Origin of the sequence: Mesorhizobium sp. M1066, assembly GCF_040318635.1 — a bacterium.
Taxonomy (GTDB): Bacteria; Pseudomonadota; Alphaproteobacteria; order Rhizobiales; family Rhizobiaceae; genus Mesorhizobium.
In genome coordinates, this window is the sequence record NZ_JAMYMR010000002.1 from 56,655 (window position 1) to 165,363 (window position 108,709).

A 108,709-nucleotide genomic window follows, 5' to 3' on the forward strand; every position below is an offset into this window, starting at 1 on the left:
CGCCGCCGGTCGTCGTCGTCACATGGAATCGGTCCGGCGCCAGCCGGCCGACGACGCCGTCGTCATAGATGAAGCCGTCCTCGCGCAGCATGATGCCGTAACGGCAGCGGCCGGGTTCCAGCTTCTCCCATGGGTTGGTGTAGAGCAGTTCCATGAACTTGGCCGCATCCGGCCCGACCACTTCGATCTTGCCCAGCGTCGAGGCATCGAACAGGCCAGCCGTCTTGCGCACGGCGACGCATTCGCGGTCGACCGCGGCGTGCATGTCTTCGCCTGCCTTGGGGAAATACCAGGCGCGCTTCCACTGGCCGACATCCTCGAACACGGCACCTTGCGTCTCCGCCCAGGGATGGATCGCGGTTCTGCGTGTCGGGTCAAACAGCGGACCGCGCGCATGGCTGACGATCGCGCCGAAGGTCACCGGCGTATAGGGCGCCCGGAACGTGGTCAGGCCGACTTCCGGGATTTGCTTGCCCAGCGTCTCGGCGGCAATTGCCAGGCCGTGCATGTTGGAGGTCTTGCCCTGGTCGGTCGCCATGCCGTTGGTGGTGAAGCGCTTGACGTGCTCGATCGAGCGCATGCCTTCGTGCACCGCCTGGCGGATATCCTTGGCGGTGACGTCGTTCTGGAAATCGACAAACGCCTTCACCGTCGTGTCCGGCCCGGCGCCGGGCGCCGCGCCCAACATACCGCGCGACCAGCTCTCCGACGCATCGACCTTCGGCTTACTGCTCTTGGCGGCTTTGGCGCCGGCATCTTTCGCCGCCTTGGCGCCCGCCGCATAGGCCTCGTCCACCGTCGCCGACAGCCCATCGGTGCCGTTGCAGGCGCCCACCGAGACGCAGTCCTGCGCATAGGTGCCCGGCACGAAGCGCTTGGTCTCGTCGTTGAAGGCGACCTTTCCGCGCGACTGCGAGAACAGATGCACCGACGGTGTCCAGCCGGCCGACATCAGGACCGCATCGACCGCGATGGTGCGTTCGCCGCCGCCATTCTTCGGCTGCACGGTCATCGAGGAGACCCGCAATTTGCCGCCGGCGCGGATCACCGCACGGCCGAAATTGATTTCGATGCCGAGCGCCCTCGCCTCGTCGATCACCGGACCGGTCGGATTGTCGCGCAAATCGACGATCGCCGCCACGTTGACGCCGGCCTTCTTCAGGTCGATCGCCGCTGCATAGGCGGAATCATTGGCGGTATAGACGCCGACATTCCTGCCGACCGCGACGCCATAATGGTTGAGATAGGTGCGCGCGGCACCCGCCAGCATGATGCCCGGCCGGTCGTTGTCGGCAAACACCATGTGGCGCTCGATCGCACCGGAGGCCAGCACCACGCGCTTGGCCCGGACCTGCCAAAGCCGCTCGCGCGCCAGATCGTGGCCGGGGGTCCTCAGATGTTCGCTGACACGCTCGACCAGCCCGATAAAATTCTGCGCATAGTAGCCGAACGCCGTCGTGCGCGACAGCACGCGGACATTGTCCATCGCGGCGAGCTTCGCCACGGCAGCTTGCGCCCAGGCAAAACCGTCCTGGCCGTCGATTTTCGCGCCGCTCTCGAAACGCAGGCTGCCGCCGAACTCGGCCTGCTCGTCGGCGAGGATGACGCGCACGCCGGTCTCGGCCGCCGCAAGCGCTGCCGCGATGCCTGCCGCGCCGCCGCCGAGCACCAGCACGTCGCAATGCGCATAGCGCGATGAATAATGGTCGGGATCCGGCTGGTCCGGGGAAACGCCAAGACCGGCCGCGGCGCGGATCTTTGGCTCATAGAGCGTCTTCCACGCCGCTTTCGGCCACATGAAGGTCTTGTAGTAGAAGCCGGCCGAAAGCAGCGGCGAGGCGATATCGCTGACCGCACCGAGGTCGAAGGACAGTGACGGCCAGCGGTTCTGCGACTGCGCGTCAAGCCCGTCATAGAGCTCCTGCACGGTCGCCCGCACGTTCGGCGTCTTGCGTGCCGCGTCGCGCCTGATTTCGACCAGGGCGTTCGGCTCCTCGGCGCCCGCCGACAGGATGCCGCGCGGACGGTGGTACTTGAACGAACGGCCGACGAGATGGACGCCATTGGCGAGCAGCGCCGAGGCCAGCGTGTCGCCCTCGATGCCGGCATAGGACTGGCCATCGAAGCTGAACCGCGCGGTCTTGGCTTGGCTGAAGCGGCCGGCGCCGGAAATGCGGTACGACGCGCCGCTCATTTGCCAACTCCCGGCAGCTTGGAGGGTTTGGGCTCGCCGGCCTTGTAGGTCATGACGAATTTGTCGGTGACGGTGTCGCGTACGGCGTTGAAGAAGCGCGCACAGCCATGCATGTGCCGCCACCGCTCATAAATGATGCCCTTGGGGTTAGAGCGGATGAAGAAGAACTTTTCAAAATCGTCGTCGCTCTCGCCGGCCATATTGGCCGAGCGCGCGATGTGCGCCTCGCCAGCGTTGCGGAACTCGAGTTCCGGACGCTCTTCCTCACAATAGGGGCAGCGGATGAGAAGCATTGTCCTGGTTCCTACAATTCGCCGTGGCCGACGCGGGCGCCCGCCGGTTGATCGCAAAGCTTCTGTCCCAAGGTCGCGAACGGTGCGACGAGCCGGATGCGCTCTTCCACGCTTGCAGCGGGACGAAACAGATCGCGGGACGCCATGTTGCCGAGGGTGAGCTGTATCGGATCGGTGGTGACGATGACTTGACGCGGCTGGAATGTCTCGTCCTCGTCTAAATCGGAAGGCCTGTTTTCGAAGAAGACAACCACCCTCTGGCCGCCGCTCCAGACGCAGGCCAGCGTGCCGTCGTCGACCGAAAACGGCCAGACGGTTTCGTTGCCGGTGCGGCTGATCGGCTGCGTGCGCACTTCGTCCGCCGACGGAAAATGGAACATGCCCCGTTCCCCCGCCAGCACTTGTTCCCCCGCCAGCATCAGCGGCATCGCGACAGCCATCTGCGCCATCATCAGTGCGCCACCGCCGCCGCCGCCGCCTCGTCGATGAGGCGGCCGGTGCGGAAGCGCTCGATGGTGAAAGGCGCGTTGATCGGATGCGGATCATCCTTGGCGATGGTGTGGGCAAAGACATGGCCCGAGCCCGGCGTCGCCTTGAAGCCACCCGTTCCCCAGCCGCAATTGACATAGAGGCCGGGCACCGGCGTCTTGGCCAGGATCGGCGAGCGGTCGGGCGTGACGTCGACGATGCCGCCCCACGAGCGCAGCATCTTCATGCGCGTGAAGATCGGGAACATCTCGCAGATGGCGTCCAGCGTATGCTGCAATATGTGCAGGCCGCCGGTCTGCGAATAGGAAACATACTGGTCGGTGCCGGCGCCGATCACCAGCTCGCCCTTGTCGGACTGCGAGATATAGGCGTGCACCGTGTTCGACATCACCACGCAGGGCACCACCGGCTTGACCGGTTCCGACACCAGCGCCTGCAGCGGATAGCTTTCCAGCGGCATGCGCACGCCGGCCATGTTCATGATGACGGAGGAATGGCCGGCGGCAACGACGCCGACCTTCTTGGCGCCGAGGAAACCGCGCGTCGTGTCGACGCCCATGACCGCGCCATTGGCCGCCCGCTTGACGCCGGTGACCTCGCAATTCTGGATGATGTGAACGCCACGCGCCGAGGCACCGCGCGCATAACCCCAGGCAACGGCATCGTGGCGCGCCGTGCCGCCGCGCCTCTGCAGCGCCGCACCGACCACCGGATAGCGCGCGTCCTTGGAGGTGTTGAGCGGCGGGCAGAATTCCTTCGCCTGCTCCGGCGTCAGCCATTCATTATCGATGCCGTTCAGCCGGTTGGCGTGCACGTGGCGCTTCAGCACCTGCACGTCGTGCACATTGTGCGCGAGCATCATGACGCCGCGCGCCGAATACATGACGTTGTAGTTGAGCTCCTGGCTCAGCCCATCCCACAGCTTCAGCGCGTGGTCATAGATGCCGGCGCTCTCGTCATAGAGATAGTTGGAACGGATGATGGTGGTGTTGCGGCCGGTGTTGCCACCGCCGAGCCAGCCCTTTTCCAGCACCGCGACATTGGTGATGCCATGCACCGTGGCGAGATAATAGGCGGTGGCCAGGCCATGGCCGCCGGCGCCGACGATGATGACGTCGTATTCTTTCCTGGGCTCTGGCGAGGACCACTGTTCCTCCCAGCCCTTGTGGCCACGCATGGCTTCCCGGGCGATGGCGAATACCGAATATTTCTTCAACGTCCCAACCTCGCCCCAAAAAGGCTTCGCGAATGGCGGCCGGCGTTCATTCGGTCCCGGCGCGCGAGGTGTATCACTAGCGAAACAGCGCTTCCACCCTTGCGCTGTTTGCGACGGCGCTTGCCGTTTTGCGCCGTGGTGAAAAAGACGCATCCGGTGCGTCGGCGCTTTCCAGCATCTTGGCACGTATCGGGTGGCTCGCCTTGCCTCGATCTGCGACCAAGCACCCCAACTGCCGGTCAGGCCGGCGCGAAGAAAAGGATGCAAAAATGTTCGCACTCGCAAACAAGATCGCCATCGTCACCGGCGCCAGTTCCGGCATCGGCCGGGCCTCGGCAAAACTCTTTGCTGAGGAAGGCGCCAAGGTCATCGTCGCCGCCCGCCGTCAGGCCGAACTCGATACGCTCGTCGCCGAGATAGAAGACAATGATGGCGCGGCCATCGCGCTTGCCGGCGATGTCAGGGAGGAAGCTTATGCAAAGGCCCTTGTCGATCTGGCGGTCGAAAAGTTCGGCGGGCTCGACATCGCCTTCAACAATGCCGGCGCCGTTGGCCGGATGGGGCCGATTTCGGACCTGCCGCTGGAGGGATGGCGCGAGACGCTCGACACCAACCTCACCAGCGCGTTTCTCGGCGCGAAATATCAGGTGCCGGCAATGATCGAGCGCGGCGGCGGTTCGCTGATCTTCACCTCCACCTTCGTTGGTCACACAGCCGGGATGCCCGGCATGACCAGTTATGCCGCGAGCAAGGCCGGCCTGATCGGACTGACACAGGTGCTGGCCGCCGAATACGGCCCGAAAGGCGTGCGGGTCAACGCGCTGCTGCCCGGCGGGACCGACACACCGGCGGCAACCTTCAAGACCCCGGAATCACGGGTTTTCGTCGAAGGCCTGCATGCTTTGAAGCGTATCGCGATGCCGGAGGAGATCGCCCGCTCGGCACTCTATCTCGCCTCCGACGCCTCGAGCTTCACCACCGGAGCGGCTCTGTTTGCCGATGGCGGCGTGTCGATCAACCGGACGTGAAGATTCCAGCGGCGGGACGCATGTTCATAGCCGCCAGGCAAACGGCCGCTCTTGATTTTTCGCCGCGATTTGGCGATTCCGTTTATGTCCAAAAGCGGGGTCTGGAACCATGATGCTGATCAGAACCTATGTGACTGCGAGTGCGATCGAAGGTGTCGGCGTGTTCGCCGCGGAGCCGATCAGGAAAGGCGCTTCGATCTGGCGGCTCGATCCGGATTTCGACCGGCTGATCCCCATGGACAAATACGAGACGGCACCCCCGCATCTCAGGGAGCTGCTCGACCGCTATGCCTATCCGAGCCCGGACCGGCCGGGTTTCATGGTCTATGAAGTCGACAATGGCCGCTTCATGAACCATTCCAGCAATCCGAACACGGATTTTTCGCAATATGGCGGGGCCACCGCGACCCGCGACATCGGCGTGGGCGAGGAGATCACCTGCGACTACGGCGAGTTCTTCGAGGATTTCGAGTTGCTGCACCTCGCGACGGCCTAGTCGGCTCCTTATATCAAGGCAAACAGACGGCGGCTGGCCCCGCAAATTCATTTCCGCTGTGGACAGCGCGGCATGATTCTGCTATCAGCCGCCACAATTCGTGGTGTAAACCGCCGCGGAGGCTAGTGGCTATGGCCGCTTGCCTGTTGATATCAAACCCGAAAGACAGGATTGCCCGTGCAGGTACTCGTCCGCGACAATAACGTTGATCAGGCGCTTCGCGCTCTCAAGAAGAAGATGCAGCGCGAAGGCATTTTCCGTGAAATGAAGATGCGCGGTCACTACGAGAAGCCGTCCGAGAAGCGCGCCCGCGAAAAGGCTGAAGCCGTTCGCCGCGCCCGCAAGCTGGCCCGCAAGCGCGCCCAGCGCGAAGGCCTGCTGCCGATGACGCCGCGCCCGGTCGCTGCTGGCGCCGCCGGCGGTGCAGGTGGCGCTCCGCGTCCGCCGCGGTTCTAACGCCAATTTTTCGTCCTTTTCGAAGGATATCAGAGGTGGCGCGATGTGGAATCGCCGCCACCTTTTTGTTTTGATGTGACCGGTCCGGAGGGGGAGCCGGACCTGAACGACGCGGCTTGAAGTGAGGACAGGGCAGACATGAACGCAACAAGCGTGGAGCGCGGGACCGCATTGCGTGGTTTCGCCCTGACAGCAGCCCTGCTCTCCGGACTGGCGCTCGCCGGCTGCCAAACGGCCGGCCCGACCGGTGAATTCAACAACATCGACAAGGCGCAAGGGTCGAGCGAGAACATTTCCTCGCTGTCGGCGGTCATCCAGCGCAATCCCCAGGATCCCGAAGGCTACAATGTGCGCGGCTCGGCCTATGGCCGTGGCGGTCAGTACCAGGCGGCGCTCAAGGATTTCAATCAAGCCATCCAGCTCAACCCGAATTTCTTCCAGGCCTATTCGAACCGCGCGCTCATCCAGCGCTTCCTCGGCAACCAGGAAGCCGCGCTGGCGGACTACAACCGCTCGATCCAGATCAACGGCAACTACGACGCCGCCTACATCGGCCGCGGCAATCTTTACCGCAAGGCGGGTCGCACCCAGGACGCCTTCAACGACTTCCAGAAGGCGATCCAACTCGATACGACCGACGCGCGCGCCTACCACAATCGAGGCCTGATCTATCAGAGCCAGGGCCAGCACAAATTCGCCATCGAGGACTTCTCGACAGCCATCTCGCTGGCGCCGGACGCCGCCGAGCCCTACAACGGTCGCGGCCTCTCCTATCTGGCGACCAACGACGAGGACAACGCCTTCTCCGATTTCAACATGGCGATCAAGCTCGACGGCAGGAATGCCGAGGCCTGGTCCAACCAGGCGCTGATCTATGAGCGGCGCGGCGACAAGGCGAAGGCCGCGAAATCCTATAAGGAAGCCGTTCGCCTCGACCCTACCTACCAGCCGGCCAAGGATGGCCTCGCCCGCGTCAGCTGATCTCGGTTTCGGCTTTCCCTACAAATCCGCGTGACATCCAAGTGCCGCGGATCCTTTGCGTGTCCGAAAGGACGCACTTCGCAACCGCGCATTAACCCCGGCAGGAGGCTTTCGGCCCCTGCCTTGATCGCGCCAAGTTTTCAGCGGAACGGTCTACCCACCCAAGCCGTTGTTGAAAGTATTTTGCGAAAGGACCCTCCCATGATCAAGAAACTCGCCTGCGCCGCTGCCCTCGCCACGACGATGTTCGCGGTGGCTCCGGCCAGCGCCGGCAAGCTGCAACTCGGCACGCTCGATTGCACCATCGACGGCGGCACCGCTTATATCGTCGCTTCCAACAAGGGCGTGTCCTGTGTCTTCCGGCCTCATCATCACGGGCCGTCCGAGATTTACACAGGCGTCATCTCCAAGATCGGCCTCGATGTCGGCCAGACGCATCAGGGCCAGCTCGTCTGGGCCGTGCTGGCTGCGACCCGGGATCGTGACGGAGGCGATCTCGCCGGCAGCTACTACGGTGTCAACGCCGAGGCGAGCGTGGTGACCGGCGGCGGCGCCAATCTGCTGGTTGGCGGCCTGGACAGCGCCTTCATGCTGGAGCCGCTCAGCGTCCAGGCGCAGACCGGCGTCAACCTTGCCGTGGCCGTGACTTCGCTCCAGCTGATCCACTCATTCAAGTGATTGCATGGAGCCGTGCGCTCCATGACCCCTCACCCCGCGGCGCGGAACCAGATAGGATGGTTTCGCGCCGTTTGATTTTGGAGGGGAACCATCATGCTGAAGACAGCCATAGCTGCCGCCATGTTCACCACGCTATCCGGAGCGGTGCAGGCGCAGGACCGAGGCATGGAAGTCGGTACGCTTGACTGCGCCATAGGCGGCGGCACCGGCTTCATCTTCGGCTCGAGCAAGGATCTGAGCTGCACCTTTAACCCCGCCGACAAAAGCTTCGCGCCGGAAGCCTATTTCGGCGCCGTCAACAAATACGGCCTCGACATCGGCACGACGAAGCAGACGGTCATGCAGTGGATCGTGCTGACGCCGCTGAAGAACATCTATGCGCCGGGTGCGCTGGCCGGCGACTACATCGGCGCCTGCGCGGAGGTGACGGCCGCCGTCGGCGCCGGCGCCAATCTACTGGTCGGCGGCTTCTCTCAGGCCTTCACCTTGCAGCCGCTCAGCTTGCAGACGCAGACCGGCATGAACCTCGCGATCGGCGTCAGCCAATTCCAGCTGCGCAGCACCGAGAACTGATCGCGCAACGAACCCGCAACCGGAAAGGCTGCCGCGCGAACGATCTTCAAAAAAACCGCTTGAGCTCAACCCCGGTTGAGGTTTTACAAGCCTGCCCCGAACGCCACAACGCCTCGATCCGGCGCTGTCAATTCGCATGGTCCTGCCGGAAACCCGTACTGGCTTCTGGCGTGCTGCGCTGGCGTCGAGATATGCAAGACAGGGGTGGAAATGACCGAGATCAGCACAAACAGGGTCGACTGGCGCTTATTGTGGGCAAGCGGCGACCTGGCGCGCTTCTGCTTCATCAGCCTCGGCATCCTGCTGCACGCCACCAACGAGACGATGGTGGCAACGGTGATGCCGGCCATGGTCGGCGAACTGGCGGGCGTACAGCTCGTCGGCTGGTCGCTGGCCATCTACGAACTCGGCGCCATCGTTGCCGGCGCGGCCGCCGGACGACTGGTGAGTTATGTCCCCTTGCGCACCAACATGGTGGTCGCCGCGCTGCTTTACGCAGCAGGCGCCCTGATCTGCGCCACCTCGCCTTCCATGCAACTGTTCCTCGCCGGCCGCCTGATCGAAGGACTTGGCGGCGGTGCGCTGGTGTCGCTGGCCTTCGTCTCGGTCGAACGACTGTTCTCGCGCGCCATCTGGCCGCAGCTTTTCGGCATCATGTCGGCGATCTGGGGCGTCGCCGCCTTCAGCGGACCATTGCTCGGCGCGATCATGACCGAGCTTTTGTCATGGCGCTGGGCCTTCGGCATCTTCACCCTCGGCGGCGCCGCCATGGCGCTGGCAAGCTTCCTCGTGCTCAACACGCCGGAGGCGACGAGGCCGAGGGCAAGCACAGGCGGGGCGCCGCCCTTCCCGTTCGCGGCCCTTGGCTGCCTTGCCGTCGCCGTGGTGCTGATCGCCTCGGCCGGCGTCGACATCGCCTTGCTGCGCTCTTCGCTGCTGATGGCCGTCGGCCTCATCGGCCTGGTGCTGTTCTTCACCATCGACGCGCTGAAGCCGCGTTCGCGGCTGTTCCCGGCGCGGCTGTTCTCATGGCGCACGCCGGTCGGCGCCGGCATGACCATGGTTGCCGCCTTTTCGGTGGCGACCTGTTCCTTCGGCGTCTACGGGCCGCTGCTGCTGACCAGCCTTCACGACATTCCGCTGCTGACCACCGGCTACATCATCGCCGCCGAATCGATCGCCTGGTCGATCCTGTCGATCCTGGTCGCCAACGCGCCGCCGCAGCGCGAGCGGCTGATCATCATCGGCGGCGCGGTGATGATCGCGGCCGGCATCGCCGGCTTTGCCTACACGATACCCCTGGGCTCCATCCCGCTGATCCTGATGTGCGCCCTGTTGCAGGGCGGCGGCTTCGGCATCGCCTGGCCGTTCCTGACACGCGTCATCGTCGCCTCAACGCCGGAGAGCGAGCAGACCATCGCCTCGGCGGCGGTGCCGACCATGCAGCGCATCGGCTATGCCGTGGGCGCAGCCCTTGCCGGCATCGTCGCCAATGCCAGCGGCTTTTCGCAAGGTCTGAACCACGACGCGGCGGCGAATGTCGCGTCCTGGCTGTTTCTCGCCTTCGTGCCGCTCGGCATTGTCGGCTGCCTGGCGGCCTTGCGGGTTTCCAGACCGTTTGGTCGGCAGCTGGAAGCGACCGGCTAAAATCCAAACCGCTTACTCGACCTCACGCAGGCGGTAGCCGACGCCCGTCTCGGTGGTGATGTAGCGCGGCTGGTCGGGGCTCTTCTCGATCTTCTGCCTGAGCTGCCGCACATAAACCCTGAGATACTGCACGTCGGTCGAGTCGCCCCAGACCTGCTTCAACAGGAAATGGTGGGTCAGCACCTTGCCGGCGTGCTGCACCAGCATGCGCAGGATGTCGTATTCCTTCGGCGACAGCTTTACCTCCTTGCCCTCGACCTTGACGATGCGCTTGACCAGGTCGACGCTGAGATCGCCGGTCTGGAAAATCGGCTTCTCGCCCTGCTGCTGGAACTTGTGGCGAAGCGCCACCCGAATGCGGGCGACCAGCTCGTTCATGCCGAAGGGTTTGGTGACATAGTCGTCGGCGCCGAGTTCCAGGGCCTGGACGATACCGGCCTCGTCGGTCCGGCTGGACAGGATGACCACTGGAATGTCGAGACCATCGTCGCGCCATTTGCGCAGCAGCTCATGGCCGCTCATGCCGGGCAGGCCAAGGTCGAGCAGGACGAGGTCCGGCTTCTCCGCCTCCATCAGTTCGATCGCCACTTTGGCGTTCGGCGCCTCGCTGATCGCGTAGCCCTGGCTGCCGAGCCCGACGCGAAGCAGCTTGCGGATCGGCGGCTCGTCATCGACGACCAATATCCTGACGTTCGAGTTTGTCATGCCAGGTCACCCACATCGTGGTCGTCGGTATTCGAAGCGTCGAAATTGGGCGGATTTGCCGGCCTGGGCATTTTGATGGTGAACACCGCGCCCGAACCGTCGGTCCGGTTTGCCGCCATGATCGTGCCCCCCATCGCTTCGACGAAGCCGCGGCAGATCGACAGACCGAGCCCCGTACCGGCGCGGATCTGGTCGCGCTTGCGCACCCGGTAGAACGTGTCGAAAATCCGTTCCAGATCGCCGGGAGGAATGCCTGGCCCTTCATCCATGATTTGCAGCAGGACGGAGCCATTGTCGGTCCAACCCTGCATGCGAATCGTCGAGCCTGCCGGGGCATATTTCGCCGCATTGTCGAGAAGATTGAACAACGCTTGCTCGAACAGCACCGGGTCGACCTTCAACATCGGCAAATCCTTGGGGATGTCGGTCTCGATCTTGTGCTCGCCAATGATTTTCCTGGCCCTTTGCAAGGCGGAGCCGACGATATCGCCGACATAGTGAAAGGCGTAGTTCGGCTCCATCGCGCCGGACTCGATCTTGGTCATGTCGAGCAGATTGGCGATGAAGCGGTTCAGCCGCTCGGATTCGTCGAGCACCGTCGACAGCAGTTCGGCCCGGTCCGGTTCGGGAAGTGCTGCTGAAAAATCCCGCAGCGTGCCGGCCGCGCCCATGATGGCGGCGAGCGGCGTTTTCAGATCATGGGAAATGGAGGTGAGCAGCGCCGAGCGCAGCCTGTCCGCCTCGGCCGCGAGCTTGGCACGGTCGACGTCGGCAACCAATTGAATACGTTCGATGGCGACCGCCGCCTGGTCGACCAGTGCGTCAAGCAGCCGCTGCTGCTCGGGCGTCAGCAGCGGACCCTGCTTGTCGTTGTCCAGGCCGACGACCCCGATGGCCGTGCGCCCCGTCCGCAAGGGCAAATAGAGGCGCTTGGCGCCCGGAAGCGTGTCGGCGCCGCGACCCGCGGCACGATTGTGCTCCCAGGCCCAGCGGGCGGCGGCGATGTCGGCCTCGGCCAGCGTGTCGTCGGGCGGATAGCCGGCCTTGACGGTGATGGTCCCGTCCTCCGGCAAAAGCAGCACCACCCGCAGCTTCAGCATCGACGCGATCTGGAAGGCCGTGGCCCAAAGGACGTCGTCGAGCGTGCCGGCGCCGGCGAGCTTTTTTGAAAAGAGGTAGATGTCTTCCGTGGCCCGCGCCCGCGAGCGGGCGGCAACCGCCTGGCGCTGCACGCGCGCCGTCAGATTGCTGGCGATGACCGCAACGACGAGGAAGACGCCGAGCGCGACGATGCTCTCCGGATCCCGGATCGTCAGCGTATAACGAGGCTCCAGGAAGAAATAATTGAAAGCAAGGGCACTGGCGAAACAAGCGTATAGAGCGGGCCACAGACCGCCGGTTACCGCCGATGCCAGTACGCCGATGAGAAGAATGATCGCCAGGTTGCGAACGTCGAGAAACTGGTCGAGAACGACGGCGAAGGCGAGCGAACCGATGACAAAGGCCGTGGCCTTGAGATAGGGCCAGATCTCGAACTGCCACTGCTCGTCCGCCGCCTTGACACTCCTCGACGTCACCTCGGCGTTGCGTTCGGTTCCTGAAATGACATGGACGCTGATGTCGCCGGCATTGCGGATGAGATCGTAGGTGAGCGAGCCTTCGATCAATTCCCGCCAGCGCGACCGGGTCGGCCTGCCAACCACGATATGGGTGAAATTGTTCGCCGTCGCATGGCGAACAATGTCCTGCGCGATGTTCTGACCGGGAATGGTGGTCACCTCGGCGCCGAGCTGTTCGGCAAGCCGCAGGTTCGTAGCGAGCCGATCCTTGTCCGCTTCGGGCATGCTGGCCGCGCGAGGGCTGTCGACATGCAGCGCCGTCCACGGGGCACGGAGCCGGTCGGCCAGCCTGCGCGCGTAGCGAATACGCGCCGCCCCGCCCGGACGCGCGTCGACGCAGACGAGTACCCTTTCCCCCGCGGCCCACGGTCCGGGAATGGCGTGGGCCTGCATATGGATCAGCAACTGGTCGTCGACGCGCTGCGCGGTGCGGCGCAGCGCCAGCTCCCTGAGCGCCGTCAGATTGCCCGGCGAGAAATAGTTCTCGATCGCGCGCTGCGCGGTGTTGGGGAAATAGACCTTGCCTTCCTCGAGCCGCTTGATCAGGTCGTCGGGGGTGAGATCGATGATCTCGACATCGTCGGCCTGGTCTATGATGGAATCGGGAACCGTCTCGCGAACCCTGACCTTGGTGATCTGGGCGACGACGTCGTTCAGGCTTTCGACATGCTGGATGTTGAGCGTCGTGTAGACGTCGATACCGTGCGTCAGGATTTCCTGGACATCGAGATAGCGCTTGGGGTGCCGGCTGCCAGGCGCATTTGTGTGGGCGAGTTCGTCGACGAGAACCAGCGCCGGGCGCCGGGCGAGGATGGCGTCGATATCCATCTCGTCGAGGGTGCGCCCCTTGTAGTCGACCTTGCGGCGGGGAATGACCTCATAACCCTCGACCAGGGCCAGTGTCTCCTTGCGCCCATGCGTCTCGACGACACCGATCACCACATCCACGCCGTCGGTCAGCCTGGCGCGGCCCGACATCAGCATCTCGTAGGTCTTGCCTACGCCGGGAGCGGCACCCAGGAATATCCGCAGCCGGCCGCGACCTTCCCGCTCGGCATGGTCAAGCAGTGCGTCGGGAGAAGGTCTGGCGTCGTTGCTTCTGTCGTCCGGCATTGGGACCGATCATGGATGGCGCCGGGGATACTGTCGATCCCCGGCCCGCACCATTCACTGTTTCGCGGCGTCCAGCGCAAGGTTGAGACCGAGCACATTAACCACCGGTTCGCCCATGAAGCCGAGTTCCCTGCCCTCGACCTCGCTGTCGACAAGCGCCTTGACCTTGGCTTCATCGATCCCCCTGGTCTTGGCCACCCTGGCGACCTGGAAGTAGGCTGCTTCGGGACTGATATCGGGATCGAGGCCACTGCCGGACGTCGTCACCAGGTCCATCGGGACGGGCTGGTTCGGATTCTCCGCCTTCAGTCTTTCCACGTTGCCCTTGATGCGGTCGATCAGCTTGGGATTGGTCGGGCCGAGATTGCTGCCGCTCGAGGCGGCGGCGTTGTAGCCGTCGCCGGCGGCCGAGGGGCGGCCATGGAAATACTTGTCGCTGGCAAAGCCCTGGCCGATCAGCTCGGAGCCGATAACCTTGCCATCCTTCTCGATCAGACTGCCATTGGCCTGGCGCGGGAAGATCGCCTGAGCGATGCCGGTCATGCCGATCGGATAGATCAGGCCGGTCAGGACCGTGAAGAAGACGATCATGATGATCGCGGGTCTTATCTGGGTGAGCATGGGTATATTCCTTAAGCGAGGCCAAGCGCGGTGACGATCATGTCGATCGCCTTGATGCCGACGAACGGCACGATGAGGCCGCCGAGGCCGTAGACGAGAAGATTGCGGCTGAGCAGCGCGCCGGCGCCAATGGCGCGGTATTTGACGCCCTTCAGCGACAGCGGGATCAGCGCGATGATGATCAGTGCGTTGAAGATGATGGCCGACAGGATGGCGCTTTGCGGCGTCGCCAGATGCATGACGTTGAGTGCCTGCAGCGGGCCGGTCGTTTGTCCCGGTGCGACGTAGAAGACGGCGAACATCGCCGGAATGATGGCGAAATACTTGGCCACGTCGTTGGCGATCGAGAAGGTCGTCAGCGAACCTCGCGTCATCAAGAGCGCCTTGCCGATCTCGACGATCTCGATGAGCTTGGTCGGATCGCTGTCGAGATCGATCATGTTGCCGGCTTCCCGGGCGGCAACCGTGCCGGTGTTCATGGCGACACCGACATCGGCTTGTGCGAGGGCTGGCGCATCGTTGGTGCCGTCGCCGCACATGGCCACCAGCTTGCCCTTGGCCTGTTCGTCGCGGATCAGCTTCAGCTTGTCCTCCGGTGTGGCCTGCGCGAGGAAGTCGTCGACGCCGGCTTCCGCGGCGATCGCCGCCGCCGTCATCGGGTTGTCACCGGTGATCATCACCGTGCGGATGCCCATGCGGCGCAGTTCGGTGAAACGCTCTCTGATGCCGCCCTTGACGATGTCCTTGAGGTGGATGACGCCGAGCAGCCGGCCATCGCGTTCGACCGCCAGCGGCGTGCCGCCGGACTTGGCGATCTCGTCGGCGATGGACTGGAGATCGCGGATGGATTCGCTGCTTGGGCGCGTGCCATGGGCGGCGGCTGCCGACTGGTTGACATGGGCAAGCACGGAATCGACGGCGCCCTTGCGCACCGATGAACCATCGATGTCGACGCCGCTCATACGGGTCTGCGCTGTGAAGGGAACGAATGTGGCGTGCAGCGTTGCCATGTCGCGGGCGCGGATGGCGTATTTCTCCTTGGCCAGCACGACAATCGAGCGGCCTTCCGGCGTTTCGTCGGCCAGCGAGGCAAGCTGCGCCGCGTCGGCCAGTTCCTGCTCGCTGACGCCCTTGACCGGGCGAAACTGCGTCGCCTGGCGGTTGCCGAGCGTGATCGTGCCGGTCTTGTCGAGCAGCAGCGTGTCGACGTCGCCTGCGGCTTCCACGGCGCGACCCGACATGGCCAGCACGTTGAATCGCACCAGACGGTCCATACCGGCGATACCGATGGCCGAAAGCAGCGCGCCGATCGTGGTCGGGATCAAGGTGACGAACAACGCCACCAGAACGGTCACCGAGATATAGCCGCCCGAATAGGAAGCAAAACTCGGGATCGTCGCGGTGGCCAGCACGAAGATCAGCGTCATGCCGACGAGCAGGATGTTGAGCGCGATCTCGTTCGGCGTCTTCTGGCGCTCGGCACCTTCGACAAGCGAGATCATGCGGTCGAGGAAGGTATGGCCGGAGGCGGCGGTGATGCGGACGCGGACCCAGTCTGACAGCACCTGCGTGCCGCCGGTGACCGCCGAACGGTCGCCACCGGATTCGCGGATGACCGGCGCCGATTCGCCCGTGATCGCCGCCTCGTTGACCGAAGCGACGCCTTCGATCACCTCGCCGTCGGACGGGATGATGTCGCCGGCCTCGACCAGCACGGCATCGCCGACCTTGAGGCTGGTGCCGGGCACGAGTTTGTATTTGGTGCGGTCCTCACCGGTCAAAAGCTTGGCCTGGGTCTCTGTGCGTGCCTTGCGCAGCGAATCCGCCTGCGCCTTGCCGCGGCCTTCTGCGACCGCTTCGGCGAAGTTGGCGAACAGCACGGTGAACCAAAGCCAGATGATGATCTGCAGCGTGAAGCCGAGATTGCCGCCACCGGTGACCAGGTCCTTGACGAACAGCACCGTGGTGAGCGCCGAGACGACGGCAACGACGAACATCACCGGGTTCCTGGCCAGCGTGCGCGGATCGAGCTTGCGGAAGGCGCCGCCGATGGCGGGAAGCAGGATGCTGGCATCCATGATGCTGGCCGATTTCGAGTTGCTCATTTTGAAGCTCCGGCTTCGGTGTTGTTGGACGGCACCGGATGATCGGATGCCGAAAGGAAATGCGGCGGCCCGTAGGCCAGCAGCCAGAGGACGAGCATGACTGCCGCAAGGCCGAGAAACGTCGACAGGGTCGGGAAAGGAGGAGGTCTCTCCTCCTTTCCGTGATCGTCCCTTTGGCCGACCTTGCGGCGCATGGCATTGAACCAGGACATGACGGTCTCAGAAGGTCTGCCCGTGAGCCATCGCCAGGTGCTCGATGATCGGCCCGACGGCGAGCGCCGGGAAGAAGGTGAGGCCACCGACGATCAGGATGACGCCGACCAGCAGCCCGACGAACAGCGGGCCATCGGTCGGGAAGGTGCCGGCGGAAGCCGGAACCGTTTTCTTCGCCACCAGCGAGCCGGCAATGGCCAGCGCCGGGATGATGACCAGGAAGCGGCCCATCAGCATGCCGATGCCGATCGTGATGTTGTACCAGGGCGTGTTGCCGCTGAGGCCGCCAAAGGCCGAACCGTTGTTGGCCGCCGCCGAAGTGTAGGCATACAGAACCTCGGAGAAGCCGTGCGGGCCGGCATTGCCCATCGACGCCACGCCGGTCGGCAGCACGACGGCGATGGCCGTGAAGATCAGCATCGCCAGCGGCAGGCATAGTATGGCCAGCATAGCCATCTTGACCTCCTTGGCCTCGATCTTCTTGCCGAGATATTCGGGCGTGCGGCCGACCATCAGGCCGGCAACGAAGACGGCAACGACGATGTACATCAGGATGCCGTAGAGACCCGCGCCGACACCGCCGACGATGACTTCGCCAAGCTGCATGTTGATGATCGGGATCATGCCGCCGAGCGCGGTGAACGAGCCGTGCATGGCGTTCACCGCGCCGCAGGAAGCGGCCGTGGTGATGACGGCAAACAGCGCCGACAGGGCGGTGCCGAAACGCGTCTCCTTGCCCTCCATGTTGCCGCCGTCGATGCCCAGCGCATGCACCAGCGGGTTGCCGGCGGCTTCCGCCCAATAGCAGGTGGCGACACCGGCGATGAACATGACGCCCATGGCCGAGAGGATCGCCCAGCCCTGGCGCTGGTTGCCGATCATGCGGCCGAAGACATTGGTCAAGGCGGCGCCGATGGCGAAGATCGACACCATCTGGATCAGGTTGGAGATCGCGTCGGGGTTCTCGAACGGGTGCGCGGCATTGGCGTTGAAGAAACCGCCGCCATTGGTGCCGAGCATCTTGATGGCCACCTGCGAAGCGACCGGGCCGACGGCGATGGTCTGCTGCGCGCCTTCCAGCGTCGTGGCGTTGACGTAGGCGCCGAGCGTCTGCGGCATGCCGAGCCAGACATAGACCAGCGTCAGCACGATGCAGAACGGCAAAAGCAGATAGAGTGTGGAGCGGGTCATATCGACCCAGAAATTGCCGATCGACTTGCCGGAGGCCCGCGCAAAGCCGCGGATCAGCGCGATGGCGATGGCAATGCCGGTGGCCGCCGAAACGAAGTTCTGCACCGTCAGCCCGGCCATCTGCACGAGATAGGACATCGTGCTCTCGCCACCATAGTTCTGCCAGTTGGTGTTGGTCATGAAGCTGGCGGCGGTGTTGAAGGCCAGCCCTGGTTCAACCGCTGTCATGCCGGCAGGGTTGTAAGGCAGGCTGCCCTGCAGGCGCTGCAGGGCATAAAGCACCAGGAAGCCGGCGAGGTTGAAGAGCAGCAGGGCGACCGCGTAGGTGGTCCAGTGCTGTTCCTCGCGTTCGCTGGTTCCGCAGATACGATAAAGCCCGCGCTCAAGCGGGCGAAGGACCGGCGAAAGCAGCGTGCGGTCGCCGTTGAAGACGCGGTGCATGTAGCCGCCGAGCGGCTTCACCAGCAATATGACGATCCCGCAGTAGACGAGGATCTGTATCCAACCGTTCAGTGTCATGGCTGTGGGCTTTCCGTGCCTTCAGAAGCGTTCTGGATGAACGAGGGCGTATGTCAGGTAGGCGAGCAGGAACAGCGTAACGCCGCCACCGAGAATATAGTCGACGATCATTTTTTCAGCCTCGCTCTAGAGCGCGTCACAAGCTTTTATGTAGGCGAGACAAAAAGCGAAGAACAAAATTCCGATCCCGATAACGGCTATATCCACTGTGTTTATTCCCTTTGTTCTTTTGTGCTTTGCGGATTTGACAGGAGAGTTCGCAATATATCGAAAGTGGCCCGTCGCATCTTTGGTGACGGAACCGGTTGTGTTTTCTGAAGGGAATATGGACCCAATCGCCATAAAGGTTCGAGACAGGGCGCAGTGGAAAGAAATAGGAATGTCATAAAGATTTTTGCGCGGGCTCTTCCCAACACTCCACCCAGGGATTGTCGCCCAAGGCACGGCCAACCACAGGATTGCGATTTCCTTGCGAGCTGCCGGAAACGGGAAAGCCCGGCTGGGGGCCAGCCGGGCTTTCTATGGTGGTGTGGCTTCAGCCGCCACGGGGAACATCAATCTTCAGGCGGCGTAGCCGCCATAACCACGCGCAACGGCGTGCACGCCCGCCACCGGCTCGAGGTCCGGCCACAAGATGCCGGCGGCTTGCGCGAATTCGAGCAACGCCCGGCGCGCCTGCTCGACGCTCACATAACCTGGAACGGCCAGATCACATGCCTTCACCGCATTTCGGTAGAGCGGGCCGCGGCGGGAGGTGGTCCAATTGGTGAGGAAATCGTGCATTTCGGCCAGCGAGGCAATCTCGCGCTTGAAGCCGAGGCCGACCGACAGTGCGACCGGTGAATGAAACAGCTTGTCGTGCATGAAGCGGGCTCCTGGTTTTTTTCGCGCGCTTGGAGAGATATCCGGGCGGGTCCGCGAACGGGACGCCGTGAAACGCGCGGAGCGGCAGGAGGTTCCAGACTTAGGTCTTGGCGGTTTTTTTGTGCCTGGTCGGCGAAATCATCAATTTTACAGCGCAACTGTCGGGTGCCGAACGCTCAACGGCTCCGCGACCCACTTGGCGACGGCAGGCCTTCCGGAATCCCGAAGGAGCCATCGAGATCGCTTGCCGCCTTGAGGCTTACGCCTTCTTCACGAACTCCGTCTTGAGCACCAGGCCTTTCACTTGCTTGGTGTTGCATTCGATCTCGCCGGGATTGCCGTTCAGCCGGATGGCCTTCACCAACGTGCCGCGCTTGATCGTCTCCGAAGTGCCTTTGACTTTGAGGTCTTTGATCAGCGTGACGGAATCGCCGTCGTTCAATTGAGCGCCATTGCTGTCGCGCACGATTACATCGTTCGGCATGCCATCTCCTGTGATTTGGATCCCACTACCAGATCAGGTGAGAATCCCAAAACCGATGACGACCGCCGACAACCTCCTCGATCTCCGCCACCATGCGTGAATCCATCGCCTGCCGCATCTCGGCTTCCGGTCTGCACCATCTAGCGGATTGGTATTTCGATAGCTACGCTCGCTCGTCGTCCGGATGGCCAAGCTCGCAGAACCACCCGCCCAGATACTTCACCGATGGCGCCTTTGGATCCGGAATCTGCGTCTTCGCCTCGACCGCTGCGCGGAACGGCTCGGCACTATCCTGCGGAGAAAACCCCAGATGGTTGGCGCCGCTGTTGTCGACCGTTTTCACCTTGTTGTCGGAAAGGCCGAAGGAGATCGTATGGCCGACGCGCGGCGCGGTGAGAGCTGCCTCGACCAGACGCACACAGTCGGCGAAGGAGAGGTATGACCATAGCATGCGACGGTCCGCCGGTTCGGGGAAGGACGAAAAGATGCGCAGGCACGCCGTCTCGATGCCGAACTTGTCCCAGTAAAGCCGGCTCAGGCTCTCGACGAAGTTCTTCGACACGCCATAGAGGCTGTCGGGACGGACCGGCGCGTCGACGCCGATATGCGCCTCGACCTCGTGATAGCCGACGGCATGTACGGAGGAGGCATAGATGACTCGTTTCACGCCGTGTTTCCGGGCGCCCTCATAGATATGATAGGAGCCGCGGATGCTGGAATCCAGGATGGTTTGCCATTCGCATTCGAGTGGTGCGCCGCCGAAATGCACGATCGCGTCGCAATCCTTGGTGGCGGCAATCGTCGCCTCCATATCGGCGAGGTCGAAGACCGCTTCTTCCTCGTGTGGAGCAAGATCGCCGAACGGTTCGCGGCCTGCCAGGCGGATCGTTTTTGCCAGCGGCACCAGCCCCTTTCGCAGTTCCGAACCGAGGCGGCCGGCCGCGCCGGTGATCAGGATGCGTTCGTAATGCGGCATGATCTACTCCACTTGCGCGACGGCGGCGTTGATGCGCGCGATCGCTTCGGTCAGCACCTCTTCGCCGGTCGCGGTCGAGATGCGGAAATAGGGTGAAAGTCCATAGGCGGCGCCCGGCACCGAGGCCACGCGCCCTTCGTTCAGGAGATAATTCGCCACTGCCGTGTCGTCCTCGAGCACGACGCCTTTTGGGGTCCTGCGGCCGATCAGGCTGGCGCAGCCGATATAGGCATAGAAGGCGCCTTCCGGTGGCGAAAGCGTAAGACCGTTGATTCGCCTGATGCCGTCGACGACAAGGTCGCGGCGCGCCTCGAACGCCTGCCGAAAGCGTGCCACCTCGTCCTGGGGGCCGTTGAGCGCGGCCACCGTCGCCGCTTGCGCGATCGAGCAGACGGACGTGCAGGACTGGCTCTGGATGGTCGCCATCGCCCTGGTGAGCGGCGCCGGCCCGGCGGCATAGCCGACACGCCACCCGGTCATCGCATAGGATTTGGAGACGCCGTTGACGATCAGGGTGCGGTCCCTGAGTTCCGGGCAAGCCTTGCCCAAGGAGACGAAGTCGCGTCCGTCGAACAGGATGTGCTCGTAAATCTCGTCGGAAAGCACCAGCACCTGCGGATGCCTTGCCAAAACCGCTCCGATTGCCCGCAGGTCCGATTGCGAATATATCGCGCCGGAGGGGTTGCCGGGCATGTTGAGGAACAGCCATTTCGTCCTTGGCGTGATGGCTTTTTCGAGCAGCTCCGGCGTCAGCCGGAAGCCCGAAGTTTCCGGGCACTCGATAACGACAGGCGTGCCGCCGAGCAGCTTCACCATCTCGGGATAGGAGACGAAGTAGGGCGCCGGCAGGATCGCTTCGTCACCAGACTCCAGCGTCGCCATCAGCGCGTTGAAGATGATCTGCTTGGCGCCATTGGCCACGACGACGTCGTCCGCCGTGTAGTCCAGTCCGTTTTCGCGGCGGAACTTGCCGGCCACGGCTTCGCGCACCTCGGCCGTGCCGGCGGCACCCGTGTATAGCGTCTGGCCGGCCTTCGCGGCGAAATGCGCCGCTTCGATGATGTGGCTCGGTGTCGGGAAATCCGGCTCGCCCAGGCCAAGATCGATCACGTCGACGCCCTTGGCGCGCAGGGCCTTGGCTGCTTGCGAAGCAGCCATGGACGCCGAAGGCTTCACCGCAGACAGGCGCGAGGCAATGTAGCTCATTTGCCGTTCTCCGAAATGTATTCCTTGGAGCGGTCGTTCGCCCGCGCCTCGGTGCTGCGCTTGGACGGATCGCCATAGCCGCCGCCGCCCGGCAATTGGAGGATCAGCCGACGGCCGGCCGGAACATGCTGCCAGCCTTTGGGCCGCATCTGCGTGCCATCGTCCAGCCTGACCACGCCGGCCACTCCAGGCCCGCCGCCGTTGCGCCCGTGGGCGGGATGATTGACGCGGTCGAACATGGCCGAAAAGTCGAATTCATGGCCCTCGATCGCCTCGATTTCGATAACCTGCCCGAGCCCGCCGCGGAACTCGCCGTCGCCGCCGGAATCGGGCCGCAGCTCCTTGCGCCAGATGACGATCGGGCCGGTGTGCTCCGTTGCCTCGATCGGCATCGTATGGACGCCGGAGGGGAAGGCCGTCGCCGACAATCCGTCGAGGCCGGGGCGCGCGCCCATGCCGCCGGAATTGAACATCAGCACCTCGGCGCGGCGGCCCGAACCGCCGGAGACCGGCCGAACCGAGATATGGATGTTCCACAGTGCGCCGGCGCCCTCGGCAAGGATCTTGCCGGGCATCGCCTTGGCAATCGCGCCGAGCACCAGATCGGGAACCATGTGGCCGAAGATGTGCCTGAGCGCCACCGGCGCCGGCCGCACGGCGTTCAGGATGTTGACCGGAGACGACACGGTGAAGAAGGCGAGCGACGCGGCATTGTTAGGAATATCGGGCGCCACCACGCATTTCAACGCGTAGCAGGCATAGGCCTTGCTGTAGATGATCGGGCAGTTGATGCCCCATCGGCTCATCGGGTCGGTACCGGTGAAATCGACCTCGACGCCGGCGTCCCGAACCGTGACGGTTGCCGCGAGCTTCACCGGCTTGTCGTAGCCGTCGGTCACCAGCGCGTTCGACCAGCTGCCTTTGGGCATCGCCTTGATGCGTTCGACCATGGCGTCGCGGGTGCGCGAGAAGATGAACTCGCCAAGCCCGTCCAGCGATGCCAGGCCGATCTCCTTCATCATGTCGATGAGGCGTCGGTGGCCGACTTCGTTGCAGGCGGCGAGCGAATAGAAATCGCCGACGACCTGGTTCGGCTCGCGGACGTTGGCGCGCAGGATCCTGACGAGATCGAAATTGACCTTGCCCTTCTCCGCGAACTTCATGATCGGAATCTGGATGCCTTCCTCGTAGACCGACTTGCCGTCAGCGCCGAAGCCGCGCCCACCGACATCGACCACATGCGCCGTGCAGGCGAAGAACGCAACCAATTCGCCGTTCAGGAACGACGGCGACACCATGGTGATGTCATGCAGGTGGCCCGTGCCCAACCAGGGGTCATTGGTGACGTAGGTGTCGCCCTCGAACATGGTTTCGCGCGGGATTTCATTCATGAAATGCAGCACCGCCTCGGCCATGGTGTTGACATGGCCGGGCGTTCCCGTCACCGCCTGTGCCAGCATCTGGCCGCGGGGATCGAACACGCCCGCCGACAGGTCGCCGGATTCGCGCACCGATGTCGAGAAAGCCGTGCGCAGCAAGGTGAGGGCCTGCTCCTCGACCACCGAGATCAACCGGTTCCACATAACCTGCATGCGGATTTCACTGATGTCGCTCATGCCTGGCTGCCTTTGCGGATCAGAAGGATTGCGCCGTCGCTCTGGATGACGGCGTCGAAGCTCGTGGTGACGACGGTGGACGTCTCGCGTTCGACGATGATGACCGGGCCGGCCACCCGATCGCCGGTGCACAGCCCCTCCCGTTCGACGATGCCATAGGTCCGAGGCGCACCGCTGGCCGGATCGAACACCGCGCGGCTCGTTGCCGGCTGAATGGTCCGCTTGCCGGTGGTCAGCTCGTGCCTGGCGACAGCAGGCCGGACATCCGTCGCCTTCACGGACCAGGTGACGATCTCGATTTCCAGGCCGCCAAGTCCTTCGATGGCGCGGCCGAAGAAGCGTTGGTAATTCGCCTGGAACAAATCCTCGAGCGTGGTTGCGGCATCGTTGCCGAACGGCTTGTCCGGCAGCGGCACAGGGATTTCCCAGCCCTGGCCGGCGTAGCGCATGAAGGCGGTGATTTCGCATGTGATCGTACCGTTGGCCCCTGCCCGCACGAAGCTTTCGGCTGAGACTTTGAGGTCGTCGAGCAAAGCATTGGCCTCGGCCGGCTTGAACTGCGACAGCCGCGTCAGCCGGGATGCCAGGGCTTCGTAGCCGAACGGAGCCTTGAGGAAGCCGATCGCCGATCCGACGCCCGCGCCCTTGGGGACGATGCACTGGTCGATGCCGAGTTTCTCGCAAAGCCTGGCGGCGTGAAGCGGGGCCGCGCCACCGAAGGCGATCATCACGTTGTCGGAGATGTTTTTGCCGTTTTCGACGGCATGGACGCGGGCGGCATTGGCCATGTTCTCGTCCACCACCTCGCAGATGCCGAAGGCCGTCGCCATGGCATCGAGCGACAGGCGTTCGCCGACATCGCGCAGGATCGCCTGTTCGGATGCGGACGTGTCCAGCCTGATGGCGCCGCCGGCGAAATTGTCGGGATCGAGCTTGCCGAGCACCAGGTCGGCATCTGTGATGGCCGGGCGCCTGCCGCCGCGGCCGTAGCAGGCCGGGCCAGGTTCCGATCCGGCACTTTCGGGACCGGTCTGGATGCGGCCCATGGCGTCGACCCAGGCGATCGAGCCGCCGCCGGCGCCGATCTCGATCATCTCGATCACGGGAATGGAGATCGGCATGCCGGAACCTTTGCAGAAGCGATAGGTACGCGCCACTTCGAAGGTTCTGGCGGTGCGCGGCGCATAATCCTCGATCAGGCAGATCTTTGCAGTGGTGCCGCCCATATCATAGGAGACGACCTTTTCCAGGCCGAATCGCCTGGCGATGTCGGCGGCGAAGATGGCGCCGCCGGCCGGGCCGGACTCCACGAGGCGCACGGGAAATTCCGAGGCCGTCTCCACCGAGATCAGACCGCCGCCCGAATGGATCATGAAGACCGGGCACTCGGCGCCCATCTCCTTCAAGCGGGTCTGGAAACGCGCGAGATAGTCCGCCATCTGCGGCCGCACATAGGCGTTGGCGCAGACCGTGTTGAAGCGTTCGAACTCGCGCATCTGCGGCGAGACTTCGGCGCTGATCGAAATCGGGATGGCAAGCTTGCGGGACAGGATAGCGCGTGCCCGGCGCTCATGATCAGGGTTGGTGTAGGCGTGGATGAAGCCGATCGCCACGGAGCCGAAGCCGCCGGCCGCGATCCGGTCGGCAATGCCTTCCAGGGCGGCTTCGTCGAGCGGCTGAAGCTCCTGGCCTTCCGCGCCGATCCGGCCCTTTACCGTGAAACGGTGCTCGCGCGGGATTAGCGGCGCCGGCAGCTGCAGGTCGAGGTCATACTGCTCGAAGCGGTTTTCCGTGCGCATCTCGATGACATCGCGGAACCCTTCGGTGGTGACCAGCGCGGTCTTGGCGCCACGGCGTTCGATGAGCGCATTCGTCGCCAGCGTCGTGCCGTGGATGATGATGCCGATCTCGGCAAGCGCGATACCGGCATCGCGCGTGACGACGGCAATGCCGTCCAGGATCGCCTGCTCGGGCGCCGCATAATTGGTCAACACCTTGGTGGAGAAGATCGTTCCCCTGAGGTCGAGCGCGACGTCGGTGAACGTGCCGCCTATGTCCGCGCCGAGACGGATGTCGTCTTTGGAGGTCATGCCTTGGCCTTCTGGGAAGCGAGCGCGGCGTCACGCATCTGGGAAAGGGTCTGTCGGGGCGTCAGCGCTTCGGGAGATATGGCGATGTCGAGGACCGCTCCCGTCACGGATCCGAGCGCCCGATCGAACGCCGCCGCGAAATCGCGCGTCGCCTCGATCCGCTCGGCATGGAAGCCATAGGCCTTTGCCAGTGTCACGAAATCAGGGTTTTCGAGCGACGTGCCCGAAACGCGCGCCGGATAGTGGCGCTCCTGATGGGCGCGGATCGTGCCGTAGATGCCGTTGTTGAGGATCAGCACGATCGGCTGCGCGCCAGCCTGCATGGCGGTTCCGAGTTCCTGGCAATTCATCTGGAAGTCGCCGTCGCCGGCAAAGCAGACGACCGTGCGTTCTGGAAACGCAACCTTGGCGGCAATTGCCGCCGGCAGGCCGTAGCCCATGGCGCCAGACTGCGGGGCGAGCAGCCGTGCGTCCGGCCCGAACTTGAAGAACTTGTTCGGCCAGACGGTGAAATTGCCGGCGCCGTTGGTGAGAATGACGTCGGCAGGCAGGTTTTCGCGCAGCCAGGCGCTGACCTCCACCATGTCCACCGGGCCGGGCTGGACGGGCGCGCCGAATGTCCCTTCATAGGCTTTGCGGGCCGTCGCGCGCCAATCCGCCCAGCCGCCTTTGACGGGCGTCAACGCCCGGGCAAAAGCGTTCGGCCCGGCATGGATACCGATGGCCGGCACATAGATCTTGCCGATCTCGCGATCGGAGCCATGGACATGGATCAGTTTCTGGCGCGGCAACGGCACGGACAGCAGCGTATAGCCGTCCGTGGTCATCTCGCCGAAACGCACATTGACGGCCAGGATCACGTCGGCGTCGCGGAGCAGGGCTTTGACATGCGCCACCATGCCGACGCCGGCCTCGCCGACAAAGACCGGCGAATGGTTGTCGAACTGGTCCTGATAGCGAAAGGCCGCTACGACAGGGATGTCGGAAACCTCTGCGAAAGCCTGTAGCGCCGCACGTCCGTCCACGGTCCAGTTGGCGCCGCCCATGAGCAGGACCGGCCTCTCGGCCTTGGCCAGCAGCCTGAAGGCCGAAGCGATCGCTTCCGGCGACGGCGCCGGCTCGAAAATGGCCACCGGTGCGCTGAGCGGAGCCGCTTCGGTCATGGTGGTCAGCATGTCCTCGGGCAGCGCGACCACGACGGGACCAGGTCGTCCGGTCAATGCGGTCGTCCATGCCCGCGCCACAATCTCGGGCAGGCGCGCGACATCGTTGATCTCGACCGCCCATTTGGCGACCGTGCCGAACACCGCCCGGTAGTCGATTTCCTGAAACGCTTCGCGGCCCTTCATGTCGGTGCCGACCTGGCCGACGAACAGGATCATCGGCGAACTGTCCTGCATGGCCGTGTGAACGCCGATGCTGGCGTTGGTGGCGCCTGGGCCGCGCGTCACGAAACAGATGCCTGGCGAGCCGGTAAGCTTGCCGTAGGCCGAGGCCATGAACGCCGCGCCGCCTTCATTGCGGCAAAGCGTGTAGTCCAGCTTTCCCTGCGTGTCGTGCAGCGCGTCCAGGACGGCCAGATAACTTTCTCCGGGCACGCCGAAGCTCCTGGTCGCGCCAAGCCCGATCAGGCACTCGACGAGAAGGCGGCCGCCATTGCGGATCATGCTTCGACATCCTCACTTTGGCGGCAGGTCGATCGAGCCTGCCTTCGGTTCATAGGTGCACGCAGGCGGTTCGGGGCGAAATCAAGAAATGCCGTCTATTCGAAAGTTTTTCTTTGCCGAGCAGCGTGCACCAGCACGCCCGGATTCATCGTTCCCCGTGGATCGAATGCATCCTTGAGCCGCGCCATGAGTTCGCGCTCCAACGGACTGCGGTTTCGGTCGGCCGTGGCGATCTTGGCGCGGCCAAGTCCATGCTCGGCCGCGAAACTGCCGCCCATTTCCGTGGCGAGCGACGATAGCGCCTCGGCGAACCGCCCGGCCTTGCCGTCAAAGCCGGCGCGGCCTTCCGGCGGCGACAGATTGTAGTGGATGTTGCCGTCGCCGAGATGCCCGAATGGGTTTATCCGCACGCCGGGAAGAATGTCGTCGCAGATCTCTGCGCCGGCCTCGACGAAACGGGCGATAGCGCCCGGAGGCACCGAGATGTCGTGCTTCAGCTGCTCGCCTTCCAGCCTCTGTCCTTCCGGCTGCTCCTCTCGCAGCCGCCAGAATTGTGCGCGATGCGCGCCCGTCGCCGCCAATGCTCCGTCCCGCACCAGGCCTTGCTCCATCCCCCACTCCAGCGCCGAAGCCAGTATCTCGTCGAGTGGAACGCGGGGGGCGCCCGATGCCAGTTCGACCAGCACATAGACCTCGCCGCGTGCCTCCAACTGGTAGGCTAGGTCGGGCAGGTGTTTGAGGGCCAGTCCCAGCCCGATGTCGGAGAAGAACTCGAGGCCGGTCAGGAATTCCGCCGCCTCGCCCCGCAGAAAGGTGCCGAACGAAACCGCGGCAGCGAAATCGGGCATGACGACAAGCGCGCTCGCCTGCCGCCGTGGCATCGGGTAGAGCCGCAGGATCGCGCGCGTCACGATGCCAAGCGTTCCTTCCGCGCCGCAATAGAGCTTGCGCAACTGGTAGCCTGCATTGTCCTTCTGCACCGCGCGCAGCCCGTTCCATATCGCCCCGTCAGGGGTCACGACCTCCAGGCCAAGCACGAGGTCTTGCATCATGCCATACCGGAATGCCTGGCTGCCGCCGGCATTGGTGCCGACCAGGCCGCCGATCCTGGCGCTGCCTTCCGCGCCGAGATGCATCGGAAACATCAGGCCGTGCGGTTCCAGCGCCTCGTGCAGCGCGGCAAGCACGGCCCCCGCCTCGATGAGGATCGAGCCGCTGTCCAAGTCCGGTTTGCCGATCGCCGTCATGCGCGAAAGCGAAACGATCACCGCATCCGGCCGATCCGCGACGGCGCCGCCGCAAAGCCCGGTGTTGCCGCCTTGCGGCACGACCGCCAGTCCGGCCGCGTGGCATGCCTTTACGACACTGGCCACTTCGGAGGTGTCCGCAGGCCTGGCCACGCCCAGAGCCGCGACGCCGTAGCGATCGAGCCAATCGCGCTGATAGGGCCTGGCATCGCTGCCCGAAAGCCAGCCTTTCGGTCCGAGTATCTCGCGCAAGGCGGTGACGGGATCAGTCACGGACATGGCTGCGGCCTGACACGGGATCGTTGCATCGATCAGTGACCAAGCACTTGCGACAGGAACTGCCGCGTGCGCTCGTTGCGGGAGGAGGTGAAGAATTCATCGGGAGGCGCCTGTTCGACGATCTCGCCTCCATCCATGAAAATCACCCGGTCGGCAACCCGGCGCGCAAAACCCATCTCATGCGTGACGCAGATCATTGTCATGCCTTCGGAGGCGAGCGTGACTATGACGTCGAGCACTTCCGCGATCATTTCCGGGTCGAGCGCAGAGGTCGGCTCATCGAACAGCATGATCTCGGGCTGCATGCAAAGGGCACGCGCTATCGCGACCCGCTGTTGCTGGCCGCCGGACAACTGAGCGGGATACTTCATCGCCTGTTCGGGAATGGGTACCTTCTCCAGATAGCGCCGGGCGGTCGCCTCGGCTTCCGCGCGCGGCACCTTGCGCACGATCATGGGCGCGAGCATGCAGTTCTCCAGCACCGTCATGTGTGGAAACAGGTTGAAGTGCTGGAACACCATGCCGACTTCCCGCCTGATCCCGTCGATGTTGCCGACATCGTCGTTGAGCTCGGTGCCGAGCACGGTGATCCGGCCGCCATTGTGCTGCTCCAGACGGTTGATGCAGCGGATCATGGTGGACTTGCCGGAGCCGGACGGGCCGCAGACGACGATCCTCTCGCCGCGATCCACGGACAAGCTCACCTTTCGCAGCGCCTGGAATGTCCCGTAATATTTGTCGAGATTTTCGATCAGCACCGCGGGGCCGCTGGATCGGGGCGAGCTTCCTGAAATCACGTAAACGCCCCCTATCGTTCGCCGACCGACATACGGCGCTCGAGAAAAGCGCCATAGCGAGACAGGCTGAACACGAAGATGAAGTAGATGAAGGCGATGAAGGCATAGACCTCGACATAGGCGAAGCGCCACTCGCCGGTGCCGTAGGCGGCATTGCCGGAGGCCAGGATCTCGAAGAAGCCGACGATGATCACCAGCGAGGTTTCCTTGAACGAGATCACGAACTGGTTGATCGTCGCCGGCAGCGCATTGCGCATGGCCTGCGGTAGAAGAATGCGGCCGACGCGCTGCCAATAGCGCATGCCAAGCGCCATGGCTGCCTCTTCTTGCCCACTGGGAACGCCCTGCATCCCACCTCTGACGATCTCCGCCTGGTAGGCGGAAAAAAACAGGGCCGAGCCCAGGATCACCCGGTACAGCTTGTCGCCCACCAGCCATTGCGGCAGTGCGAACGGCAGCACGATGGCGAAGGTGAACAGGATCGAGATCAGAGGCAATGAACGCACCCCGTCGATGATGAGGCCGGTGGTGCGGGAAATCCATGGCAGGCCGGAGCGGCGCAACAGCGCCAGGCAGATCGCCAGCGGGAAGCCGATCAGGCAGGTGGTCACGAAGATGAACAGGGTCAGCGCCAGTCCGCCCCAGGCCTCCTCGCCGACATAGGGCAGACCAAGCACGCCGCCCTTCATCAGCACGTAGAAAAGCGCCGTTCCGGCTCCCCATACGAGGGCGATGCGGCGACCCGTCCAGAAGGCTGGAATGCAACTTAGCACCGTCATGACCACGACGGTCAGGCAAGCCAGGGCCGACCGCCACTGCTCGTCATAGGGATAGAGGCCGAACAGGATGATGCGCCATCGCGCGGCAATGACCGACCAGCAGGCTCCCGCCGCCGCCTGACAGGCTTCGGGTCCGCCGCTCGTCGTGAAGACGGCCGAGAAAACCGCCCAATTCAGGAGCTTCCAGGCCAGGAAGACCATGATCGCCAGGGAAGCCAGCGACAGCAATGCCTGCAGGGGTGTCGCAAAGAAGCGCCGCCTCAGATCCTCGATCTTTCCAAGGGCAGGAGGGGCGACAACGACCATTTCCATCCCTCACCCCCTCAACTGGTTGCCCTTGAGGGCGATTGCTTTGTTGATGCGGTTGAAGATGGCGGCGAGGCTGAGATTGATGAAGAGGAAGCCAGCCATCAGGATGCCGATCGCTTCGATTGTCTGGCCGGAATGGTTGATCGTCAGCGCCACGATCATGAAGAAATCCGTGAAGCCCACCGCAATGCCCATTGTGGTCGCCTTCATCAGCCAGACATACTGGTTGGCGAGGATTGGCAGCATGGCGCGTAGTGCCAGCGGCAGCCGCACCAGCATGAAGACCCGCCACGGGCCGAGGCCCAGGGAAAGAGCCGCCTCGACCTGGCCCTTGCCGACAGCCTTGAACCCGCCGCGCACGATCTCGGCGATGTAGGAGCCGCCATAGATGGCGATCGCGATGGCCAGTGTCGCAAACTCCGGCGGAATGCGCAGGCCGCCTCTCAGATTGAGACCTTGCAGCGCCGGGAAATCGAGCAGCGGCAAGTCGGCCAGGCGGCCGGCCACCAGAACGACGGCCGCGCAGGCAAGTGCCGCCGCCGCGCCGGCAAGCTGGATGCCGCCACGCTGGCCGACCGGCAGGCTGAGGCGCGATGTCCTGCCCAGCCAGATCGGCAGCGCGATGGCGGCAATCACAGCCAATGTCGCCGCAGCGAGCGCGGCGCTGCTGACATTGGGGAACGGGATGTAAAGCCCCCGGCTGGTGAGGAGAAAGCCCCATCCCTCATGCGCGGCGCGCGGCGTCGGCAGATGGGTGATGACGGCATACCAGAAAAAAACCTGGAGGATCAGCGGGATGTTTCGGAAGATGTCCACATAGGTGCGGCCGAGCAGCCGGGCCAATTCGTTCGAGGATGTCCGCGCCAGGCCGACGATCGTTCCCACGATCGTCGCCAGCGTCAGGCCGACGGTTCCCAGAAACAGCGTATTGGTGATCCCGATGAGGAAGTACCACCAATAAGGGTCGTTCGCCGTGGCGGGCAGCAGCGAGAAGTTCAGGTCCCAGCCCGTCGACTTGAACAGGAAGTCGAATCCGGAGGTGATCCCCTGCGCCGCCAGGTTCTGTCTGGCGATCGCAATGCCGGCAAGCACCACCGCGGCGATCGAGCCGACATACAGGACCTGCAACAGTGCGTTGCGGACTTTTTGATTTCTCAGCAGGCTGACCATTCAGAAATCCTTCCCGAATTGCCGCGCGGTCCCGCCCGATGTGAGCCGGGCGGGACCTGGAGCGGGATGCGTTCAGAACGGATCAATCGACAACCAGCGGGAACAGGACACCGCCATTGTTCCACAAATTGGTCAGTTCGCGATCCATCTTGTAGGGCGAGTCCTTGCCGAGATCGCGATCGAAGATTTCGCCGTAGTTGCCGACGTTCTTGATCACCTTGTAGGCCCAGTCGTCGGAGAGCCCGAGACCTTTGCCCATGCCTGGCGTGACGCCGAGGAATTTGGCGACCTGCGGTGAGGTCGGCTTGGCCTTTATCTCGTCGACGTTCTTCGAGGTGATACCTTCCTGCTCGGCAAAGATCAGCGTGCTCAGCGTCCAGTTGGCGATGTCGACCCAGTTGTCGTCGCCTTGCCGCATGATCATGACTTCAGGCTCGACGGCGAGCACGTCGGGCAGGATGACGTGGTCGTCGACCTTGCTCTTGGCGATGCGCGCAATGGCCAGTGTCGGACCCCACTGCGCATAAAGATCGCAGCGTCCCGAGAAATAGGCCTGCTCGAGCTCCTCGGTCTTCTCGATGAGCACCGGTTCGAGCTTGATGCCGAGCTTGGCCGTATAGGCAGCGACCTGCTGTTCCTGCGAGGTGCCGGCGGGAATGCAGATCGTGCCGCCTGCGGCATCCTTGAGCGACTTGAGGTTCAGCTCCTTGTGCGCCATCACCTTGGTGGTCCCGAGATAGTAGGACATGGAGAACTGCAGCCCAAGTTCGGTGTCGCGGCTGAGCGTGCCGCCCGAGGCCTTGATGATGATGTCGACATCGCCGGACTGCAAGGCCGGCCAGCGCTGGGCCCAGCTGATCGGAACGACCTTCAGCTTCGCCGGGTCGCCGAGGACGGCCGCGGCCACCGCCTTGCAGAGGTCGATGTCCATGCCCTTCCAGTTGCCCTTGTCGTCCACCTCGGCGAAGCCGAGATAGGAGCCGTCATGGCCGGTGCAGTTCAGCATGCCGCGTGCCTTGACGGTTTCGAGCGTCTTGCCGCCGGCGGCTTCCGCCGGCGCCGCAAAATGTACGAGGCCAAGGGCCAGGGCCGAAGCCCCCCATTTCATCATTTTCATGTTCCGTCTCCACTGTTGAGGTTGTTTGGTTTCTTGTTGTTGGAGGCCCGAAAAGCGTCTTTCAGGCCTCGGTCTCGAAGCCGCTTCTAGTCGGAAAGCGGGGCCGGTTTCGGTAACGAGGAAATCGTGAGGTCGCCGCGCCAGTCCTGCTGAGCCAGCCATCGGTGAAGTGCGGCGACCGCCTTCACGCGCAGATGTCCGCGCGGGACGACAAGATAGAAGCCCGGGACTTCCTCCGGTTTCATATCGGCAATGGCATCGCGGCCGATCGGCGCGACCAGCGTGCCCGCCCGGAAATCTTCCTCGGCGTCGATGACGGAAACCAAGCCCACACCTATGCCTTGCAAGGTCGCCCGGCGCATGGTCGCGGCGTCGTCGAAGCTGATGCTGCGGTCGCCATCCGTCAGCTCCACGCCAAGGTGGCGCAATATGTCCGGCCACAGACGTTTCGACTTGACGGTGTCGAGCAACGTGAACTGTGTCAGATCATGCGCCGACTTGATCCTTTCGCCGATCGCCGGCGTGCAGCAGATGATCTTCGGATCCGGCACCAGCAACGTGGTTTCATAGTCGGACCAGTTGCCGTAGCCCCACTGGACCGTCATATCGATATCGTCGCGCCCGAAATCGGGCAGGTCGACCATCGTCGTCAGGCGCAGATCCGCGCCCGGCAAGATTTCCCGGAACAACGAAAGCCGCGGCAGGAGATAGTGCGTGGCGAAGTATGGGCTCGCATTCAGGTTGATGCGGTCCCGATAGTTCGACTTGGTGACGCGGCGAACGCCTTCGGCAAACTCGTTGAAGCCGGCTTTGACATAGTGCGACAGAAGAATGGCCGACTCGGTCAGTTCGATCGACCGGCCCTTGCGCTCGAACAGCGTTACCTGGAGCGTATCCTCCAGAAGCTTGATCTGCTGTCCAACGGCCTGCGGCGTGACCAGCAATTCATCCGCCGCCTGCCGAAAGCTCTTGTGCTGCGCGACCGCGTGGAACACGCGCAGAGCATTCAGCGAGGGAAGGCGCAGCTTGCCGGTCATCGAAAATTCCGTTCCTTTCCCTGCTTGTGGCCCGGTCGGTCATGCACTGCCTCGGTCATGCACTGCCAGAGTTCAGTCGCCCGCGGCGAAAGAGGCTTAGGCGTATATGTAACCACCTGAAACAATTACGTTTTCACCAGTCATGTAAGTATTCTTGGGGCTGCCCGTCATCAGCACCCATTCGGCAATTTCCTTTGGCTCGGCACCGCGGCCGAGCGGGCTCGCCTTGGCCAGTTCCTCCAGGAAGCCGAGCGCTTTTGCCTTCTCCGTCGCCATGCCGGCCGGCGCCACCGAATTCACCAGAATGCCGTCCTTCGCCACGTAATGAGCAAAGGATCGGGTAAGGCTGACGACGGCGGCCTTGGTCGCCGCATAGTGAGCGTTCTGCGGATGCGCCTTGAAGGCGTCGACCGAGGTCAGGTTCACGATCCGCCCGCGGACGTGGCTCTTCGGCTCCTGCGATTGCATGTGGCGAACCGCCGCCACCATCATGTGGTAGGTGCCCTTGATGTTGATGCCGTTGGAGGCATCCCAGTCGGCGTCGGTGATTTCGAGGAGCGGGCGGCGAGGGTAGATCGCGGCGCAATTGATCAGCGTGTCGACGCGCCCGAGTTTCGAAACGATCGCCTCGAATGCGGCGTGGCACTGTGGGCCTACCTGGATGTCGCAAAGGGCGGTCGCGGTAGGCAGTCCGCTGGCCTTCGCGGTCGCCAGCGCGGACTCGGCGGCTTCCTGGTTGATGTCGATGATGCCGATCTTTGCTGCTCCGGCCTCGACAGCCATCTCGGCTAAGAGGGCACCGAGGCCGGCACCACCGCCAACGATCAGAACGGAAAGATCTTTCATCCCAGTTTTCCTTACTTGGTACCGCTTGGCGAGGTCGGCCAAGTCGGCATGATGTCGAAACGGGTAACGTCGGCCCATGCGGGAAGCCCAAGCACAGCGACGACCATCCTGGCCACGTCATCCGGTTGCACCACTTTGCTGGCGTACATGGCTGCGCGCGCGTTGGCGTCGAGGATGTCCTGGTAGAGCTGCGTCTCGACACGGCCGGCAACGATCTCGGTGACGCGTACGCCTGATGGGGAGAGGTCGGCGCGCAGCGCTGCTGCAAAGCCTGATATCGCCGCCTTGGTCGCTGAATAGACGGCAATGTTGGAGTATGCCGCGTGGCCCGCTGTGGAGCCGGTGAACAATACATGCCCGGACTGCCGCTCGCGCATTTGCGGGACGACGAGGCGCGTGAGCAGGATTGCCGCGCTGAGGTTCACCTCGAGCGTGGTGTCGATGTCAGCGATCTTCATATCGGCGAAGTTGCCGAGCGGCGGCATGACCCCGGCATTGTTGATCAGCACGTCGATGGTGAGATCCGCCAGGGCCGCTTCCAGGGCCTCGCGGTCGGTGACGTCGACGGCAATCGGCACGATGCCGGACCGCTGTGCCTGCAGCTCCTTGAGCGCGGCCTGGCTGCGTCCGACCGCATAGACGTCGTAGCCGGCGTCGCTCAGCGCGATCGCTATGGCCCGCCCTATGCCGCTCGTCGCACCGGTGATGAAGGCTGTCGTCACGTGGACTTTCCTGATTGTCTGTTTTCAGTTTGCGGCCCGGGCCGATGCCGCGAAACCAAGAAAACCAGCAAAAAGGAAAGATAAACTTTCGAAAATTTCGAACGCCTCCAAACCTCCTTGGGGTGCTCGTATAACCGCAGCAGCCGAAAACCCAAGGAAACGCTGGCAAGCTGGCGCCTTCAGCCCTTGGGAAACCCGCGCAGCCGGTGACGGAACAAAAAACACGGCTTTCGCAACGGATGTCTAATTTTCGGCCCAGGCGCGCCGATGCGATCGAATTCGCGAGGCCTCATCCGCCTGTCGAGACAGGCCTTTTCATGTCGGTGAAAAGTGAGGCCGCCGCCGCCTTCTGCTCGGCTTCGATTGCCTCCACGCCAGAGGCTCGGGCCAGGGCGCGCACCCGCCCGAGGCTGTTGTGCAGGTGCTTGCGCATGGCCTGGCGGGCGGCGCGGCCATCCTGCCTTTCGATGGCGTCGACGATCGTCTTATGTTCGCTGTGTATGCGCGCGTAGTAGCTGTCCTTGAGTTCGGGCGTGACCAGATAGCCGAGCTGGAAGCGCGGCACGATCATCGGCCCGAGATAGCTTAGGAAACCGTGGATGAATTCATTTCGTGCCGCCTTGGCGATCGCCAGGTGGAAATCATAGTCGTAGTGGATCTGGACGACGGCGGGATCGGCCTGCTGGGCGTCGACCTGTTCCATCAAGGTGCGGATCGCGCTGGCTTCCGCATCGGTGCGCCGTTCCGCGCACAATCCCGCCGACTCCACCTCGACGCTCAACCTCAGCTCGAGCAGCGCAATGGTTTCCGGCAAGGTCCTGAGCGCTTCGTCCGGTATCGAGAAGTTGCGCGGCGCCGGCGTCTCGCTGACGAACATGCCGCGCCCCTGCTGCGGCACCACCAGGCCTTCGGAACGTAGTCGCGCCACAGCTTCCCGCACCACGGTGCGGCTGACATCGTACTCGGCGCAAAGCTCCGCCTCTGTCGGCAATTGCGCGCCGGGCAGCAGCTGTCCGGAACGAATCTTCTCGGACAGGCTCTCCGCCACGACGGTGGAAAGCGGCTTGCGCTTCGTCATCAGTCTCCCTCTCGCCAGATTCGGGATGATGCCCGAACCGGCAGGACCATTCAAACCGCCGCGGTGACGATCAGTTCGACCAGCATTCCGGGCTTCGCCATCCGTCCTTCGCCCGATGAGCGCGCCGGTGCGTGCTCCCCGGGCATCCAGGCGTCCCACACCGCGTTGACTTCGTCGAAATCCCTGATGTCGTCCAGCCACATCTGCACATGAAGGATGCGGGTCTTGTCCGTGCCCGCCTTGCCAAGCAGCGCATCGATCTTGCCGAGCACCTCGCGCATCTGGTCGGCCGCGGACTGGCCGGGCCTCGCGACCTGGCCGGTGAGGTAGAGCGTGCCGTTATGGATGACGCCGTGGTGGATGCGGGTATCGAAGTCGAAGCGCTGGATGTCGCTCATTGGCCGGATATTGCTCACTGGATTATCCTTGTCAGATAGCCGGCGTTTGCCGGATGGGATTTCCCTGCAGATATTGTGCGTAAGGCGCCTGAACCAGCCAGCCGGCGTCGACCGGCAAGGTGACGCCGGTAATCGAAGCGGCGCGCTCCGAGCAGAGGAACAATGCCGCCTCGGCGACATCGCGCGGCTCGACGAAGCGTCGCAGTGCCGTGGAGGCCTGTATGGCTTCGGGGTTGCGTTCACCCCTGGCGATCTTGGTCTTCAAACCATCGGAAAGTGTATAGCCGGGCGCGACCGCATTGACGCGAACGCCATGCGGGCCGAGTTCGGCGGCGAGGATCTGGGTCAGGGCCAGGACCGCATGCTTTCCCGGCGTGTAGGCCGGCAGCGACAGCGGCGCGAAAGAGGCGAGCGAGCCGACATTCAGGATCGCACCTCGCCGGGCGGCCGACATCAGCCGGCCAAACACCTGGCACCCCAACAGCGTGCCGCGATAATTCACCCGCCACATCTTCTCGTCCTCGTCCAGATCCTGATCAAGGACGTACTTGCCGCTCTGCAAGATGCCGGCGCAGTTGACGACGACGTGAGGCGTGCCGAACCCGTCGCTGACAATCCGTGCCAGAGCCTCGACTGAGCCGCTATCTGCGACATCTGTCTGGACAAACAGCGCACGCGGCGCGCCTGCCGCCTGGCAGGAGCCGGCCGCCTCATTGCCCCTCGTCGCATCCCGGCCGGAGACGACCACATGATAACCGTCTTCGGCGAAGCGCTGCGCGATAGCGCGTCCGATGCCGGACGTGCCGCCGATGACGACGGCAGTCGGTGTCTCAGCCATGGCCGCGGTCCTTGCCTTCGATGTCGAAGAATTCGGACATCGCCCGGACCTGGAAATCCATCATCGGGCGTCCCGGTTGAACGCGGCAGCCGATCCCCTTGGCCGCCCGCAGCAGAGCGGTTTCCGCAGGCTCCATGATGATGTCCACGACCGTCATATCCGGGGTCAGCCGGCTGACGTCAAGCGGCAGCGGATCGCCGGCATGCATGCCGACAGGTGTGGCGTTGATCGCCATATGCATGCCGGAAGGCTCGGCCTCTCCGACCTGGATGCGGCATTTCGCGAACGCGCGGCCAACCAGCGCCGCCAGTTTCCCGGCACGCGCCGTATCGATGTCGGTAAGGCGGATTTCGTCGGCGCCGGCTTCCGCGAGACAATAGGCGAGGGCGCCCCGGGCCCCGCCGGCACCGACTTGAAGAATGCGGCGGCCGGCGATCTGATGTCCGTTTGCCTTGAGCGCATCGATGAAGCCGACGCCGTCGAAATTGTCGGCATACCAGCTGCCATCCGGCAGCCGTCGCACCGAGTTGGCGCTTTCCACCCGCGCGGCGCGGTCATGCGCGGCGGAGCATTTGTGGTAGACCGCAACCTTGTACGGCACCGAAATGATCACGCCCCTGATATTCTCGGCTGCCGTGATGCCGGCCCAGAAGGTCTCGAAATCCTCCGGGCGGCAGCTCAAGGGCACCATGAGGCTGTCGAGGCCCTTCTGCTCGAAGATCTCGTTGAATATGCCGGGGCTCTTGGCATGGGCCACGGGATGGGCCAGCATCACGAAGATCTCGGCCTTGCCGGTTCCGCGCATCGGTTTTACTCCTTTTCTTTTGACAGTTCGTGGCCGCTGAGGATCTCCAGCGCCCCGACGAGAGACGAGTGATCGGCCTCGGCGCCGCCTGGATGGCCCGAACAGGCATTCATCAGTTGCTGCGCCATGGCGGTGTTCGGCAGCGCCACGCCAAGAACGCGGGCACTGTCAAGCGCCAGGTTGAGATCCTTCTGGTGGAGCTTGATGCGGAAGCCTGGGGCGAAGGTCCGGTCGATCATGCGCTGGCCATGCACTTCCAGGACGCGGGAAGCGGCGAAGCCACCCATCAGGGCGCCGCGCACCTTCGTCGGGTCGCACCCGGCCTTGCTGGCGAAGACAAGCGCTTCGGCCACGGCCTCGATGTTGAGCGCGACGATGATCTGGTTGGCGATCTTGCAGGTCTGCCCGGCGCCATTCTGCTCGCCGATCGAAGTGACGTTCTTGCCGAGTGTCTCAAAGATCGGCAGCGCCCGCTCGAACTCGGCGGCCGGGCCGCCGACCATGATGGTGAGGCTTGCCGCCTTGGCGCCGACCTCGCCGCCCGAGACCGGGGCGTCGAGGTAACCGGCTCCCTTCTCTCGCAGTTTCGCCGCGAACGCCGCCGTGGCGATGGGGCTGATCGAGCTCATGTCGACGACCAGCTTGCCGGCTGACAGTCCTTCCAGGACGCCGTCCTCGCCCAACAGGACGCGTTCGACGTCAGGCGTGTCGGGCAGCATGGTGATGATGATCTCGGACCGCCGTGCCACTTCGGCGGCGGACGCGACGACCGATGCGGTCAGGCCCTGCGGTAGAGGGGAGCGATTGAGAACGGTGACGATCTCATGCCCGGCATCGGCCAGGTGGCGCGCCATCGGTGCTCCCATGACGCCAAGCCCGATGAACCCGATCCTCATTCTCCAGCTCCCATTCGAAAGTCCGCACATCCCATCTTGCACCGTTTTGTAGCCATATGATATAGGACATCATACAAATTTCAATCCAGATGATTGGAGATGATCGCAAGATGCAAGAACGCCTCAACACGCTGAAAGCTGCCACAGCGGCTGGCCAGGCTCACATCGGCATCTGGTGCTCGCTGGCTTCGGCGCTCACCACGGAGATCGTCGCCGGCTCCGGAGCCGATTGGGTGCTCATCGACGGCGAACACAGCCCCAACCATCTGCGCAGCATCATGGCGCAGCTTCAGGTGATGGGCGGCTTCGACAGCGAGGCTGTCGTCAGGCTGCCCTCCGACGATCCCAATCTGATCAAGCAGGCGCTGGATATCGGCGCACGCAGCCTGATGATCCCCAATGTACGGACCGCCGATCAGGCCCGCGCCATCGTCGCGGCCATGACCTATGCGCCCGGCGGATTTCGCGGCTTCTCGGTCGGTCACCGCGCCAACGCCTTCGGCCGCATCGCCGGCTACCACGCCAAGGCGCGTGAGCAGCAGCTTCTCGCCGTGCAGATTGAGGATGAATTGGGCGTGGCGAATGCCGCCGAGATCGCGGCGGTCGACGGCGTCGACGTTCTCTTCGTCGGTCCCGGCGATCTTTCCACCAATATGGGCGCGATGGGCAATCCCGGCGCGGCACATGTCCAGGAGGCAATCTCGTCCGTGCGTCAGGCCGCAACGGCGGCAGGCAAGGCAAGCGGCATCCTGGCGCCGGCAAAGGCCGATGCCGACCGCTACCTTGCCGAAGGCTTCACCATGGTTGCCGTCGGTTCGGACCTTGGCCTTCTTGCGCGGGGCTCGGATGCCCTGATCGCTTTGTTCAACCAGTAGCTTGAAGTCGGAGCCATGGCGATCCCACCTTACAAAGCGCCATCGCGCAACGCCTACGACATCGTCATCGTCGGCGGAGCGGTTGTCGGCTCGTCCACGGCCTACTGGCTGAGCCAGGCGCTGGGCAGCGGTGCCTCGATCCTCGTGGTCGAGCGCGATAGCAGTTACGAGTTTTCATCGACAGCGCTGTCCACCAGCGCGATCCGGCAGCAATATTCCAATCCGATCAATGTGAAGATCAGCCAGTTCGGCATCGAGGTCATCCGCACCTTCCAGGAGCGCATGGCACCCTTCTACAAGGACGAGCCGGCGCCCGATCTCGGCTTTCGTGAGCACGGCTATCTCTACTGCTGCTCCCCGGACGGCATCGAAGCGGCCCGCGAGCGCGTCGACCTGCAGCGAAGTCTCGGGGCTCACACTGTCTTCCTCGAGCCGGGCCCGCTGAAGGATCGCTTTCCCTGGCTCAACGTGGATGATCTCGGCGGCGGTTCCTGGGGGGCCCGGGAAGAGGGCTGGTTCGATTCCATGGGGCTGATGAACGGTTTCCGCCGAGCCGCCCGCGCCAGCGGTGTCGAGTATATCGACAATGCCGTGACGGAGCTTGGCATCGCCAACGGGCGGGTCGTCTCGGTGCGCCTCGCGACCGGCCAGACGATCGCCTGCGGAACATTGGTCAACGCCGCGGGTCCGCGCGCGCAACAGGTCGCAGCCATGGCCGGCCTGTCGATCCCGGTCGCGCCGTACAAGCGCTACAGCTTCGTCTTCGCCAGCGCCAATCCGATCCCTGGCCGGATGCCTAACGTCATCGACCTTTCCGGTACATTCGTGCGCCCGGAAGGCGAGCTTTTTCTCACCGGCAACACCCCGCAGGGCGACGGGCCAGCCGGCTACGACGACTTCGAAATGCAGTATGAAGAGTTCGACGACTACATCTGGCCGGCACTCTGGCACCGCATTCCGTCTTTCGACGCACTCAAGGTCCAGACCAGTTGGACCGGCCACTACGAGTACAACATGCTCGACCACAACGGCATCGTCGGCTTCCACCCGCAGGTGACCAATTTCATGTTTGCCAACGGCTTCTCGGGGCACGGGCTGCAACAGTCGCCAGCCGTGGGCCGGGGAGTTTCAGAACTCATCGTTCACGGGGCTTTCCAGACGCTCGATCTGTCGCCGTTCTGTTACGAGCGCATAGAGCGCAACGAGCCGTTCCTCGAGGAAGCGGTGATCTAGGGCGAGATGATCGACCGTTTTGCTGCCATTCTCCGGTATTCGGCCCGGCATTTGTCGAATGAAATTGCATCTCAGTGGAGACGGTCGTGCAAACTGCTCGCCAAGTTCAGAATATGACAGCACCGGGGCAACACTATCACACCTTCAGCACAAGCGCCCCGGTTGTCCTCCTGGCCTCGAGATCGCGATGAGCGTCGGCAGCCTGCGCCAGTAGGCGCCGACCGGCGGGCATGCATAGGCAATGCGGTCGCCGACTGAAAAGCCTGAAACCTCCGGGCCGACCGCTGCGATGAGACCGGCGGCTTCCATGCCCGGAACGCCCGGCGGCTGCAGGAGGTCGAAATCCGGTCCTGCAATAGACGTCGATGAAATTGACCCCAATGATTGTGTGACGGATCTGGACCTCGCTACGCGATGGCTGCGCCAAGCCGATCTCCGCAAGCTGCAGAACGTCGGGTCCTCCGTGGCGCTCGACGAGGATTGCCTTGGTCCGTGTGCCCTGGGCGCCGGCTCCAGGCAACTCCGGCTGGGGTGCAAGTTGGCGGAGAGAGCGGGATTCGAACCCGCGTTACGGTCTCCCGTAAACACACTTTCCAGGCGTGCGCCTTCAACCACTCGGCCACCTCTCCGTCCATGCATGTCACGTCGGCCGGTTTTGCCGCGCGGGTTGGGGAGATGCACCTCCCTTGGGGCAAGGCGGAACTTCCGCCATCGGCGTCGCCAACCAGCAAACGCCTTCCCCGGCACCTGAGCCGTCGAAGCAACAGGCGCGGGGCTCATCTAGTCGATCCGGCGCCGAATGCCAAGCCATAACGGCAGTCTATTCGCTTTGCCGGCCACACAGTGTTTCGCAAGGCCGCCGGCATGCCCATTTTTGCGGGCGGCGGCGCTGCAATGGTGTGCACAGGCAGGACCGCGGGGCCGGCCGCCCTTGACTTCCCCCGGAGTTGCCTGTCGGGTGCCGAGGCTTTGCGGGGGCATTGTGCGGACATGACATCGAGCAATGGACAGACGCCAGTCAGGCGGCCGGACAGCGGGCTGTCCTTCGTGCCGGTGGGCTGGCTTGTCTTCGTCATGGCGTGGTCGGTCTACGGCCTGATCTCCGTCTGGCCCGCGGTCGGAGCCACCGGCCTGCCAGACAGCGTGTTTTACCTTATCTATGGCGGGCTCGTCATCGATATCGTCACCATCCTGTGGGGGCTTTACCTGCTCGGCCTCGCCTTCGGCCGCTCGGCCCGCTTCCCGCGACGGTTCATCATCTGGCAGGTCGCCACAATCGTCTGGCTGGTGACCTGGCAGGCCTGTGCACTGACGATTTCGGATTTCGTCTTTTCGGGCCAGGCGCTTGCCATCATGGCTGCTCAAATCGCCATCGGCGTTCTCTGCATCTATCTGCTGCGCCGTGGATCCGAAGCCGATGCCGTTTATGTCAATCCGGAAACCGAAAGCCCATCGGCCTTCGTCTCGGTCATCGCCGCGCTGCTCGGCATCGTCCTGGGCGCGGTCATCGGCGCCGTGGGCGGATTCGCCATCGGCTCGGTGACCGCTGATGCCACCGAGATGAGCTGTTTCGAGGGCGCCTGCGGCTATTTTGCCGTGTTCACCGGCCTGGCCGGCCTCGTGATCAGCGCCATTGGCGGCGGCATTTTCGCCGTCTGGCGTGTCCATCGGCGCAAAAGGAAGCCGGCCGCATAATTCGCGCAGAGCAAGGAATCCGGGTTCACCCGGTCTTTAAAGACTTCGCCGGCACGTCGGTTTGCAAGGCACCAAACGCAAAAACCCGCCTGTGCGGCGGGTCGTCGGCGCAAGTCAGCACCATGCCGATTGTTAGCATAGCTGCCCTCACATGTCAATGAAAAGCCACCCGACCGACTGTCGTGCGGGCTTCTGTTGACCTGAGTTTGGAGTCTGCAAATTCGCGTATGGCGATTGCGATCCAGCCATGCGCATTCTATCTCTGAAAGGCCCCTCGCGAGGGGGACCAGCCCGGAGGAGGGTTCTGATGTTTCGCTTCGTCTTTCGTCTTGCCGCAATGATCGCGCTGTCGATTTCCGTCATCATGGCGGTGCTCGACGCGACACGCACCGTGGCGGCCTCCGTTCTGGTGCTGACCCCGCTCAACACCAGTTGGCTGGCGGTCTCCCCCGACACGCGGGCCGCCTTCGAGACCTTCATCCGAACCAAGGCCAGCCCGCTGCTGTGGGACGGCGCCATCGCCTGGGTGCTGAACCAGCCAGGCTTCGCCGTGTTCGCGGTGCTGGCTTTCCTGCTCTATGCGATAGGCTACAGGCGGTCACCGCGTGCTGGGCAGTTCGCCGCCACCTAGAGCATCGGACCCAAAAGCGGTTGCCGGTTTTGGGAAATCCGATGCTCAAACAAAGCCGCCGTCATGCGGCTTCTTGCGTATCACCCGAAGAGGAGCCGCGCATGTTCTTTCTCAGCGACATGCTGAACAAGAAGCTCAATCTGCCGAAGCCCTCCGAGGCCCTGCCGGGCCGCGCCAAGGCGATCCCGACCGCATCCAGACACAAGGTCTTGAAAAGACCGCTCAAGGGTCCTTATCCCGAGAGGCTGCAGACGGCGATGTTCGGACTGGGCTGCTTCTGGGGTGCGGAGCGGCTGCTCTGGCAGATCGAAGGCGTCTGGGTCACCGCGGCTGGCTATGCCGGCGGCTTCACCCCCAATCCGACCTATCAGGAGACCTGCACCGGGCTTACCGGCCATGCCGAAGTGGTGCTGGTGGTCCATGACCCCGAGATCGTCTCCTATGCTGGGCTTCTGAAGCTGTTCTGGGAAAGCCACGACCCCACGCAAGGCATGCGCCAGGGCAATGATGTCGGCACCGCCTATCGGTCCGCGATCTACACGAGCGACGAGGCGCAATTGTCGGCGGCGAGCGCCTCGCGCGATGCGTATGAGACCTCGCTGCGCCGTGCCGGCCACGGCAGGATCACCACCGAGATCGCGCCCGCGGCCGAATTCTACTTCGCAGAATCCGATCACCAGCAATATCTGGCGAAGAATCCTTACGGCACGTGCAACCTCAAAGGCACTGGCGTCGCTTGCGCCATCCCTGCCGCCGCCTCCGCCTGACACTTGGCGCAAGGACAAGCTGCGGTGCGGCTTGCCCGCACCAAGCTTTTCCAAAAGGTCAAAATTCCGCGTGAATTTTGTTTCGGGCCATGCCAGATTGCCGCCGAGCGGGAGGGAGTACACTCCTGGCTGACGTCGTATGCCTGCCGGAGAACCGGGCCGGCATGCGGCGCGTAACGGAAAAAATAACCGACAGGGTGTGGATCACATGAAACGTATCGTTCTCGGCCTCCTGGCCGCAACCGCAATGGTTCTTCCGGCTTTCGCCGCGGATGTCCAGCCGGCCATCCTCTATGATCTCGGCGGCAAGTTCGACAAATCCTTCAACGAGGCTGCCTACAACGGCGCCGAAAAATTCAAGACGGAAACCGGCACGGCCTACGTCGAATTCGAGGTCTCCAATGCCTCGCAGCGTGAGCAGGCGCTGCGCCGCTTCGCCGAGGACGGCCGCAACCCGATCGTCATGGCCGGCTTTGCCTGGACGGACGCGCTGGCCAAGGTCGCCGCCGAATATCCCGACCTGAACTTCGCCATCATCGACGACCAGGTCGATCTGCCGAACGTGCGGTCGCTGAAGTTCAAGGAACAGGAGGGCTCCTACCTCGTCGGCGTCCTTGCGGCCATGGCTTCGAAGTCGAAGAAGGTCTCCTTCGTCGGCGGCATGGATATCCCGCTGATCCGCAAGTTCGAATGCGGCTATGTCGGCGGCGCCAAGTCAGCGGGCGCGACCGACGTCATCCAGAACATGACGGGTGACACGCCGGCTGCCTGGAACGATCCGGCCAAGGGCGGCGAGATCGCCAAGACGCAGATCGACCAGGGCTCCGACGTGGTCTATGCCGCGGCAGGCGGCACCGGCGTCGGCGTGCTGCAGGCGGCGGCAGATGCCGGCAAGCTCGGCATCGGCGTCGATTCCAACCAGAACGGCCTGCAGCCGGGCAAGGTGCTGACCTCGATGCTGAAGCGCGTCGACGTCGCCGTCTACACCGCCTTCATGGACGGCAAGAACGGCACCTTCAAGGGCGGAGTCGAGAATCTGGGCCTCAAGGAAGGCGGCGTCGACTACGCCATGGACGACAACAACAAGGCGCTGGTGACGGACGAGATGAAGGCGGCCGTCGAAAAGGCCAAGGCCGACATCATTGCCGGAAAGGTCGAAGTGCACGATTATACGGCTGACAACGCTTGCCCCTATTGAGCGGCACGAACACACAGCCATGATCTGCAAACCGCCGGGCGCCAGCCCGGCGGTTTTGTCTTTGCCGGATCGAGAGAAACGTTCGCTCCGTGCCGGACACCGTTTGGGGATACAGATGCAGCCGAAGATCGAACCCATGGGCGAGCACGACGTAGCAGCGGTAGCCCAACTGCGCCTGGCTGCCTTTTTCGAGGGAACCGGAAGGACCCTCGGGGAGATGCGGCAGGGCTTCGTGGCTTGATCGCCGGTGACGGCTTCGAGGCGGCATTCGTGGCCCGGATCGGCGACACCCCGGTCGGGACATGCCTGCTAGTCCGCCACGAGCTGGAGCCCGCACATGATCTGACGCCATGGCTGGCCGGGTTGGTTGTCGATGCAAGATATCGACGCCGAGGCATCGCCACCGCGCTGGTCAAGGCAACGGAAGCCCATGCGGCGTCACGCGGCGTCGAGACGCTCTATCTCTACTCATGGGATGCGCGTGATTTCTACGCGGCCCTCGGCTGGAATACCGTTGAGATAAGCGGCTCGGACGGCGAGACGATGGCGCTGATGTCGCGCCGGCCTCGCCTATAGCAGCTTCGCGACGACACAGCCCAGCGCGAACGCCACCATCAGCCCGGCGGCAACGACAACTCCGCGCCGGCCGCCAAGCGCGTGCACGCCAATGCCGTATGGTGGCCGGGACAGGCTTCGGATCACCGTGCGCGGTTTGACCTCATTGCCGCCGAGCTCGACGCTGCGCATCTGAGGTAACTCGGCTAGGCGTTGGGTAACCAGTTCCCAATGCCTGCCAGGCAGCAGGCCGCGTTTTCCGTAACGGTCGAAGAAATACATCTGCTCGGCAAGTCGCACGACCGCGTCGCGGAAGGCGGGATCGACCTCCAGGTCACGTTCGGCCCGTTCGCGGTCTTTGTCGTTCATAAGACCGAGCACATATTCGCCGGCCCGCGCGATGCGATCGTTTTCACTGACCACGGCGTGCACCTTCCCTTTTTCCTCACCAGTGCGGTGGCTTGGTTACCGGCACCTCATCTCCTGTCTGCTCCTCCAGCGCCAGGAAGCGATCCGTCAGCGCGTCGAGCTTGCGCTGCATGCGCTCGATCACTTTCCACTGCTCGGCGATCTGGCCGGACAGTTCCTCGATGATCTTCTCTTGCTCGGCGGCGCGTATTTCCAGCGTCGTCAGCCGGTCGGCGGGCGTGATCATGTGAATTCCCCAGTCTCATCGCGATGTCGTTGACCGCGATGTCTTGCGCCGTAATGCGAATTCCGGCGCCGTCATACTAGCGAATGTGAAGGCCCTGGCCACGTTGCAAATTGACAAGCGCACCGGGATTTGTCGAGAGTAAACCGGCTCCGCCAATTGGCACGGGCGGAGCGTCATGCTAGGCGTTTTGACCAAGCGATAAAAAAATAAGAGTGGGACAGGCTGCATGGCGCAAGCCGCAATCGAGTTGATCGGCATCAACAAGAGTTTTGGTGCGGTTCGCGCCAACCGGGACATCAATCTTGAGATCGGTCGCGGCACGATCCACGGCATTGTCGGCGAGAACGGAGCTGGCAAGTCGACGCTGATGTCGATCCTCTACGGCTTCTACCAGGCCGACAGCGGCGAGATCCGCGTTGGCGGCCAGCCGGCCTCGATCAAAACCCCCAATGACGCCATCGCGCTCGGCATCGGCATGGTGCATCAGCACTTTATGCTGGTCGACAATTTCACGGTGCTGGAGAACGTCATCCTCGGCGCCGAAAGCGATGCGCTGCTGAAGAAGAGCATCGCCAAGGCGCGCTCCGAACTGGAGCGGCTGGAGCGTGAATACGGGCTGGAAGTCGATCCCGATGCAATCATCGAGGAACTGCCGGTCGGCCTGCAGCAGCGGGTGGAGATCCTGAAAGCACTCTATCGCGGCGCCGAGATCCTGATCCTCGACGAGCCTACGGGCGTGCTGACACCGGCCGAGGCCGATCACCTGTTCCGCATCCTCGGGCAGTTGAAGGACCAGGGCAAGACGGTGGTGCTGATCACCCACAAATTGCGCGAGATCATGGCCATCACCGACAGCGTGTCGGTGATGCGCCAGGGCACGATGGTGGCGACGCGCGAGACCAGGAAGACGACTGTCGAGGAACTGGCCGAGCTGATGGTCGGGCGGCGCGTGCTCTTGCGGGTCGAGAAGGGCGAGGCGGCAGCCGGCGGCGTCAAGCTCGCTGTCAAGAACCTGACGGTGAAGGATACGCGCGGCGTCACCATGGTCGACGACATCTCCTTCGATATCAGGGCGGGCGAGATCGTCGGCATCGCCGGTGTCGCCGGCAACGGACAATCCGAACTGCTCGAGGCGATTTCCGGCATCAGGCGCGCAGTGTCCGGCTCGGTCATGCTCGACGGCAAGCCGATCGACCTGACCGGCGCCGCCGACCCCGGCGAACTGCGCGACCGTGGCCTCGCGCATGTGCCGGAGGACCGCCATCACGTCGGGCTGGTGCTGGCCTTCGAGGAGAACGAGAATTCGATCCTCGGCTATCACGATGATCCCCGGTATTTGAAGGGGCCGTTCCTCAACATCGATGCCATCCGCAACGATGCCAGGGACAAGATCGCCAAATACGACATCCGCCCGGCCGACTGCCGGCTGAAGACCGCCAATTTTTCCGGCGGCAACCAGCAGAAGATCGTGCTGGCGCGGGAGATGGAGCAGGACCCTGGTGTTCTGATCGTTGGTCAGCCGACACGCGGCGTCGATGTCGGCGCCATCGAATTCATCCACAAGCGCCTGATCGCCATGCGCGACCAGGGCAAGGCGGTGCTGGTGGTGTCGGTCGAGCTTGACGAGATCCGTTCGCTGTCCGACCGTATCCTGGTGATGTTTGCGGGCCGCATCGTCGGCGAACGCGGCCCCGAAGCGACCGAGGGCGAGCTCGGCCTGCTGATGGCCGGCATCGAGCACCAGGAGGCCGCGCAATGAGCGCGCCTTACGCCAAACTGCCGGCCTGGGCCGACTATGGCCTGATTCCGCTGATCAATCTGTTCGTCGCCTTCGTCGTCGCCGGCTTCGTCGTGCTTCTGGTCGGCGAGAATCCGTTGCGCGCAGCCGTCATCCTGGTCGAAGGCGCCTTCGGCAAAGGCACCGGCATCGCCTTCACCCTCTTTTATGCCACCACCTTCATCTTCACCGGGCTTTCGGTGGCGGTGGCCGCGCATTGCGGCCTGTTCAACATCGGCACCGAAGGGCAGGCCTACATCGCCGGCCTCGGCATCGCCATCGTCTGCCTGAGCTTCGACAGCACACTGCCATGGTGGCTGACCTTCCCGCTGGCGATCATTGCTGCGGCGGCGGTGGGCGCATTGTGGGCGCTCATCCCGGCCTATCTGCAGGCCAAGCGTGGCTCGCACATCGTCATCACCACCATCATGTTCAACTTCATCGCCGCCTCGATCATGGTTTACCTGCTGGTCGGCCCGTTGAAGCCAGCCGCCTCGCAAGCGCCGCAGACGCGTAACTTCCTCGCCGGCGCGGAATTGCCCAAGCTCAACTGGATCATCGAGCTGTTCGGCGCCAAGATCCGTTCGGCGCCGCTCAACGTCACCTTCCTGCTGGCCCTGGTTATGGCGTTCCTGGTCTGGCTGCTGATCTGGCGCACCAAGCTCGGCTATGAGATGCGCACCTACGGTCACAGCCCGAAGGCGGCACGCTATGCCGGCATTTCCGAAACCCGCATCATCATCACCGCCATGATGATCTCGGGCGGGCTGGCCGGCATGATGGCGCTCAATCCGGTGATGGGCGATCAGCACAATGTCGCCATCGACTTCGTTTCCGGCGCCGGCTTCGTCGGCATCGCCGTGGCGCTGATGGGCCGCCTGCACCCTGTCGGCATCGTGCTGGCGGCGATCCTGTTCGGCATGCTCTACCAGGGCGGCGCCGAGCTCGCCTTCGAGATGCCGGCAATCAGCCGCGACATGATCGTCATCATTCAAGGCTTGGTGATCCTGTTTGCCGGTGCCCTCGAGCACATGTTCCGGCCCTACATCCAGGCGCTGTTCGCCTCGTTCAGTCCGCGATCGGTGGGCATGGAAGCGGTCAAGGGGAAAGGTGCCTGAGATGGATGTGTTCAACGCGATCATCCAGACACTGGACTCCACCATCCGTCTCTCGGTGCCGCTGCTGCTTGCCTGCCTCGCCGGCCTCTATTCGGAACGCGCCGGCATCTTCGACATCGGCCTCGAAGGCAAGATGCTGGTCGGCGCCTTCGCGGGCGCGGCCGCCGCTTCCGTGTTCCATTCGGCCTTTCTCGGCCTCGGCATGGCGATCCTGATCTCGGTCGCCTTTGCCATGGTCCACGGCTTTGCCTCGATCACCCATCGCGGCAACCAGATCGTCTCCGGCGTGGCGATCAATTTCATCGCCGCCGGCTCGACCATCATCCTCGGCCAGGCCTGGTTCCAGCAGGGCGGGCGCACGCCGGCGCTGCAACCGGGCGAGCGCTTCGAGGCCATCACCTTGCCGGGCGCCGAGGCCATCCGCGACGTGCCGATCATCGGACCGATCTATGCCGAACTCCTGTCGGGCCACTCGATCCTGGTCTATCTTGCCTTCCTGATGGTGCCGTTCACCTGGTGGGTGCTGTTTCGCACCCGCTTCGGCCTGCGCCTGCGCGCGGTCGGCGAAAACCCGGCCGCCGTCGACACCGCCGGCATATCCGTCGCCTGGCTGCGCTACAGGGCGCTGATCTGCACCGGCATCCTCACCGGCATTGCCGGCGCCTACCTGTCGATGGTGCAAAATGGCGGATTCGTGAAGGACATGACCGCCGGCAAGGGCTATATCGCGCTGGCAGCCCTGATCTTCGCCAAGTGGAAGCCGGTCAACGCCATGTTCGCCTGCCTTCTGTTCGGCTTCCTGGATGCGGCGTCGATCCGCCTGCAGGGATCACCGCTGCCCATCATCGGCAAGGTGCCGGCGCAGTTCATGCAGGCGCTGCCCTACATCCTCACCGTCATCCTGCTCGCCGGCTTCATCGGCAAGGCGATCCCGCCACGCGCCGGCGGCGTGCCTTATGTCAAGGAACGTTGAGCGGCAGGTCGGCTTTGCGCCGGGTTTTGAACACGATCATCGGAGAGAACACCTGAATGTCGCATGATCTGTTCGAGGCCGCCAAGGCCGCCATGGCCAGGGCCTACGCGCCCTATTCGAAGTTTCCGGTCGGCGCTGCCTTGCGAACCGAAGACGGGCGCGTCTTTACCGGCGCCAACATCGAAGTCGCCTCCTATCCGGAAGGCTGGTGCGCCGAGACCACGGCGCTCGGCCACTACATCATGGGCGGCGGCGGCAAGATCGTGGAGATCGCCGTCATCGCCGAACGCATGGCGAAATGCTCGCCTTGCGGCGGCTGCCGGCAGCGGCTGGCCGAATTCTGCCGGCCGGAAACAAAGCTCTATCTCTGCGACAATGCAGGTGTGGCCGAGACCGTGACGATGGGCGACATGCTGCCTTACGGCTTCCGCGGCGATATTTTGAAGTGAACAACGGGCTCAAATGAACAGCTGGCAGCGATGACGGAAAAAGCCCTGGATCATCTCGTCGAAAGGCTGGACGGCCTGGCGCCGGCCACGGCACTGGTGCTCGGTTCGGGCCTCGGCGGTCTGGTCGACCAGATCGAGGGCCCGATCCACATCTCCTATGCCGACCTGCCGGGTTTTCCTGGAAGCGGTGTCACCGGGCATGCCGGCGAGGTGGTGGCGGGGCTGTTTGCCGGCGTGCCGGTGCTGATGCTGTCGGGCCGCGCCCATTACTACGAGCACGGCAACGCCGCGGCGATGCGGCCGGTGCTGGAAGTGCTGGCCGGCATCGGCATCACGAAACTGATCCTTACCAATGCCGCCGGATCGGTCGATCCGGACATGCCGCCGGGCTCGGTGATGCTGATATCCGACCACATCAATTTCTCGGGCACCAATCCGCTGATCGGCGAACCAAGCGACCGGCGTTTCGTCGGCCTGACTGAAGCCTATGATGCCGGCATCCGCCAGGCCATCGAACGGGCGGCAAATGCGACCGGCACCACCCTGCACAAGGGCGTCTATATGTGGTTCTCCGGCCCATGCTTCGAAACGCCGGCCGAGATCCGCATGGCGCGCATCATGGGCGCCAATGCGGTCGGCATGTCGACCGTACCGGAGGTCATTCTCGCCCGCTTCCTCGGACTGCGCGTCGCCGCCTGTTCGGTCATCACCAATCTGGCCGCCGGCATGACCGGGGCCGAGCTATCGCACCAGGAGACCAAGGACATGGCGCCGGTAGGCGGCGCACGGCTGGCGACGATCCTGCAGCGCGTGTTCCGCGACGGACTGCTGGAGATCTGATGCTTCCGCAGGAAATCATCCGCCGCAAGCGCGATGGCCTCAGGCTGTCGGAAGAGGAGATCGCCGGCTTCGTCGAGGGCGTGACGTCAGGCGCCGTTACCGATGGCCAGGCCGGCGCCTTCGCCATGGCGGTGTTCTTCAACGGCATGAGCCGCGACGAGGCCGTGGCGCTGACGCTGGCGATGCGCGATTCCGGCGATGTGCTCGACTGGTCGGACCTGCCCGGCCCGGTCACCGACAAGCATTCGACCGGCGGCGTCGGCGACAATGTCTCGCTGATGCTGGCGCCGATCGTCGCCGCCTGCGGCGCCTATGTGCCGATGATCTCGGGCCGTGGCCTTGGCCACACCGGCGGCACGCTGGACAAGATGGATGCCATCCCCGGCTACATCAGCCAGCCCGACGTCGCGCTGTTTCGCAAGGCGGTGCTCGAAACAGGCTGTGCCATCATCGGCCAGACCGCCGACCTCGCGCCCGCCGATCGACGGCTCTATGCGATCCGCGACGTCTCCGGCACGGTCGAATCGGTGCCGCTGATCACCGCTTCGATCTTGTCGAAGAAGCTGGCGGCCGGGCTGCAATCGCTGGTGCTCGACGTCAAGGTCGGCAACGGCGCCTTCATGGAAAAATCGCGCGACGCCACTGCACTCGCCAACAGCCTTGTTGAGATCGCCAACGGCGCCGGACTGAAGGCTTCGGCGTTGATCACCGGCATGAACGAGCCGCTGGCGTCGGCCGCCGGCAACGCCGTCGAGGTGCACAACGCCGTTGATTTCCTCACCGGCCGGTATCGCGACCGTCGGCTCGAGGACGTGACGCTGGCGCTTGCCGCCGAAATGCTGCAGTCGGCGGGACTGGTGTCGTCCAACCAGGATGGCATGCGGCGCGCCACCGAAACGCTCGCCGGCGGCCGCGCCGCCGCCACTTTCGCACGCATGGTGGCCGCGCTTGGCGGCCCCGCCGATTTTATCGAGAAACCGGAAAAATATCTGCCGGCGGCGGCGATCGAATTGGCCGTCAAGGCAACCGCAAACGGCTTCGTCACCGGCATCGCCACCCGCGATATCGGGCTCGCCGTGGTCGGCCTGGGAGGTGGACGCACGCGGCCGGACGACAAGATCGACCCCGCGGTCGGCATCACCAGGCTGTTGCCGGTCGGTGCGGAGGTTGGGATCGGCGAGCCGCTGGCGCTGGTCCATGCCCGCTCATCGGCCGATGCCGAGGCCGCCGCGGCAACCGTGCTTTCGGCCTATACGGTCGGCGCCTCGAAGCCGCCCGCCGACAAGTCGGTCATCCGGCGGATTCTGCCGCGCGGCTAAAGCAATTCCAGGAAAAGTGTGAAACGGTTTTCCCGGGAAAAGCGCATAGCGCTTTCCCTTGGGAATTGCGGAAACGAACAGCCTTACTGGACGAGCAGCAGCGTGCCGTTCTCGACCTGGTATTTGTCGAGCCGGTTGAGGAAGCTCATGCCGATCAGATTGGTGCGCAGCGCCCTGTCGTCGAGCACGATGGTCTGGACGTCATTGACCGTGATGTTGCCGATCTGCAGGCGGTCGATCATGGCCACGGCCGCCTTGATGGTGCCGTTGGCGGTGTTGACCTCGCGGTTGAAGTCGGAAGCGTTCAACGACAGGCCGATTCTGCGCGCCGTCGAAATGTTGATGGCGACCAGCGTGGCGCCGGTGTCGATCATGCCGTCGACCTGACGTCCGTTGAGCTTGAAGGCCGATGAAAAGTGTCCGCGCTCGTCTGCCGCGACGACGACCTTGCGGCCCATCGGCAGCGGTGCCGCGGGCTTGTTGGGCACCGATGCCAGATTGACGTCCGGTTGGGCTTCGGCCGCTTGTTTGCCCGGCACCGCCGACCGCAGCAGGTTTTCGACAAGTTGCGGATTGGACTGGTACACAATCGGTATCGATGCCGATGAACCGGCGAAAACGGCGAGGATGAGAAGTTTGCGCAGCATGGATCGGCCTCGCCGCATGACCCCGAAAATCGGGATCGATTTTCGGAAAGGCTCATGCGCAAAATCAAAGTGCTACAGCGTCCGTTGCGCGTCCGAAATGGACGCGCGGCGCCGTAGTGACAGCCGATCGTTAGACCCGGATGGTGTTTGCCGCTTTAACGCGCGCCAAAACCGCGCCTTTGCGTAAATATTTGGTAAATCGTACCAGGCGACTTTGCCTGATATTACTTGGTCCCGTACATGCGGTCGCCGGCGTCGCCGAGGCCCGGCATGATGTAGCCCTTCTCGTTGAGCTGGCGGTCGATCGAAGCGGTGAAGACGGGAACGTCCGGATGCGCCTTGATGAAGCGCTCGATGCCTTCGGGCGCCGCCAGCAGGCAAAGGAAACGGATGTTGGTGGCACCGCGCTCTTTCAGCTTGTCGATCGCCGCGATCGCCGAATTGGCGGTGGCCAGCATCGGATCGACGACGATCACCAGCCGGTCGGCGAGATCGCTCGGCGCCTTGAAGAAATATTCGACCGCTTCCAGCGTTTCGTGATCGCGGTAGAGACCGACATGGGCGACGCGGGCCGCCGGTACCAGGTCGAGCAGGCCTTCCAGCAAGCCGTTGCCGGCGCGCAGCACCGAGGCGAAGACCAGTTTCTTGCCCTCAAGCGTCGGCGCTTCCATCGTTTCCATCGGCGTCTCGATGGTCGTCGTCGTCAGTTCGAGGTTGCGGGTGACCTCGTAGCCGAGCAGCAGCGAGATTTCGCGCAGCAGCCGGCGAAAGCCGGCCGTCGAGGTTTCCTTCTTGCGCATGATGGTCAGCTTGTGCTGGACAAGCGGGTGGTCGACGACGGTGACGCCCTTCATGGTGTTCTCCTGATGCCTGCGCCCGAAAATGCGCGCATGGCCCTTTCGGACGCGCCGCGCTTCAAGCTGCCTCGGCAAACCCTAGCGGCAATGCGCCGGCCAAGGAACCGCTTGGCCCGCACCGACCACAGCTTTGTCGGCGGAAATCAGCGTGCCGCGCTGTTCAACCGGGCAAGAAGTGCCGTCTTTGTCTTTCTATCGACGAAAGCGGCTTCGATGGCGGTGCGGGTGACGGCGGCCAGCGCCTTTTCGTTCATCGAGAAATGCTCGGCGGCAATGTCGTATTCCCGCTTCAGCGAGGTCCAGAAATAGGGCGGATCGTCGGAATTTAGTGTCACCTTGCAGCCTGCCGCCCGCAGGGCCGGAAACGGATGATCGGCGAAACTGTCGAACACCTTGAGCGCGATGTTGGAACCGGGGCAGCATTCCAGCACGACGCCCTCGTCGGCGATGCGCCGGACGAGGTCCGGGTTCTCGATGGCGCGCACGCCATGGCCGATGCGGGACGGGCGGATGTGATCGAGCGCCGCCTGGACCGTCTCCCAGCCCGTCAGTTCGCCGGCATGGATGGTGATGCCGAGCCCCGCCTCGCGGGCGATCTCGAAAGCCCTGACATAGTCCTCCATATCGCCGATGCGCTCATCGCCGGCAACGCCGAAACCGGTGACCAGCGGATGCCCGCAGCGCGCCGCGAAGCGCGCCGCCTGCTCGATCGACTCGACGCCGACATGGCGCACGCCGGTGACGATCATGCGGCCTTCGATGCCGGTCTTGGCCTTGGCGCGGGCCATGCCTTCACCAAGCGCATCGGTATAGGCCTTGGGCGACAGGCCGGCCTTTTTCGCGTGGTCCGGCGAGGTGAACACCTCGGAATAGATGGCGCCATCGCGAGCGAGACTGGTCAGATAGTGGTCGGCCAGCCGCGCATAGTCCTCCTCGGTCCGGAACAGATCGGCGGAAAAATCATAAGCCGCCAGGAAGGAGGTGAAATCGTGCCAGACGAAGGAACCGTTCTGGATATAGGGCGAGGTGTCCTTGCCGTATTTCTGCGCTTGGCGGATGACGAGTTCGGGCGCCGCTGCCCCTTCGATGTGGCAGTGCAGTTCCGCTTTCAAAGGCATTCAATCATCCCGTCGGTCCGTCCAGGTCTCGAAACCCGCCACCTGGAAGCGCGGCTGAACACCGCGCCTTAAACAATAGCGCCCGCACCATCGATCGGCTATGGTCCCGCCGGTTTTATGACGGATCAAAAAAATGTCAGTTGAGAGAACCACGGCCGCGGGCGGCATGGAAACTTCCTATGGTTTCAAGCGTGTAGGGGCTGGCGACAAGCAGTCCCTGGTCAACGATGTTTTCCACAAGGTCGCCAACCGCTACGACCTGATGAACGATCTGATGTCGGCCGGCCTGCACCGGCTGTGGAAGGACGCCATGGTCACCTGGCTCAATCCTCCCAAAAGGATCGGCTGGCGCGTGCTGGACGTTGCCGGCGGCACCGGCGACATCGCCTTCCGCATCGTCGATGCCAGCCACGGCAATGCTCATGCCACCGTGCTCGACATCAATGGCTCGATGCTGGCTGTCGGCCGCGACCGGGCCGAAAAGAAAGGCCTGTCCGGCAACACCGATTTCGTCGAGGCCAATGCCGAGGAACTGCCCTTTGCCGACGCCACATTCGATGCCTACACCATTGCTTTCGGCATCCGCAACGTACCGCGCATAGAGGTGGCCTTGGGCGAAGCGTTTCGCGTGCTGAAGCCCGGCGGGCGCTTCCTGTGCCTGGAATTTTCCGAGGTCGAGATACCGCTGCTCGACAAGGCCTATGAAGCCTGGTCGTTCAATGCCATCCCCAAGATCGGCAAGATGGTCACTGGCGACGGCGAACCCTATTCCTATCTGGTCGAATCGATCGCCAGGTTTCCCAATCAGCAGAATTTCGCGACGATGATTTCCCGCGCCGGCTTCGACCGCGTTTCCTTCCGCAACTATTCCGGCGGTATTGCAGCACTTCATTCGGGCTGGAAGCTTTGAGGCCGGACCGCATTTCTCACAATCTACACGTGCTATGCCGGTTCAAAGAGCCGGCAGGATTGGCGCTGCCATGAGCAATGTCAGTGCAGGATTCCGGCTCGTAAGGGCCGGCTGGGTGCTGGTCCGCGAGGGTGTCGTCGCCGCCTTGCCGGGTGAGGAGCTGTCGGGCCTGCCGAAGTTCGGCTGGCGGATGGCGCGGCTGTTCACCCGCCGCCGCGCGCTGGCCTATGAGCGCAGCGACCGGCTGGCCAAGGCGGTCGTCCGGCTCGGTCCATCCTACGTCAAGCTCGGCCAGTTCCTGGCGACACGGCCCGACGTCGTCGGCAACGACATGGCGCTGGATCTCGCCATGTTGCAGGACAAGATGCACACTTTCCCCAGGGCCGAGGCCATCGCGGCCATCGAGGCTTCGCTCGGGCGCAAGGTCGGCGATCTCTATACGCACTTCGGCGATCCCGTCGCAGCCGCCTCCATCGCCCAGGTCCATGCCGCCGATGCCATGCATGACGGCGTTGCCACCAAGGTGGCGGTCAAGGTGATCCGGCCCGGCGTGCGCCGCCGTTTCTTCCAGGATCTCGAAAGCTATTTCCTCGCCGCTCGCCTGCAAGAGAAATACATCCCCTCGTCACGCCGGCTGCGGCCGGTCGAGGTCACCCAGACGCTGGCACAGACCACCAAGATCGAGATGGATCTTCGCCTCGAGGCGGCGGCTCTCTCGGAGCTCGGCGAAAGCACCAGGGATGACCCCGGCTTTCGCGTGCCGTCCGTCGATTGGGAGCGCACCGGCCGCGACGTCTTGACCATGGAGTGGGTCGACGGCGTCAAGATGAACGACATTGCCGGCCTGGAAGCCGCCGGCCACGATTTGAAGGCGATCGCAGCCAATCTCATCCAGTCGTTCCTGCGCCACACCCTGCGCGACGGCTTCTTTCATGCCGACATGCATCCGGGCAATTTGTTCGTCGAGGCAAACGGCACCATCGTTGCCGTCGATCTCGGCATTGCCGGCAGGCTCGGCAAGAAGGAGCGCCGCTTCCTCGCCGAAATTCTCTATGGCTTCATCACGCGTGACTATCTGCGTGTCGCCGAGGTCCATTTCGAGGCCGGCTATGTGCCGCGCCAGCACAATGTCGCAGCCTTCGCGCAGGCGATCCGGGCCATCGGCGAGCCGATCCATGGCCAGCCGGCCGAGACCATCTCGATGGCCAAGCTTCTGACGCTGCTGTTCGAGGTCACCGAACTCTTCGACATGGCGACGCGGCCCGAATTGATCCTGTTGCAGAAGACCATGGTGGTGGTCGAGGGCGTGGCGCGCACGCTCGACCCGGCCTTCAACATGTGGAAGACGGCCGAGCCGGTGGTCGGCGACTGGATATCAGGCAATCTTGGGCCGCGTGGCATGATTATCGATGCGCGTGACGGCGCCAGGGCGCTGCTCACGCTGGCCCGCCAGATTCCCGAGCTTGCGGCGCGCACCGACCGGCTGTCGCGCGAGATCGACCTGATGGCCGAGCACGGCCTGCGCTGCGACGAGACCACCGCCCACGCCATCGGCAAAGCCGAGGCGCGCTACAGCCGCTCCGGCCGCTGGGCACTCTGGGTCATCGCGCTGACGCTCGTCTATATCGCCTGGAAGATCATCTGAGTGCATGCAATGACAGCAATGCTGTCATTGCATGCACGCTGCTTGTTGCCTATATTAAGCGGCATGGAGCAAGACCATGAGCACGATAACAGTCCGCAACCTTGACGACAACGTGAAGCAGGTGCTCCGCGAGCGCGCCGCCGCGCGCGGCGTTTCGATGGAGCAGGAAGTGCGGGATGCCTTGCGTGAGGCGGCAATCCCAAAAACCAGGCTTGAGAATGGGGCGTGGCGACTGAAGGCTTCCCGTGACGAAATCTTGGCGCTCGGGCGGAAGCTGGAACGCCCTTTTGATCTCAAGGCGATTACTGACCATATGTGGGACGAGGGACTTCTGTGACAGTCGCGGTCGATACCTCGGCGTTGATCGCAATCCTTGGCGCGGAGCCGGATGCCGCTGCATTCGTCGACGTTTTCGGTACCTCATCTGTTGCACTGGTAAGCGCAGCGACGCTGCTGGAGGCGCATTGTGTCGCGAGCCGGTCGAGTGATGGCGTTAACGTCAACGAACTCAAACTGCTAATCGATCTTCTCGAGTTGACGGTAGTTCCTTTTGATTTAGCGCAGCTTGAAGTCGCACGGCTTGCCTACTCTCTCTATGGCCGTGGATCTCATCATCGTGCTGATCTCAACATGGGCGACTGTTTCGCTTACGCCTTGGCCAAGACGCGAAACCTGCCGCTGCTTTTCAAGGGTAATGATTTCATCCATACCGATATCGAACCGGCGCTGAAGCCGGCATGACACTGGACAGGAACTGGTCTCAGGCATGAGCCTCTCCGGCAAGCGCATCCTGCTCATCATTGGCGGCGGCATCGCCGCCTACAAGGCGCTCGATCTGATCCGCCGGCTGCGCGAGCGTGGTGCGGCGGTGCGGGTGATCATGACATCGGCGGCACAGGAATTCGTCACCACTCTGTCGGTCGGCGCGCTTTCCGCCGACCATGTCTTCACCGAGTTGTTCGACCGCCAGGACGAGCACGATGTCGGCCATATCAGGCTGTCGCGCGAGGCCGACCTTCTGGTCGTGGCGCCCGCCACCGCCGACCTGATGGCCAAGCTCGCCAACGGCCACGCCAACGATCTGGCCTCCACGGTGCTCATCGCCACGGACAAGCCGGTGTTGATGGCGCCGGCCATGAACACCAGAATGTGGGCGCATCCGGCCACCCGCCGCAATCGCGCGACGCTGCAGAAGGACCGCGTCACCTTCGTCGGTCCGGCCAGGGGTGAGATGGCCGAAAGCAATGAAGCCGGCGAAGGCCGCATGGCCGAGCCGCTGGAGATCGTCGCCGCGATCGAGGCACTGCTCGACGTCGGCCCGAAGTCGCTGTCGGGGCGCAAGATCATCGTCACCTCCGGCCCGACGCATGAGCCGATCGACCCGGTGCGCTACATCGCCAACCGTTCGTCCGGCAAGCAGGGCCATGCCATAGCGGCAGCACTGGCCAGGCTCGGCGCCGATGTGCACCTCGTCTCCGGCCCCGTCGGCATCGTCGATCCGGCTGGCGTGAAGACCATCCATGTCGAACGTGCGCAAGAGATGCGCGACGCGGTGGAACAGCTCCTGCCCGCAGACGCGGCGATATTCGTCGCCGCCGTTGCCGACTGGCGCACCGAGAACTCGGCGGGTGAGAAGATCAAGAAGGTCGCTGGCGAAGGGCCGCCGGTGCTGCGCATGGTCGAGAATCCCGACATTCTCGCCGGCGTCGGCCATCACAGCCAGCGACCCGGCCTGGTTATCGGCTTCGCCGCCGAGACGCAGGATCTCCTGCGCAACGCCGAGGCCAAACTCAAGAAAAAAGGCGCCGATCTCATCGTCGCCAACGACGTGTCGCAGGGAAGCGGCGTCGGTTCTTCGGGCGTGATGGGCGGCGATCGCAACCGGGTGCGGATCGTGTCAAAGGCTGGCGTCGAGGAATGGCCGGAGATGAGCAAGGACGATGTGGCGGCGCGGCTCGCCTCCCTGATCGCCGAAAGGCTTAAAACGATCGTCGTTTGAACTCAAAGACGTTCTGCTGCAGTGACGCACCGCCCTGCCGCGAGACGGCATTCAGGCGGCGCGCTTTAAGTCCTGCGCTCTACATCAATTGGTCAAAAGCTCGGCGGTCCGGGCAAGCGCGCCGGCGAAGCCGTTGAGCGGAATGGAGAAGCTCACCGCTTGTCCGGTGTCTGCCGCGAAAGCGTCGATCTTCAGTGTGGTGCCTGATTTCAGCAGTGGCGTGACAGTCGCATCGAACACCACCGGCACCAGACAGCCGACGACCTGGCAGGTGTTGAACGCCAGGCTGCCGTCCAGCTTCTGATCGTCGATGGTCAGGCTGACCCCCTTGGCCAGCGCCAGGCCGAACGGCAACGCAAGCGTGCCCGTGGCATCCTCGCCGGTCTTGCTCGACAGCTCGATCGCCAGCAGCCGCTGATTGCTTTGCTTGTTGAATTGCTGATGCGACAGGCTGCAGGTCTTGGCCGTGCCCGATATCTGGCAATTGACCGTCCAGTCGCCGTGGGTTTCAGACAGTGCCGACGCGCCGCCGGGCAACTGCGGCGCATCCGCGGCAGCGGGTGCCGCGACCGCCTTGTCGCTCTTGGTTTGCGCCGCCACGGCCGCCACGCCGACGGTGCAGGCAACACCCAGCATCGCCACGAAATACGCGTACTTCCTCATCAAGATCCCTCCCGCCCGGCTCCGCCTCGGGCCAGCTAGAAACTGACCTTGAGAGACGCGCTGATCGCGTTCTGTTTAATCGTTTCGCCGAAGGCGCCATTATATCTGACGGACATGCCGACGCCATTGACGCCATTCAGCTCAAGGCCGGCGCCGACCCGATAGAGCGGCGAATCGACGGCCTCCGTCAAGTGCAATGCGGGGTTGCCAGGCAGATTCTCCGCCGCCGCGAAGCGACCTTCGGCGGTGACAAGCAGATTTGGTCGACCCGCTGGCCATGGCATCGCCGCGCAAACGTCCTATATCAGTGGGCAGAGTTTTTTACGCGGGAATGAGCGAATGTCGGCACTTCGGCCATCAACGATCTTCACAGTGGCAATGCTGGCCACGGCAGTGCTGGCGGGCGTTTGCCTGCCGGCTTCCGCACAAGCGCTCAATTCCGCTACCGGCAACAATGCGCTGATCCGGCAGAACGACCTGCAAATCCTGCAAAACAGGATACAGCGGCAGCAATATCAGCAGCAACAGCAGCAGTACCGCGCCCAGGACCGCCAGATCGTTCAGCAACCGCCCCCGGTCGTGCAGCAGCTCAAGCCAAGCTGCCAGACCCAGATAATCGGCACCACCGCCGTGAGCAATTGCCGCTGACAACAAGGCCTTTTTCATTTATTTAGCCGACTTAGATATTTCGAGTGTCTTTCGGCACATGCGAAAGTTTTGGTTTTGCAACGACGCCTTGTCGCGCTATGCGGCATTGCATCGACTGGATTGACGAATGGCAGCCACCAAGAAGAAAGCCGTACGCAAGGCAAAAAAGGGCGAAAGAATCCGCCAGGTGGCGGCTATTCCTTTTCGGCTGACCGCGCGCGGCGACATCGAGGTCATGCTGGTCACGTCGCGCACCACCAGGCGCTTCATCGTCCCCAAGGGCTGGCCGATGAAGGGCAAGAGCGGGCGCAAGGCGGCCACCATCGAGGCGCAGGAGGAAGCCGGCGTACTCGGCAAGACGCTGAAGGAGCCGGCGGGCACCTATTCCTACTGGAAGCGGCTGGCCAATCGCTTTGTCCGCGTCGACGTCATCGTCTTTCTGCTCGAGGTAACGGAGGAACTGGCCGACTGGCAGGAAGCCAAACGACGCCAGCGGGCCTGGCTGGCGCCGGCCGACGCGGCCATGCTCATCGACGAGCCGGATCTTTCAACGTTGGTGAAAACGCTGAAGCTTCCTCAGCCTATGCAGGTGGACCAGGCGTAAAGCCTCACTCGCCAGGCTCATCGCTTTCGGGAAACGGCCGCACCGGCGTGCCGGTATAGGCCCACAGCCACTCGCGCGGCAGCGGCCCTTTGTTTCGCTCGGCCTGCTGCGACTGCTCCCAGGCATGCGCCAGGATGCCGACCGAGCGCGACAGCACGAAAAGCCCTCGCGTCAGCGCTGGCGGAAAACCGAGTTCGCCATAGATGACGGCGGTGGCGCCATCGATGTTGAGCGGTATTTTTCTCCCCTTGCGGCGTTCGACATCCGCTTCGATCGCTTCTGCAATGTCGGCGAAACGTCCATTGACGGCACCGCGTGCGGCAAATTCGCGGATCAGTTCCAGCAAGCGCGGCGCGCGCGGGTCGACGGGATGGAAGCGATGTCCGAGCCCCGGCACATAGCCCTTCTCCTCGGCGAAGAACCGGTCGAGCCGTGTCGAGACCGCTTCATTCAGCGTTATCCCGGCATCGATCGCCACGGCAATGTCACCATACAAGGAAAGCGCCTGCTCGCCGGCGCCTCCATGCACGTCGCCGAGAACGTTGATGGCCGAGGCCATGGCGCTGTTGATACCGACGCCGCAGGTTGCAGCCATGCGCGCGATGGCGATCGACGGCGCCTGCGGTCCGTGGTCGACGGCGGCACCGAGCGCAATGCCGAGCAGCGCGGCCTGATCCTCGCTGGGCAGTTCGCCGCGCAGCATCAGCCAGATCATTGCCGGGAAGCTGACGCGGCCGATCAGATCCTGGATCTCGTAGCCGCGCAGCCGGATGACACCCGGCCGCATTTCGATGATATCGGTCTGCCACCATTCCTCGCCGCGCTCACGGCCAGTCTTCTTCTCCGTGCCGCTCATGCCCGTGCCTTTGCCTTGGCGCGAGGCGGCAGGTCCGCGAACACCTCGCCCATATGCTCGCCGAGCACCGGTGGCGGCTTCGTCGGCAAGGGTGCCGCGCCATCGACCATGAAGCCGCCGCGCAGAACGGTCAGCGGCTTGTCCATGCCAGCCACGTCGTCAAAATTAGCGGTCACCTGGCGTTCGAGGACTTGCGGCTCGGCCAGCACTTGCGGGATCGTCAGCACCCTGCCCGCGGGCACGCCGGCGCGATTGAGCATCTCTTCCCAGGCCGCAGCCGGCGCGCCCGCCAGGGCGTGCTCGATCTCGACTTTAAGCGCCGCACGGTTGCGCTTGCGCGTCTCGCGCTCGGCAAAGCGGGCATCCAAGGCCAGTTCCGGCCGGCCGATCAGCCGGCACAGCGTCACGAACTGCTCCTGCTTGTTGGCGGCGATATTGATGAGCCCGTCGCCGGTGCGAAACGCACCGGAGGGTGCCGCCGTCATGTTCTCATTGCCCATCGGCTTGGGGTCGATGCCTGCGGTCAGATAGTTGGAAACCGGCCAGCCAAGCGCGGAAAGTGTGCATTCGAGCATCGAGACGTCGAGAAAGGCACCCTCGCCGCTCGTCTTCTGCCGCACCAGCGCCGAGCTAATGGCGAACGCGCCGACCAGTCCGCCAAGCGTGTCGGCCACGGGATAGCCGACCCGCAGCGGCGCCGTTTCCGGTGTGCCGGTGATGCTCATGATCCCCGACAGGCCCTGGATGATCTGGTCATAGGCGGGATTGTCGCGCATCGGCCCGGTCTGGCCGAAACCCGATATCGCGCAATAGACGAGGCCTGGACGGACCGTCTTCAGCGCCTCGTAGCCAAGCCCCAGCCGATCCATCACGCCCGGACGAAAATTCTCCACCAGGGCATCGGCGCTGGCCACCAAATCGAAAAAGCGCTCGCGATCGGCTTGCTTCTTGAGGTCGAGCACCACCGACCGTTTGCCGGCGTTCTGCGCCAGGAACGATGCGCCCATGCCGGCGCTGTTCAGCTTTGGCGAGCCGCCGAGCTGGCGGGCCAGGTCGCCGCCTTGCGGCGCCTCGACCTTGATCACGTCGGCGCCGAGCAGCGCCAGCTGATAGGCGCAGTAGGGACCGGCCAGCACATTGGTCAGGTCGAGGACGCGGATACCGGAAAGCAGTTCTGTCATGGCACCATGGATCGATCAGGCATCGCCGGGCACATGCTCCGGTCCGCGCCGACGCCGATGCTCGATGAAGGCCCAAATATGCGGGCCGGCGAGGCCGATGAAGGCGAGCGTCAGCAGCGTCAGCGACAGCTTGTGGGTGTAAAACACCGACCAGTCGCCATTCGAGATGGTCATCGCCCGGCGGAACTGGGTTTCGGCGAGCGGCCCAAGGATCATGCCGATAATGACAGGCGCGGTCGGGAAATCGAACCGCCGCATCAGGAAACCGGCCGCTCCCAGCAGATAGAGGATGACGAGGTCGATGGGCGACTGCGAAATACCATAGGTGCCGACCGTCGCGAACACCAGGATGCCGGCATAAAGCTGCGGCGCCGGGATTTTCAGCAGCCGCACCCACAGGCCGATCAGCGGCAGGTTGAGGATGACCAGGATGACGTTGGCGATGAACAGGCTGGCGATCAGTCCCCAGACGAGATCGCCCTGGGTCGTGAGAAGCAGCGGCCCAGGGTTGATGCCGTAGCTTTGGAAGGCCGACAGCATGATCGCCGCGGTCGCGGAGGTCGGCAGGCCAAGCGTCAGCATAGGCACCAGCACGCCGGCTGCCGAGGCATTGTTGGCGGCTTCCGGGCCGGCGACGCCTTCGATGGCGCCGACCGTGCCGAACTCCTCCTTGTGCTTCGACAGCTTCTTTTCGATGGCATAGGACAGGAAGGTCGGGATTTCGGCGCCGCCGGCCGGCATGGCGCCGATCGGGAAGCCGATCGCGGCGCCGCGCAGCCAGGGTTTCCACGAACGCCCCCACTCGGCCGCCGTCATATAGAGCGAGCCCTTCAGCGGCACGATCTCGTCTTTGCCGGCATAGCGGCGCGAGGCCATGTACAGCGTCTCGCCGACGGCAAACAGGCCAACGGCAGCGATGATGACATCGACGCCGTCGAGCAGTTCGGTCATGCCGAAGGTGAAGCGCGGCTGGCCGGTCTGCAGGTCGACACCGATCATGCCGATGACGAAGCCGGCGAACAGGCTGGTCAGGCCGCGCACCGAAGACGAGCCGAGCACCGCCGAAACGGTGATGAAGGCCAGCACCATCAGCGAGAAATATTCGGCCGGACCGAAGGCCAGCGCGAATTTGACCACCACCGGCGCCAGGAAGGCAACGCCCATCGTGCCGATCGTGCCGGCGACGAACGAGCCGATCGCCGACGTGGCGAGCGCTGCACCGCCACGGCCGGAACGCGCCATCCTGTTGCCTTCCAACGCAGTGACGATGGTGGCGCTTTCGCCGGGCGTGTTGAGCAGGATCGACGTCGTCGAACCACCATACATGGCGCCGTAGTAGATGCCGGCGAACAGGATGAAGGATGCCTCCGGCGCCACCTGATAGGTGATCGGCAAAAGCAGCGCGATGGTCAGCGCCGGCCCAAGACCGGGCAGCACGCCGATGGCGGTGCCAAGCGTGGTGCCAAGCAGGCACCACAGAAGGTTGACCGGGGTGAAGGCGACCGAGAAGCCATGTGCGAGATGTCCGAGCGTTTCCATGGCGTCAGCCCCTCAACATGGTGATGAACGCATCGATGACCGTGCTCAGCTGGTTCTCGATGAAACCGGCACCGATGTTGACGCCAAGCGCCCTGGCGAAGCCGAAATAGGCGGCCAGCGCCAGGATCAGGCCGAGCACTGCGTCACGCAGTGTGCGCTTGCTGCCGAAGCCGTAGCAGACCAGAACGAACATAATGACCGAGGCGGCGGTAAAGCCGAGCGGCTGGATCAGCACCAGGTTTGCCACCAGCCCGATAACGACGATGCCCATCGCCTTCCAGTCGGTCGGCGTTTCCTTTTCCTCCTCCGGCTGCCAGCCGCCGCGCAGCGCTGCGAGGATGAGCAGCAGCGAAAGCACGATCATGCCGGTCATGGTGATATAGGGAAAGACGGTCGGCCCGACCTTGGAATAGAGCGGCGACACCGGGATCGCCAAGGTCTGCCAGGCTACGGCCCCGGCGCAGGCGAGAAGCCCGACGCCGATCAACAATTCGGGCATGGCAAGGCGCGGGGGCGCCGCCTGAGGGTCGCTGGTGCTCATCGGTGTCCTCCCAAGGTGGCCGGCATCCTCCAGCCGACCGCATCCGCAGTTTCGCCGCATCATATGTCCATGCGGCAGGCGAGATGGGAAGGGGGCGGCACTCTAACCGCCCCCTGAAGACATCAGGCGAGGCCGAGATCCTTGAGGATCGCGGTGATGCGGGCCGTGTCCTCGGTGAGGAATTTTGCGTAGTCGTCGCCAGTCAAAAGGATGGGCGTCCAGTTGCGGTTTTTGCACTCGGTTGCCCATGCATCGCTCTTGGCCATGGTCTCGATCATTGTGACCATCGCCGCCTTGTCGGCGTCGGAAATGCCCGGCGGTGCGAAGACGCCGCGCCAGTTGAACAGCTCGACATCGATGCCGGCCTCCTTCAGCGTCGGCGCATCGATGCCGTCCTGGCGCTTGTCTGCCGAGATGGCGAGCAGCCGCAGCGCGCCCGCCTTGACCTGCTCGGAGAACTCGCCAAAGCCGGAGATGCCGGCCGCGACCTGGTTGCCGAGCAGCGCCGACAATGCCTCACCGCCGCCGGCGAACGGCACGTAGGACAGGTTTGTAGCCGGCACGCCGACCGTCTTGGCAATCAAGCCGAACAGGATGTGATCCGAACCGCCGGCGGAGCCGCCGGCGACGGGAACTTTTGTCGGATCGGCCTTGAGCGCGGCGACGAAATCAGCGGCCGTCTTGAACGGCGACTCCGCCGGCACGACCAAGGCCTCGAACTCGCCGGTGAGGCGGGCGATCGGGGTGACTTGCGTCAGATTGTTCGCGGCCTTGTTGGCAATGATGGCGCCAACCATGACCATGCCGGCAACCATCAGGGAATTGCCTTTGCCGTTCCACTGGCTGATGAATTGCGGCAGCCCGACAGTGCCGCCGGCGCCGCCGACATTGGTGATCTGCGAACCCGAGATGAGCTTTTCACTGCGCAGCACCTGGTCGATCGTGCGCGCCGTCTGGTCCCAGCCACCACCGGGTGCGGCAGGCACGAAGAGCTGTATCTGGGGCGCGCCTTCGGCGAAAGCGGGAGAAAGATGCGACGTCATCAGCCCGGCACCCACGGCTGCGGTGCTCATCAAAAATCTGCGTCTGTTCAGCATGGGGATTCCTCCAAATCACGACACCTCCTCCGGTGCCCGCCAAAACGCGCCTGCATCCAGACCCGTCATCGATTTCAAGCAGATGTTACGGAGTTCTGTCAACGGAAACGATATTCTACTGGACAGAACGATTTGGCGGCGCGACAGAGTCGCGTGCTCGGCTTTCTTCAAACTGGAACCGCCATGGACTCGCCAAGCAAATCGGCAAATGGGGAAATAGATCGCACCTCGGCGGACGGTGTTGCCGCGCTTGATCGGGCCATTGCCATCCTCGATGCCTTCACCACGGATGACCGGTCGCTCAGCCTGGCCGAAATCGCGGCGCGCACCGGCCTCTACAAGAGCACCATCCTGCGGCTTGCGAATTCCCTTTTGCGCGGACGATTGCTCGAGCGCCTCGACAACGGGCGCTACCGCGTCGGACCCGCGACCTTTCGGCTCGGTGCGCTCTACCAGCGTTCGGTCGTGGCGGTCGATATCCTGCTGCCGATCATGCGCGATCTTTCCGAGCGAAGCTGGGAGAGCGTTGCCTTCTATGTTCGCTCGGGCGATGTCCGCACCTGTCTCTACCGCGTCGAATCCAAGCACCCGATCCGCTACACGATACGCGAAGGCGACGTATTGCCTTTGCTGCTCGGCTCCGGCGGCCGCGTGCTCGCAGCGTTTTCGGGCCAGCAGGGCGAACCCTACGAGACCATCCGCAAGACCTGCAACTGCCTCGCCGTGGGCGACCGGGACCCCGAGACGGGGGGCGTGTCGGCGCCGGTGTTCGGCCCGGGAGGCGTCCTGCTCGGCGCCTTGACCCTGGCTGGGCCCAGCACGCGCGTCGACGCGGCATTTCTGCAGCGCATGAAGCGTCCGCTGCTCGAGGCGGCGGCCCGCGCCACCCGCGCCTTCGGCGAGGACGCCTCCATGCTGGAGCGGGCAAGCCTGGCAGCGGACGCCATGCCGTAGAATGCGTCCCGGTTGGAAGGCTCGCTCAGGTCAATTTGACCAGAACCACACGGCGGTTCTTGGCGGGGCCCGCCTCGTCATCATTGCTGGCGACAGGCGCCATCATGCCGGGGCCGGCCGCGGGCAACCTCGCCGCTCAGGTCATCGCGCCAGCAGGATGGTCGGAGTGTCATGATAGGTGGTCTTCACCACTTCCCGGTAACCGCACTTGGCAGCCACCCTCAGCGAAGCGCCGTTTTCCGGATCGATGATGCAGACGGTCTTCTCGCGCCCGAAAATCACTTCGCCCCACGCCAGGACGCGGGCAACCACCTCGGTGGCGAAGCCCGCCCCGTGCACGGCCGGAACCAGCGCCCACCCGGCCTCGGGAATGCCTTCGATCGATGGTTCCATGTCGCGCTTCAGATCGTGAAACCCGGCCTCGCCGATGAAGCGTCCGGTCGCCTTCTCCTCGATCGCCCAGAAGCCATAGCCGAGCAGCGACCACAGGCCGGCGTGACGCAGGAAGCGCATCCAGCTTTCTTCGCGCGTGCGCGGTTTGCCGCCGATGAAGCGGGTGACGACGGGATCGGTCCACATCGCGGCATAGGCGTCGAAATCGTCCAGCCGGTGTGCCCGCAGGATGGTGCGCTTCGTTTCGATGACAGGGGCGCTGGTCGCTTGTGGATTGTTCATGGGATCTGCCTCGCACGGATCGCCAGCGCTTAGCAAATCGCCGGTGCGGCGCAAGGGGCCAGGGCAACACGGCCCATCATCCAGGCGCCGCTATGGGAATTTTGTGAGACGGTGTTATTTTTCACGGCAGGCTGATTCAACACCTGCCGGCGCGACCTTTTTCAGGCGCGCATTGGCGCCGTCAAACCCAGGGAAAGAGTATGGACACCACCGATCTTGCGCTTGCGATCTTCCATCATCTGCTGGTGTTTTCGCTGGCGGGAATCATCGGCGCCGAATTCGTCCTGATCCGCGGCGATCTGGGTGCTGCGACGCTCAAGAGGCTCGCCGGCATCGACCGCCATTACGGCGTCATCGCCGCGCTGATCATCGTCGTCGGCATCGGCCGCGTCTTCTATGGCCTCAAGGGCTGGGAATTCTACGTCTACAACTGGGTGTTCTGGGCCAAGATAGCGGCGTTCGGCGCTGTCGGCCTGCTGTCGATCATCCCGACCGTCCGCTTCATATCCTGGAGCAGGCAGGCGAGCGGCAATGCCTCGTTCCAGGTGCCGGCGACCGAACTTGCGTCCGTGAAGACCTATATCCGCGCCGAAGCTTTCATCTTCCTGCTCATCCCGGTCTTCGCGGCGGCGATGGCGCGCGGCTACAGCTACTAGGATAGGGCTGATCAGCAGTTTGCCGTTTGCCTCCGGTTGCAATCTGCTAGCTTGCGCTAGTTGTTGCTTCATCCGCAGGCGGTGCTGAGAGGGACCCCGCGCAGCGGTTGGAGATTGATACACTGGGAGGAGATCACGATGAGAAGATTTGTCGCCACTCTGGCTGCTGCCGCGGCCGTCACGCTTTATGGGTTCACTGCCGGCGCGCAGACCTATCCCGAACGCACCATCACCGTTGTGGTGCCGTTTGCGGCCGGCGGCCCGACCGACACGGTCACGCGCCTTGTCGCCGAAGCCATGTCGAAGGATCTCGGCCAGCAGGTCATCGTCGAAAATGTCGGCGGTGCCGGCGGCACGCTGGGTGCCGGCCGCGTCGCCAACGCCGAGCCTGACGGCTATACGCTGCTGCTCCACCATATCGGCATGGCGACAAGTGCGACGCTGTACAGAAAGCTCGCCTACGACACGCTGAACGCCTTCGAATATGTCGGCCTCGTCACCGAGGTGCCGATGACCATCGTCGGCCGCAAGGACCTGGAGCCGACCGATCTCAAGGGGCTGGTGGAGTACGCCAAGGCCAACAAGGATTCCATAACCGTCGCCAATGCCGGCATCGGTGCGGCCTCGCATCTGTGCGGCATGCTGTTCATGAGCGCCATCAAGACGCCGCTGGTCACCGTACCCTACAAGGGCACCGGCCCGGCCATGACCGATCTCCTCGGCGGCCAGGTCGACATCATGTGCGACCAGACGACCAACACCACCAAGCAGATTCAGGGCGGCACCATCAAGGCCTATGCCGTCACCTCGCCGGAGCGCCTCGATGTGCTGAAAGACGTGCCCACGACGGTGGAAGGCGGCCTTCCCGAAGTGCAGGTCGGCATCTGGCACGGTCTCTATGCACCCAAGGGCACGCCGGCCGGGATCACCGAACGCCTGTCGAAATCGCTGCAGGTCGCGCTGAAGGACCAGAACGTCGTCGCCCGCTTCGCCGAACTCGGCACCAAGCCGTCGCCCGAGGCCGATGCGACGCCCGCCGCACTGAAGGCCAAGCTGGAAAGCGAGATCGCGCGCTGGAAGCCGATCATCGAAGCCGCCGGCCAGTACGCCGACTGAGGTTTGAATAGGGGCGCCACCAGCGCCCCTATTCGCTTGGCATCCGCTACCCATTGCGGGCTTGGGAGAACCATCATGAAACCTTTCGCGATCGACAGGGCCAACGGCCTGTGCGCCACCCTGTTCATCGGTTTCGGCGCATGGTTCGCGCTGCAATCGCTCGGCCTCGAAATCGGCACCGCGTTGCGCATGGGTCCAGGCTATTTTCCGCTGGTCCTGGCGATCGTGCTGATCCTGCTTGGCGCCGTCATTCTCGTCCAGGCCGTACGCGTCGAGGGCGAAGCGATCGGGCATGTCGCGTGGCGCGGCATGCTGCTCATCCTGCCTGCTCCGATCTTCTTCGGCCTGACGGTGCGCGGCCTCGGCTTCATCCCGTCGATCTTCCTGACGGCGCTGATCGCGTCGTTTGCCAGCTGCCGCATGAAGCCGTTGACCGCGCTCGTGCTGTCGGCCGGCCTGACATTGTTTGCGTACCTCGTCTTCAGCTACGCGCTCGGCCTGCCGTTCCGCCGCTTCGGCCCGTGGCTGGCCCCATGGTTGGTGTCGTGAGGCGATGAGCATGGATCTGCTCGACAACCTCGCGCTCGGTTTTTCGACGGCGACGTCGCTGACCAACCTCGGTTTCTGCCTGATCGGCGTCCTTCTCGGCACGCTGATCGGCGTCCTGCCCGGCATCGGCGCCACCGCGACCATCGCCATGCTTTTGCCGATCACCTTCCAGATCGGCGACCCGGTTTCCTCCCTCATCATGCTCGCCGGCATCTATTACGGTGCCCAATATGGCGGCTCGACCACCGCCATTCTCATCAACATGCCGGGCGAATCCTCGTCCGCCGTCACCGCGATCGACGGCTACCAGATGGCCAGGAACGGCCGCGCCGGGGCGGCCCTCGCGATCGCGGCCATCGGCTCGTTCTTTGCCGGCACCGTATCGACGTTCCTCGTCGCCATCTTTGCCCCGCCGCTGACGGCGATAGCGCTGAAATTCGGCGCGGCCGAGTATTTTTCGCTGATGATCGTTGGCTTGGTTTCGTCCGTCGCGCTCGCCCACGGCTCGATCGTCAAGGCGCTGGCCATGGTCGTGCTCGGCCTGCTGCTCGGCATTGTCGGCACCGACATCTACACCGGCACGCCGCGCTTCACGCTTGGAATCCGGGAATATGCCGACGGATTGAATTTCGTTGCGGTGGCGGTCGGCGTCTTTGGCGTCGCCGAGATCCTGCGCAACCTCGAAAACGAGGATGAGCGCTCCGTGATGATCTGCAAGGTCACCGGCCTTATGCCGACCCGCGAGGACTTTCGGCGCATGGCAGCGCCCATCGTGCGCGGAACAATCATCGGTTCGGCGCTCGGCATCCTGCCGGGAGGCGGCGCGATCCTGGCAGCTTTTGCGTCCTACACGGTCGAAAAACGCGTCTCGAAAAACCCGCAGGAGTTCGGCAAGGGCGCCATCGAAGGCGTCGCCGGACCGGAATCGGCCAACAATGCCGGTGCGCAGACCTCCTTCATCCCGATGCTGACGCTCGGCATTCCAGCCAACCCCGTCATGGCGCTGATGATCGGCGCCATGATCATCCAGGGCATCGTACCCGGCCCCAATGTCGCGACCGAACAGCCGGCGCTGTTCTGGGGCATCATCGCCTCGATGTGGATCGGCAATCTGATGCTGATCATCCTCAACCTGCCGCTGATCGGGCTTTGGGTGAAGCTGCTGACGATCCCCTATTACGTGCTCTTCCCGATCATCATGGCGTTCTGCTCGATCGGCGTCTACAGCGTCAACAGCAACGTCTACGACCTCTACGCCGTCGCCTTCTTCGGCTTCCTCGGCTACCTCCTGACCAAGCTGCGCTGCGAACCGGCACCGCTGCTGCTCGGCTTCGTGCTCGGCCCGCTGCTCGAGGAAAACCTGCGCCGCGCCATGATCCTCTCGCGCGGCGACCCAAGCACCTTCGTGACGAGACCGATCAGCGCCGGCCTGCTGCTCATCGCGCTCGCCGTGCTCGTCATCGTCTTCCTGCCGGCGGTCAAGAAAAAGCGCGAAGAGGTGTTTGTGGAGGAGAGTTGAACTACGTCGTCGTTCCGCTTCGGTCCTGGATCTCTTCGACAGGATCGAGCGGTGCGATCGGCACCAGCGGTGCTGGCACATCGGTCGTCTTGACCTCGGCCTTGCAGATGTCGGCGATGACGCAGGCCGGGCAATCTGGCTTGCGCGCCTTGCAGACGTAGCGGCCATGCAGGATCAGCCAGTGATGTGCATGGCGCATATATTCGTCCGGAATGATCTTCAACAATCCCTGCTCGACCTGTTCCGGTGTCTTGCCGGGCGCCAGCCCGAGCCGGTTGCCGATGCGCAGAATGTGCGTGTCGACCGCCATCGTGTGCTGGCCGAAGGCCATGTTGAGCACGACATTGGCGGTCTTGCGCCCGACCCCGGGCAGCTTGACCAATTCATCGCGACTGTCGGGTACCTCGCCGCCATGGTCGCGGATCAGCGCCTGCGACAGCGCAATCACATTCTTCGCCTTGTTGCGCCACAGCCCGATGGTGCGGATATATTCGCCGACCCTTGCCTCCCCCAGCGCCAGCATCTTGTGCGGCGTATCGGCGGCCTTGAACAGCGCCCGCGTCGCCTTGTTGACGCCGGCATCCGTCGCTTGCGCCGACAGCACCACCGCGACCAGCAGCGTGAAGGCGTTGACATGTTCGAGCTCGCCCTTCGGCTCGGGCCGCTGGACGGAAAAGCGCCGGAATATCTCGTTCACTTCGGCCGGGCTGTAGCGTGACGCGCTTCGCACCGGCCGCGGACGCGGCTTGGCGTTCGACCCATCGCTTCGTGCGGGCAACAGCTCTTTTTTGGACAGGGAAGAATCTTTGGACTTGGGGCTTGCCATTTCCCTCCTATAATATCCCCTCATGAGCGACACAAACGCCTCGTTTCAGGCCGACGAGCCATTCTTTCAGGCGCTACTCACCCCGCACCGGTCTCTGGGCCGGACAGGATTCTTCGTCCTGATCGGTGCGCTGCTGTTCGGCTGGCTTGTGACAGGCGCGTTTTTCCTGTCGCGCGGCGCCTGGCCGGTGTTCGGCTTCTTCGGCCTCGACGTGGCCGCCGTCTACATCGCCTTTCGCATCAACTATCGTGCCGCTCGTGCCCGCGAAGAAGTCTCGGTCTCGCGCACCAGCCTCGACATCCGCAAGACAGCCCCCTCGGGGAAATCGGAAGCGCATCGCTTCAATCCGTTCTGGGCGCGGTTTTCGGTGGCCCGTCACGCCGAGATCGGCATCACAGGGATGACGGTGGAAGGCCAAGGGCAGAACGTGCCGATCGGATCCTTCCTGGACCCCGATTCCCGCGAGAGTTTTGCCACCGCCTTTTCGCGGGCGCTGGCGACCGCCAAGGCACGCTGAGCCAGCCACGAGCGACTCCAGGGCTCGAATCCTGTGTCCATCTGGGTATGCGCCGCAAGAAAGCAAGTTTCGGGTGGCGATCGACGCCCCGAGGGGCGATATTCCGGCTCAAGGAGACAGTTCCATGAGCACACACACCGCGGTCCTCAAAAAGGACATCACGCCTGAAGGCAGCGACTACGAAATCGTGCGCCGTGCCATCGAGAAGATCAGTCTCGACTATCGTGATCAGCCTTCCCTTGAAGAACTGGCCGAGGAGGTCGGCGAAACGCCGACCGGCTTGCAAAAACTCTTCACCCGCTGGGCCGGCCTGTCGCCCAAGGCCTTCCTGCAGGCGGTGACACTGGACCATGCGCGCAGGCTGCTCGATTCCGGCATGCCGCTGCTCGAGACCTCGTTTGAACTGGGCATGTCCGGCCCGGGCCGGCTGCATGACCTGTTCGTCACGCATGAGGCGATGTCGCCGGGCGACTACAAGACACGCGGCGCCGGGCTCATCATCCGCTACGGCTTCCATTCCTCGCCGTTCGGCACCGCCCTGATCATGGCCACCGAGCGCGGACTCGCCGGCCTCGCCTTCAGCGACCCCGGCGAGGAACGCGCCGCCTTCGCCGACATGTCCAGCCGCTGGCCGAACGCCATTTATGTCGAGGACATGATTGCTACCGGCCCCTATGCCGCCCGTATCTTCGACCCGGCGCTGTGGCGCCCCGACCAGCCGCTGCATGTCGTCATGATCGGCACCGACTTCCAGGTTCGCGTCTGGGAGGCGCTGCTCAAGATCCCGATGGGTAAGGCCCGCACCTATTCCTCGATTGCGGCCAGCATCGGCGCACCGTCCGCCAGCCGTGCGGTCGGTGCGGCCAACGGCGCCAATCCGCTCTCTTTCGTGGTGCCTTGTCACCGCGCCATCGGTAAATCAGGCGACCTCACCGGCTATCACTGGGGCCTGACCCGCAAGCGCGCCATTCTGGGCTGGGAAGCCGGGCAGGTATCGTAATATCGATTTTTTTCGATATTAGGAAGAAAACCATGGGTATGTCGGCGTTATTAAGTATAAGCGCGATTTCCACTGTGGTTTTCGCCTTTGCAACCGAGGACAACCTCCGGTTCCTGTAATTGTTATTTTGAGCCTTTATTTTAGGTAACTCTAAATTAACTACGATAAAGTGATGATACCCCATGTTAATCCGGACGATCCGGCTTGATAGGAGGTCCCGATGACGTTGTTTCGCGCCGTCTGCGGCGCAGCTCTGCTGGTTGCCAGCATCGACGAGGCCGCGCTGGCCACGACGCAGAATGTCATATTCAATGGTACGATCGCGCCCACCTGCACACTTGTCGTTGCCACCAACGGCACGATGACGGCCAGCCCCGATCTCCAGTCCCTCAGTTCGCACAACAGCGGCGGCTCGGCTGGAACCGTGACGCTGACGACGACCGGAGGTGTGTCGCTGAGTGTCGACCCGGTCACCACCATGACGGTGCCATCGGCAGACAGCACGTCGACGACCTGGACGCCCACCTACTCCGCCGCCGGCGCGCATTCCATCGTCGAGACCGGCTCGGCAACCAGCATCACCACACCCGGCGCCGATCTCGTCTCGGTTCACCTCGCCGGAACCAAAGGCGGCAGCAATCGCTTCGCCAACGGCAATTATCAGGCAACGGTAACGCTGCGCTGCGAATGACGCGAGCGAAGGAGGGGGTCGTGAAACATGCTCGAATCCTGGCGACGGCACTGGCCGTCGGATTGGCGCCCATTGCCGCCAAGGCCCAGTCGATGTCGCCGATGCGTGGCGAGATCAACAGCTTCACCGACGTCTTCGCGGTTCGCGTCTTCCCCGCCAATCCCTACAACCGGAAGATCCGGGTCGAAATCCATGTCTACGATCAGGATTTTCAGCCGGTAGATGCCAGAATCTCTCCAGATGTCTTCCAGCTGGCTTCCCAGGCCTCCCGGTCTGTCCTCGTGGTTGTGCCTTTTGACGGCGCCACCGAGCGTAAAGTGCGTATCTGTACCGAAAGCATCCCCTTTCCCAATCAACAGACGCAGATAAGGGCACAGATATGCGGAAAGTTTTTTGGGCGCCGCAAATCCTGACATTCGCGCTCGCGGCTGCGTCGGCGGCTATCTCGCCGGTACTGGCCGAGGATGTCTACAACCTCAATCAGAACGAGAGCGGCTTCAACCTGCCCGGCGTCACCTTGCCTCAGGGCCAGGACGAGGTCCATGCCGCGGACGGCACCACTTGCCGGTCCGCCGTCTCAGGCTCCGGCGCCTATGTCGATCTCGGCGTCATCAGAGGCAACAGCCAGTCCAACAATGATGTCGCCACTTACGGCCGCGTGGTGATCCCGATCGGGCGTACGCCGAAGCGCGTCGATTGCAGCCGTCTCTATGAACTTGAGGTCGAGCGCCTGCAGCTGGAGCTGAAGCTCCTCAAAATGGGCCTCGGCGCCGACGGCCAGACGGCGAGCGTGGCCGCCAGCGCCCCCACGGCCGCATCACCGGGGTGGGCCAACGAAGGCTGGAGCATCAGGACCGGAAGTGGTGATGGCAAGAAAAAGAAGAAGCAGTAGTCGCGCGCTGCTTGCGATGGCAGCACTTGCCGGCTCCTGCCTTCCAGTGCAGGCGGCGATCATCGGCACCTGCACCATCATGGTCGGGGCGTCCGGAACGATGAAGGCCAATCCCGCCATCAGCATACTGGGCTCCAAACAGGCAGGCGGATCGAGCGCCAGCGCCGCCGTGGTGGCAAGCTCCCTGTTGTGCTCGATACTTAACCTGCTTGACTGCTATTCGGTTTCGGCGCCGGCGCCTGCCGCATTCTCGTCCGCGCCGAGCGGCGGCGGCACCAACGTGACCTTCGCTTCGGTCTTCCGCCTCGATGGCTCGGGGGCCGATGTCAACGGAAGTGTGCCGCAGAGGGTTGCCAACGGCACCCACACGATGCAGGTCGACCTCACCGCCACCAGGTCGAGCGGTATCTTTCCCGCCGGCAACTATCAGGGCACGGTCACCGTGCGCTGCGAATAAGGCCACGACACCCAAATCGGGCTGGACCATGCGCGTGGTCTGGCAAGCCGCGGCCTTACAGGTTAGCTTCCGCGCAATCGGAACGACCTGGGTTCGCTTGGACGCACAAGGATGCTCCGACATTTGAATTTGCGTTGCCAGGAGGCCTTGCTTGATTATCGTCATCGGTTCGATCAACCTCGACCTTATTGCCAAGGTCGACCGCTTGCCTAGCCCCGGCGAGACGGTAGGCGGCTCGGCCTTCACCACCGCACCTGGGGGCAAGGGCGCCAACCAGGCGCTGGCCGCCGCACGCGCCGGCGCCTCGGTGCGCATGGTCGGCGCCGTCGGCAGGGACAGCTTCGCCGCCGAGGCGCTGGCATTGCTGCGCGACGGCAAGGTCGACCTGTCCGGCGTTGCCGAGACTCACGCCTCGACCGGCACGGCACTGATCATGGTCGCCGACGACGGCGAGAACATCATCGCCGTGGTGCCGGGCGCCAACGCTTCCGTAGTGCCCGGCGATCTCTCCAAGGCCTTTCTGAAAAAAGGCGACGTCGTGCTGCTGCAAAATGAGATTCCGCTGGGCACCGTCGATGCCGCCCTCGACCAGGCAAGGGCGGCCGGCGCCATCACCGTGCTCAACACCGCCCCTTTCCAGGGGCAGGCAGCCGGCTTTCTCGACAAGGCCGACTATGTCGTCGCCAACGAAACCGAGTTCGACCTCTATGGCGAAGCGCTGTCGCTGCAAGGCCGCGACCGGGCGGCCCGCATGCGCGACTTTGCCGGAAAGACCGGCCGCACCGTCGTCGTCACGCTCGGCGGCGACGGCGTGATGGCGGCGACACCGAGTGATTTCCTCACCGTTCCGGCACGCAAGATCACCCCTGTCGACACGGTCGGGGCCGGCGATACGTTCTGCGGCTATTTCGCCGCCAGCCTGTCGTCGGGCCTCACGCTCGAACAGGCGCTGGCGCGTGCCGGCGCGGCCGGTTCGCTGGCCTGCCTGAAGCCTGGCGCCCAACCGGCGATCCCGCTCGCCAGAGACGTCGATCAGGCGCTGCAGGAAACCCGTTAAAATGCTGCGCCCTCAAACGAAACATGCCGTGCCGCCGGCAGGCGACATCTGCCGCCTGTCCGCGGTCGAGCTCGCCGGCGCGATCCGGGAGAGAGAGCTTTCCGTGCGCGAGGTGGTGGCGGCATTCCTCGATCGCATCGAGGCGGTCAATCCGCTGGTCAACGCCATCGTCTCCTTGCGCGATCGCGCCCATATCCTGCGCGAAGCCGATGCGGCCGATGCCAGCCCAACGCGAGCCGAAGCCGCGGGTCCGCTCTTCGGCCTGCCGATGGCCATCAAGGATCTCGCCTCGACCACGGGCCTCAGGACCTCCTTCGGCTCGCCGATCTTCGCCGATTTCGTGCCGCAGGAAGACGATTTCTTCGTCGAGCGTATCCGCAATGCCGGCGCCATCATCATCGGAAAGACCAACGTCCCCGAATTCGGGCTTGGCTCTAACACCTACAATGCCGTGTTCGGGCCGACGCTGAACGCCTTCGATCCGGCCCTGACCGCCGGGGGCTCGAGCGGTGGCGCGGCGGTGGCCCTGGCGCTCGACATGGTGCCCGTCGCCGATGGCAGCGACTTCGGCGGCTCGCTGCGCAACCCGGCCGCCTGGAACAATGTTTTTGGCTTCCGCCCGTCGCAAGGACTTGTTCCCGGCGGACCCGATTTCGAAGTCTTCCATGCGCAGATGGGCGTCGACGGGCCGATGGGCCGCAACGTCCGTGACATGGCACTGCTGCTCGATGTGCAGGCCGGTTATCATCCGCACGCGCCATTGTCCTACGAGAAACCCGGCTCGTTCCTCGAAGGGCTTGGAATACCGGCAACTGGTGGCCGCATCGCCTGGCTCGGTGACCTCCGCGGTCATCTGCCGGTTGAAACAGGCATTCTCGGCCTGTGCGAGGCGGCACTTGGCCGCTTTGCGGAAGCGTCCTTCACGACCGAACCCCTGCTGCCGGATTTCGATTTCGAAGCGCTGTGGCAGGCCTTCGTGACGCTGCGCCAGGCCAGCAGCGGCTGTGCGCTCAAAACCCACTATGACGATCCCGCGAAGCGCGGCCTGCTCAAGCCGGAAGCCATCTGGGAAGTGGAGAACGCAATGCGGCTGACGGCGCCGCAGATCCGCGCCGCCTCCGTGACCCGTACATCCTGGCATCGCATGCTGCTGTCGATCTTCGACCGCTATGACCTGATTGCGCTGCCGACGGCGCAGGTCTTCCCCTTCGACATGGGCACACATTGGCCCCGTGAGGTCGCCGGACGCGCAATGGACAGCTACCACCGCTGGATGCAGGTTTCCGCCTTCGCGACCCTAGGCGGCTGCCCGGCGGTCAACGTGCCGGTCGGCTTCGACGACAAGGGTAGGCCGATGGGCATGCAGCTGATCGGCCGGCCACGCGATGACCTCGCCGTACTCAAGGCGGCGTCGGCCTATGAGGCTACACTGCCCTGGCAGGCCGGCGCCTGAACCGGGCGGACTGGCGTGTCGCAGGGCGCTAGGTAACGGCTTGCACCGGCTGCGCCGCTATGCATTGATTACCCTCAACCGCGCCGCCTCGGCGGTATTCCTGGGGAAAAATCATGTCGCTCGAACTCTACGCTGCCTATGTCCTCGCTTGCATCGTTATCATCCTGGTGCCCGGTCCGACGGTCACGCTGATCATCGCCAACAGCATTCGCCATGGCTCGCGCGCCGGCCTCGCCAATGTCGCCGGCACGCAGGCCGGGCTTGCCGTGATGATCGCCATCGTCGGCATCGGCCTCAACACACTGATCGCAGGCATGGGCCACTGGTTCGAGTGGGTCAGGCTGATCGGCGCCGCCTATCTGATCTGGATGGGTGTGCAGATGTTCCGTTCCAAAGGCACGCTGAATGCCGATGGAACTGCGAGAAAGCCACGCGGCGGCTTCTTCCTGCAGGGCCTGCTGGTGGCGCTCAGCAATCCCAAGACGCTGATTTTCTTCGGCGCCTTCTTTCCGCAGTTCATTTCGCCGCAAGGCAACTACTCGCTGCAGATCGCCGTCATGGGCCTCACCGCCATGATCTTCGCCGCCATGTCGGATTCGACCTATGCACTGGCCGCCGGCCGCGCCGGGCGCCTGCTGTCGGCCAGCCGCATCAAGCTTTTGTCGAGGATCAGCGGCAGCTTCATGGTCGGCGGCGGCCTGTGGTTGGCGTTTTCAAAGGCGAAGTAATGTCCACGAACAGCCGGCCCCGACCGCTGTATGAGCCGGGGACATGAGGGCCGATTGAAAGTCACCCTCCACGCTACCACATGAATCCGCACTGGGGATTCATATCGATGTCACGGATTTGAAAAGGAACGCACCCGGCGTGATCTTGATCGTTGCCGTGTTTGCGGTGATGGTTCCCTCGACCCTTAACAGATGGGCCAATGACGTCAGCCCGATCGGATCGGTCGACACATTCGACGCAAACGTCGAAAGTGTCCAGTTGGACCATGGCCGCGGCATATACCTGGTCTCTATCGAGAACGGTTCGTCTGTCCTTATCGATGACGATCGCCCGCATCTGATCGGCTCGCGCACAAGCATTGAGCGCGTCACGCGCGACAATGGCTTCGTCTTCTACCGATTCGTGAATTGAACGATGGCGACAGCATTTTCTCTCAAAACCGCCTGCTTCTGTTTCAGGCAGAATACCGCGACGCGGTTATCGGTGTCACTTTCTTCTGCACACTGCCTCTGGCGGCGTTGATCCCAATTGCGATGAATCAGGACAATCCGGTGGTGGCAACTCAGCATGTGATGGGCACCGTCGAGTATGTCAGGTTAATGCCCATCAACCCGAAGATGGCTGCCGGGCGTGGGCTGTATTACACATACGACGTCCGCCTTGATGGCAACAACGCGGTGACATCCATCGACAACGAAGTGGGGATGCCGCACCTCGTCGGTTCGGCCATCCCCATCGAGCGGCAACATCATAAGCGCGGCGGAGACACCTATCGGTTTCTCAATCGGTGAAGACGCGTGCTCACAAGTTCAGCCTGTTCTGACGATCAGTTAAGCCGCCCCAGCCTCTCCACCAGCAACGCGAAAAAGCCGTCATGGTCGATGTCGCGCATCACCATGGCGTTCTTCGGCCGTTTGGTGACGCCCCACCAGTCGATCACGGTCATCCCCATGGTCAGTTCCGAGGCGGTTTCCACGCTGACGTTGCAGTTGCGGCCCTTGAACAGGTCCGGCTTCAACAGATAGGCGATGACGCAAGGGTCGTGCAGCGGGCCGCCGTCGGTGCCATATTTCTCCTCGTCGAAGCGCTCGAAGAACTCCAGCATCTCGGCGGTGGCGGTGCCGACCTTGGTGCCGAGCGCGCGGAAGGTTTGCGTGCGCTTGGCAGTGGTCAGCGCCTTATGGGTGACATCGAGGGGCATCATCACGATCGGGATGCCGGATTTGAGCACGACATCGGCGGCCTGCGGATCGACATAGATGTTAAATTCGGCGGTCGGGGTGACGTTGCCGCCTTCGAAGAAGCCGCCGCCCATCAGCACGATTTCCTTGATGCGTGGTGCGATGCGCGGCTCGCGGATCAGCGCCAGCGCAATGTTGGTGAGCGGGCCGAGCGCGCACAGCGTGATCGTGCCGCTTTCTTCGCTCATCAGCGTCTGGACGATGAAATCGACCGCGTACTGGTCCTGCAGCTTCATCGTCGGTTCGGCCAATTGCGGTCCGTTGAGGCCGGTCTTGCCATGCACTTCCTCAGCGGTGACCAGTTCGCGCATCAGGGGCCGGATGGCGCCGGCATAGACCTTGATGTCCGGGCGGCCGGCCAACTCGCAGATCTTGCGGGCATTCTTTTCGGTAAGCTTCAGCGGCACGTTTCCGGCAACGGCTGATATGCCGACGATCTCCAGTTCGGAGCTGCCGAGCGCCAGCAATATGGCGACGGCATCATCCTGGCCGGGATCCGTGTCGATGATGATCTTGCGTGACTGGGGCATTTCAATTCCTTGTTTGGCGAGGTCGTGGGCTTGAACCGATCCGATCGAAACATCCAAATGACGCCGAAGCGGCCGCGAGCTGCCATGCCGAACCGCTCGACCGGGGAAGACGATCCCCGACCTGCGCGCTTCTCCTTGCATCTGCTCGCCGTTTCAAGCGCCATGCCGATCATTCCTGTGAGTCCACGGCCTGGTCTTTTTGGGCGGGTCTGTTGACGGCTTGAACTTGGTCGCGGGGCGGACCATATCAAGGCCATCGGGAAAAATGCCATCTGGGTTTTTCCACTTTATGTCGCTCTTGAGAGGACAGTGTAACATGAGCCGAATGACGCCTTTTTCCAGCCCGCTTCTGCTTGGCTTCGACGCCATGGAAAAGACCCTGGAACGCTTGGCGAAATCCGGCGACAGCTACCCTCCCTACAACATCGAACGCCTCAGCGGCGCCGACGGCAAGACCGAAAGGTTGCGCATTACATTGGCGGTCGCCGGTTTCGCCGAAAGCGATCTCGATGTCACCACGGAGGAAAACCAGCTGGTCGTGCGCGGCCGTCAGACCGACGACACCGAGCGCGAATTTCTTCATCGCGGCATCGCCGCGCGCCAGTTCCAGCGCTGTTTCGTGCTGGCCGACGGCATGCGGGTGATCGCGGCGGAGTTGAAGAACGGTCTTTTGTCGATCGACCTCGATCGGCCGGAGTCCGAACGGCTGGTACGGAAAATAAACATATCGGTGAAAGACTGATCTTTACCACTGCATCGGCCGGAAAATCGGCACCGATTTTTCGAAAGCACGATGCAGCAAATTGAATGGCTCTCATGCGGGATGGCCTTGAGCGGCGTCCTCGCGCCAAGGAGGCTTTGAAATGACCAGAACTGAAAACATCACCATGACCAATGGCGAATTCGCTCATCTCGGCGAAGGCTCGGTCGCTTATCTCAGAAAGGTCTCGAGCGACGAATTGCTCGGCCGTTTCCCCAATCTCGGCGAAATCGCCCCCGGCATGGAACTGTGGGCCTTGTTTGCCGCCAATGGTCAGCCGATCCTGCTTTCCGATGCGCGTGACCGCGCTCTGGCCGGCGCCATGGAAAACGACCTGACCACCGTCGCCATTCACTGACAGCGATTCCGACTGAAACGGAAAAGGGCCGCCCATGGCGGCCCTGTGGCGATATCATTCTCGAAATTCAGGCTGCGTGCGAAGCCTGGGTGTCCGACAAAAGCGCGTGGATAGCGGCGGCGTCGCGCGTACCCCTGATCTTGGCTACCGTGTCGGCATCGCGCAGCACCCGCGCGATGCGCGACAGTGCCTTGAGGTGGTCGGCGCCCGCCCCTTCCGGCGCCAATAGCAGAAACACGAGATCGACGGGCTGATCATCCAGCGATTCGAAATCGACAGGCGTCTCCAGCCGGGCGAAAACACCTGCGATGCGCTTCACGCCAGCCAGCTTGCCGTGCGGAATGGCGATGCCGTTGCCGACGCCGGTCGAACCCAGCCGCTCACGCTGCAGGATGGTGTCGAACACCTCCCGCTCCGGAATACCGGAAATCGCCGCTGCCCGTTCGGACAGCAATTGCAGCAGCTGCTTCTTGGAGTTCGCCTTCAACGCCGGCAATATCGCCGGAACGTTGATAAGATCGCTCAGATCCATGCTTGAAAATCCCTTGTTCGCCTGCCGTCACCAGTCCCCACCCCTCGTGTGGCCGGCTCTTATTGCCGTGCGACCTTTGTCGTCACCGTGCGACCTTTGTCGTCACGCTTGCGCGACCTTGGTCGTCGACGGGTCGATCCAGCCGATATTTCCATCGGGTCGGCGATAGACGATGTTGAGATGGTCGGTTCCCGCATTGCGGAAGACAAAGACCGGGCTGTCCTTGGTGTCGAGCTCGATGACCGCCGACGCCACCGACATGGTCTTCAGCGTCATGGTTGATTCGGCGACGATGGCGGGCGCGAAATTCTCCGGAATGTCCTCGTCGTCATCGGCAAGCGGCGCCATCACCGTGTAGGCTATGTCGGTCGGCTGGCCGTTGGCGGCGCCCGAATTGTGCGATTTCAGCCTGCGCTTGTAGCGCCTCAGGCGGGTTTCCAGACGGTCCGCCGCCGCCTCGAAGGCAAGCGTCGGATCCTGGGCATCGCCGGTGGCCTGCAGCGAAGCGCCGGAATCCAGCCGGATCATGCAGTCCGCCGAATAGCGCGAGCCCGATTTGATGACCGTGACATGTCCGGCAAAGCCGCGATCGAAATATTTGCCGATCGCTTCGCCGACGCGATCATTGATGCGTGTCCGAAACGCATCGCCGATGTCCATGTGTTTTCCCGATATGCGCAGATTCATCTGAAAACTGACCTTCCTTGCTCAGGCTTCAAACTGGCCCGAGTTTATACTCGTGATCCGTGCGCACAAGCTTTGCGGCGTCACTTGCGCCGATTTTAAATCCAAACTTTCCGGTTGATCACAAGCCGCCCTTTGACCGTCCCGAGGCCAACGTCGTGACGGACCATCCGCATGCGGGCATCTAGCCCGTCTCATGCGGGCGGGCTTCTAGCCACTTCACCGCGGCTTGTCAATGAAGTGCCGGCCTGTGGAAAATCGACCCGCTCAGCGCCCGGCGCTGGCCATCGCCCGTTTCTCGCGTCGGCGCTGCACCGAAGAGGGGATATTCATGCCTTCCCGGTACTTGGCGACCGTACGCCTTGCAATGTCGACGCCACTTTCACGCAACATGTCGACGATTGCGTCGTCGGAAAGCACGTCGACGGGTTTTTCCTCGTCGATCAACTGCTTGATGCGGTCACGCACGGCTTCCGAGGAATGCGCATCGCCGCCGCCCGAGGCGGCGATCGAGGCGGTGAAGAAATACCGGAGCTCGAACACGCCGCGCGGCGTCAGCATGTATTTGTTGGCTGTGACCCGGCTGACCGTCGATTCGTGCATGCCGATGGCGTCGGCCACCGTGCGCAGATTGAGCGGCTTCAGCTGCCGCACGCCATGGACGAGGAAGGCATCCTGCTGGCGAACGATTTCCGAGGCGACCTTGAGGATGGTCTTTGCCCGCTGGTCGAGGCTGCGCGTCAGCCAGTTGGCGTTCTGCAGGCATTCGGCCAGAAAATCCTTTTCCGCCTGGTTCTTGGCCTGCGGCGAGACCTGGGCGAAATAGACATGGTCGACCAGTACGCGTGGCAGCGTTTCGGCGTTGAGTTCGACGGTCCAGCTGCCGTCATTGGCCGCGCGCACCTCGACATCGGCGACGATCGCGTCGCTGGCGCCGCCCGAAAACGCCATGCCCGGCCGGGGATCGAGCGCCCGGATCTCCGCCAGCATGTCGAGCAGATCCTCCTCGTCGACACCGCAGATCCGTTTCAATGCATGAAAGTCACGTCGTGCCAGGAGTTCGAGATTGGTGACCAGCGTCTTCATCGCCGGATCGAGCCGGTTGCGCACCGCAAGTTGCAGCGACAGGCATTCGGCTAGGTCGCGGGCAAACAGGCCGGCCGGCTCGAAGGTCTGACACACCGCCAGCACCTTCGCCACGGCAGCGGCATCCGCACCGAGACGAGCGGCGATCTCGGCCAGGTCGGCACGCAGATAGCCGGTCTCGTCAAGGCCGTCGGCGAGTTCGGCGGCGATCAGCCGTGCAGCCGGATCGGCGAAGGCTAGCGCCACCTGTTCACCGACATGGTCGCGCAGCGTGATCGCAGCAGTCGCCATATCGCCCGCATCAAACCACTCGGATGAGGAACCCGCGCCATTGCCCGAAGCCGACTTCCATTGTGCCGTCAGGTCGGGACCGAGCCGCTCGCTGGTGCCCGGGTCGTCGGGAAACAGGTTTTCCAGCGACGTGTCGAGCTTGTCCGAGATCGCCTCGGCGCTCCACTGCGTCTCGTTTTCGAACCAGTCGCCTTCGGCGGTGGCTTGCGGCTCCGCCTCGACCTTCTGCGCCTGGTCGCTGGCGGCATCGTCCTGCGGCTCGGCGCGTTCCAGCAGCGGGTTGCGCTCGATTTCCTCGTCGATGAAATGCTCAAGCTCGACATGGGTGAACTGCAGCAGCCGAATCGACTGCATCAGCTGCGGCGTCATCACCAGCGACTGCGATTGTCGTAGCTGTAGTTTGGCCGCCAACGCCATGGTTCGGTTTCACACGCCTCGTCTACGCATCCCGACTTCCGGGCAAGAATTTTGCAGCCGGCCATAAAAACTGGCCCGGCTTTTGCTTGTCAAGGCAATTGGTAGCAAAACGCGCTTACCGGAGCGTTATCCCGGAGCAAAATCGAGAAAAAAGCGCCGCGCGAACCGCAAAAATCGTGTCAGGAAACAAATTTCACGCTCAGAGCAATTCCAGGAAAAGTGTGAAACGGTTTTCCCGGAAAAGCGCATAGCGCTTTCCCTTGGGAATTGCGTCAAAACGAAAAGACGGAGCGGATTGGCGTTTTCCGTGAAACGACGAACCGTTCAGAGCGTAAAACCCTCGCCGAGGTAAAGTCGCCGCACATCCGGGTTTGCCACCACCTCGTCGGCCCTTCCATGGGTCAGCACCTGGCCGGCATGGATGATGTAGGCGCGGTCGATCAGGCCGAGCGTTTCGCGCACATTATGATCTGTGATGAGGACGCCGATGCCGCGCGCTGTCAGGTGGCGCACCAGTTGCTGGATATCGGCGACAGCGATCGGATCGATGCCGGCGAAAGGCTCGTCGAGCAGCATGTAGGCCGGACGCGTCGCCAGCGCTCGCGCGATTTCCAGGCGTCGCCTCTCGCCGCCCGAAAGCGACATTGATGGCGCCTTGCGCAGATGGCTGATGTGAAATTCCTCGAGCAGTTCGTCGAGATTGCGCTCGCGCACCTTGCGGTCCTTTTCGACCACTTCCAGCACGGCGCGGATATTCTGCTCGACATTGAGCCCACGGAAAATCGATGCTTCCTGCGGCAGATAGCCGATGCCGAGGCGTGCGCGACGGTACATCGGCATCGACGTGACGTCGAAGCCGTCGATCTCGATCGTGCCTTCATCCACCGGCACGAGGCCGGTAACCATGTAGAAACAGGTCGTCTTGCCGGCGCCGTTGGGGCCAAGCAGTCCAACGGCCTCGCCGGCGCGCACGCCGATGGTGACGCCGCTGACGACCTTGCGGCCCTTGTAGCTCTTGGTCAGCCCCTTGGCGATCAGGGTTCCCTTGAACTTTCCCGCATCGACGGTCACCGTGGCCGGCGCCGAAAGCTTGCCGGCGGCCCGTCCCGGAAGACGCGCCGTCAACGACGACAGGCTGGCCATCAGGGGTTCGTCGCTCCCGATTTCGGCGGCGGCGTGATCGACATCTGGACGCGTTGCCCAGCACATGGATCCACCTGAGCCAGTCCGCTTTTCATCTGCACGGTAAGCTTGCAGCCTACCAGAACATTGTCGTTTTGCGACAGAACGACCTTTTTGCCCGAAAGCACCAGCACCTGGCTCTTCATATCGAAGCTGCCTTGATCGCCGGTCGCGACCTGCGCATCCGACTTGATGTAAACCTTGTCGGAGATCTCCAGGTGATCGATGTTGGCCGAGCCCGTCATCGCCGCACCCGCGGCCTCCGTGCCCTTGGCAGCGGCGTTGGGGTCCTTGACGTAGTAGACCGTCATCTTGCCGGCCTTCATCAATGTCGGCCCCTGGACGACGCTGACATTGCCCGTGAAGATGGCGACACTGTCGGCCTGGCGGACTTCCAGCTTGTCGCTCTCGATCTGGATCGGCTTGTCGCCGGACAGTTTGAGGCCTGATTGACTGGTCGTCTGCGCCCATGACGGCACGAGTCCGAGCAGCAGCAACGCTGAAGTTGCAGCCGCGAGCCGCGTCGAACTACTGAGCCGCATTGGTTTCTCCGCTGTTTCCCTGTGCCGCCTTCAAGGCGGCGGAATCGATGTTGACGCGCACTTTGTTCTCGAAAACCAGAACCTTGCCATTGTCCTGGACCGACATCGTATCCGCCGTGATCCGCGACCCGCCACGGCTGACATCGACGGGATCTCCCGTCTTCATAGTGCCTTTGCCCATGTCGAGGAAGACCGATTTGAACTTGGCCTGCATGCCGTCGGTCGTGGTGATCGTCACGTCGCTGGTCAGGTTCATCGTATTGCCGTCGCGATCGTAGGTGCCGTGCGAGGCCTTGACCGCCGCCACATTGTCGGGCGCGATCGGCACCTTGGCGTCGATGCCTTCCAGCTCGATGATACCTTGCGTGCTGACATCCTGAATGGCACGCAGCGCCGTCATCGAATAAGGCTGCTTCTGCTTGGTGAAACCGTTGAGCTTGGGATTGGCCATCACCAGCTTGCCGTTGGAAAAGGCAGTGCCTTCCGCCTGAACCTTCACGGCGACGGGTGCGGCGAGATAGGAATAGATCGGGAAAGCGACCGCTATCAGTGCCGCGGCCACTGGCACGGCAAATTTGAGAACGCGCACGCGGCGCGAATGACGCTGTGCACGGTCGAAAGCATCGCCGCGCGTCCGGCCGTCCGCCGGGGAAGCCAACACCGCCTCGGCGTTGGTTGGTTCAATAGGTCGCGCTAACATTCACTGCTTTCTTCTAACCCTGCCCGCCCTTGAGCACCGCCTATAGGTGGGATGCCGGCGCTTTCAAGCAAGCACAAGCCCACGAAAACTGCAAAAGTGTGACAGCCGCCTTTGTACAGACGAAAACGAAGTCAGCACAACTGCGTGTTCTCCATAGCAGAAACAGACACGCGGCGTAAAATTTATCAGCGCCTGTCTCGCCGCCCGACCTCGCGGTGATTGCCCAAAAACGTGAGGGGAGATGTCGGATGCCCCGCCTGGCCAGCCTGGCCGATCGTGTATGCGGCGTTGCCGATCACGTCGGCGGGACGCTTTTGGCTTAGATCCGGTCGGCGTCAGGCCGCCTTCCTCTGTATGAGACCAACAAGAACGGTGCGCATTCCCGAATACGATGGGCTGCCAATTTTCACTTCCCAATCAGTGTTGCGTTTCCGAGGGTGCTTCACATTACGCAACGCTTGGCGGAATGTGTTCGGGTCGACGCCTACAGTTCGAGCCATATCTTCGGCGGTTGTGTGTTTGGCGATCATGAAATCTCCTATGCCTTTTGCCGGTATATAGGGCGTTTGCGCAACTCGGCCAAAGGATTAGCCGTTTGCGCAAACTTCAGACTGAGACACTGCCGGAAAGAGAACTGCTTCCCGATGAGAGGATCATGGTCTAAAAGCGTCCCCTTCCGCCGACTGAAAGGCTGACCATGGCACTGAGAGCCGACGACCTGATCGACCGCCGCCGTTTGCGGCGCAAGCTGACATTCTGGCGCGTTGTCGCCATAGGCATCGTAGCCCTTGGGGTGATTGCGCTTTCAACCTGGTTCTATGGCGACGATTTCGGCGGCTCGACGGTCGACCATATTGCCAAGGTCAAGATCGAAGGCACGATCACCGAGGACGAGGAACTGATCAAGCGCCTGGAAACCGTCCGTCTTTCATCGAAGGTGAAAGGGGTGATCCTGTCGATCGATTCGCCTGGCGGCACCACCGTTGGCGGTGAATCGATCTATGAAGAAGTGCGCAAGCTGGCCGCCGACAAGCCGGTGGTGGCGGAAGTCGGCACGCTCGCCGCATCGGCGGGCTATATGATCGCCAGTGCCGCCGATCACATCGTTGCCCGCAAGACCTCGATCGTCGGCTCGATCGGCGTGCTGATCCAGTATCCCGACGTCAGCGGCCTGATGGACAAGCTCGGCGTCAAGCTGGAGGAGGTGAAATCCTCGCCGCTGAAAGCCGCGCCCTCTCCCTTCAAGCCGACCAATGACGACGAGCGCGCCATGGTTCGCAAACTCATCCTCGACAGTTACAACTGGTTCGTCGACATCGTTGCCGAACGCCGCAAGATGACCCACGAACAAGCGCTGGCGCTTGCCGACGGCTCGATATTCACCGGGCGCCAAGGCGTTGCCAACGGGCTGATCGACGCCGTCGGCGGCGAGGCCGTAGCGGTCGACTGGCTGGCCACCAAGGGCGTCGATGCCAAGCTCAAGGTCGTCGAGTGGAAGGATACCGAACGGCGCGGCAGCTTCCTGTTCTCGAAAGCGATGGCGCAAACCATCGGCAGTGCGCTCGGCCTGCCCGCCTACAGCGGCGACGTCATCCATGAACTCGGAGCCGACCGCTTGTTTCTTGACGGTCTCGTTTCCGTCTGGCACCCTTGAGATGCGTTTGGGGCAAGTGAAAAAAGCAAATAAAATCATCCTCATAATTTTGACCGCACTGCTTTCACGGGGATCCGTCTCATGATCAAGTCCGAACTTGTGCAGATTATTGCCACGCGCAATCCGCATCTTTTCCTGCGCGACGTCGAAAACATCGTCGGCGCGATTTTCGATGAAATCACCGACGCCCTTGCCGAAGGCAACCGGGTCGAACTGCGCGGCTTCGGCGCTTTTTCGGTGAAAAACCGTCCCGCCCGCACCGGCCGCAACCCGCGCACCGGCGAATCCGTCGAGGTCGAGGAGAAATGGGTGCCGTTCTTCAAGACTGGCAAGGAACTGCGTGAAAGGCTGAACGGCGGCAAGTAGGCGCGCGCGTCAGCGCCAGACGGCCTCTCGGACAGGCCAGCTTCCGACGGAAAACATCATGTTCAATCGCTTCATGCTCATCGTGATCTTCGTGCCCCTGGCGATCATCCTGATCGCACTCGCCGTTGCCAACCGCGAACTGGTCGCCTTCACGCTGGATCCGTTCAACCCCGGCAATCCGAAGCTGACCCTGACTTTGCCGCTGTTCATCTTCCTGTTCCTGGCACTCGCCATCGGCATGATCGTCGGCAGCCTGGCAACCTGGGTCAAGCAGGGCCGCTATCGCAAGCTGGCGCGCCAGCGCGGCGTCGAGGCCGAGAACCTGCGCCAGGCGGTCAGCCGTGCGCCGGCGGTATCACAAAGCCAGGCTCCGGGAACGGCCCCAGGCTCCGCCCACGGGTCAGCCCACGGGTCCGCATTGCCGAAGCCGACCGCTTGAACCGCCTGTTGGCGGTTTTGTCCCCACGGAGTTTTGCATGCTGACCATTTCGGCCGCAGAGGTTGACCATGCCCTGAGCTTTGCCGGGCTGGTCGAGACGCTGCGCATGGCGTTTCGCGACGGTGCGGTGCAGCCGGTCAGGCATCATCATACGATCGAGCGGCCCGATGGTGCCGCCTCCACACTGCTTTTGATGCCGGCCTGGACCGATCTCAACGCGGCGGGCACATCGGCCGGCGGTCACGTCGGCGTCAAGATCGTCACCGTGTCCCCCGACAACAATGCCATCGGCAAGCCGGCGGTGATGGGGCTCTATCTCCTGCTCAATGGCGCCACCGGCGAACCTGAAGCCTTGATCGACGGCCAGCGGCTGACACAGTGGCGCACCGCCTGCGCTTCGGCACTCGCGGCCTCCTATCTCGCCCGCGACGATGCCTCGCGGCTGCTGGTGGTCGGCGCCGGCGCGCTGTCGCCCTTCCTCGCCAAGGCGCACTCCGCCGTGCGGCCGATCAAGACCATCCGCATCTGGAACCGCACCCCGGCCAATGCCGAGAAAGTCGCCGCCGACCTGCGCGCCGAGGGTTTTGCAGCCAGCGCGGCGAGCGATCTCGATGCCGAGCTTGGGCGGGCCGACATCGTCTCCTCGGCGACGATCACGACGACGCCGTTGATCAAGGGTGCGCTGTTGCAGCCGGGAACCCATGTCGACCTGGTCGGAGGCTTTACGCCGACGATGCGCGAGAGCGATGACGACGCGATCAGGCTTGCCCGCGTCTATGTCGACACCCGCGCCGGCGCCACCAAGGAAGCCGGCGACATCGTCCAGCCGCTGGCCTCCGGCGTGCTGAAGCCGGAAACCATTGTCGCCGATCTGCACGAATTGGCGCGCGGCCAGAAGAAGGGTCGCGAGAGCGCCGGTGAGATCACGCTGTTCAAGTCGGTCGGCGCGGCGCTCGAGGATCTTGCCGCCGGCATTGCCGTCTACAAGGCGCTCACGGCCTAGTTTGCCGTTGCACCCATTTCGGCGCCCATCGCCTCGGCGACCACACGAAAATCGTGATCCTCGATTTCGAAAAGGCCAAAGCGAAGCTGATAACCCCAGTTCGACTTGCCGACGGTGAATTCGAGCTTGTCGAGCAGCGGCTTGATCGGCGCTTCCTCGGCCTTAGCCCACGCAACATCGCGGCGGAACGGCGTGAAGCCGGCGCCCATATCGCCCTGATAGGGCCCGCCTTCCCGCACCGTGCCGATCGCGGTGAAGGCCTGCAGGCCATCTTTCTCGCCCAAAACAGTGGTCGGCGAATAGTAGACGATGCCATCGCCTGGCTTGACGCGACGCAGCGGTGCCGCCTTGCCGTGGTTGACCTGCATGAAGCCGGCTGCGCGACCCCGCCGGACATGTTCGGCCGATGCCACCGCGATCCAATACGCGCTCATTTCTGGTCACCATCGGCTTGTGCGCCGTCGGACAGCCAATAGACGCGCAGGTGATGATTGTCGGGATCGAGCGCGACAAAAGTACGGCCGAAATCCATGTCGGTCGGCGTCTGCAGGATTGTCAGCCCGCGCCCGGACCAGTCGGCATGGGCGGCATCGACCGCATCGGGCGTGTCCAGCGCAAACACGATTTCGGCGCCACCGCCTGACGTGGCGGCTGCCGGCTCCGCCGTGTGGCGCGACCACAGGCCGAACTTGAAGCCGGCATCGAGCACGAACAGCACGAAGGTCGGCGAACTTTCGACCGGCTCACGGCCGAGCAGCGCGCTGTAGAAGGCGCCGCTCTGCTGCGGCTGGTCGACATAGAGGATGACGAAATTCGGGGTGGTCATGTCTGCTCTCCAAGGTTCAGCGTTTCGACTTGGCGAACATAGGATGCGCTACTGTCAGTTTCTGGCAGTAGCCGTCACGAACCACGCGGCGTGTCGAGCGTTGCCCGCCATTCCTTGAGCAGCGCCTGGCGACGATGGGGATAGCGCGTATCTGTTGCATGGAGTTCGGTGATGCGATCAGTGCGAAAATGCCGGAAATCGTGCCGCATCTCGCACCACGCCACCACCACCCGCACCTTGTCGAAGAAGCCCAGCGCAAATGGCCACACGACACGCTCGGACGCAGCGCCGCCCGCGTCGCGGTAAAGAAAGCCGAGCTTGCGCTCGTTGCGGATGGCCTGCCGTACGAGGCCAAGGTCGATGGTCTCGATGGCCATGGCGGGAGGGCCGACCAGCAGTGTGCTCGCGTCGAGATCCTCGCGCAGACCGTCCGGCAGGACAGCCGCGATCTTGGCCAACGCGTTGGCAGCGGCGGCCGAAAGACGCTGGTCCGGCTGCTTGGCGACCCAGCGCGAGCCGAGCACGATGGCTTCGATCTCCTCGTCGCTGAACATCAGCGGCGGCAGCATGAAGCCGGGCTTGAGCACATAACCGACACCCGCCTCGCCCTCGATCGGCGCGCCCTGGCCCTGCAGCGTGGCGATATCGCGGTAGAGCGTGCGGATCGAAATCCCGAGTTCATCGGCCAGCGCTTGCCCGCTCACCGGCCGGCGATGCCGGCGCAGGCACTGGATCAGGTCGAGCAGGCGTTCGGAGCGGGACATCCGGTAGATTTGCCTGTTTCATTGACATTGGTCCATCGCGGCCAACCTGAACCGGAGAGGCCGACCTGTCGGACTTGGTTGCGAAGCCGGTTGCCCTATGTCAAAAGCGGCCACCCCGTTCGGAGTTGCCCCGCTTGAAGTCTTTTCGCGACAAACGCCGCGACAACCGTCCACATCCATCCGCGAAGGGTGCGGCGGACGTGTCACGTCCGCGTCCCGGCCAGGCTCCCGCCAGACCGGAAGCGCCACCGCGCGAGCGCCATGAGGCGAAGACGGAAAGTCGTTCCGAACCGAACTCGGCGCCGCGCATCCTGGCCCGCCGCGAAGGCGCTCTGCCCGCCGAACATCTTCCCGTGATCCTGGAAGTGGCGCCCAATGCCGATTATGCGCTCCTCGACAGCGGCACCGGCCAAAAGCTCGAACAATATGGCCCCTACCGTATCGTGCGGCCCGAGGGCCAGGCGATCTGGCAAAAGGCCTTGCCGGCAAAGGAATGGGAGCGCGCCGACGCCGTCTTCACCGGCGACACCGACGAGGAGGGTATCGGCCGTTGGCGTTTTCCCAAGCTGCCGCTCGGCGAGACCTGGCCGATGAAGCATGAAGGCATCGACTATCTCGGCCGTTTCACCTCGTTTCGTCATGTCGGCGTCTTTCCCGAGCAGGCCTCCCATTGGGATCACATGGCCGGGCTGATCGCGGCGGCGAAGCGGCCGGTCAAGGTGCTGAACCTGTTCGGCTATACCGGTCTCGCCTCATTGGTGGCGGCTCGCGCCGGCGCCGAGGTCACCCATGTCGATGCCTCGAAGAAGGCAATTGGCTGGGCCCGTGAAAACCAGGAGATGGCCGGCCTCGGCAGCAAGCCGATCCGCTGGATCGTCGACGACGCGGTCAAATTCACCGAGCGCGAGGAGCGCCGCGGCAGCCGCTACGACATCATCCTGTTCGACCCGCCGGCCTATGGCCGTGGCCCCAAGGGCGAGGTCTGGCAATTGTTCGAGGACCTGCCTGATTTGACCGACCTTTGCCGGGCGATCCTGACGCCGAAGCCGCTTGCCGTGGTGCTGACCGCCTATTCGATCCGCGCCTCCTTCTTCGCCATCCACGCCTTGATGCGCGATACGTTTGCCGGCATGGGCGGCAAGATTGAATCGGGTGAGCTGATCATCCGTGAAAAGTCCGCCGGCCGGGCGCTCTCGACCTCATTGTTTTCGCGTTGGGTGGCTGAATGAACGAGCGGCATGCAGGCGCACCTGGCCAGGTGAAAGAGGTCACCAGCCTCGCCAATCCGCTGGTCAAGGACATCAAGGCGCTCGCTCAGAAGAAGTTCCGCGACCAGCAGAACGCCTTCATGGCCGAGGGGCTGAAGCTGGTCATCGATGCGCTCGATCTCGGCTGGCAGATCAGGACATTGGTTTTCGCCAAGGCCGGGCGCGGCAACGCGGCGGTGGAGAAGGTTGCCGCACGCACGGTTGCCGCAGGCGGCATGGTGCTAGAAGTGTCGGAAAAGGTGCTGGTCGCCATCACCCGCCGCGACAATCCGCAAATGGTGGTAGGCGTCTTTTCGCAGAAATTCCTCGCCTTGAAGGATGTACGTGCCGACAATGGCGATGTCTGGGTGGCTCTCGACCGGGTACGCGATCCCGGCAATCTCGGCACCGTCATCCGCACCATCGATGCCGTCGGCGCCAAAGGCGTCATCCTGGTCGGCGATACCACTGATCCATTCTCCGTGGAGACGGTGCGCGCCACCATGGGTTCGATCTTTGCCGTGCCGGTGGCCAAGGCGACAACCGAGGCTTTCCTTGCCTGGCGGGGCGGCTTCTCAGGCCTCGTCGCCGGAACCCACCTGAAAGGCGCCGTCGACTACCGCTCGGTCGATTTTTCCCGCGGGCCCGTGCTGCTGATGATGGGCAACGAGCAGCAGGGGCTGCCCGAAAGTCTGGCTGCGAGCTGCGACAGGCTGCTCAGGATTCCGCAAGCGGGCCGTGCCGATTCGCTCAATCTGGCCGTCGCCACCGGCATCATGCTGTTCGAGATCCGGCGCGGCGCGCTGAAGCTCGAGCCAATCCTGGACCAGCAATGAAGGTTGCCTGCCCGTGAGATCATGGTCTCCCTACGCACTGCTCGTCGTCGCGGCCATCGCGCTCGACCAGTGGATAAAATACCTGGTCGAGGCCGATCTGCCTTTTCAGGAGAAGGTTGATCTGCTGCCCTTCCTGGCGCTGTTTCGCACCTACAATACCGGCATCGCCTTCTCGATGTTCTCGTCCTTCGGCGACACCGGGCTGATCGTCATCTCGCTCGCGGTCGTTGCCTTCGTGCTGTTCCTGGCGACGCGGATCGCGCCGTCCCAGATTCTTGCCCGCACCGGTTTTGCGCTGATCGTCGGCGGCGCCCTCGGCAATCTGATCGACCGCGCCGTCTACGGCCACGTCATCGACTACATCCTGTTCCACACGCCGGTCTGGTCCTTCGCCGTCTTCAACCTTGCCGACGCCTTCATTTCGGTGGGCGCGGCACTGGTCGTCTTCGACGAGCTGTTCGGCTGGCGGCGCGAGCCCGGGCCGTCCAACGCCAAGTCTTCCAAAGATTGACCCCGTGCGGCCATCGCCGCACAGTCTATGTCGTCAAACAAGATCGCGGAGAAAGAGGAGAAAGAGATGTCCGAAACCTTCAAAGCCATCCTCGTTTCGCGCGACGCCGAGAAAAAGCAGTCGGTAACCGTGACCGATCTCACCGAAGCCGATCTGATGGAAGGCGATGTCACCGTCGCGGTCGAGGCAACGACGGTGAACTACAAGGATGGCCTGGCGATCACAGGCAAGGCGCCGGTGATCCGCCGCTGGCCGCTGGTGCCGGGCATCGATTTCGCCGGCACCGTCATCTCGTCTTCCCATCCCGACTGGCGCACCGGAGACAAGGTCATTCTGAACGGCTGGGGCGTCGGCGAAACCCATTTCGGCGCCTATGCTGGCCGCGCCCGCGTCAAAGGCGACTGGCTGGTGCCGCTGCCGCAAGGCATCAGCCCGCATGACGCGATGGCCGTCGGCACCGCAGGCTATACCGCCATGCTCTGCGTCATGGCCCTGGAGCGGCACGGCATCCTGCCCGATCGCGGCCCGGTGGTGGTGACGGGGGCGGCCGGCGGTGTCGGCTCGGTTGCGGTCTCGATCCTGTCCAGCCTCGGCTACCATGTCATTGCTTCCACCGGCCGTAATGCCGAAAGCCCCTATCTGATCGACCTTGGCGCCGCCGAAGTGATATCGCGCGACGAGCTTGCCCAGCCGGCCAAGCCGCTGGCCAAGGAGCGCTGGGCCGGCGGCATCGACGCGGTCGGCAGCCACACGCTGGCCAATGTGCTCTCGATGACCTCCTATGGCGGCGCGGTCGCCGCCTGCGGCCTGGCCGGCGGCATGGACCTGCCGACCAGCGTCGCGCCCTTCATCCTGCGCGGCGTCTCATTGCTCGGCATCGATTCAGTGATGGCGCCGAAAGCAGTCCGCCTCGAGGCATGGCGCCGCATCGGCACCGACCTCGATCTGCAGAAGCTCGCCAGCCTGTCCAGCACCATCGGGTTCGACGGCATCGTCGATGCCGCGCGCGACATCGTCGACGGCAAGATCCGCGGCCGCGTCGTCGTGGATATGTGACTCCGCCCAACTGCCGGAAGGGATGGAATCGCCAGATCTGGCGGCAAACCCGCCGCAGCCGCGGCAAAAAGCGCTCATCCGCTAAAATTCGAACGATCCGCCGCAATTTTCCATAATCTCTGTCTGGCAAGGATTTCGCATGATCGCGGAATCCGGCAGCCAACAGGCGGACACTGGCGACGACGTCGATGCGGTGCTCCCGCCGCTGGTGCCCGAGCCGGAATTCTCCAGGCGCGAAAGCCTGCCCTTTCTGACATTCGTCGCCATTGTGGTGGTGGCCGGGCTGGCGCATCTGACCGGGGCACCAATCTTCATCAGCGTCGCATTGCTGGCAACCGGTCTTGCCGGTCTTGCCCTGCATCTGCGCGCCAGGCGGAGCGAACATCGCACCTCTGCCCTTCTTGACGAAACCACCGCCCGCAGCCGAGCCGAGATCGAGACGCTGGCCGACCGCATGTGGGAGATGCAGGAGAGCGACGAGCGCTTTCGCGGCCTGATCGACGCGCTTGGCGATCTCGTCATCCATCGCGACCGCGATGGCTACATCGTCTATGCCAACAAGGTCTTCGCCGATCTCGTCGAGATCGACCAGCGCGACCTTGCCGGCAAGACCCTGGCAGAACTCGGCATCGAGGTCGGCATGGTTCCCGATGCCGCCTTTTCCGACCATGAGTGTCTGAGTTCCACCGATGTCTCTATCAGCACGCCGAGCGGGCAGCGCTGGTTCTCCTGGATCGAACTGTCGGTGCGCGACAAGGACAGCGGCGCGGTTTCGCACCGCGCCATCGCCCGCGACATCACCGCCCGCAAGCGCGCCGAATCCTCGCTGATCACCGCACGCGAACGTGCCGAATATGCCAGCCAGGCCAAATCGCGCTTCCTCGCCACCGTCAGCCATGAAATCCGCACCCCGATGAACGGCATCATGGGCATGGCCAGGTTGCTGGCCGACACCAGCCTGTCGCCGGAGCAGCAGACCTATGTCGGCGCCGTCTCGACCTCGGCCAGCGCATTGCTTGCCCTGATCGAGGATCTTCTCGACTATTCCAAGATCGAAGCCGGGCGTTTCGACCCCGAGCCGCAGCCGATGTCGGTGCGCGAGATCGCCGACAACATCATCGAATTGCTGGCAGCGCGCGCCTTCGCCAAGGATATCGGGCTGGGTTGCCATGTCGAACCCGACGTGCCGCAATTGATCACCGCCGATCCGGGCAAGGTCAGGCAGGTGCTTCTCAACCTCATCGGCAACGCCATCAAGTTCACCGACAGCGGCGGCGTGCTGGTGAGCATAGCACGCGCACGCACCGAAACCAGCGACCGCATATGCTTCACCATAGCCGATACCGGTCCGGGCCTGCGTGATGCCGACTTGGAGCGCATCTTCGAGGAGTTCGAGCAGGCCGACGGCACGTCGACACGCACACATGGCGGGGCCGGCCTCGGCCTTGCCATCTCCAGACGCCTGGTGGCCGCCATGGGCGGCACGATCTCGGTATCCAGCCGGCTCGGCCAGGGATCCGAATTCGTCTTCGAAATCCCTGCGATAGCGGCCACCGAAGCGCCGCAGGGCCATCAGAATGCTCTCTCGGGCAGACGCGCGGTGATCCTGTCGAAGAACGCCGTCGAGGCCGACGCAATCGCCCGCACCATCCGCGCCAATGGCGGCGCGGTCGACATCGCCACCACTCCCGCACAGGCCGCGCCTTTCGCCGCCGGCTGCGATGCGATCCTGGTCGATGCAGCGATGGAAGAAGGCGACGGAAGGCTGCTCAAGCGCCTGCGCCAGAGCGGTTTCTCCGACTGTGAGGCGATCACGCTGATCGCGCCGACCGATCGCGGCATGCTTGGCGAGTTCCGCGCCAGCGGCTACGCAACCTTCCTGGCCAGACCGGTGCGTGGCGGAACACTTCTGCGTGTGCTGTTGAGCAGCCATGCTCCGAGCCTCGGCCCGCCGCAGCCGGAAAGGCGCGGCGCGCTGACGCTGCGCACCGTCGGCAACCGCCAGCGCGGCCTGTCGGTGCTGATCGCCGAGGACAATGACATCAACGCCATGCTGGCCCGCGCCACGCTGCTGAAGGCCGGGCATCGCGTCAAGGTGGTCGGCAACGGCAAGGCCGCCGTCGAGGCTGTCACCGGCGCCGCGCACAAGGACCGCTTCGACGTGGTCTTGATGGATCTGCACATGCCGGTGATGGACGGGCTGGACGCGATCGCCGCCATCCGCCGCCATGAGGAAGAAAGTGCCGTGCGGCCGGTGCCGATCATGGTGCTGTCGGCCGACAGCCAGGAAAAGACCCGCCATGCGGTGTTGGCTCATGGCGCCAGCGGCTTTGTCACCAAGCCGCTCGACCCCGAGGCGCTGGTCAATGCCGTCGAGGGGCAGGTCGTCGCGGCCTGAGCTTTCCACCGCCATTCGGCACGGGCGATCACTTAAACGTAGCCGGTTGATCGTATTCGCCAGCCGACGAAGTATTGCCCATGACGTCGTATCACGGTACTGTCACAATCCTGTTGCACCTACACCGTATCCCCGTGCCAAGAGGGATGGCTCGAAGGAGAATCACTCGTGCATACAGTTATGCCGGAATGTGACACTCGGCCGAACGCCAGCAGCGCCTTGCTTGCCGGACGTAACGTCGATTCCGTCATAAAGGGCGCTGCGCTGGGCCGTATAGGCAATCTTGAAGTGCGGCTCGCTCGCAACGAGGCCGAGATCGCGGCCGCGCAGGAAGTGCGCTACCGGGTGTTCTACGACGAACTTGGCGCCAGGAAGGACCTGTTCCAGGCCCATGACCGCCGGGACGCCGATCGGTTCGATCCGCTCTGCGACCATCTGCTGGTTTTGGACACCACGCTTTCCGGTCCCGAACATCGCCGCATCGTCGGCACATATCGGCTGCTGCGGCAAGAAATCGCGGCCACGGCCGGTGGCTTCTATTCCGAAGGTGAATTCGAGCTGACCAAGCTCATTGCCCGTCACCCCGGCCAGCGTTTCCTTGAACTCGGCCGCTCCTGCGTGTTGCCGGAATACCGCTCGAAGCGCACCATCGAGGCGTTGTGGCAAGGTATCTGGGCTTACATCAATCATTACGAAATCGGTGTGATGACCGGCTGCGCGTCCTTTCACGGCACCGTGCCGGCGGCGCATGCCGAGGCGCTCACCTACCTCGCCCACCACTGCCGGACGAATTCGGCCTGGGACGTGCGCGCGGTGTCCGGGCGCTATTGCTCGATGGATCTGATGCCGATCGAGGCCGTCAATGCCAAGGCGGCGATCGCCGCGATGCCGCCTTTGGTCAAGGGCTATCTGCGCGTCGGTGCCCGCATCGGCGATGGTTGCGTCATCGATCGCGAATTCTCGACGGTCGATGTGTTCGTCGTGATGCCGGTCAAGGAGATCGGCGCACGCTACGTCAACTATTATGGCGGCGAAGCCCAGCGCTTCGCGGCGTGAGTGAGTAGGCAGTAGTAGTCAGTAGTCAGTAGTCAGTAGTCAGTAGTCAGTAGTCAGTAGTCAGTAGTCAGTAGTCAGTAGTGAAGACGCCACGATTAACCTCCTGTGACTACTAATTATTCCCTATTCCCTATTCCCTCTCTTCACGGAATATCTTCCGGCCGCCTGCCGGGTCGGCTTTTGTAGGACGGAAACGACCAGCCGAATTTGAGCGCACCGCCGCGCACGAGGAACGCCGCCGCAAAGCCGGCAAGGTCCGAGGCGAGCGGCGGCAGGCCGGCAAGATCGCCAAGCGTGTAAAGGCCGGCACCCGCAAGGGCCGCCGTGACGTAGATTTCGGGCCTGAGCAGCACCGATGGCTCGCCGGCAAGGAGATCACGCAAAATGCCGCCGAAAGTGGCGGTGAGCACGCCGGTGATGACGGACACGACCGGCGAGCCGGTAATCGCAAGCCCCTTGGCCGCGCCCATCACCGAAAAGGCGGCGAGCCCGACGGCGTCGAGCCAGAGCAGCCATTTCCAGCGCGATTCGACACGATGCGCGCTGAAGAAGACCAGCACCGCAACCGCGGCGCAGACCAGCACATAGCCGGAGTTCGCGACCCAGAAAACCGGCAGGTTGAGGATAACGTCGCGAAGCGTGCCGCCGCCTATCCCGGTGACGCTGGCCAGGAACAGAAAGCCGATGATGTCGAGCTGCTTACGCGAAGCCGCAAGCGCCCCGGTCGCCGCGAAGACGGCGACACCGGCATAGTCGAGAAGCGCGATAGGGTTCATGGGGCTAAGGCAGTAGGAGCTAGGGATTAGGCAGTAGGAATAGCACGAAGCCGCGCGATTGATACGACTGCCCTAGTTTCCCTACTGCCTACTGCCTACTGCCTATTCCTTGCCTCACGCATCTTTCTCAGCCTGTTCGTTCACCGGCCCCGGCTCAACCGGTGCTTCAGCGGCGGCGAACTTTGGCCCGCCCTTGGCGACGCCGACCATGGCCGGGCGCAGCACGCGGTCGCCGATCGAATAGCCCGGCTGCACGACCTGGACCACGGTGTTGGCCGGAACATCCGGATTGGGCACTTCGAACATCGCCTGATGGAAATTGGGATCGAACTTCTCGCCTTCCGGCGCGAGCTTCTTGACCCCGTGCCGTTCCAGCGCCGACAGCATGGCGCGCTCGGTGAGGTCGACGCCTTCGATCAGCGCCTTGAAGCCGGCGTCACCCGATGCCTTGGCCTCGGCGGGAATCGCATCCAGCGCGCGGCGCAGATTGTCCGACACCGACAACATGTCGCGGGCGAAATTCGCGACCGCGTAGGTGCGCGCATCGTGCACATCGCGCGCCGTGCGGCGACGCAGGTTTTCCATCTCGGCCGCCACGCGCAGCGCGCGGTCCTTCAGCTCTTCATTTTCCTTCAACAGCCGCACAAGGGCTTCATAGTCACCGTCGGTGCTGCCTTCCGTGCGCTCGGCTGGGGGCTCGGTCGCCTCGACTTCATCGGGCGCGCGTTCGTCTTTTGCCTGGTCGCTCATCGCCGTTTCCCGTCAATCTCGAATGATGTGGATTTTGTGCCCGATATCGATGTTTGGCGGTCAAAAATCAAGGGGTAAGCGATTAGAGAGGCCGCCAGCCAAGGCCAGACAATGACGGCCAAGACATTTCGATTTTAATTCAAATTTTACCCTAACTGCCGGCTTTGCTTGCCACACAGGCAGGATGGGGGAACCATTCGCTTGCTGGAGGAGTTTCGAAGCCGACACAGGATTTTGAGATGATGACCCGCAACATGGGCGAAAAGGCAGAGGGGCTGGCCATCGAGATCAGGCGCCAGTTCGGCGCCGAGGCGGTGACCCGCTTCCTGCGCACCTTGCCGGCCTTCCGCACCGAGGCCGACATCCCCGACCGGCTCAGAGAACTGCTCGACCGCCTCGATGGGGCGGAGCGCGGTGACATCGGCTGGCGCCGGCCGTAACGCAACAATCGATCCTGGCAGCAAACCTCCTATCGGCAATAGCCGGGGAGAGCCGAACCATCTAAGATAGATGGGTTGGTTCAAATGGAGGACGTAATGCGCAAGGTTTCGATCACCTCATCGCTGATGGCGCTTGTCGGCCTCGGCGCCATCACCTTGGCGGCCTTTCCGGCACAAGCAGACAATCTGCAGCTGCAATTGGGCAAACATGGCCCGCGGCTGAAGCTCATGGAAGATTGCGACCCCGCTTACGACGATTGCGAAGGCCCCCGTCGCGACGATCGGCGCGACCGGCGTCAACGGGGCTGCACGGAAGACCGGGCTCTCGACAAGGCAGAGCGAATGGGCATCCGCCGCGCAAGAATTGAGTCCGTCGGCCGCCGGGAGATCACGGTCCGCGGCAGACAGGGTGGCGACCGCGTGCGCGTGACTTTTGGCACCGAGCGCGGCTGTCCTATCCTCGATCGCGAATAGCGATCGACGTCAACGGAAAACCGGCGGTCGACTGGCTCGGCCGCCGAGCCACGCGACAATTACGCACAGTAATTTTGCGTGATGCTGCCTTGCGGCGGCGAGGCACCGCGCCTATGCTTCCTGATGAACATGATTTCCCCTGAGGCGGTCGCCAACAGCAAGCGCGCCTGGCTGAAGATTCTCGCCCGCTACAAGAAGCCCGACAGGCGGCGCAGCGCCGTAGAACTCGCCATCACCCTCATTCCATTCGCCATACTCTGGGGACTGTCCTCGGCGGCCTATGCCTATGGCCATTGGTGGGGACTGGTCCTCATCCTTCCCGCGGCTGGGTTTCTGGTGCGCATCTTCATGATCCAGCACGACTGCGGCCACGGCTCCTTCTTCGCCAATCGCTACGCCGACGACTGGATTGGCCGCGTGCTCGGCATCCTGACGCTGACGCCCTACGATTGCTGGCGGCGTGCCCACGCGACGCACCACGCCAGCGCCGGCAATCTTGACGAACGCGGCATGGGCGACATCCGGACGCTGACCGTTGCGGAATACCGGCAGATGTCGTGGCGAGGCCGCCTCGCCTACCGTCTCTATCGCCACCCGCTGGTGATGTTCGGGCTCGGTCCGATCTGGCTGTTCATCTTCGAGCAAAGGCTCCCCGTCGGCATGATGCGCGGCGGACTGACCCCTTGGGTGTCGTCGATGACCACCAATCTTGGCATCGCGGTCGCAGCAGCCATCCTCATCTGGTTCGTAGGCCCAGGCGCTTTCCTGGTGGTCCACTTGCCGATCGTCATCCTCGCCGGTTCGGCCGGCATCTGGCTGTTCTACGTCCAGCACCAGTTCGAGGAAACGGAATGGGCGAAGGATGCCGACTGGGAATTCCAGCACGCCGCCCTGCACGGATCGTCCTATTACGATCTACCGCCGGTGCTGAACTGGCTCACCGGGAACATCGGTGTCCATCACGTCCATCATCTCTCCGCCAAGGTGCCGTGCTACCGGTTGCAGGAAGTGCTGCGGGATTATCCCGAGTTGCGCGACATCGGCCGTGTCACGCTGCTCGAAAGCTTGCGCTGCGTCAAACTGGCATTGTGGGACGAAAACCGCCGCAAGCTGGTGTCGTTCCGCGAGGCACGGGCGGCGGCTTAAGCAATTCCAAGAGAAGTTTGAACGGTTTTCCAGGGAAAGCGCGTAACGTTTTCCCTGGGCAATTGCGTCATAACAAAAGGACCGCCGCGCTATGGGCGCCGCGGCCTGGAGCTCCGATCAGGCAGCCCTGATCATGTCGGCGGCCTTTTCGGCGATCATGATGGTTGGGGCATTGGTGTTGCCACCAATCAGTGTCGGCATCACCGAGGCGTCGACGACACGCAAGGCTTCAAGCCCGCGCACCTTGAGTTGCGGATCGACCACCGCCATCTCGTCGACTCCCATCCGACAGGAGCCGACCGGGTGATAGACCGTGTCGGCGCGGGTACGGATATGGGTCATCAGATCGGCATCGCTCGGCTCGCCGGCGATGTGCATTTCCTTGTGCCGGTAGCGCGTCAGCGCCGGCGAAGCCAGCACCTGCCGGGTGATCCTCACGCCTTTCAGCAGCAGTTCCGCATCGCGCTGGTCGCCGAGAAAGCGCGGATCGATGCGTGGCGCGGCAAATGGATCGGCGCTGGCCAGCCCAACCTCGCCACGTGAGTGCGGCCGCAATATGCAGACATGACAGGAAAAACCGAAGCCGTAGTGCAGCGTGCGCGCATGGTTTTCGACCAGGCCGATGACGAATTGCAGCTGCAGGTCAGGGCGTTCAAGCGCCGGGTCGGATTTGACGAAAGCGCCGCTCTCGGCCGCCGGCGAGGCGATCAGCCCGGTTCCATCCCGGCGCCACTGCGCGATGTGCCTGAGGAAACCCAACGCGCCGCGCGGGCTCATGCCAAGCATATCGGTGTCCTTCGATCTCCAGCCGACGATGAAATCGAGGTGATCCTGCAGGTTCTTGCCGACGCCCGGCAATTCGTGGACGACGGGAATGCCATGCACGGCAAGTTCGGCCGCCGGGCCGATACCCGACAGCAACAGAAGCTGCGGCGAACCAAAGGCGCCGCCACAGAGGATCACCTCGCGCGACGCCTGTGCCACTGTCTCGCCTTTGCGTGTCCGGTAGCGGATGCCGGTGGCGCGCTTGCCGTCAAGGACGATGCCTGTGGCGTGCGCCCGCGTGACCACGGTCAGATTGGTCCGCTGCATCACCGGATGGAGATAGGCGGCGGCAGTCGAACAGCGCTCGCCATTACGGGCGCCACCGGCAAACTGGGTCACCTGGAAATAGCCGGCGCCCTCTTGTTCCGGTCCGTTGAAATCGTTCGAGGCGCGAATCTGGTTTTCGGCACAAGCCTCTATGAAGGCCTTGGCGATCGGCCTCGGCGAGCGCTGGTTCGACACTTTCAGCGGGCCGTCCCCGCCATGCAACGCATCAGTGCCGCGCTCATTGCCCTCGGCGCGCCGGAAATAGGGCAGCACGTCATCCCACGACCAGCCCTCGCAGCCTAGATTTGCCCATTCGTCGTAGTCGCTGCGATGGCCCCTGACATAGAGCATTGCATTGATGGCGCTGGAGCCGCCCAGCGCCTTGCCGCGCGGCTGGTAGCCCTTACGGCCGCCAAGACCTTGCTGCGGCACGGTCTCGAAGGCCCAGTTGTTGATCCTGGGCCGGCCGGAAAGCATGCCGATAATGCCAGCAGGAGCGCGGATCAGCATATCCCTGCCCTCGCCGCCAGCTTCGATCAGGCAGACCGTTTTCGATGGATCTTCCGAAAGCCGCGCGGCAAGCGCACAGCCGGCGGACCCACCGCCGGCTATGACATAGTCGTAACGCATGAAGACCCCTCCCCGATCGTCCACGGATTTTCCATCCGGATGATCAAGAGAAGGCCTGAACACGACTGATGTAAAGACGCGCGGAATTACCGCAACGTCAGCTGCTGCGAACGCGCCGCCAGGAGTATTTCGGGCCTTTTGGTTCCGGCACGGCGGATGGCTGGTAGTAGAGCCCCAATCCGCCGGTACGGCCCTCCTCCAGGCGCTTCAACAGCACCGGATTGGAAATCTCGAACTCGTCGAAGCCCAGCCGCAGCATATGCGGCAGCTGGTCCACCAGCACCTGGCCCGTGGCGCGAACGGCACCTTCGAAATGGTAGCGGCCGCGCAGCAGTTCTCCCTTGGAGAAGGAGCGGCCGTCGCTGAAGGCCGGGAAGGCCAATGCCACCAGCGACAGCTGGTCGAGCAGGTCGGCAATTTTCTCGAGCTGATCACCCGGCTGCAGCAGGACGCCGAGCCGTTCCTTGGCCGAGCGGCGCACCTCCGGATCCAGATCGAGGAAGACTTGCAACGGCAGGATGAAGCGGCCGTTGCCGGACAGCGCATCGGCGCTTTCGGCATGCGTCCACTCATCCTCCTGAAAACCCGCAGGGGTCCAGAGTCGGGTCTCCGGTGTCGTCGGTCCAGTCATAAAGATTCCTAAAGCCCCAAGATCCAGGTCCGCTGAAAGTCCATCCCACGCAAAGCCGGCGGCCTCCGGATGAAGGTCGCCGTTCGCAGGCCGGCTGAGTTTCAGCATACCCTATAGTGATGCGTCGGTCAGCGACTTCTCCAGCCCCGACAGGTGAATGCCGCACTCGGTCTTGGCGTGACCGGCCCAGCGGCCGCTGCGCGCGTCCTCGCCCGGCTGCACCGGCTGCGTGCACGGGAAGCAGCCGATCGACAGATAGCCATAGGCGACCAGTGGATTTTCGCGCAGCGCATGCGCGCGCATGTAGTCCGCCTGGTCCGATGTCGTCCAATGCGCCAGCGGATTGATGCGGATGCGCGGACCGACCGCCTCGAACACCGGCAGCGCCGCCCGCGTCGCGGCCTGAAAACGCTTGCGGCCGGTGAGCCAGGCACGAAATGGCGCGACACCGCGCGCCAGCGGCTCCACCTTGCGCACGTCGCAGCAGGCGTCGGTGTTGCTCTGATGCAGATTGCCCGTCGGATCGATCCGTTCGAGTGCTGCTTCCTCGGGTTTGATCACCCTTATGTTGGTCAGCCCGAAATCGGCGGCGAGCGCGTCGCGATAGCCGAGCGTCTCCTCGAAATGCTTGCCGGTGTCGAGGAAAATGACCGGCAGCATGCGATCGATCTTGGCGATCATGTGCAGCAGTACAGCCGAATCCGCGCCGAACGACGACACCGCCGCGATCTCGTCGAGGAACAGTTCGCGGGCCGAGCGTTCGATGATCTCGATCGGCTTCAGATGACCGTAGAGCGCATCGAGCCCCGCCGCTTTGGCGGCGATGCCGTCATCGACGTCTCCGATACGGTCAAGCGGCCTTGGCTTCGCCAGCATAGAGCGCCTCCTTGAACGGCGCGGGACCGACTCGGCGGTAGGCGTCGATGAATTTCTCTTTTGGGTCGAGCCGGAGGCCGAGATAGGTCTCGACGATCTGCTCGATGGCGTCGGTGATCTCTTCCGACGAGAAGCCGCGGCCGATGATCTCGCCGACCGAGGTGTTTTCGTCGGCCGAGCCGCCCAGCGTCACCTGATAGAGTTCGGAGCCCTTCTTCTCGACACCGAGGATGCCGATGTGGCCGACATGGTGATGGCCGCAGGCGTTGATGCAGCCGGAGATCTTCAGCTTCAGTTCGCCGATCTCGCGCTGCCGCTCAAGCGAGGCGAAGCGTTGCGAGATTTCCTGCGCGATCGGGATCGAGCGCGCCGTGGCCAGCGCACAGTAGTCGAGGCCCGGGCAAGCGATGATGTCCGATATCAGGTTGGAATTGGCCGTCGCCAGGCCGATGCCGACCAGCGCATCATAGACCGCCTTGAGGTCGGCGCGGGCCACATGCGGCAGGATCAGGTTCTGTTCATGGCTGACACGCAGCTCGTCAAAGCCATATTTCTCGGCGATGTCGGCGATCGCTT

General features: G+C 63.4%; 122 protein-coding genes and 1 tRNA gene (2 of these 123 only partly in view). 59 read left to right on the forward strand and 64 right to left on the reverse strand.

All coding sequences use genetic code 11. The features are described from left to right. The 4 genes in view from NKH52_RS03215 to NKH52_RS03230 are tightly spaced (at most 11 nt apart) and all read right to left on the reverse strand, a layout consistent with a single transcriptional unit that may run on beyond the window. Nucleotides 1-2,194, reverse strand: partial view of a sarcosine oxidase subunit alpha gene (locus NKH52_RS03215; protein WP_352728269.1) — the 5' portion only. The gene continues 803 nt to the left of window position 1, outside the view; 2,194 of the gene's 2,997 nt are visible here — the first part of the coding sequence; it begins with the start codon at nt 2,192-2,194; its stop codon lies off the left edge, out of view. Beyond that, complete coding sequence (locus NKH52_RS03220; protein ID WP_127259924.1) at nt 2,191-2,487, reverse strand: sarcosine oxidase subunit delta; 297 nt, start codon at nt 2,485-2,487, stop codon at nt 2,191-2,193. The genes NKH52_RS03215 and NKH52_RS03220 overlap by 4 nt, the downstream gene beginning before the upstream one ends. 11 nt (nt 2,488-2,498) lie before the next feature. Continuing rightward, entirely contained in the window at nt 2,499-2,939 is a 441-nt protein-coding gene (locus NKH52_RS03225; RefSeq protein ID WP_352728267.1) for a hypothetical protein, read from the reverse strand. Next, on the reverse strand, nt 2,939-4,192 hold the full coding sequence (locus NKH52_RS03230) for a sarcosine oxidase subunit beta (protein WP_352728266.1): 1,254 nt from the start codon (nt 4,190-4,192) through the stop codon (nt 2,939-2,941). The genes NKH52_RS03225 and NKH52_RS03230 overlap by 1 nt, the downstream gene beginning before the upstream one ends. A 269-nt stretch (nt 4,193-4,461) precedes the next feature. Between NKH52_RS03230 and NKH52_RS03235 the strand changes: the two genes are divergently transcribed. From NKH52_RS03235 to NKH52_RS03265, 7 genes are all read left to right on the forward strand, one after another. After that, nucleotides 4,462-5,220, forward strand: a complete 759-nt coding sequence (locus NKH52_RS03235; RefSeq protein ID WP_352728264.1) for an SDR family oxidoreductase — start codon at nt 4,462-4,464, stop codon at nt 5,218-5,220. A gap of 109 nt (nt 5,221-5,329) precedes the next feature. Further along, nucleotides 5,330-5,716 (forward strand): SET domain-containing protein, encoded by a 387-nt coding sequence (locus tag NKH52_RS03240; RefSeq protein WP_127290632.1) that lies wholly within the window; start codon nt 5,330-5,332, stop codon nt 5,714-5,716. A gap of 177 nt (nt 5,717-5,893) precedes the next feature. Then, nucleotides 5,894-6,172 (forward strand): 30S ribosomal protein S21, encoded by a 279-nt coding sequence (gene rpsU / locus NKH52_RS03245; RefSeq protein WP_023810129.1) that lies wholly within the window; start codon nt 5,894-5,896, stop codon nt 6,170-6,172. 138 nt (nt 6,173-6,310) lie between these two features. Next, the gene (locus NKH52_RS03250; RefSeq protein WP_127267752.1) at nt 6,311-7,153 is read left to right on the forward strand and encodes a tetratricopeptide repeat protein; all 843 of its coding nucleotides are present in this window, start codon (nt 6,311-6,313) and stop codon (nt 7,151-7,153) included. Nucleotides 7,154-7,354: 201 nt separating this feature from the next. Continuing rightward, on the forward strand, nt 7,355-7,831 hold the full coding sequence (locus NKH52_RS03255; protein WP_023810131.1) for a DUF992 domain-containing protein: 477 nt from the start codon (nt 7,355-7,357) through the stop codon (nt 7,829-7,831). Nucleotides 7,832-7,924: 93 nt separating this feature from the next. Further along, nucleotides 7,925-8,404 (forward strand): DUF992 domain-containing protein, encoded by a 480-nt coding sequence (locus NKH52_RS03260; RefSeq protein WP_352728261.1) that lies wholly within the window; start codon nt 7,925-7,927, stop codon nt 8,402-8,404. Nucleotides 8,405-8,614: 210 nt separating this feature from the next. After that, nucleotides 8,615-10,051, forward strand: coding sequence for an MFS transporter (locus tag NKH52_RS03265; protein ID WP_127290640.1), 1,437 nt, complete (start codon nt 8,615-8,617; stop codon nt 10,049-10,051). Nucleotides 10,052-10,063: 12 nt separating this feature from the next. Here NKH52_RS03265 and NKH52_RS03270 read toward each other — a convergent pair whose 3' ends face one another. The 27 genes from NKH52_RS03270 to NKH52_RS03400 all read right to left on the reverse strand — a co-directional run bounded on the left by NKH52_RS03270 (nt 10,064) and on the right by NKH52_RS03400 (nt 39,358). Beyond that, nucleotides 10,064-10,756, reverse strand: a complete 693-nt coding sequence (locus tag NKH52_RS03270; RefSeq protein ID WP_127290642.1) for a response regulator transcription factor — start codon at nt 10,754-10,756, stop codon at nt 10,064-10,066. Continuing rightward, nucleotides 10,753-13,488: a DUF4118 domain-containing protein gene (locus NKH52_RS03275; protein ID WP_352728258.1), complete on the reverse strand. Its 2,736-nt coding sequence runs from the start codon at nt 13,486-13,488 to the stop codon at nt 10,753-10,755. The genes NKH52_RS03270 and NKH52_RS03275 overlap by 4 nt, the downstream gene beginning before the upstream one ends. Before the next feature lie 54 nt (nt 13,489-13,542). After that, nucleotides 13,543-14,109 (reverse strand): potassium-transporting ATPase subunit KdpC, encoded by a 567-nt coding sequence (gene kdpC / locus NKH52_RS03280; protein WP_352728256.1) that lies wholly within the window; start codon nt 14,107-14,109, stop codon nt 13,543-13,545. 11 nt (nt 14,110-14,120) lie between these two features. Then, complete coding sequence (kdpB, locus tag NKH52_RS03285) at nt 14,121-16,214, reverse strand: potassium-transporting ATPase subunit KdpB (protein WP_352728254.1); 2,094 nt, start codon at nt 16,212-16,214, stop codon at nt 14,121-14,123. After that, a complete protein-coding gene (locus NKH52_RS03290; protein WP_352728252.1) occupies nt 16,211-16,408 on the reverse strand; it encodes a hypothetical protein in 198 nt (65 codons plus the stop codon). The genes kdpB and NKH52_RS03290 overlap by 4 nt, the downstream gene beginning before the upstream one ends. Nucleotides 16,409-16,433: 25 nt before the next feature. Further along, nucleotides 16,434-18,137, reverse strand: a complete 1,704-nt coding sequence (gene kdpA, locus NKH52_RS03295; RefSeq protein ID WP_352728250.1) for a potassium-transporting ATPase subunit KdpA — start codon at nt 18,135-18,137, stop codon at nt 16,434-16,436. 21 nt (nt 18,138-18,158) lie between these two features. Continuing rightward, the gene (locus NKH52_RS03300; RefSeq protein WP_128303167.1) at nt 18,159-18,248 is read right to left on the reverse strand and encodes a potassium-transporting ATPase subunit F; all 90 of its coding nucleotides are present in this window, start codon (nt 18,246-18,248) and stop codon (nt 18,159-18,161) included. Between the two features lie 450 nt (nt 18,249-18,698). Then, nucleotides 18,699-19,001 carry a DUF982 domain-containing protein gene (locus tag NKH52_RS03305; protein WP_023810142.1) on the reverse strand — a complete coding sequence of 101 codons (303 nt, stop codon included), beginning with the start codon at nt 18,999-19,001 and terminating at the stop codon, nt 18,699-18,701. 259 nt (nt 19,002-19,260) lie between these two features. After that, complete coding sequence (locus NKH52_RS03310; RefSeq protein ID WP_013529641.1) at nt 19,261-19,485, reverse strand: alkylphosphonate utilization protein; 225 nt, start codon at nt 19,483-19,485, stop codon at nt 19,261-19,263. A 163-nt stretch (nt 19,486-19,648) separates the two neighbouring features. Further along, nucleotides 19,649-20,461, reverse strand: a complete 813-nt coding sequence (locus NKH52_RS03315) for an NAD-dependent epimerase/dehydratase family protein (protein ID WP_352728247.1) — start codon at nt 20,459-20,461, stop codon at nt 19,649-19,651. Nucleotides 20,462-20,464: 3 nt separating this feature from the next. Beyond that, nucleotides 20,465-21,667 carry a pyridoxal phosphate-dependent aminotransferase gene (locus tag NKH52_RS03320; protein WP_352728245.1) on the reverse strand — a complete coding sequence of 401 codons (1,203 nt, stop codon included), beginning with the start codon at nt 21,665-21,667 and terminating at the stop codon, nt 20,465-20,467. Beyond that, entirely contained in the window at nt 21,664-23,283 is a 1,620-nt protein-coding gene (locus tag NKH52_RS03325) for a hydantoinase B/oxoprolinase family protein (protein WP_127290660.1), read from the reverse strand. Before NKH52_RS03325 ends, NKH52_RS03320 begins: the two co-directional genes overlap by 4 nt. Further along, complete coding sequence (locus NKH52_RS03330) at nt 23,280-25,373, reverse strand: hydantoinase/oxoprolinase family protein (protein ID WP_352728243.1); 2,094 nt, start codon at nt 25,371-25,373, stop codon at nt 23,280-23,282. The genes NKH52_RS03325 and NKH52_RS03330 overlap by 4 nt, the downstream gene beginning before the upstream one ends. After that, a complete protein-coding gene (locus tag NKH52_RS03335; RefSeq protein WP_352728241.1) occupies nt 25,370-27,040 on the reverse strand; it encodes a thiamine pyrophosphate-binding protein in 1,671 nt (556 codons plus the stop codon). Before NKH52_RS03335 ends, NKH52_RS03330 begins: the two co-directional genes overlap by 4 nt. 95 nt (nt 27,041-27,135) lie before the next feature. Then, nucleotides 27,136-28,566 (reverse strand): FAD-binding oxidoreductase, encoded by a 1,431-nt coding sequence (locus NKH52_RS03340; protein ID WP_352728239.1) that lies wholly within the window; start codon nt 28,564-28,566, stop codon nt 27,136-27,138. Between the two features lie 32 nt (nt 28,567-28,598). Continuing rightward, nucleotides 28,599-29,363, reverse strand: coding sequence for an amino acid ABC transporter ATP-binding protein (locus tag NKH52_RS03345; RefSeq protein ID WP_352728237.1), 765 nt, complete (start codon nt 29,361-29,363; stop codon nt 28,599-28,601). A gap of 11 nt (nt 29,364-29,374) precedes the next feature. Continuing rightward, a complete protein-coding gene (locus NKH52_RS03350) occupies nt 29,375-30,454 on the reverse strand; it encodes an amino acid ABC transporter permease (protein WP_352728235.1) in 1,080 nt (359 codons plus the stop codon). 3 nt (nt 30,455-30,457) lie between these two features. Next, nucleotides 30,458-31,621, reverse strand: a complete 1,164-nt coding sequence (locus NKH52_RS03355) for an ABC transporter permease subunit (RefSeq protein WP_352728233.1) — start codon at nt 31,619-31,621, stop codon at nt 30,458-30,460. An 82-nt stretch (nt 31,622-31,703) separates the two neighbouring features. Then, complete coding sequence (locus NKH52_RS03360) at nt 31,704-32,738, reverse strand: amino acid ABC transporter substrate-binding protein (RefSeq protein ID WP_352728231.1); 1,035 nt, start codon at nt 32,736-32,738, stop codon at nt 31,704-31,706. Nucleotides 32,739-32,824: 86 nt separating this feature from the next. Then, nucleotides 32,825-33,775: a LysR substrate-binding domain-containing protein gene (locus tag NKH52_RS03365; protein ID WP_023810154.1), complete on the reverse strand. Its 951-nt coding sequence runs from the start codon at nt 33,773-33,775 to the stop codon at nt 32,825-32,827. A 96-nt stretch (nt 33,776-33,871) separates the two neighbouring features. Beyond that, nucleotides 33,872-34,621 carry an SDR family NAD(P)-dependent oxidoreductase gene (locus tag NKH52_RS03370; protein ID WP_352728229.1) on the reverse strand — a complete coding sequence of 250 codons (750 nt, stop codon included), beginning with the start codon at nt 34,619-34,621 and terminating at the stop codon, nt 33,872-33,874. A gap of 11 nt (nt 34,622-34,632) precedes the next feature. Next, nucleotides 34,633-35,343, reverse strand: a complete 711-nt coding sequence (locus NKH52_RS03375; protein ID WP_127290674.1) for an SDR family oxidoreductase — start codon at nt 35,341-35,343, stop codon at nt 34,633-34,635. Between the two features lie 289 nt (nt 35,344-35,632). Beyond that, the gene (locus NKH52_RS03380; RefSeq protein WP_164761873.1) at nt 35,633-36,421 is read right to left on the reverse strand and encodes a FadR/GntR family transcriptional regulator; all 789 of its coding nucleotides are present in this window, start codon (nt 36,419-36,421) and stop codon (nt 35,633-35,635) included. 50 nt (nt 36,422-36,471) lie between these two features. Next, entirely contained in the window at nt 36,472-36,819 is a 348-nt protein-coding gene (locus NKH52_RS03385) for a RidA family protein (protein ID WP_023810158.1), read from the reverse strand. Nucleotides 36,820-36,850: 31 nt separating this feature from the next. Next, nucleotides 36,851-37,657: an SDR family NAD(P)-dependent oxidoreductase gene (locus tag NKH52_RS03390; RefSeq protein WP_352728227.1), complete on the reverse strand. Its 807-nt coding sequence runs from the start codon at nt 37,655-37,657 to the stop codon at nt 36,851-36,853. Further along, entirely contained in the window at nt 37,650-38,462 is an 813-nt protein-coding gene (locus NKH52_RS03395; protein ID WP_352966535.1) for a shikimate dehydrogenase family protein, read from the reverse strand. The genes NKH52_RS03390 and NKH52_RS03395 overlap by 8 nt, the downstream gene beginning before the upstream one ends. Before the next feature lie 5 nt (nt 38,463-38,467). Then, nucleotides 38,468-39,358, reverse strand: a complete 891-nt coding sequence (locus NKH52_RS03400) for a 2-hydroxy-3-oxopropionate reductase (protein ID WP_352728223.1) — start codon at nt 39,356-39,358, stop codon at nt 38,468-38,470. Nucleotides 39,359-39,468: 110 nt separating this feature from the next. Between NKH52_RS03400 and NKH52_RS03405 the strand changes: the two genes are divergently transcribed. Together NKH52_RS03405 and NKH52_RS03410 are read left to right on the forward strand one after the other, a co-directional pair. Next, entirely contained in the window at nt 39,469-40,233 is a 765-nt protein-coding gene (locus tag NKH52_RS03405; RefSeq protein ID WP_023810162.1) for an HpcH/HpaI aldolase family protein, read from the forward strand. A gap of 15 nt (nt 40,234-40,248) precedes the next feature. Beyond that, complete coding sequence (locus NKH52_RS03410) at nt 40,249-41,466, forward strand: NAD(P)/FAD-dependent oxidoreductase (protein ID WP_352728221.1); 1,218 nt, start codon at nt 40,249-40,251, stop codon at nt 41,464-41,466. A gap of 144 nt (nt 41,467-41,610) precedes the next feature. Here the strand turns inward: NKH52_RS03410 and NKH52_RS03415 are convergent, their stop codons facing one another. After that, a complete protein-coding gene (locus NKH52_RS03415; protein ID WP_352728357.1) occupies nt 41,611-42,054 on the reverse strand; it encodes an alcohol dehydrogenase catalytic domain-containing protein in 444 nt (147 codons plus the stop codon). After that, nucleotides 42,006-42,095, reverse strand: a tRNA-Ser gene (locus NKH52_RS03420). The genes NKH52_RS03415 and NKH52_RS03420 overlap by 49 nt, the downstream gene beginning before the upstream one ends. A 361-nt stretch (nt 42,096-42,456) precedes the next feature. Between NKH52_RS03420 and NKH52_RS03425 the strand changes: the two genes are divergently transcribed. From NKH52_RS03425 to NKH52_RS03450, 6 genes are all read left to right on the forward strand, one after another. Beyond that, the gene (locus tag NKH52_RS03425) at nt 42,457-43,161 is read left to right on the forward strand and encodes a hypothetical protein (protein ID WP_352728219.1); all 705 of its coding nucleotides are present in this window, start codon (nt 42,457-42,459) and stop codon (nt 43,159-43,161) included. 307 nt (nt 43,162-43,468) lie between these two features. Then, complete coding sequence (locus tag NKH52_RS03430; protein WP_352728217.1) at nt 43,469-43,792, forward strand: hypothetical protein; 324 nt, start codon at nt 43,469-43,471, stop codon at nt 43,790-43,792. A gap of 101 nt (nt 43,793-43,893) precedes the next feature. Then, nucleotides 43,894-44,559 (forward strand): peptide-methionine (S)-S-oxide reductase MsrA, encoded by a 666-nt coding sequence (gene msrA / locus NKH52_RS03435; RefSeq protein ID WP_352728216.1) that lies wholly within the window; start codon nt 43,894-43,896, stop codon nt 44,557-44,559. 208 nt (nt 44,560-44,767) lie between these two features. Continuing rightward, a complete protein-coding gene (locus tag NKH52_RS03440; RefSeq protein ID WP_023812582.1) occupies nt 44,768-45,757 on the forward strand; it encodes a BMP family lipoprotein in 990 nt (329 codons plus the stop codon). Nucleotides 45,758-45,872: 115 nt separating this feature from the next. Next, nucleotides 45,873-45,998: a hypothetical protein gene (locus tag NKH52_RS03445; protein ID WP_352728214.1), complete on the forward strand. Its 126-nt coding sequence runs from the start codon at nt 45,873-45,875 to the stop codon at nt 45,996-45,998. After that, complete coding sequence (locus tag NKH52_RS03450) at nt 45,995-46,333, forward strand: GNAT family N-acetyltransferase (protein ID WP_352728212.1); 339 nt, start codon at nt 45,995-45,997, stop codon at nt 46,331-46,333. Before NKH52_RS03445 ends, NKH52_RS03450 begins: the two co-directional genes overlap by 4 nt. On the opposite strand, the gene NKH52_RS03455 is transcribed toward NKH52_RS03450, so the two are convergent. Together NKH52_RS03455 and NKH52_RS03460 are read right to left on the reverse strand one after the other, a co-directional pair. Then, nucleotides 46,328-46,735 (reverse strand): hypothetical protein, encoded by a 408-nt coding sequence (locus NKH52_RS03455; RefSeq protein WP_352728355.1) that lies wholly within the window; start codon nt 46,733-46,735, stop codon nt 46,328-46,330. The two genes, NKH52_RS03450 and NKH52_RS03455, sit on opposite strands and share 6 nt — an antisense overlap. 22 nt (nt 46,736-46,757) lie before the next feature. Beyond that, entirely contained in the window at nt 46,758-46,964 is a 207-nt protein-coding gene (locus NKH52_RS03460; RefSeq protein WP_206517192.1) for a SlyX family protein, read from the reverse strand. A gap of 229 nt (nt 46,965-47,193) precedes the next feature. Here NKH52_RS03460 and NKH52_RS03465 point away from each other — a divergent pair, with 229 nt between their 5' ends. Genes NKH52_RS03465 through deoA form a run of 6 tightly spaced genes read left to right on the forward strand, consistent with a single transcriptional unit; the run spans nt 47,194 to nt 53,443 of the window. Beyond that, on the forward strand, nt 47,194-48,726 hold the full coding sequence (locus tag NKH52_RS03465; protein WP_352728210.1) for an ABC transporter ATP-binding protein: 1,533 nt from the start codon (nt 47,194-47,196) through the stop codon (nt 48,724-48,726). After that, entirely contained in the window at nt 48,723-49,862 is a 1,140-nt protein-coding gene (locus NKH52_RS03470) for an ABC transporter permease (RefSeq protein WP_023812577.1), read from the forward strand. Before NKH52_RS03465 ends, NKH52_RS03470 begins: the two co-directional genes overlap by 4 nt. A gap of 1 nt (nt 49,863) precedes the next feature. Next, a complete protein-coding gene (locus NKH52_RS03475) occupies nt 49,864-50,835 on the forward strand; it encodes an ABC transporter permease (protein ID WP_224700631.1) in 972 nt (323 codons plus the stop codon). A 56-nt stretch (nt 50,836-50,891) separates the two neighbouring features. Continuing rightward, nucleotides 50,892-51,284, forward strand: coding sequence for a cytidine deaminase (gene cdd, locus NKH52_RS03480; RefSeq protein ID WP_023812575.1), 393 nt, complete (start codon nt 50,892-50,894; stop codon nt 51,282-51,284). A gap of 30 nt (nt 51,285-51,314) precedes the next feature. After that, complete coding sequence (locus NKH52_RS03485) at nt 51,315-52,124, forward strand: purine-nucleoside phosphorylase (RefSeq protein ID WP_352728208.1); 810 nt, start codon at nt 51,315-51,317, stop codon at nt 52,122-52,124. After that, a complete protein-coding gene (gene deoA / locus NKH52_RS03490; protein WP_352728206.1) occupies nt 52,124-53,443 on the forward strand; it encodes a thymidine phosphorylase in 1,320 nt (439 codons plus the stop codon). Before NKH52_RS03485 ends, deoA begins: the two co-directional genes overlap by 1 nt. Nucleotides 53,444-53,526: 83 nt before the next feature. Here the strand turns inward: deoA and NKH52_RS03495 are convergent, their stop codons facing one another. The 3 genes from NKH52_RS03495 to NKH52_RS03505 form a co-directional block, all read right to left on the reverse strand. Continuing rightward, complete coding sequence (locus tag NKH52_RS03495; RefSeq protein ID WP_352728204.1) at nt 53,527-54,090, reverse strand: TIGR02281 family clan AA aspartic protease; 564 nt, start codon at nt 54,088-54,090, stop codon at nt 53,527-53,529. 224 nt (nt 54,091-54,314) lie between these two features. Next, nucleotides 54,315-54,944, reverse strand: a complete 630-nt coding sequence (gene upp / locus NKH52_RS03500) for a uracil phosphoribosyltransferase (RefSeq protein WP_023812571.1) — start codon at nt 54,942-54,944, stop codon at nt 54,315-54,317. Nucleotides 54,945-55,090: 146 nt separating this feature from the next. After that, nucleotides 55,091-56,065 (reverse strand): adenosine deaminase, encoded by a 975-nt coding sequence (locus NKH52_RS03505; protein ID WP_352728202.1) that lies wholly within the window; start codon nt 56,063-56,065, stop codon nt 55,091-55,093. Nucleotides 56,066-56,198: 133 nt separating this feature from the next. On the opposite strand from NKH52_RS03505, the gene ubiE reads away from it, so the two are divergent. The 5 genes from ubiE (at nt 56,199) to coaBC (ending at nt 60,619) form a co-directional block, all read left to right on the forward strand. Beyond that, on the forward strand, nt 56,199-56,975 hold the full coding sequence (gene ubiE, locus NKH52_RS03510) for a bifunctional demethylmenaquinone methyltransferase/2-methoxy-6-polyprenyl-1,4-benzoquinol methylase UbiE (RefSeq protein WP_352728201.1): 777 nt from the start codon (nt 56,199-56,201) through the stop codon (nt 56,973-56,975). A 70-nt stretch (nt 56,976-57,045) separates the two neighbouring features. Then, nucleotides 57,046-58,620, forward strand: a complete 1,575-nt coding sequence (ubiB, locus tag NKH52_RS03515; RefSeq protein WP_352728200.1) for a 2-polyprenylphenol 6-hydroxylase — start codon at nt 57,046-57,048, stop codon at nt 58,618-58,620. 76 nt (nt 58,621-58,696) lie between these two features. Further along, nucleotides 58,697-58,957, forward strand: a complete 261-nt coding sequence (locus tag NKH52_RS03520) for a FitA-like ribbon-helix-helix domain-containing protein (protein ID WP_023812567.1) — start codon at nt 58,697-58,699, stop codon at nt 58,955-58,957. Next, complete coding sequence (locus NKH52_RS03525; protein WP_127290735.1) at nt 58,954-59,361, forward strand: type II toxin-antitoxin system VapC family toxin; 408 nt, start codon at nt 58,954-58,956, stop codon at nt 59,359-59,361. The genes NKH52_RS03520 and NKH52_RS03525 overlap by 4 nt, the downstream gene beginning before the upstream one ends. Before the next feature lie 25 nt (nt 59,362-59,386). Beyond that, complete coding sequence (gene coaBC / locus NKH52_RS03530) at nt 59,387-60,619, forward strand: bifunctional phosphopantothenoylcysteine decarboxylase/phosphopantothenate--cysteine ligase CoaBC (RefSeq protein ID WP_352728198.1); 1,233 nt, start codon at nt 59,387-59,389, stop codon at nt 60,617-60,619. A gap of 84 nt (nt 60,620-60,703) precedes the next feature. Here the strand turns inward: coaBC and NKH52_RS03535 are convergent, their stop codons facing one another. Together NKH52_RS03535 and NKH52_RS03540 are read right to left on the reverse strand one after the other, a co-directional pair. Next, the gene (locus NKH52_RS03535) at nt 60,704-61,282 is read right to left on the reverse strand and encodes an invasion associated locus B family protein (RefSeq protein ID WP_352440879.1); all 579 of its coding nucleotides are present in this window, start codon (nt 61,280-61,282) and stop codon (nt 60,704-60,706) included. 35 nt (nt 61,283-61,317) lie between these two features. Then, nucleotides 61,318-61,473, reverse strand: a complete 156-nt coding sequence (locus NKH52_RS03540) for a hypothetical protein (protein ID WP_352966541.1) — start codon at nt 61,471-61,473, stop codon at nt 61,318-61,320. A gap of 148 nt (nt 61,474-61,621) precedes the next feature. On the opposite strand from NKH52_RS03540, the gene NKH52_RS03545 reads away from it, so the two are divergent. Beyond that, the gene (locus tag NKH52_RS03545) at nt 61,622-61,930 is read left to right on the forward strand and encodes a hypothetical protein (RefSeq protein ID WP_127270866.1); all 309 of its coding nucleotides are present in this window, start codon (nt 61,622-61,624) and stop codon (nt 61,928-61,930) included. 127 nt (nt 61,931-62,057) lie between these two features. Continuing rightward, the gene (locus NKH52_RS03550) at nt 62,058-62,534 is read left to right on the forward strand and encodes an NUDIX hydrolase (protein WP_352728194.1); all 477 of its coding nucleotides are present in this window, start codon (nt 62,058-62,060) and stop codon (nt 62,532-62,534) included. Nucleotides 62,535-62,538: 4 nt separating this feature from the next. Here the strand turns inward: NKH52_RS03550 and NKH52_RS03555 are convergent, their stop codons facing one another. The 5 genes from NKH52_RS03555 to NKH52_RS03575 all read right to left on the reverse strand — a co-directional run bounded on the left by NKH52_RS03555 (nt 62,539) and on the right by NKH52_RS03575 (nt 67,748). After that, nucleotides 62,539-63,390 carry a citryl-CoA lyase gene (locus NKH52_RS03555; RefSeq protein ID WP_352728192.1) on the reverse strand — a complete coding sequence of 284 codons (852 nt, stop codon included), beginning with the start codon at nt 63,388-63,390 and terminating at the stop codon, nt 62,539-62,541. Further along, a complete protein-coding gene (locus NKH52_RS03560) occupies nt 63,387-64,571 on the reverse strand; it encodes a CaiB/BaiF CoA transferase family protein (RefSeq protein WP_352728190.1) in 1,185 nt (394 codons plus the stop codon). Before NKH52_RS03560 ends, NKH52_RS03555 begins: the two co-directional genes overlap by 4 nt. Before the next feature lie 15 nt (nt 64,572-64,586). Further along, nucleotides 64,587-66,110, reverse strand: coding sequence for a tripartite tricarboxylate transporter permease (locus tag NKH52_RS03565; protein WP_127259888.1), 1,524 nt, complete (start codon nt 66,108-66,110; stop codon nt 64,587-64,589). Nucleotides 66,111-66,114: 4 nt separating this feature from the next. After that, nucleotides 66,115-66,651, reverse strand: coding sequence for a tripartite tricarboxylate transporter TctB family protein (locus NKH52_RS03570; RefSeq protein WP_352728188.1), 537 nt, complete (start codon nt 66,649-66,651; stop codon nt 66,115-66,117). A gap of 122 nt (nt 66,652-66,773) precedes the next feature. Next, entirely contained in the window at nt 66,774-67,748 is a 975-nt protein-coding gene (locus tag NKH52_RS03575) for a Bug family tripartite tricarboxylate transporter substrate binding protein (protein WP_128303197.1), read from the reverse strand. Between the two features lie 183 nt (nt 67,749-67,931). On the opposite strand from NKH52_RS03575, the gene NKH52_RS03580 reads away from it, so the two are divergent. After that, entirely contained in the window at nt 67,932-68,702 is a 771-nt protein-coding gene (locus NKH52_RS03580; protein ID WP_023812555.1) for an IclR family transcriptional regulator, read from the forward strand. Between the two features lie 141 nt (nt 68,703-68,843). On the opposite strand, the gene NKH52_RS03585 is transcribed toward NKH52_RS03580, so the two are convergent. Continuing rightward, nucleotides 68,844-69,377: a GNAT family N-acetyltransferase gene (locus tag NKH52_RS03585; RefSeq protein WP_352440876.1), complete on the reverse strand. Its 534-nt coding sequence runs from the start codon at nt 69,375-69,377 to the stop codon at nt 68,844-68,846. Nucleotides 69,378-69,577: 200 nt separating this feature from the next. Between NKH52_RS03585 and NKH52_RS03590 the strand changes: the two genes are divergently transcribed. From NKH52_RS03590 to NKH52_RS03605, 4 genes are all read left to right on the forward strand, one after another. Beyond that, nucleotides 69,578-70,033 (forward strand): DUF2214 family protein, encoded by a 456-nt coding sequence (locus NKH52_RS03590; RefSeq protein WP_352728186.1) that lies wholly within the window; start codon nt 69,578-69,580, stop codon nt 70,031-70,033. A gap of 138 nt (nt 70,034-70,171) precedes the next feature. Next, complete coding sequence (locus NKH52_RS03595) at nt 70,172-71,149, forward strand: tripartite tricarboxylate transporter substrate-binding protein (protein WP_023812552.1); 978 nt, start codon at nt 70,172-70,174, stop codon at nt 71,147-71,149. A 75-nt stretch (nt 71,150-71,224) separates the two neighbouring features. Beyond that, nucleotides 71,225-71,698 carry a tripartite tricarboxylate transporter TctB family protein gene (locus NKH52_RS03600; protein ID WP_352728184.1) on the forward strand — a complete coding sequence of 158 codons (474 nt, stop codon included), beginning with the start codon at nt 71,225-71,227 and terminating at the stop codon, nt 71,696-71,698. 10 nt (nt 71,699-71,708) lie between these two features. Continuing rightward, nucleotides 71,709-73,217 (forward strand): tripartite tricarboxylate transporter permease, encoded by a 1,509-nt coding sequence (locus tag NKH52_RS03605; protein ID WP_352728182.1) that lies wholly within the window; start codon nt 71,709-71,711, stop codon nt 73,215-73,217. Nucleotide 73,218: 1 nt separating this feature from the next. Here NKH52_RS03605 and nth read toward each other — a convergent pair whose 3' ends face one another. After that, on the reverse strand, nt 73,219-74,043 hold the full coding sequence (gene nth / locus NKH52_RS03610; RefSeq protein WP_023812549.1) for an endonuclease III: 825 nt from the start codon (nt 74,041-74,043) through the stop codon (nt 73,219-73,221). Between the two features lie 22 nt (nt 74,044-74,065). Between nth and NKH52_RS03615 the strand changes: the two genes are divergently transcribed. From NKH52_RS03615 to NKH52_RS03665, 11 genes are all read left to right on the forward strand, one after another. Further along, entirely contained in the window at nt 74,066-74,560 is a 495-nt protein-coding gene (locus NKH52_RS03615) for a DUF2244 domain-containing protein (RefSeq protein ID WP_023812548.1), read from the forward strand. A 124-nt stretch (nt 74,561-74,684) separates the two neighbouring features. Further along, nucleotides 74,685-75,560, forward strand: a complete 876-nt coding sequence (locus NKH52_RS03620) for a methylated-DNA--[protein]-cysteine S-methyltransferase (RefSeq protein WP_023812547.1) — start codon at nt 74,685-74,687, stop codon at nt 75,558-75,560. 220 nt (nt 75,561-75,780) lie between these two features. After that, complete coding sequence (locus NKH52_RS03625) at nt 75,781-76,251, forward strand: hypothetical protein (RefSeq protein WP_352728180.1); 471 nt, start codon at nt 75,781-75,783, stop codon at nt 76,249-76,251. Between the two features lie 20 nt (nt 76,252-76,271). After that, nucleotides 76,272-76,664, forward strand: a complete 393-nt coding sequence (locus NKH52_RS03630; protein WP_352728353.1) for a hypothetical protein — start codon at nt 76,272-76,274, stop codon at nt 76,662-76,664. Then, nucleotides 76,631-77,143 carry a hypothetical protein gene (locus NKH52_RS03635; RefSeq protein WP_352440869.1) on the forward strand — a complete coding sequence of 171 codons (513 nt, stop codon included), beginning with the start codon at nt 76,631-76,633 and terminating at the stop codon, nt 77,141-77,143. The genes NKH52_RS03630 and NKH52_RS03635 overlap by 34 nt, the downstream gene beginning before the upstream one ends. Then, nucleotides 77,118-77,600 carry a hypothetical protein gene (locus NKH52_RS03640; protein ID WP_352728178.1) on the forward strand — a complete coding sequence of 161 codons (483 nt, stop codon included), beginning with the start codon at nt 77,118-77,120 and terminating at the stop codon, nt 77,598-77,600. The genes NKH52_RS03635 and NKH52_RS03640 overlap by 26 nt, the downstream gene beginning before the upstream one ends. Nucleotides 77,601-77,751: 151 nt before the next feature. Continuing rightward, nucleotides 77,752-78,657, forward strand: a complete 906-nt coding sequence (locus tag NKH52_RS03645; RefSeq protein ID WP_352728176.1) for a ribokinase — start codon at nt 77,752-77,754, stop codon at nt 78,655-78,657. 1 nt (nt 78,658) lies between these two features. Further along, on the forward strand, nt 78,659-80,110 hold the full coding sequence (locus tag NKH52_RS03650) for an amidase (protein ID WP_352728174.1): 1,452 nt from the start codon (nt 78,659-78,661) through the stop codon (nt 80,108-80,110). A gap of 113 nt (nt 80,111-80,223) precedes the next feature. After that, nucleotides 80,224-80,838 (forward strand): LysE family translocator, encoded by a 615-nt coding sequence (locus NKH52_RS03655; protein ID WP_352728172.1) that lies wholly within the window; start codon nt 80,224-80,226, stop codon nt 80,836-80,838. A 139-nt stretch (nt 80,839-80,977) separates the two neighbouring features. Continuing rightward, entirely contained in the window at nt 80,978-81,250 is a 273-nt protein-coding gene (locus tag NKH52_RS03660; RefSeq protein ID WP_352728171.1) for a hypothetical protein, read from the forward strand. Beyond that, nucleotides 81,247-81,630 (forward strand): hypothetical protein, encoded by a 384-nt coding sequence (locus NKH52_RS03665; protein WP_352728170.1) that lies wholly within the window; start codon nt 81,247-81,249, stop codon nt 81,628-81,630. Before NKH52_RS03660 ends, NKH52_RS03665 begins: the two co-directional genes overlap by 4 nt. A 35-nt stretch (nt 81,631-81,665) precedes the next feature. Here NKH52_RS03665 and NKH52_RS03670 read toward each other — a convergent pair whose 3' ends face one another. Continuing rightward, on the reverse strand, nt 81,666-82,610 hold the full coding sequence (locus NKH52_RS03670) for a nucleoside hydrolase (RefSeq protein WP_352728168.1): 945 nt from the start codon (nt 82,608-82,610) through the stop codon (nt 81,666-81,668). A gap of 316 nt (nt 82,611-82,926) precedes the next feature. Here NKH52_RS03670 and NKH52_RS03675 point away from each other — a divergent pair, with 316 nt between their 5' ends. Beyond that, nucleotides 82,927-83,352: an Hsp20 family protein gene (locus tag NKH52_RS03675; protein ID WP_023760739.1), complete on the forward strand. Its 426-nt coding sequence runs from the start codon at nt 82,927-82,929 to the stop codon at nt 83,350-83,352. Between the two features lie 121 nt (nt 83,353-83,473). Next, on the forward strand, nt 83,474-83,728 hold the full coding sequence (locus NKH52_RS03680; protein ID WP_023760740.1) for a BQ00720 family protein: 255 nt from the start codon (nt 83,474-83,476) through the stop codon (nt 83,726-83,728). 67 nt (nt 83,729-83,795) lie between these two features. On the opposite strand, the gene ptsN is transcribed toward NKH52_RS03680, so the two are convergent. The 7 genes from ptsN to NKH52_RS03715 form a co-directional block, all read right to left on the reverse strand. Beyond that, entirely contained in the window at nt 83,796-84,260 is a 465-nt protein-coding gene (ptsN, locus tag NKH52_RS03685) for a PTS IIA-like nitrogen regulatory protein PtsN (RefSeq protein ID WP_013529589.1), read from the reverse strand. 102 nt (nt 84,261-84,362) lie between these two features. Then, the gene (gene hpf, locus NKH52_RS03690; protein WP_013529588.1) at nt 84,363-84,947 is read right to left on the reverse strand and encodes a ribosome hibernation-promoting factor, HPF/YfiA family; all 585 of its coding nucleotides are present in this window, start codon (nt 84,945-84,947) and stop codon (nt 84,363-84,365) included. 264 nt (nt 84,948-85,211) lie between these two features. Further along, complete coding sequence (gene rpoN, locus NKH52_RS03695) at nt 85,212-86,738, reverse strand: RNA polymerase factor sigma-54 (protein ID WP_352728166.1); 1,527 nt, start codon at nt 86,736-86,738, stop codon at nt 85,212-85,214. A gap of 324 nt (nt 86,739-87,062) precedes the next feature. After that, a complete protein-coding gene (lptB, locus tag NKH52_RS03700; protein WP_013529586.1) occupies nt 87,063-87,881 on the reverse strand; it encodes an LPS export ABC transporter ATP-binding protein in 819 nt (272 codons plus the stop codon). Beyond that, a complete protein-coding gene (locus tag NKH52_RS03705; RefSeq protein ID WP_023812537.1) occupies nt 87,881-88,462 on the reverse strand; it encodes an LptA/OstA family protein in 582 nt (193 codons plus the stop codon). Before NKH52_RS03705 ends, lptB begins: the two co-directional genes overlap by 1 nt. Further along, a complete protein-coding gene (gene lptC / locus NKH52_RS03710; protein WP_127296382.1) occupies nt 88,449-89,162 on the reverse strand; it encodes an LPS export ABC transporter periplasmic protein LptC in 714 nt (237 codons plus the stop codon). The genes NKH52_RS03705 and lptC overlap by 14 nt, the downstream gene beginning before the upstream one ends. A gap of 335 nt (nt 89,163-89,497) precedes the next feature. Next, nucleotides 89,498-89,692, reverse strand: a complete 195-nt coding sequence (locus NKH52_RS03715) for a hypothetical protein (RefSeq protein ID WP_127296383.1) — start codon at nt 89,690-89,692, stop codon at nt 89,498-89,500. 167 nt (nt 89,693-89,859) lie between these two features. Here NKH52_RS03715 and sppA point away from each other — a divergent pair, with 167 nt between their 5' ends. From sppA to lhpI, 4 genes are all read left to right on the forward strand, one after another. Further along, nucleotides 89,860-90,816 carry a signal peptide peptidase SppA gene (gene sppA, locus NKH52_RS03720; RefSeq protein ID WP_352728164.1) on the forward strand — a complete coding sequence of 319 codons (957 nt, stop codon included), beginning with the start codon at nt 89,860-89,862 and terminating at the stop codon, nt 90,814-90,816. Between the two features lie 81 nt (nt 90,817-90,897). Further along, nucleotides 90,898-91,182, forward strand: coding sequence for an integration host factor subunit beta (locus NKH52_RS03725; protein ID WP_006200394.1), 285 nt, complete (start codon nt 90,898-90,900; stop codon nt 91,180-91,182). Between the two features lie 58 nt (nt 91,183-91,240). Continuing rightward, nucleotides 91,241-91,621: a LapA family protein gene (locus NKH52_RS03730; RefSeq protein WP_352728162.1), complete on the forward strand. Its 381-nt coding sequence runs from the start codon at nt 91,241-91,243 to the stop codon at nt 91,619-91,621. A 37-nt stretch (nt 91,622-91,658) separates the two neighbouring features. Continuing rightward, entirely contained in the window at nt 91,659-92,624 is a 966-nt protein-coding gene (gene lhpI / locus NKH52_RS03735) for a bifunctional Delta(1)-pyrroline-2-carboxylate/Delta(1)-piperideine-2-carboxylate reductase (RefSeq protein ID WP_352728160.1), read from the forward strand. On the opposite strand, the gene NKH52_RS03740 is transcribed toward lhpI, so the two are convergent. The 3 genes from NKH52_RS03740 to NKH52_RS03750 form a co-directional block, all read right to left on the reverse strand. Then, nucleotides 92,621-93,058 carry an EVE domain-containing protein gene (locus NKH52_RS03740; RefSeq protein ID WP_352728158.1) on the reverse strand — a complete coding sequence of 146 codons (438 nt, stop codon included), beginning with the start codon at nt 93,056-93,058 and terminating at the stop codon, nt 92,621-92,623. The genes lhpI and NKH52_RS03740 overlap by 4 nt on opposite strands. Continuing rightward, nucleotides 93,055-93,450 (reverse strand): VOC family protein, encoded by a 396-nt coding sequence (locus tag NKH52_RS03745; protein WP_352728156.1) that lies wholly within the window; start codon nt 93,448-93,450, stop codon nt 93,055-93,057. Before NKH52_RS03745 ends, NKH52_RS03740 begins: the two co-directional genes overlap by 4 nt. Nucleotides 93,451-93,524: 74 nt before the next feature. Then, a complete protein-coding gene (locus NKH52_RS03750) occupies nt 93,525-94,214 on the reverse strand; it encodes a helix-turn-helix transcriptional regulator (RefSeq protein WP_352728154.1) in 690 nt (229 codons plus the stop codon). Between the two features lie 134 nt (nt 94,215-94,348). On the opposite strand from NKH52_RS03750, the gene NKH52_RS03755 reads away from it, so the two are divergent. From NKH52_RS03755 to olsB, 6 genes are all read left to right on the forward strand, one after another. Continuing rightward, nucleotides 94,349-95,443, forward strand: coding sequence for an RsmD family RNA methyltransferase (locus NKH52_RS03755; protein WP_352728152.1), 1,095 nt, complete (start codon nt 94,349-94,351; stop codon nt 95,441-95,443). Beyond that, nucleotides 95,440-96,297 carry a TrmH family RNA methyltransferase gene (locus NKH52_RS03760; RefSeq protein WP_352728151.1) on the forward strand — a complete coding sequence of 286 codons (858 nt, stop codon included), beginning with the start codon at nt 95,440-95,442 and terminating at the stop codon, nt 96,295-96,297. Before NKH52_RS03755 ends, NKH52_RS03760 begins: the two co-directional genes overlap by 4 nt. A gap of 13 nt (nt 96,298-96,310) precedes the next feature. Next, the gene (gene lspA, locus NKH52_RS03765) at nt 96,311-96,808 is read left to right on the forward strand and encodes a signal peptidase II (RefSeq protein WP_352728149.1); all 498 of its coding nucleotides are present in this window, start codon (nt 96,311-96,313) and stop codon (nt 96,806-96,808) included. 66 nt (nt 96,809-96,874) lie between these two features. Beyond that, on the forward strand, nt 96,875-97,864 hold the full coding sequence (gene acuI / locus NKH52_RS03770; RefSeq protein WP_352728147.1) for an acrylyl-CoA reductase (NADPH): 990 nt from the start codon (nt 96,875-96,877) through the stop codon (nt 97,862-97,864). Between the two features lie 139 nt (nt 97,865-98,003). Beyond that, nucleotides 98,004-100,262, forward strand: coding sequence for a response regulator (locus NKH52_RS03775; RefSeq protein WP_352728145.1), 2,259 nt, complete (start codon nt 98,004-98,006; stop codon nt 100,260-100,262). A gap of 180 nt (nt 100,263-100,442) precedes the next feature. After that, nucleotides 100,443-101,318, forward strand: coding sequence for a l-ornithine N(alpha)-acyltransferase (olsB, locus tag NKH52_RS03780; RefSeq protein WP_023812526.1), 876 nt, complete (start codon nt 100,443-100,445; stop codon nt 101,316-101,318). Nucleotides 101,319-101,461: 143 nt separating this feature from the next. Here olsB and NKH52_RS03785 read toward each other — a convergent pair whose 3' ends face one another. Together NKH52_RS03785 and grpE are read right to left on the reverse strand one after the other, a co-directional pair. After that, nucleotides 101,462-102,094 (reverse strand): trimeric intracellular cation channel family protein, encoded by a 633-nt coding sequence (locus NKH52_RS03785; protein ID WP_127296394.1) that lies wholly within the window; start codon nt 102,092-102,094, stop codon nt 101,462-101,464. Between the two features lie 114 nt (nt 102,095-102,208). Next, the gene (gene grpE / locus NKH52_RS03790; protein WP_352728142.1) at nt 102,209-102,844 is read right to left on the reverse strand and encodes a nucleotide exchange factor GrpE; all 636 of its coding nucleotides are present in this window, start codon (nt 102,842-102,844) and stop codon (nt 102,209-102,211) included. 239 nt (nt 102,845-103,083) lie between these two features. On the opposite strand from grpE, the gene NKH52_RS03795 reads away from it, so the two are divergent. From NKH52_RS03795 to NKH52_RS03805, 3 genes are all read left to right on the forward strand, one after another. After that, on the forward strand, nt 103,084-103,284 hold the full coding sequence (locus NKH52_RS03795; protein ID WP_023812523.1) for a hypothetical protein: 201 nt from the start codon (nt 103,084-103,086) through the stop codon (nt 103,282-103,284). Between the two features lie 96 nt (nt 103,285-103,380). Continuing rightward, nucleotides 103,381-103,758, forward strand: coding sequence for a hypothetical protein (locus tag NKH52_RS03800; protein WP_164780323.1), 378 nt, complete (start codon nt 103,381-103,383; stop codon nt 103,756-103,758). Nucleotides 103,759-103,881: 123 nt separating this feature from the next. Beyond that, nucleotides 103,882-104,904, forward strand: coding sequence for a fatty acid desaturase (locus tag NKH52_RS03805; RefSeq protein ID WP_127296398.1), 1,023 nt, complete (start codon nt 103,882-103,884; stop codon nt 104,902-104,904). 117 nt (nt 104,905-105,021) lie between these two features. Here the strand turns inward: NKH52_RS03805 and NKH52_RS03810 are convergent, their stop codons facing one another. The 4 genes from NKH52_RS03810 to NKH52_RS03825 form a co-directional block, all read right to left on the reverse strand. Continuing rightward, nucleotides 105,022-106,626: a GMC family oxidoreductase gene (locus tag NKH52_RS03810; protein ID WP_352728140.1), complete on the reverse strand. Its 1,605-nt coding sequence runs from the start codon at nt 106,624-106,626 to the stop codon at nt 105,022-105,024. 97 nt (nt 106,627-106,723) lie between these two features. Continuing rightward, nucleotides 106,724-107,257 carry a DUF934 domain-containing protein gene (locus NKH52_RS03815; protein WP_352728138.1) on the reverse strand — a complete coding sequence of 178 codons (534 nt, stop codon included), beginning with the start codon at nt 107,255-107,257 and terminating at the stop codon, nt 106,724-106,726. Between the two features lie 111 nt (nt 107,258-107,368). Further along, on the reverse strand, nt 107,369-108,133 hold the full coding sequence (locus tag NKH52_RS03820) for a phosphoadenylyl-sulfate reductase (RefSeq protein WP_352728136.1): 765 nt from the start codon (nt 108,131-108,133) through the stop codon (nt 107,369-107,371). Beyond that, nucleotides 108,108-108,709, reverse strand: the 3' portion of a protein-coding gene (locus tag NKH52_RS03825; RefSeq protein ID WP_352728134.1) for a nitrite/sulfite reductase. 1,069 nt of this gene lie beyond the right edge of the window; only the last 602 of its 1,671 coding nucleotides appear in the window; its start codon lies off the right edge, out of view; the stop codon is at nt 108,108-108,110. Before NKH52_RS03825 ends, NKH52_RS03820 begins: the two co-directional genes overlap by 26 nt.

What these genes read in the sequence shown, in the direction of transcription:
- NKH52_RS03670 (WP_352728168.1), bottom strand. Translation starts at nt 82,610, where the DNA reads ATGCCCCAGTCACGCAAGATCATCATCGACACGGATCCCGGCCAGGAT.
- NKH52_RS03545 (WP_127270866.1), top strand. Translation starts at nt 61,622, where the DNA reads ATGTCGGCACTTCGGCCATCAACGATCTTCACAGTGGCAATGCTGGCC.
- NKH52_RS03265 (WP_127290640.1), top strand. Translation starts at nt 8,615, where the DNA reads ATGACCGAGATCAGCACAAACAGGGTCGACTGGCGCTTATTGTGGGCA.
- NKH52_RS03385 (WP_023810158.1), bottom strand. Translation starts at nt 36,819, where the DNA reads ATGAGCGACATCCAGCGCTTCGACTTCGATACCCGCATCCACCACGGC.
- NKH52_RS03225 (WP_352728267.1), bottom strand. Translation starts at nt 2,939, where the DNA reads ATGATGGCGCAGATGGCTGTCGCGATGCCGCTGATGCTGGCGGGGGAA.
- lhpI (WP_352728160.1), top strand. Translation starts at nt 91,659, where the DNA reads ATGCTGACCATTTCGGCCGCAGAGGTTGACCATGCCCTGAGCTTTGCC.
- lptB (WP_013529586.1), bottom strand. Translation starts at nt 87,881, where the DNA reads ATGGCCAGCCTGTCGTCGTTGACGGCGCGTCTTCCGGGACGGGCCGCC.
- NKH52_RS03260 (WP_352728261.1), top strand. Translation starts at nt 7,925, where the DNA reads ATGCTGAAGACAGCCATAGCTGCCGCCATGTTCACCACGCTATCCGGA.
- NKH52_RS03255 (WP_023810131.1), top strand. Translation starts at nt 7,355, where the DNA reads ATGATCAAGAAACTCGCCTGCGCCGCTGCCCTCGCCACGACGATGTTC.
- olsB (WP_023812526.1), top strand. Translation starts at nt 100,443, where the DNA reads ATGCCGGAATGTGACACTCGGCCGAACGCCAGCAGCGCCTTGCTTGCC.
- NKH52_RS03595 (WP_023812552.1), top strand. Translation starts at nt 70,172, where the DNA reads ATGAGAAGATTTGTCGCCACTCTGGCTGCTGCCGCGGCCGTCACGCTT.
- NKH52_RS03625 (WP_352728180.1), top strand. Translation starts at nt 75,781, where the DNA reads ATGACGTTGTTTCGCGCCGTCTGCGGCGCAGCTCTGCTGGTTGCCAGC.
- NKH52_RS03590 (WP_352728186.1), top strand. Translation starts at nt 69,578, where the DNA reads ATGGACACCACCGATCTTGCGCTTGCGATCTTCCATCATCTGCTGGTG.
- NKH52_RS03235 (WP_352728264.1), top strand. Translation starts at nt 4,462, where the DNA reads ATGTTCGCACTCGCAAACAAGATCGCCATCGTCACCGGCGCCAGTTCC.
- NKH52_RS03640 (WP_352728178.1), top strand. Translation starts at nt 77,118, where the DNA reads ATGGCAAGAAAAAGAAGAAGCAGTAGTCGCGCGCTGCTTGCGATGGCA.
- NKH52_RS03725 (WP_006200394.1), top strand. Translation starts at nt 90,898, where the DNA reads ATGATCAAGTCCGAACTTGTGCAGATTATTGCCACGCGCAATCCGCAT.
- NKH52_RS03390 (WP_352728227.1), bottom strand. Translation starts at nt 37,657, where the DNA reads ATGGCTGAGACACCGACTGCCGTCGTCATCGGCGGCACGTCCGGCATC.
- NKH52_RS03330 (WP_352728243.1), bottom strand. Translation starts at nt 25,373, where the DNA reads ATGACCTCCAAAGACGACATCCGTCTCGGCGCGGACATAGGCGGCACG.
- NKH52_RS03740 (WP_352728158.1), bottom strand. Translation starts at nt 93,058, where the DNA reads ATGAGCGCGTATTGGATCGCGGTGGCATCGGCCGAACATGTCCGGCGG.
- NKH52_RS03470 (WP_023812577.1), top strand. Translation starts at nt 48,723, where the DNA reads ATGAGCGCGCCTTACGCCAAACTGCCGGCCTGGGCCGACTATGGCCTG.
- NKH52_RS03380 (WP_164761873.1), bottom strand. Translation starts at nt 36,421, where the DNA reads ATGACGAAGCGCAAGCCGCTTTCCACCGTCGTGGCGGAGAGCCTGTCC.
- NKH52_RS03270 (WP_127290642.1), bottom strand. Translation starts at nt 10,756, where the DNA reads ATGACAAACTCGAACGTCAGGATATTGGTCGTCGATGACGAGCCGCCG.
- NKH52_RS03585 (WP_352440876.1), bottom strand. Translation starts at nt 69,377, where the DNA reads ATGAACAATCCACAAGCGACCAGCGCCCCTGTCATCGAAACGAAGCGC.
- NKH52_RS03795 (WP_023812523.1), top strand. Translation starts at nt 103,084, where the DNA reads ATGATGACCCGCAACATGGGCGAAAAGGCAGAGGGGCTGGCCATCGAG.
- NKH52_RS03750 (WP_352728154.1), bottom strand. Translation starts at nt 94,214, where the DNA reads ATGTCCCGCTCCGAACGCCTGCTCGACCTGATCCAGTGCCTGCGCCGG.
- sppA (WP_352728164.1), top strand. Translation starts at nt 89,860, where the DNA reads ATGGCACTGAGAGCCGACGACCTGATCGACCGCCGCCGTTTGCGGCGC.
- NKH52_RS03745 (WP_352728156.1), bottom strand. Translation starts at nt 93,450, where the DNA reads ATGACCACCCCGAATTTCGTCATCCTCTATGTCGACCAGCCGCAGCAG.
- NKH52_RS03325 (WP_127290660.1), bottom strand. Translation starts at nt 23,283, where the DNA reads ATGAGCGACATCAGTGAAATCCGCATGCAGGTTATGTGGAACCGGTTG.
- NKH52_RS03810 (WP_352728140.1), bottom strand. Translation starts at nt 106,626, where the DNA reads ATGCGTTACGACTATGTCATAGCCGGCGGTGGGTCCGCCGGCTGTGCG.
- NKH52_RS03300 (WP_128303167.1), bottom strand. Translation starts at nt 18,248, where the DNA reads ATGATCGTCGACTATATTCTCGGTGGCGGCGTTACGCTGTTCCTGCTC.
- NKH52_RS03800 (WP_164780323.1), top strand. Translation starts at nt 103,381, where the DNA reads ATGCGCAAGGTTTCGATCACCTCATCGCTGATGGCGCTTGTCGGCCTC.
- nth (WP_023812549.1), bottom strand. Translation starts at nt 74,043, where the DNA reads ATGGCAAGCCCCAAGTCCAAAGATTCTTCCCTGTCCAAAAAAGAGCTG.
- NKH52_RS03430 (WP_352728217.1), top strand. Translation starts at nt 43,469, where the DNA reads ATGTTTCGCTTCGTCTTTCGTCTTGCCGCAATGATCGCGCTGTCGATT.
- NKH52_RS03775 (WP_352728145.1), top strand. Translation starts at nt 98,004, where the DNA reads ATGATCGCGGAATCCGGCAGCCAACAGGCGGACACTGGCGACGACGTC.
- NKH52_RS03555 (WP_352728192.1), bottom strand. Translation starts at nt 63,390, where the DNA reads ATGAGCGGCACGGAGAAGAAGACTGGCCGTGAGCGCGGCGAGGAATGG.
- kdpC (WP_352728256.1), bottom strand. Translation starts at nt 14,109, where the DNA reads ATGCTCACCCAGATAAGACCCGCGATCATCATGATCGTCTTCTTCACG.
- NKH52_RS03400 (WP_352728223.1), bottom strand. Translation starts at nt 39,358, where the DNA reads ATGAGGATCGGGTTCATCGGGCTTGGCGTCATGGGAGCACCGATGGCG.
- ubiE (WP_352728201.1), top strand. Translation starts at nt 56,199, where the DNA reads ATGTCAGTTGAGAGAACCACGGCCGCGGGCGGCATGGAAACTTCCTAT.
- NKH52_RS03675 (WP_023760739.1), top strand. Translation starts at nt 82,927, where the DNA reads ATGAGCCGAATGACGCCTTTTTCCAGCCCGCTTCTGCTTGGCTTCGAC.
- acuI (WP_352728147.1), top strand. Translation starts at nt 96,875, where the DNA reads ATGTCCGAAACCTTCAAAGCCATCCTCGTTTCGCGCGACGCCGAGAAA.
- NKH52_RS03425 (WP_352728219.1), top strand. Translation starts at nt 42,457, where the DNA reads ATGACATCGAGCAATGGACAGACGCCAGTCAGGCGGCCGGACAGCGGG.
- msrA (WP_352728216.1), top strand. Translation starts at nt 43,894, where the DNA reads ATGTTCTTTCTCAGCGACATGCTGAACAAGAAGCTCAATCTGCCGAAG.
- NKH52_RS03620 (WP_023812547.1), top strand. Translation starts at nt 74,685, where the DNA reads ATGAGCACACACACCGCGGTCCTCAAAAAGGACATCACGCCTGAAGGC.
- NKH52_RS03680 (WP_023760740.1), top strand. Translation starts at nt 83,474, where the DNA reads ATGACCAGAACTGAAAACATCACCATGACCAATGGCGAATTCGCTCAT.
- NKH52_RS03570 (WP_352728188.1), bottom strand. Translation starts at nt 66,651, where the DNA reads ATGAGCACCAGCGACCCTCAGGCGGCGCCCCCGCGCCTTGCCATGCCC.
- NKH52_RS03535 (WP_352440879.1), bottom strand. Translation starts at nt 61,282, where the DNA reads ATGAGGAAGTACGCGTATTTCGTGGCGATGCTGGGTGTTGCCTGCACC.
- NKH52_RS03370 (WP_352728229.1), bottom strand. Translation starts at nt 34,621, where the DNA reads ATGAAAGATCTTTCCGTTCTGATCGTTGGCGGTGGTGCCGGCCTCGGT.
- NKH52_RS03505 (WP_352728202.1), bottom strand. Translation starts at nt 56,065, where the DNA reads ATGCCTTTGAAAGCGGAACTGCACTGCCACATCGAAGGGGCAGCGGCG.
- NKH52_RS03730 (WP_352728162.1), top strand. Translation starts at nt 91,241, where the DNA reads ATGTTCAATCGCTTCATGCTCATCGTGATCTTCGTGCCCCTGGCGATC.
- ubiB (WP_352728200.1), top strand. Translation starts at nt 57,046, where the DNA reads ATGAGCAATGTCAGTGCAGGATTCCGGCTCGTAAGGGCCGGCTGGGTG.
- NKH52_RS03575 (WP_128303197.1), bottom strand. Translation starts at nt 67,748, where the DNA reads ATGCTGAACAGACGCAGATTTTTGATGAGCACCGCAGCCGTGGGTGCC.
- NKH52_RS03615 (WP_023812548.1), top strand. Translation starts at nt 74,066, where the DNA reads ATGAGCGACACAAACGCCTCGTTTCAGGCCGACGAGCCATTCTTTCAG.
- cdd (WP_023812575.1), top strand. Translation starts at nt 50,892, where the DNA reads ATGTCGCATGATCTGTTCGAGGCCGCCAAGGCCGCCATGGCCAGGGCC.
- NKH52_RS03250 (WP_127267752.1), top strand. Translation starts at nt 6,311, where the DNA reads ATGAACGCAACAAGCGTGGAGCGCGGGACCGCATTGCGTGGTTTCGCC.
- NKH52_RS03650 (WP_352728174.1), top strand. Translation starts at nt 78,659, where the DNA reads ATGCTGCGCCCTCAAACGAAACATGCCGTGCCGCCGGCAGGCGACATC.
- NKH52_RS03760 (WP_352728151.1), top strand. Translation starts at nt 95,440, where the DNA reads ATGAACGAGCGGCATGCAGGCGCACCTGGCCAGGTGAAAGAGGTCACC.
- NKH52_RS03475 (WP_224700631.1), top strand. Translation starts at nt 49,864, where the DNA reads ATGGATGTGTTCAACGCGATCATCCAGACACTGGACTCCACCATCCGT.
- upp (WP_023812571.1), bottom strand. Translation starts at nt 54,944, where the DNA reads ATGAAGGGCGTCACCGTCGTCGACCACCCGCTTGTCCAGCACAAGCTG.
- NKH52_RS03320 (WP_352728245.1), bottom strand. Translation starts at nt 21,667, where the DNA reads ATGAGCTACATTGCCTCGCGCCTGTCTGCGGTGAAGCCTTCGGCGTCC.
- NKH52_RS03290 (WP_352728252.1), bottom strand. Translation starts at nt 16,408, where the DNA reads ATGCGCCGCAAGGTCGGCCAAAGGGACGATCACGGAAAGGAGGAGAGA.
- kdpB (WP_352728254.1), bottom strand. Translation starts at nt 16,214, where the DNA reads ATGAGCAACTCGAAATCGGCCAGCATCATGGATGCCAGCATCCTGCTT.
- NKH52_RS03520 (WP_023812567.1), top strand. Translation starts at nt 58,697, where the DNA reads ATGAGCACGATAACAGTCCGCAACCTTGACGACAACGTGAAGCAGGTG.
- NKH52_RS03580 (WP_023812555.1), top strand. Translation starts at nt 67,932, where the DNA reads ATGGACTCGCCAAGCAAATCGGCAAATGGGGAAATAGATCGCACCTCG.
- NKH52_RS03395 (WP_352966535.1), bottom strand. Translation starts at nt 38,462, where the DNA reads ATGCGCGGAACCGGCAAGGCCGAGATCTTCGTGATGCTGGCCCATCCC.
- NKH52_RS03445 (WP_352728214.1), top strand. Translation starts at nt 45,873, where the DNA reads ATGCAGCCGAAGATCGAACCCATGGGCGAGCACGACGTAGCAGCGGTA.
- lptC (WP_127296382.1), bottom strand. Translation starts at nt 89,162, where the DNA reads ATGTTAGCGCGACCTATTGAACCAACCAACGCCGAGGCGGTGTTGGCT.
- NKH52_RS03220 (WP_127259924.1), bottom strand. Translation starts at nt 2,487, where the DNA reads ATGCTTCTCATCCGCTGCCCCTATTGTGAGGAAGAGCGTCCGGAACTC.
- rpoN (WP_352728166.1), bottom strand. Translation starts at nt 86,738, where the DNA reads ATGGCGTTGGCGGCCAAACTACAGCTACGACAATCGCAGTCGCTGGTG.
- NKH52_RS03365 (WP_023810154.1), bottom strand. Translation starts at nt 33,775, where the DNA reads ATGACCGGCAAGCTGCGCCTTCCCTCGCTGAATGCTCTGCGCGTGTTC.
- NKH52_RS03550 (WP_352728194.1), top strand. Translation starts at nt 62,058, where the DNA reads ATGGCAGCCACCAAGAAGAAAGCCGTACGCAAGGCAAAAAAGGGCGAA.
- NKH52_RS03600 (WP_352728184.1), top strand. Translation starts at nt 71,225, where the DNA reads ATGAAACCTTTCGCGATCGACAGGGCCAACGGCCTGTGCGCCACCCTG.
- coaBC (WP_352728198.1), top strand. Translation starts at nt 59,387, where the DNA reads ATGAGCCTCTCCGGCAAGCGCATCCTGCTCATCATTGGCGGCGGCATC.
- grpE (WP_352728142.1), bottom strand. Translation starts at nt 102,844, where the DNA reads ATGAGCGACCAGGCAAAAGACGAACGCGCGCCCGATGAAGTCGAGGCG.
- NKH52_RS03635 (WP_352440869.1), top strand. Translation starts at nt 76,631, where the DNA reads ATGCGGAAAGTTTTTTGGGCGCCGCAAATCCTGACATTCGCGCTCGCG.
- NKH52_RS03315 (WP_352728247.1), bottom strand. Translation starts at nt 20,461, where the DNA reads ATGCCGCATTACGAACGCATCCTGATCACCGGCGCGGCCGGCCGCCTC.
- NKH52_RS03605 (WP_352728182.1), top strand. Translation starts at nt 71,709, where the DNA reads ATGGATCTGCTCGACAACCTCGCGCTCGGTTTTTCGACGGCGACGTCG.
- NKH52_RS03785 (WP_127296394.1), bottom strand. Translation starts at nt 102,094, where the DNA reads ATGAACCCTATCGCGCTTCTCGACTATGCCGGTGTCGCCGTCTTCGCG.
- NKH52_RS03495 (WP_352728204.1), bottom strand. Translation starts at nt 54,090, where the DNA reads ATGCTGCGCAAACTTCTCATCCTCGCCGTTTTCGCCGGTTCATCGGCA.
- deoA (WP_352728206.1), top strand. Translation starts at nt 52,124, where the DNA reads ATGCTTCCGCAGGAAATCATCCGCCGCAAGCGCGATGGCCTCAGGCTG.
- NKH52_RS03440 (WP_023812582.1), top strand. Translation starts at nt 44,768, where the DNA reads ATGAAACGTATCGTTCTCGGCCTCCTGGCCGCAACCGCAATGGTTCTT.
- NKH52_RS03340 (WP_352728239.1), bottom strand. Translation starts at nt 28,566, where the DNA reads ATGTCCGTGACTGATCCCGTCACCGCCTTGCGCGAGATACTCGGACCG.
- NKH52_RS03705 (WP_023812537.1), bottom strand. Translation starts at nt 88,462, where the DNA reads ATGCGGCTCAGTAGTTCGACGCGGCTCGCGGCTGCAACTTCAGCGTTG.
- NKH52_RS03355 (WP_352728233.1), bottom strand. Translation starts at nt 31,621, where the DNA reads ATGGTCAGCCTGCTGAGAAATCAAAAAGTCCGCAACGCACTGTTGCAG.
- NKH52_RS03410 (WP_352728221.1), top strand. Translation starts at nt 40,249, where the DNA reads ATGGCGATCCCACCTTACAAAGCGCCATCGCGCAACGCCTACGACATC.
- NKH52_RS03485 (WP_352728208.1), top strand. Translation starts at nt 51,315, where the DNA reads ATGACGGAAAAAGCCCTGGATCATCTCGTCGAAAGGCTGGACGGCCTG.
- NKH52_RS03350 (WP_352728235.1), bottom strand. Translation starts at nt 30,454, where the DNA reads ATGGAAATGGTCGTTGTCGCCCCTCCTGCCCTTGGAAAGATCGAGGAT.
- NKH52_RS03405 (WP_023810162.1), top strand. Translation starts at nt 39,469, where the DNA reads ATGCAAGAACGCCTCAACACGCTGAAAGCTGCCACAGCGGCTGGCCAG.
- NKH52_RS03655 (WP_352728172.1), top strand. Translation starts at nt 80,224, where the DNA reads ATGTCGCTCGAACTCTACGCTGCCTATGTCCTCGCTTGCATCGTTATC.
- NKH52_RS03815 (WP_352728138.1), bottom strand. Translation starts at nt 107,257, where the DNA reads ATGACTGGACCGACGACACCGGAGACCCGACTCTGGACCCCTGCGGGT.
- hpf (WP_013529588.1), bottom strand. Translation starts at nt 84,947, where the DNA reads ATGAATCTGCGCATATCGGGAAAACACATGGACATCGGCGATGCGTTT.
- kdpA (WP_352728250.1), bottom strand. Translation starts at nt 18,137, where the DNA reads ATGACACTGAACGGTTGGATACAGATCCTCGTCTACTGCGGGATCGTC.
- NKH52_RS03560 (WP_352728190.1), bottom strand. Translation starts at nt 64,571, where the DNA reads ATGACAGAACTGCTTTCCGGTATCCGCGTCCTCGACCTGACCAATGTG.
- NKH52_RS03305 (WP_023810142.1), bottom strand. Translation starts at nt 19,001, where the DNA reads ATGCACGACAAGCTGTTTCATTCACCGGTCGCACTGTCGGTCGGCCTC.
- NKH52_RS03715 (WP_127296383.1), bottom strand. Translation starts at nt 89,692, where the DNA reads ATGATCGCCAAACACACAACCGCCGAAGATATGGCTCGAACTGTAGGC.
- NKH52_RS03820 (WP_352728136.1), bottom strand. Translation starts at nt 108,133, where the DNA reads ATGCTGGCGAAGCCAAGGCCGCTTGACCGTATCGGAGACGTCGATGAC.
- NKH52_RS03335 (WP_352728241.1), bottom strand. Translation starts at nt 27,040, where the DNA reads ATGATCCGCAATGGCGGCCGCCTTCTCGTCGAGTGCCTGATCGGGCTT.
- ptsN (WP_013529589.1), bottom strand. Translation starts at nt 84,260, where the DNA reads ATGGATCTGAGCGATCTTATCAACGTTCCGGCGATATTGCCGGCGTTG.
- NKH52_RS03240 (WP_127290632.1), top strand. Translation starts at nt 5,330, where the DNA reads ATGATGCTGATCAGAACCTATGTGACTGCGAGTGCGATCGAAGGTGTC.
- NKH52_RS03565 (WP_127259888.1), bottom strand. Translation starts at nt 66,110, where the DNA reads ATGGAAACGCTCGGACATCTCGCACATGGCTTCTCGGTCGCCTTCACC.
- NKH52_RS03360 (WP_352728231.1), bottom strand. Translation starts at nt 32,738, where the DNA reads ATGAAAATGATGAAATGGGGGGCTTCGGCCCTGGCCCTTGGCCTCGTA.
- NKH52_RS03310 (WP_013529641.1), bottom strand. Translation starts at nt 19,485, where the DNA reads ATGCCGAACGATGTAATCGTGCGCGACAGCAATGGCGCTCAATTGAAC.
- NKH52_RS03465 (WP_352728210.1), top strand. Translation starts at nt 47,194, where the DNA reads ATGGCGCAAGCCGCAATCGAGTTGATCGGCATCAACAAGAGTTTTGGT.
- NKH52_RS03805 (WP_127296398.1), top strand. Translation starts at nt 103,882, where the DNA reads ATGAACATGATTTCCCCTGAGGCGGTCGCCAACAGCAAGCGCGCCTGG.
- NKH52_RS03275 (WP_352728258.1), bottom strand. Translation starts at nt 13,488, where the DNA reads ATGCCGGACGACAGAAGCAACGACGCCAGACCTTCTCCCGACGCACTG.